This window comes from Streptomyces sp. NPDC102274, from assembly GCF_044766385.1.
Lineage (GTDB): Bacteria > Actinomycetota > Actinomycetes > Streptomycetales > Streptomycetaceae > Streptomyces.
The window spans coordinates 1-110,421 of the sequence record NZ_JBIWLW010000022.1 but is presented as its reverse complement, the minus strand read 5'-3'; the positions used below and the strand labels follow the sequence as shown (position 1 = coordinate 110,421).

General features: G+C 70.6%; 108 protein-coding genes, 1 tRNA gene, 2 pseudogenes and 1 riboswitch (1 of these 112 only partly in view). Of the genes and pseudogenes, 66 read left to right on the top strand and 45 right to left on the bottom strand.

The window, feature by feature from the left end; all coding sequences use genetic code 11:
• Both ACIRQP_RS26940 and ACIRQP_RS26935 read left to right on the top strand, forming a co-directional pair.
• A protein-coding gene (locus ACIRQP_RS26940; protein WP_403893731.1) for an oxidoreductase crosses the window boundary here: on the top strand, positions 1-783 show its 3' portion. It extends 63 nt beyond the left edge of the window; only the last 783 of its 846 coding nucleotides appear in the window; its start codon lies off the left edge, out of view; its stop codon occupies positions 781-783.
• Positions 784-895: 112 nt separating this feature from the next.
• Positions 896-1,849, top strand: a complete 954-nt coding sequence (locus ACIRQP_RS26935) for a phosphatidylinositol-specific phospholipase C (RefSeq protein ID WP_403893729.1) — start codon at positions 896-898, stop codon at positions 1,847-1,849.
• A 141-nt stretch (positions 1,850-1,990) separates the two neighbouring features.
• Here the strand turns inward: ACIRQP_RS26935 and ACIRQP_RS26930 are convergent, their stop codons facing one another.
• From ACIRQP_RS26930 to ACIRQP_RS26910, 5 genes are all read right to left on the bottom strand, one after another.
• The gene (locus ACIRQP_RS26930) at positions 1,991-3,415 is read right to left on the bottom strand and encodes a sensor histidine kinase (protein WP_403893727.1); all 1,425 of its coding nucleotides are present in this window, start codon (positions 3,413-3,415) and stop codon (positions 1,991-1,993) included.
• Entirely contained in the window at positions 3,412-4,176 is a 765-nt protein-coding gene (locus ACIRQP_RS26925) for a response regulator transcription factor (protein WP_403893725.1), read from the bottom strand. The genes ACIRQP_RS26930 and ACIRQP_RS26925 overlap by 4 nt, the downstream gene beginning before the upstream one ends.
• Positions 4,177-4,323: 147 nt before the next feature.
• Positions 4,324-5,370, bottom strand: coding sequence for a S1C family serine protease (locus ACIRQP_RS26920; protein WP_403893723.1), 1,047 nt, complete (start codon positions 5,368-5,370; stop codon positions 4,324-4,326).
• Positions 5,371-5,512: 142 nt separating this feature from the next.
• Positions 5,513-6,535 (bottom strand): LacI family DNA-binding transcriptional regulator, encoded by a 1,023-nt coding sequence (locus ACIRQP_RS26915; protein ID WP_382876524.1) that lies wholly within the window; start codon positions 6,533-6,535, stop codon positions 5,513-5,515.
• A 23-nt stretch (positions 6,536-6,558) separates the two neighbouring features.
• A complete protein-coding gene (locus ACIRQP_RS26910) occupies positions 6,559-7,401 on the bottom strand; it encodes a response regulator transcription factor (protein WP_403893720.1) in 843 nt (280 codons plus the stop codon).
• Between the two features lie 259 nt (positions 7,402-7,660).
• Between ACIRQP_RS26910 and ACIRQP_RS26905 the strand changes: the two are divergent.
• The 7 genes and pseudogenes from ACIRQP_RS26905 to ACIRQP_RS26875 all read left to right on the top strand — a co-directional run.
• Positions 7,661-8,494, top strand: a pseudogene (locus ACIRQP_RS26905) (alpha/beta hydrolase); the annotation flags it as partial.
• A gap of 18 nt (positions 8,495-8,512) precedes the next feature.
• Positions 8,513-8,794 carry a MoaD/ThiS family protein gene (locus ACIRQP_RS26900; protein ID WP_403893803.1) on the top strand — a complete coding sequence of 94 codons (282 nt, stop codon included), beginning with the start codon at positions 8,513-8,515 and terminating at the stop codon, positions 8,792-8,794.
• 10 nt (positions 8,795-8,804) lie between these two features.
• Entirely contained in the window at positions 8,805-10,184 is a 1,380-nt protein-coding gene (locus ACIRQP_RS26895) for a hypothetical protein (protein ID WP_403893718.1), read from the top strand.
• Between the two features lie 240 nt (positions 10,185-10,424).
• Positions 10,425-11,174: a DUF2993 domain-containing protein gene (locus ACIRQP_RS26890; RefSeq protein ID WP_403893716.1), complete on the top strand. Its 750-nt coding sequence runs from the start codon at positions 10,425-10,427 to the stop codon at positions 11,172-11,174.
• A 476-nt stretch (positions 11,175-11,650) separates the two neighbouring features.
• On the top strand, positions 11,651-12,490 hold the full coding sequence (locus ACIRQP_RS26885; RefSeq protein WP_403893714.1) for a sulfurtransferase: 840 nt from the start codon (positions 11,651-11,653) through the stop codon (positions 12,488-12,490).
• Positions 12,491-12,519: 29 nt separating this feature from the next.
• Positions 12,520-12,807, top strand: a complete 288-nt coding sequence (locus tag ACIRQP_RS26880; protein ID WP_030353448.1) for a DUF1416 domain-containing protein — start codon at positions 12,520-12,522, stop codon at positions 12,805-12,807.
• 141 nt (positions 12,808-12,948) lie between these two features.
• On the top strand, positions 12,949-13,290 hold the full coding sequence (locus tag ACIRQP_RS26875; protein WP_403893713.1) for a DUF3099 domain-containing protein: 342 nt from the start codon (positions 12,949-12,951) through the stop codon (positions 13,288-13,290).
• 13 nt (positions 13,291-13,303) lie between these two features.
• Here the strand turns inward: ACIRQP_RS26875 and ACIRQP_RS26870 are convergent, their stop codons facing one another.
• Positions 13,304-13,672: a DsrE family protein gene (locus ACIRQP_RS26870; RefSeq protein WP_403893712.1), complete on the bottom strand. Its 369-nt coding sequence runs from the start codon at positions 13,670-13,672 to the stop codon at positions 13,304-13,306.
• A 119-nt stretch (positions 13,673-13,791) separates the two neighbouring features.
• Between ACIRQP_RS26870 and ACIRQP_RS26865 the strand changes: the two genes are divergently transcribed.
• From ACIRQP_RS26865 to ACIRQP_RS26850, 4 genes are all read left to right on the top strand, one after another.
• A complete protein-coding gene (locus ACIRQP_RS26865) occupies positions 13,792-14,556 on the top strand; it encodes a hypothetical protein (protein ID WP_403893711.1) in 765 nt (254 codons plus the stop codon).
• Between the two features lie 352 nt (positions 14,557-14,908).
• The gene (locus ACIRQP_RS26860; RefSeq protein WP_403893710.1) at positions 14,909-15,481 is read left to right on the top strand and encodes an FABP family protein; all 573 of its coding nucleotides are present in this window, start codon (positions 14,909-14,911) and stop codon (positions 15,479-15,481) included.
• 126 nt (positions 15,482-15,607) lie between these two features.
• A complete protein-coding gene (locus ACIRQP_RS26855; RefSeq protein WP_403893709.1) occupies positions 15,608-16,045 on the top strand; it encodes a Fur family transcriptional regulator in 438 nt (145 codons plus the stop codon).
• Between the two features lie 10 nt (positions 16,046-16,055).
• Positions 16,056-17,021 carry a YgfZ/GcvT domain-containing protein gene (locus tag ACIRQP_RS26850; RefSeq protein ID WP_403893708.1) on the top strand — a complete coding sequence of 322 codons (966 nt, stop codon included), beginning with the start codon at positions 16,056-16,058 and terminating at the stop codon, positions 17,019-17,021.
• A gap of 77 nt (positions 17,022-17,098) precedes the next feature.
• Here ACIRQP_RS26850 and dtd read toward each other — a convergent pair whose 3' ends face one another.
• On the bottom strand, positions 17,099-17,536 hold the full coding sequence (gene dtd / locus ACIRQP_RS26845) for a D-aminoacyl-tRNA deacylase (protein WP_403893707.1): 438 nt from the start codon (positions 17,534-17,536) through the stop codon (positions 17,099-17,101).
• A 167-nt stretch (positions 17,537-17,703) separates the two neighbouring features.
• Here dtd and ACIRQP_RS26840 point away from each other — a divergent pair, with 167 nt between their 5' ends.
• From ACIRQP_RS26840 to ACIRQP_RS26825, 4 genes are all read left to right on the top strand, one after another.
• Positions 17,704-18,381 (top strand): ABC transporter substrate-binding protein, encoded by a 678-nt coding sequence (locus ACIRQP_RS26840; RefSeq protein ID WP_403893706.1) that lies wholly within the window; start codon positions 17,704-17,706, stop codon positions 18,379-18,381.
• Positions 18,382-18,518: 137 nt separating this feature from the next.
• Positions 18,519-19,493 (top strand): asparaginase, encoded by a 975-nt coding sequence (locus ACIRQP_RS26835; protein WP_403893705.1) that lies wholly within the window; start codon positions 18,519-18,521, stop codon positions 19,491-19,493.
• Between the two features lie 174 nt (positions 19,494-19,667).
• Positions 19,668-20,909, top strand: a complete 1,242-nt coding sequence (locus ACIRQP_RS26830) for a GNAT family N-acetyltransferase (protein WP_403893704.1) — start codon at positions 19,668-19,670, stop codon at positions 20,907-20,909.
• A gap of 60 nt (positions 20,910-20,969) precedes the next feature.
• Positions 20,970-21,299: a hypothetical protein gene (locus ACIRQP_RS26825; protein ID WP_403893703.1), complete on the top strand. Its 330-nt coding sequence runs from the start codon at positions 20,970-20,972 to the stop codon at positions 21,297-21,299.
• Here the strand turns inward: ACIRQP_RS26825 and ACIRQP_RS26820 are convergent.
• Positions 21,280-22,047 carry an ABC transporter permease gene (locus tag ACIRQP_RS26820; protein WP_403893702.1) on the bottom strand — a complete coding sequence of 256 codons (768 nt, stop codon included), beginning with the start codon at positions 22,045-22,047 and terminating at the stop codon, positions 21,280-21,282. The genes ACIRQP_RS26825 and ACIRQP_RS26820 overlap by 20 nt on opposite strands.
• Positions 22,040-23,014 carry an ATP-binding cassette domain-containing protein gene (locus tag ACIRQP_RS26815; RefSeq protein WP_403893701.1) on the bottom strand — a complete coding sequence of 325 codons (975 nt, stop codon included), beginning with the start codon at positions 23,012-23,014 and terminating at the stop codon, positions 22,040-22,042. The genes ACIRQP_RS26820 and ACIRQP_RS26815 overlap by 8 nt, the downstream gene beginning before the upstream one ends.
• A gap of 130 nt (positions 23,015-23,144) precedes the next feature.
• Between ACIRQP_RS26815 and ACIRQP_RS26810 the strand changes: the two genes are divergently transcribed.
• Complete coding sequence (locus tag ACIRQP_RS26810; protein ID WP_403893700.1) at positions 23,145-23,939, top strand: TetR/AcrR family transcriptional regulator; 795 nt, start codon at positions 23,145-23,147, stop codon at positions 23,937-23,939.
• A gap of 111 nt (positions 23,940-24,050) precedes the next feature.
• Here ACIRQP_RS26810 and ACIRQP_RS26805 read toward each other — a convergent pair whose 3' ends face one another.
• Positions 24,051-25,037 (bottom strand): zinc-binding dehydrogenase, encoded by a 987-nt coding sequence (locus ACIRQP_RS26805; protein ID WP_403893699.1) that lies wholly within the window; start codon positions 25,035-25,037, stop codon positions 24,051-24,053.
• Positions 25,038-25,163: 126 nt separating this feature from the next.
• Here ACIRQP_RS26805 and ACIRQP_RS26800 point away from each other — a divergent pair, with 126 nt between their 5' ends.
• Entirely contained in the window at positions 25,164-25,781 is a 618-nt protein-coding gene (locus tag ACIRQP_RS26800) for a TetR family transcriptional regulator (protein ID WP_403893698.1), read from the top strand.
• Between the two features lie 62 nt (positions 25,782-25,843).
• Entirely contained in the window at positions 25,844-28,027 is a 2,184-nt protein-coding gene (locus ACIRQP_RS26795) for a HelD family protein (RefSeq protein ID WP_403893697.1), read from the top strand.
• 73 nt (positions 28,028-28,100) lie between these two features.
• On the opposite strand, the gene ACIRQP_RS26790 is transcribed toward ACIRQP_RS26795, so the two are convergent.
• Both ACIRQP_RS26790 and ACIRQP_RS26785 read right to left on the bottom strand, forming a co-directional pair.
• Positions 28,101-28,988, bottom strand: a complete 888-nt coding sequence (locus tag ACIRQP_RS26790) for a sigma-70 family RNA polymerase sigma factor (protein WP_403893696.1) — start codon at positions 28,986-28,988, stop codon at positions 28,101-28,103.
• Positions 28,989-29,125: 137 nt separating this feature from the next.
• Positions 29,126-30,382 carry an MFS transporter gene (locus ACIRQP_RS26785; RefSeq protein ID WP_403893695.1) on the bottom strand — a complete coding sequence of 419 codons (1,257 nt, stop codon included), beginning with the start codon at positions 30,380-30,382 and terminating at the stop codon, positions 29,126-29,128.
• Positions 30,383-30,482: 100 nt separating this feature from the next.
• On the opposite strand from ACIRQP_RS26785, the gene ACIRQP_RS26780 reads away from it, so the two are divergent.
• Entirely contained in the window at positions 30,483-30,884 is a 402-nt protein-coding gene (locus tag ACIRQP_RS26780) for a MerR family transcriptional regulator (protein ID WP_403893694.1), read from the top strand.
• A gap of 144 nt (positions 30,885-31,028) precedes the next feature.
• Positions 31,029-31,865 (top strand): class I SAM-dependent methyltransferase, encoded by an 837-nt coding sequence (locus ACIRQP_RS26775; protein ID WP_403893693.1) that lies wholly within the window; start codon positions 31,029-31,031, stop codon positions 31,863-31,865.
• 152 nt (positions 31,866-32,017) lie between these two features.
• On the opposite strand, the gene ACIRQP_RS26770 is transcribed toward ACIRQP_RS26775, so the two are convergent.
• Positions 32,018-33,646 (bottom strand): putative glycoside hydrolase, encoded by a 1,629-nt coding sequence (locus ACIRQP_RS26770; protein WP_403893692.1) that lies wholly within the window; start codon positions 33,644-33,646, stop codon positions 32,018-32,020.
• 211 nt (positions 33,647-33,857) lie between these two features.
• Here ACIRQP_RS26770 and ACIRQP_RS26765 point away from each other — a divergent pair, with 211 nt between their 5' ends.
• Positions 33,858-34,862: a polysaccharide deacetylase family protein gene (locus ACIRQP_RS26765; protein ID WP_403893691.1), complete on the top strand. Its 1,005-nt coding sequence runs from the start codon at positions 33,858-33,860 to the stop codon at positions 34,860-34,862.
• Positions 34,863-35,170: 308 nt separating this feature from the next.
• Here ACIRQP_RS26765 and ACIRQP_RS26760 read toward each other — a convergent pair whose 3' ends face one another.
• Together ACIRQP_RS26760 and ACIRQP_RS26755 are read right to left on the bottom strand one after the other, a co-directional pair.
• Positions 35,171-35,833, bottom strand: a complete 663-nt coding sequence (locus ACIRQP_RS26760) for a response regulator (RefSeq protein ID WP_403893690.1) — start codon at positions 35,831-35,833, stop codon at positions 35,171-35,173.
• Entirely contained in the window at positions 35,830-37,005 is a 1,176-nt protein-coding gene (locus tag ACIRQP_RS26755) for a sensor histidine kinase (RefSeq protein ID WP_403893689.1), read from the bottom strand. The genes ACIRQP_RS26760 and ACIRQP_RS26755 overlap by 4 nt, the downstream gene beginning before the upstream one ends.
• 207 nt (positions 37,006-37,212) lie before the next feature.
• Here ACIRQP_RS26755 and ACIRQP_RS26750 point away from each other — a divergent pair, with 207 nt between their 5' ends.
• Positions 37,213-38,133: an ATP-binding cassette domain-containing protein gene (locus tag ACIRQP_RS26750; RefSeq protein WP_403893688.1), complete on the top strand. Its 921-nt coding sequence runs from the start codon at positions 37,213-37,215 to the stop codon at positions 38,131-38,133.
• The gene (locus ACIRQP_RS26745) at positions 38,130-38,984 is read left to right on the top strand and encodes an ABC transporter permease (RefSeq protein WP_403893687.1); all 855 of its coding nucleotides are present in this window, start codon (positions 38,130-38,132) and stop codon (positions 38,982-38,984) included. Before ACIRQP_RS26750 ends, ACIRQP_RS26745 begins: the two co-directional genes overlap by 4 nt.
• Before the next feature lie 77 nt (positions 38,985-39,061).
• Here ACIRQP_RS26745 and ACIRQP_RS26740 read toward each other — a convergent pair whose 3' ends face one another.
• Positions 39,062-39,523, bottom strand: coding sequence for a VOC family protein (locus ACIRQP_RS26740; RefSeq protein WP_403893686.1), 462 nt, complete (start codon positions 39,521-39,523; stop codon positions 39,062-39,064).
• Positions 39,524-39,733: 210 nt separating this feature from the next.
• Complete coding sequence (locus ACIRQP_RS26735; protein WP_403893685.1) at positions 39,734-40,330, bottom strand: TetR/AcrR family transcriptional regulator; 597 nt, start codon at positions 40,328-40,330, stop codon at positions 39,734-39,736.
• A gap of 147 nt (positions 40,331-40,477) precedes the next feature.
• Here ACIRQP_RS26735 and ACIRQP_RS26730 point away from each other — a divergent pair, with 147 nt between their 5' ends.
• The 8 genes from ACIRQP_RS26730 (at position 40,478) to ACIRQP_RS26695 (ending at position 47,983) form a co-directional block, all read left to right on the top strand.
• Positions 40,478-41,563 carry an aldo/keto reductase gene (locus ACIRQP_RS26730; protein ID WP_403893684.1) on the top strand — a complete coding sequence of 362 codons (1,086 nt, stop codon included), beginning with the start codon at positions 40,478-40,480 and terminating at the stop codon, positions 41,561-41,563.
• Between the two features lie 360 nt (positions 41,564-41,923).
• Complete coding sequence (locus tag ACIRQP_RS26725) at positions 41,924-42,307, top strand: hypothetical protein (protein WP_403893683.1); 384 nt, start codon at positions 41,924-41,926, stop codon at positions 42,305-42,307.
• A gap of 24 nt (positions 42,308-42,331) precedes the next feature.
• On the top strand, positions 42,332-42,682 hold the full coding sequence (locus tag ACIRQP_RS26720; RefSeq protein ID WP_403893682.1) for a hypothetical protein: 351 nt from the start codon (positions 42,332-42,334) through the stop codon (positions 42,680-42,682).
• A gap of 21 nt (positions 42,683-42,703) precedes the next feature.
• On the top strand, positions 42,704-43,777 hold the full coding sequence (locus tag ACIRQP_RS26715) for a hypothetical protein (RefSeq protein ID WP_403893681.1): 1,074 nt from the start codon (positions 42,704-42,706) through the stop codon (positions 43,775-43,777).
• 76 nt (positions 43,778-43,853) lie between these two features.
• Complete coding sequence (locus ACIRQP_RS26710) at positions 43,854-44,873, top strand: hypothetical protein (RefSeq protein WP_403893680.1); 1,020 nt, start codon at positions 43,854-43,856, stop codon at positions 44,871-44,873.
• Positions 44,870-46,135 (top strand): AAA family ATPase, encoded by a 1,266-nt coding sequence (locus ACIRQP_RS26705; RefSeq protein ID WP_403893679.1) that lies wholly within the window; start codon positions 44,870-44,872, stop codon positions 46,133-46,135. The genes ACIRQP_RS26710 and ACIRQP_RS26705 overlap by 4 nt, the downstream gene beginning before the upstream one ends.
• A gap of 4 nt (positions 46,136-46,139) precedes the next feature.
• Entirely contained in the window at positions 46,140-46,820 is a 681-nt protein-coding gene (locus tag ACIRQP_RS26700) for a TniQ family protein (RefSeq protein WP_403893678.1), read from the top strand.
• Positions 46,817-47,983: a hypothetical protein gene (locus ACIRQP_RS26695; RefSeq protein WP_403893677.1), complete on the top strand. Its 1,167-nt coding sequence runs from the start codon at positions 46,817-46,819 to the stop codon at positions 47,981-47,983. Before ACIRQP_RS26700 ends, ACIRQP_RS26695 begins: the two co-directional genes overlap by 4 nt.
• A 263-nt stretch (positions 47,984-48,246) precedes the next feature.
• Here ACIRQP_RS26695 and ACIRQP_RS26690 read toward each other — a convergent pair whose 3' ends face one another.
• Positions 48,247-48,567: a hypothetical protein gene (locus ACIRQP_RS26690; RefSeq protein ID WP_403893676.1), complete on the bottom strand. Its 321-nt coding sequence runs from the start codon at positions 48,565-48,567 to the stop codon at positions 48,247-48,249.
• Between the two features lie 389 nt (positions 48,568-48,956).
• Here ACIRQP_RS26690 and ACIRQP_RS26685 point away from each other — a divergent pair, with 389 nt between their 5' ends.
• The 3 genes from ACIRQP_RS26685 to ACIRQP_RS26675 all read left to right on the top strand — a co-directional run bounded on the left by ACIRQP_RS26685 (position 48,957) and on the right by ACIRQP_RS26675 (position 50,623).
• Positions 48,957-49,481 (top strand): helix-turn-helix domain-containing protein, encoded by a 525-nt coding sequence (locus ACIRQP_RS26685; RefSeq protein WP_403893675.1) that lies wholly within the window; start codon positions 48,957-48,959, stop codon positions 49,479-49,481.
• A gap of 18 nt (positions 49,482-49,499) precedes the next feature.
• Entirely contained in the window at positions 49,500-50,156 is a 657-nt protein-coding gene (locus ACIRQP_RS26680; RefSeq protein WP_403893674.1) for a hypothetical protein, read from the top strand.
• 125 nt (positions 50,157-50,281) lie between these two features.
• Positions 50,282-50,623 (top strand): DUF2516 family protein, encoded by a 342-nt coding sequence (locus ACIRQP_RS26675; protein ID WP_365747726.1) that lies wholly within the window; start codon positions 50,282-50,284, stop codon positions 50,621-50,623.
• Positions 50,624-50,724: 101 nt separating this feature from the next.
• On the opposite strand, the gene ACIRQP_RS26670 is transcribed toward ACIRQP_RS26675, so the two are convergent.
• From ACIRQP_RS26670 to ACIRQP_RS26660, 3 genes are all read right to left on the bottom strand, one after another.
• Entirely contained in the window at positions 50,725-51,990 is a 1,266-nt protein-coding gene (locus ACIRQP_RS26670; RefSeq protein WP_403893673.1) for a PP2C family protein-serine/threonine phosphatase, read from the bottom strand.
• A gap of 256 nt (positions 51,991-52,246) precedes the next feature.
• A complete protein-coding gene (locus ACIRQP_RS26665; protein ID WP_403893672.1) occupies positions 52,247-53,392 on the bottom strand; it encodes an NlpC/P60 family protein in 1,146 nt (381 codons plus the stop codon).
• Between the two features lie 185 nt (positions 53,393-53,577).
• A complete protein-coding gene (locus tag ACIRQP_RS26660) occupies positions 53,578-54,465 on the bottom strand; it encodes a class I SAM-dependent methyltransferase (protein WP_403893671.1) in 888 nt (295 codons plus the stop codon).
• Positions 54,466-54,696: 231 nt separating this feature from the next.
• Between ACIRQP_RS26660 and mshA the strand changes: the two genes are divergently transcribed.
• The 3 genes from mshA to ACIRQP_RS26645 all read left to right on the top strand — a co-directional run bounded on the left by mshA (position 54,697) and on the right by ACIRQP_RS26645 (position 58,587).
• A complete protein-coding gene (mshA, locus tag ACIRQP_RS26655) occupies positions 54,697-56,040 on the top strand; it encodes a D-inositol-3-phosphate glycosyltransferase (RefSeq protein ID WP_403893670.1) in 1,344 nt (447 codons plus the stop codon).
• Between the two features lie 127 nt (positions 56,041-56,167).
• Positions 56,168-56,707, top strand: coding sequence for a YbjN domain-containing protein (locus ACIRQP_RS26650; protein ID WP_403893669.1), 540 nt, complete (start codon positions 56,168-56,170; stop codon positions 56,705-56,707).
• Positions 56,708-56,892: 185 nt separating this feature from the next.
• Positions 56,893-58,587, top strand: coding sequence for a glycosyl hydrolase family 28-related protein (locus tag ACIRQP_RS26645; protein ID WP_403893668.1), 1,695 nt, complete (start codon positions 56,893-56,895; stop codon positions 58,585-58,587).
• Between the two features lie 126 nt (positions 58,588-58,713).
• Here ACIRQP_RS26645 and ACIRQP_RS26640 read toward each other — a convergent pair whose 3' ends face one another.
• Complete coding sequence (locus ACIRQP_RS26640; RefSeq protein ID WP_403893667.1) at positions 58,714-60,078, bottom strand: MDR family MFS transporter; 1,365 nt, start codon at positions 60,076-60,078, stop codon at positions 58,714-58,716.
• A 155-nt stretch (positions 60,079-60,233) separates the two neighbouring features.
• Between ACIRQP_RS26640 and ACIRQP_RS26635 the strand changes: the two genes are divergently transcribed.
• Positions 60,234-60,992 (top strand): phosphoglyceromutase, encoded by a 759-nt coding sequence (locus ACIRQP_RS26635; RefSeq protein ID WP_403893666.1) that lies wholly within the window; start codon positions 60,234-60,236, stop codon positions 60,990-60,992.
• A gap of 462 nt (positions 60,993-61,454) precedes the next feature.
• On the opposite strand, the gene phoU is transcribed toward ACIRQP_RS26635, so the two are convergent.
• Positions 61,455-62,135, bottom strand: a complete 681-nt coding sequence (gene phoU, locus ACIRQP_RS26630; protein ID WP_403893665.1) for a phosphate signaling complex protein PhoU — start codon at positions 62,133-62,135, stop codon at positions 61,455-61,457.
• 206 nt (positions 62,136-62,341) lie between these two features.
• Between phoU and ACIRQP_RS26625 the strand changes: the two genes are divergently transcribed.
• Both ACIRQP_RS26625 and ACIRQP_RS26620 read left to right on the top strand, forming a co-directional pair.
• Complete coding sequence (locus tag ACIRQP_RS26625; protein ID WP_403893664.1) at positions 62,342-63,604, top strand: sensor histidine kinase; 1,263 nt, start codon at positions 62,342-62,344, stop codon at positions 63,602-63,604.
• On the top strand, positions 63,601-64,281 hold the full coding sequence (locus tag ACIRQP_RS26620) for a response regulator transcription factor (protein WP_030353388.1): 681 nt from the start codon (positions 63,601-63,603) through the stop codon (positions 64,279-64,281). Before ACIRQP_RS26625 ends, ACIRQP_RS26620 begins: the two co-directional genes overlap by 4 nt.
• A gap of 118 nt (positions 64,282-64,399) precedes the next feature.
• Here ACIRQP_RS26620 and ACIRQP_RS26615 read toward each other — a convergent pair whose 3' ends face one another.
• Positions 64,400-65,101 carry a DUF461 domain-containing protein gene (locus tag ACIRQP_RS26615; protein WP_403893663.1) on the bottom strand — a complete coding sequence of 234 codons (702 nt, stop codon included), beginning with the start codon at positions 65,099-65,101 and terminating at the stop codon, positions 64,400-64,402.
• Between the two features lie 678 nt (positions 65,102-65,779).
• Between ACIRQP_RS26615 and ACIRQP_RS26610 the strand changes: the two genes are divergently transcribed.
• From ACIRQP_RS26610 to ACIRQP_RS26580, 7 genes are all read left to right on the top strand, one after another.
• A complete protein-coding gene (locus ACIRQP_RS26610; protein ID WP_003953493.1) occupies positions 65,780-66,262 on the top strand; it encodes a CarD family transcriptional regulator in 483 nt (160 codons plus the stop codon).
• Between the two features lie 321 nt (positions 66,263-66,583).
• A complete protein-coding gene (gene ispD, locus ACIRQP_RS26605; protein ID WP_403893662.1) occupies positions 66,584-67,330 on the top strand; it encodes a 2-C-methyl-D-erythritol 4-phosphate cytidylyltransferase in 747 nt (248 codons plus the stop codon).
• Positions 67,320-67,829: a 2-C-methyl-D-erythritol 2,4-cyclodiphosphate synthase gene (ispF, locus tag ACIRQP_RS26600; protein WP_403893661.1), complete on the top strand. Its 510-nt coding sequence runs from the start codon at positions 67,320-67,322 to the stop codon at positions 67,827-67,829. Before ispD ends, ispF begins: the two co-directional genes overlap by 11 nt.
• A 283-nt stretch (positions 67,830-68,112) precedes the next feature.
• The gene (locus ACIRQP_RS26595) at positions 68,113-68,517 is read left to right on the top strand and encodes a PPOX class F420-dependent oxidoreductase (protein ID WP_403893660.1); all 405 of its coding nucleotides are present in this window, start codon (positions 68,113-68,115) and stop codon (positions 68,515-68,517) included.
• 151 nt (positions 68,518-68,668) lie between these two features.
• Positions 68,669-70,069, top strand: coding sequence for a cysteine--tRNA ligase (gene cysS, locus ACIRQP_RS26590; protein WP_403893659.1), 1,401 nt, complete (start codon positions 68,669-68,671; stop codon positions 70,067-70,069).
• Positions 70,070-70,208: 139 nt separating this feature from the next.
• Positions 70,209-71,159 (top strand): 23S rRNA (guanosine(2251)-2'-O)-methyltransferase RlmB, encoded by a 951-nt coding sequence (gene rlmB, locus ACIRQP_RS26585; protein WP_403893658.1) that lies wholly within the window; start codon positions 70,209-70,211, stop codon positions 71,157-71,159.
• 104 nt (positions 71,160-71,263) lie between these two features.
• Positions 71,264-73,081, top strand: a complete 1,818-nt coding sequence (locus ACIRQP_RS26580) for a DoxX family protein (RefSeq protein WP_403893657.1) — start codon at positions 71,264-71,266, stop codon at positions 73,079-73,081.
• A gap of 106 nt (positions 73,082-73,187) precedes the next feature.
• Here ACIRQP_RS26580 and ACIRQP_RS26575 read toward each other — a convergent pair whose 3' ends face one another.
• From ACIRQP_RS26575 to ACIRQP_RS26565, 3 genes are all read right to left on the bottom strand, one after another.
• Positions 73,188-73,964: an NDP-sugar synthase gene (locus ACIRQP_RS26575; RefSeq protein ID WP_403893656.1), complete on the bottom strand. Its 777-nt coding sequence runs from the start codon at positions 73,962-73,964 to the stop codon at positions 73,188-73,190.
• A gap of 38 nt (positions 73,965-74,002) precedes the next feature.
• Positions 74,003-74,425 carry a hypothetical protein gene (locus ACIRQP_RS26570; protein WP_403893655.1) on the bottom strand — a complete coding sequence of 141 codons (423 nt, stop codon included), beginning with the start codon at positions 74,423-74,425 and terminating at the stop codon, positions 74,003-74,005.
• Positions 74,426-74,674: 249 nt separating this feature from the next.
• Positions 74,675-75,799: an ABC transporter ATP-binding protein gene (locus tag ACIRQP_RS26565; protein WP_403893654.1), complete on the bottom strand. Its 1,125-nt coding sequence runs from the start codon at positions 75,797-75,799 to the stop codon at positions 74,675-74,677.
• A gap of 355 nt (positions 75,800-76,154) precedes the next feature.
• On the opposite strand from ACIRQP_RS26565, the gene ACIRQP_RS26560 reads away from it, so the two are divergent.
• Positions 76,155-76,228, top strand: a tRNA-Thr gene (locus tag ACIRQP_RS26560).
• A 50-nt stretch (positions 76,229-76,278) separates the two neighbouring features.
• Here ACIRQP_RS26560 and ACIRQP_RS26555 read toward each other — a convergent pair.
• Both ACIRQP_RS26555 and ACIRQP_RS26550 read right to left on the bottom strand, forming a co-directional pair.
• The gene (locus ACIRQP_RS26555; RefSeq protein WP_403893653.1) at positions 76,279-77,751 is read right to left on the bottom strand and encodes an NAD(P)/FAD-dependent oxidoreductase; all 1,473 of its coding nucleotides are present in this window, start codon (positions 77,749-77,751) and stop codon (positions 76,279-76,281) included.
• Complete coding sequence (locus ACIRQP_RS26550; protein ID WP_403893652.1) at positions 77,748-78,425, bottom strand: rhomboid-like protein; 678 nt, start codon at positions 78,423-78,425, stop codon at positions 77,748-77,750. The genes ACIRQP_RS26555 and ACIRQP_RS26550 overlap by 4 nt, the downstream gene beginning before the upstream one ends.
• Between ACIRQP_RS26550 and ACIRQP_RS26545 the strand changes: the two genes are divergently transcribed.
• Entirely contained in the window at positions 78,424-79,350 is a 927-nt protein-coding gene (locus tag ACIRQP_RS26545) for an aminoglycoside phosphotransferase family protein (RefSeq protein WP_403893651.1), read from the top strand. The genes ACIRQP_RS26550 and ACIRQP_RS26545 overlap by 2 nt on opposite strands.
• A gap of 25 nt (positions 79,351-79,375) precedes the next feature.
• Positions 79,376-79,855 carry a GNAT family N-acetyltransferase gene (locus ACIRQP_RS26540; RefSeq protein WP_403893650.1) on the top strand — a complete coding sequence of 160 codons (480 nt, stop codon included), beginning with the start codon at positions 79,376-79,378 and terminating at the stop codon, positions 79,853-79,855.
• A 153-nt stretch (positions 79,856-80,008) separates the two neighbouring features.
• Here the strand turns inward: ACIRQP_RS26540 and ACIRQP_RS26535 are convergent, their stop codons facing one another.
• Positions 80,009-81,049: a zinc-binding dehydrogenase gene (locus tag ACIRQP_RS26535; protein ID WP_403893649.1), complete on the bottom strand. Its 1,041-nt coding sequence runs from the start codon at positions 81,047-81,049 to the stop codon at positions 80,009-80,011.
• A gap of 80 nt (positions 81,050-81,129) precedes the next feature.
• Positions 81,130-82,311: an FAD-dependent oxidoreductase gene (locus ACIRQP_RS26530; protein ID WP_403893648.1), complete on the bottom strand. Its 1,182-nt coding sequence runs from the start codon at positions 82,309-82,311 to the stop codon at positions 81,130-81,132.
• Positions 82,312-82,414: 103 nt separating this feature from the next.
• Here ACIRQP_RS26530 and ACIRQP_RS26525 point away from each other — a divergent pair, with 103 nt between their 5' ends.
• Positions 82,415-83,113, top strand: a complete 699-nt coding sequence (locus tag ACIRQP_RS26525; RefSeq protein WP_403893647.1) for a pentapeptide repeat-containing protein — start codon at positions 82,415-82,417, stop codon at positions 83,111-83,113.
• A gap of 298 nt (positions 83,114-83,411) precedes the next feature.
• On the opposite strand, the gene ACIRQP_RS26520 is transcribed toward ACIRQP_RS26525, so the two are convergent.
• Positions 83,412-83,909 (bottom strand): hypothetical protein, encoded by a 498-nt coding sequence (locus ACIRQP_RS26520; RefSeq protein ID WP_403893801.1) that lies wholly within the window; start codon positions 83,907-83,909, stop codon positions 83,412-83,414.
• 173 nt (positions 83,910-84,082) lie between these two features.
• Here ACIRQP_RS26520 and ACIRQP_RS26515 point away from each other — a divergent pair, with 173 nt between their 5' ends.
• The gene (locus ACIRQP_RS26515) at positions 84,083-85,507 is read left to right on the top strand and encodes a M1 family metallopeptidase (protein WP_403893646.1); all 1,425 of its coding nucleotides are present in this window, start codon (positions 84,083-84,085) and stop codon (positions 85,505-85,507) included.
• 78 nt (positions 85,508-85,585) lie between these two features.
• Here ACIRQP_RS26515 and ACIRQP_RS26510 read toward each other — a convergent pair whose 3' ends face one another.
• Positions 85,586-86,161, bottom strand: a complete 576-nt coding sequence (locus tag ACIRQP_RS26510; protein ID WP_403893645.1) for a TerD family protein — start codon at positions 86,159-86,161, stop codon at positions 85,586-85,588.
• A 199-nt stretch (positions 86,162-86,360) separates the two neighbouring features.
• On the opposite strand from ACIRQP_RS26510, the gene arfB reads away from it, so the two are divergent.
• Positions 86,361-86,792 carry an alternative ribosome rescue aminoacyl-tRNA hydrolase ArfB gene (gene arfB, locus ACIRQP_RS26505; protein WP_403893644.1) on the top strand — a complete coding sequence of 144 codons (432 nt, stop codon included), beginning with the start codon at positions 86,361-86,363 and terminating at the stop codon, positions 86,790-86,792.
• A gap of 90 nt (positions 86,793-86,882) precedes the next feature.
• Here the strand turns inward: arfB and ACIRQP_RS26500 are convergent, their stop codons facing one another.
• Positions 86,883-87,458, bottom strand: coding sequence for a flavin reductase family protein (locus tag ACIRQP_RS26500; protein WP_403893643.1), 576 nt, complete (start codon positions 87,456-87,458; stop codon positions 86,883-86,885).
• A 371-nt stretch (positions 87,459-87,829) separates the two neighbouring features.
• Here ACIRQP_RS26500 and cdgB point away from each other — a divergent pair, with 371 nt between their 5' ends.
• Together cdgB and ACIRQP_RS26490 are read left to right on the top strand one after the other, a co-directional pair.
• Positions 87,830-89,542 (top strand): diguanylate cyclase CdgB, encoded by a 1,713-nt coding sequence (gene cdgB / locus ACIRQP_RS26495; RefSeq protein ID WP_403893642.1) that lies wholly within the window; start codon positions 87,830-87,832, stop codon positions 89,540-89,542.
• A gap of 223 nt (positions 89,543-89,765) precedes the next feature.
• Positions 89,766-90,797, top strand: coding sequence for a CBM35 domain-containing protein (locus ACIRQP_RS26490; RefSeq protein WP_403893641.1), 1,032 nt, complete (start codon positions 89,766-89,768; stop codon positions 90,795-90,797).
• 7 nt (positions 90,798-90,804) lie between these two features.
• Here ACIRQP_RS26490 and ACIRQP_RS26485 read toward each other — a convergent pair whose 3' ends face one another.
• The 4 genes from ACIRQP_RS26485 to ACIRQP_RS26470 all read right to left on the bottom strand — a co-directional run bounded on the left by ACIRQP_RS26485 (position 90,805) and on the right by ACIRQP_RS26470 (position 95,120).
• On the bottom strand, positions 90,805-91,680 hold the full coding sequence (locus ACIRQP_RS26485; RefSeq protein ID WP_403893640.1) for a ketose-bisphosphate aldolase: 876 nt from the start codon (positions 91,678-91,680) through the stop codon (positions 90,805-90,807).
• A gap of 82 nt (positions 91,681-91,762) precedes the next feature.
• Positions 91,763-92,707: a 1-phosphofructokinase family hexose kinase gene (locus tag ACIRQP_RS26480; protein WP_403893639.1), complete on the bottom strand. Its 945-nt coding sequence runs from the start codon at positions 92,705-92,707 to the stop codon at positions 91,763-91,765.
• Between the two features lie 167 nt (positions 92,708-92,874).
• Positions 92,875-94,059 carry an N-acetylglucosamine-6-phosphate deacetylase gene (gene nagA, locus ACIRQP_RS26475; protein WP_403893638.1) on the bottom strand — a complete coding sequence of 395 codons (1,185 nt, stop codon included), beginning with the start codon at positions 94,057-94,059 and terminating at the stop codon, positions 92,875-92,877.
• Positions 94,059-95,120 carry an ROK family protein gene (locus ACIRQP_RS26470; RefSeq protein WP_403893637.1) on the bottom strand — a complete coding sequence of 354 codons (1,062 nt, stop codon included), beginning with the start codon at positions 95,118-95,120 and terminating at the stop codon, positions 94,059-94,061. The genes nagA and ACIRQP_RS26470 overlap by 1 nt, the downstream gene beginning before the upstream one ends.
• A 336-nt stretch (positions 95,121-95,456) precedes the next feature.
• Between ACIRQP_RS26470 and ACIRQP_RS26465 the strand changes: the two genes are divergently transcribed.
• The 3 genes from ACIRQP_RS26465 (at position 95,457) to otsB (ending at position 97,965) form a co-directional block, all read left to right on the top strand.
• Positions 95,457-96,704, top strand: coding sequence for an extracellular solute-binding protein (locus ACIRQP_RS26465; protein ID WP_403893799.1), 1,248 nt, complete (start codon positions 95,457-95,459; stop codon positions 96,702-96,704).
• Positions 96,705-96,715: 11 nt separating this feature from the next.
• Entirely contained in the window at positions 96,716-96,994 is a 279-nt protein-coding gene (locus ACIRQP_RS26460) for a DUF3263 domain-containing protein (protein WP_403893636.1), read from the top strand.
• Between the two features lie 128 nt (positions 96,995-97,122).
• Complete coding sequence (gene otsB / locus ACIRQP_RS26455; protein WP_403893635.1) at positions 97,123-97,965, top strand: trehalose-phosphatase; 843 nt, start codon at positions 97,123-97,125, stop codon at positions 97,963-97,965.
• 16 nt (positions 97,966-97,981) lie between these two features.
• Here the strand turns inward: otsB and ACIRQP_RS26450 are convergent, their stop codons facing one another.
• The 3 genes from ACIRQP_RS26450 to ACIRQP_RS26440 form a co-directional block, all read right to left on the bottom strand.
• Complete coding sequence (locus ACIRQP_RS26450) at positions 97,982-99,421, bottom strand: trehalose-6-phosphate synthase (RefSeq protein ID WP_403893634.1); 1,440 nt, start codon at positions 99,419-99,421, stop codon at positions 97,982-97,984.
• 92 nt (positions 99,422-99,513) lie between these two features.
• Positions 99,514-99,684 (bottom strand): hypothetical protein, encoded by a 171-nt coding sequence (locus ACIRQP_RS26445; RefSeq protein WP_403893633.1) that lies wholly within the window; start codon positions 99,682-99,684, stop codon positions 99,514-99,516.
• 44 nt (positions 99,685-99,728) lie between these two features.
• Positions 99,729-100,706 carry a glucosyl-3-phosphoglycerate synthase gene (locus tag ACIRQP_RS26440; protein WP_403893797.1) on the bottom strand — a complete coding sequence of 326 codons (978 nt, stop codon included), beginning with the start codon at positions 100,704-100,706 and terminating at the stop codon, positions 99,729-99,731.
• A 168-nt stretch (positions 100,707-100,874) separates the two neighbouring features.
• Positions 100,875-101,004: riboswitch (SAM riboswitch) on the top strand.
• A 17-nt stretch (positions 101,005-101,021) separates the two neighbouring features.
• On the opposite strand from ACIRQP_RS26440, the gene thrC reads away from it, so the two are divergent.
• From thrC to groL, 4 genes are all read left to right on the top strand, one after another.
• Positions 101,022-102,347 carry a threonine synthase gene (gene thrC / locus ACIRQP_RS26435; protein ID WP_403893632.1) on the top strand — a complete coding sequence of 442 codons (1,326 nt, stop codon included), beginning with the start codon at positions 101,022-101,024 and terminating at the stop codon, positions 102,345-102,347.
• 41 nt (positions 102,348-102,388) lie between these two features.
• On the top strand, positions 102,389-102,664 hold the full coding sequence (locus ACIRQP_RS26430) for a ubiquitin-like small modifier protein 1 (RefSeq protein ID WP_030353343.1): 276 nt from the start codon (positions 102,389-102,391) through the stop codon (positions 102,662-102,664).
• Positions 102,665-103,079: 415 nt separating this feature from the next.
• Positions 103,080-103,283, top strand: coding sequence for a cold-shock protein (locus ACIRQP_RS26425; protein ID WP_005315736.1), 204 nt, complete (start codon positions 103,080-103,082; stop codon positions 103,281-103,283).
• 397 nt (positions 103,284-103,680) lie between these two features.
• Positions 103,681-105,306, top strand: a complete 1,626-nt coding sequence (groL, locus tag ACIRQP_RS26420; RefSeq protein WP_383019969.1) for a chaperonin GroEL — start codon at positions 103,681-103,683, stop codon at positions 105,304-105,306.
• 96 nt (positions 105,307-105,402) lie between these two features.
• Here the strand turns inward: groL and ACIRQP_RS26415 are convergent, their stop codons facing one another.
• The gene (locus ACIRQP_RS26415; RefSeq protein WP_403893631.1) at positions 105,403-105,987 is read right to left on the bottom strand and encodes a Uma2 family endonuclease; all 585 of its coding nucleotides are present in this window, start codon (positions 105,985-105,987) and stop codon (positions 105,403-105,405) included.
• 59 nt (positions 105,988-106,046) lie between these two features.
• Positions 106,047-106,945 (bottom strand): annotated as a pseudogene (locus ACIRQP_RS26410) (hypothetical protein).
• A 264-nt stretch (positions 106,946-107,209) separates the two neighbouring features.
• Between ACIRQP_RS26410 and ACIRQP_RS26405 the strand changes: the two are divergent.
• Complete coding sequence (locus tag ACIRQP_RS26405; RefSeq protein ID WP_403893630.1) at positions 107,210-107,335, top strand: hypothetical protein; 126 nt, start codon at positions 107,210-107,212, stop codon at positions 107,333-107,335.
• Between the two features lie 140 nt (positions 107,336-107,475).
• On the opposite strand, the gene ACIRQP_RS26400 is transcribed toward ACIRQP_RS26405, so the two are convergent.
• Positions 107,476-107,931 (bottom strand): MarR family winged helix-turn-helix transcriptional regulator, encoded by a 456-nt coding sequence (locus ACIRQP_RS26400; RefSeq protein WP_403893629.1) that lies wholly within the window; start codon positions 107,929-107,931, stop codon positions 107,476-107,478.
• A 216-nt stretch (positions 107,932-108,147) separates the two neighbouring features.
• Between ACIRQP_RS26400 and ACIRQP_RS26395 the strand changes: the two genes are divergently transcribed.
• On the top strand, positions 108,148-109,590 hold the full coding sequence (locus ACIRQP_RS26395; RefSeq protein WP_403893628.1) for an FG-GAP repeat protein: 1,443 nt from the start codon (positions 108,148-108,150) through the stop codon (positions 109,588-109,590).
• Between the two features lie 51 nt (positions 109,591-109,641).
• Here the strand turns inward: ACIRQP_RS26395 and ACIRQP_RS26390 are convergent.
• Positions 109,642-110,421: DUF4097 family beta strand repeat-containing protein (locus tag ACIRQP_RS26390; protein ID WP_403893627.1), on the bottom strand; the 780-nt coding region annotated here is incomplete at its 5' end.

Sequence of the window (110,421 nt, the reverse complement as noted above, 5' to 3'; positions counted from 1 at the left end):
GAGGCCCTGGCGGCCGGTAAGCGCGTCGTCGCGACCGCGCGCCGTACCGAGACGCTTTCCGGGCTGGTCGACACGTACGGGGACCGCGTTCTGCCCGTGGCCCTGGACGTCACCGACCAGGCGCTGGCCGAGGGCGCCGTGCGACGTGCCGTCGAGCGGTTCGGGCGGATCGACGTCGTCGTGAACAACGCCGGTTACGCCAATATGGCGCCCGTCGAGGAAGTCACCATGGACGACTTCCGCGCCCAGGTGGAGGCCGTGTTCTTCGGTACGGTCCTCGTCACCAAGGCCGCTCTGCCGGTCCTGCGGCGCCAGGGCAGCGGTCACGTCATCCAGGTCGCCTCCGTCGGCGGCCGGATCACCGCGCCGGGTCTGGGTGCCTACCAGAGCGCCAAATTCGCCGTCGAGGGCTTCTCCGGCGTGCTCCGGCAGGAAGTCGCATCGCTGGGCATCAAGGTGACTGTGGCCGAGCCCGGCGGCATGCGTACCGACTGGGCCGGCTCCTCCATGGAGGTGCCGTCCTTCGACGACGTCTATCGGCCGACCGTCGGCGCGATGGCCGAGCGCGTGCGCGCCGGCAGTGGCAAGGAGCCCATCGACCCCGTCAAGGCCGCCCGCGCGTTGATCGACATCGCCGACGAGGACGAGCCGCCGCTGCATCTGCTCCTGGGGAGCGACGCACTCCAGTACGCCACCGCCGAGCTGGAGCGGACCGGCGCCGAGGACAAGCGCTGGGCCCATGTGGGCAGTTCGGTCGACTTCGAGGACCGGCAGGAGGGCTGACACCCCGCCCCCAGTTCAACCGTGGCCGTCCGCTCTTACGCTGTTCCTTACGTGTCGTGTACCGGTCATAATCCGAGGGCTGACCCCCCATGCCTGACGGAGGCACCCTCGCATGACCACGCCCATAAGCACGCCCCAGAGCACGCGTACGAGCACCAGCACCAGCACCAGCACGAGTACGAGCACGCGCGTCGGTACGCGCCGGGGCTTTTTGGCCGGCGCGTTCGCCGTTTCCGCCGCTGCCCTGATCGGTGCGGCCCCGGCCGTCGCCGCACCGCGGCGCGCGCTCGCCACGTACGACTGGATGGGCGGCTTCGCCGACTCCACCCCCGTACAGCGGCTGACCATCCCCGGCACGCACAACTCCGGCGCGCGCTCCGGCGGTCTCTGGGTGGCCTGCCAGGACACCACCATCGCCGAGCAGCTGAACAGCGGCGTCCGCTTCCTCGACGTCCGCTGCCGGGCGTTCGAGAACGCGTTCACCATCCACCACGCCGCGTTCTACCAGAACCTGAACTTCGACGATGTGCTGAACGCGTGCCGGGACTTCCTCCGGGCCAACCCCTCCGAGACCGTCCTGATGCGCGTCAAGCAGGAGTACTCCGGTGAGAGCGACGCGGAGTTCCGGCGGATCTTCGACACCTATCTCGACGGCAAGGGCTGGCGCTCCCTCTTCCGGCTCGACGGCAACCTCCCGACCCTCGGCGAGGCGCGCGGACGGGTCGTCCTGCTCGCGGACAACGGGGGACTGCCCGGAGTGCGGTACGGGGACTCCGGGCTCTTCGACATCCAGGACGACTACCAGGCTGAGCCCGGCGCCAAGTACCCCAAGATCGAGGCGCACTTCCGCAAGGCGGCCCAGCAGCCCGGGAAGATGTACATCAACTACGTCAGCACGGCGGCCCTGCTGCCGCCGCGCTGGAACTCCGACCGGCTGAACCCGCAGGTCCACACCTTCCTCGACGGAGCCGAGGCGAGCGGCTGGCGCGGGCTCGGGATCGTACCGCTGGACTTCCCCGCCAGCCGGCCCGGACTGGTCGAGTCGCTCATCCGGCACAACGGCTGACGCGGGACGACGCGAGGGCTCCCGGACCCGGCTGCTCAGGAATCCCGGCAGCCGGGTCCGGGGGCCCAAGTCCGTTCCGGTGGTCTCTGGCCGCTCCGGGGGCCTCAGGCCTTTCCGGTGGTCTCAGGACGTTCCGGGGTCTCAGGACGTTCCGGTGGACCCCGGCGGCGGCGTCGGCGCCCCCGGGATACGGATCTCCGCCACCGTCCCGCCCCCCGCCGCCTGGCGCAGCACGATCTCGCCGCCCGTCTGGTGGACCGTACGTGCCACGATCGACAGCCCCAGCCCCGAGCCCGGCAGCGCGCGGGCCGACGGCGAGCGCCAGAACCGTTCGAAGACATACGGCAGTTCGTCGGCCGGGATGCCCGGCCCGTAGTCCCGTACGGTCAGCTCGCCGCCCGTGCTCAGGAACACCTCCACCGAACCGCCGGACGGGCTGAACTTCACCGCGTTGTCGAGGACGTTGACCAGCGCCCGTTCGAGGGCGGCCGGCTCGGCCCGTACGTACCAGGGGCTCAGCTCGGCGACGATCGTCAGATCCGGCCCGCGCAGCCGCGCCCGCTCCAGCGCGCTCTCCACGACCTGGTGCAGCGCGACGACCTGGAGGGGCCCCGGATCCGTGGCGTCCGGGCGCGACAGCTCCTGGAGATCACCGATGAGCGCGGCCAGCTCGGTCATCTGCGCCGTGACGGACGCCATGAGCGCCCTGCGGTCGTCGGGCGGGATCGCCCGGCCCGTCTCCTCGCTGCGCGCGAGCAGCTCGATATTCGTACGGAGCGAGGTGAGCGGGGTCCGCAGCTCGTGCCCGGCGTCGGCGATCAGCTGGGACTGCCGGTCCCGGGAGGACGCGAGAGCGGCGGTCATCGAGTTGAAGGAGCGGGACAGCCGGGCGATCTCGTCCTCGCCCTCGACGGGGATGCGGATGGCGAGATCCTCGGTCCGTGCCACATGCTCGACGGCCCGGGTCAGCCCGTCGACGGGCCGCAGCCCGGACCTGGCGACCCAGAGCCCGGCCGCGCCGGCCCCGATCACGCCGACGCCGGCGACGGCGGTGAGCAGCAGGGCGAGCCGGTTCAGGGAGGAGTCGATTTCGGCGAGGGGACGCGACACGGTCACGGCCACCTGGGTGCCGGTCCGGTAGAGGGTGGCCTTCGTGAAGACGCGCACCTTCGCACCGCTGTCGGTGACGCTGTCGTGGAGCGACTGACGCGCGGTACCGGTGGCGACCGCCACATCCTGCGGCTGGACCTTCACCGGCTCCGAGAACGGGGACACACAGCGGCTGCCGTCGCTCAGGACCACCTGGACATAGGCGAAGCCGACGCTGTTGTCGGGACTGGTCGGGGCGCCGCAGTTGCTGATGGCGTCCTGCACCGCGGGCTGTCCGGCACTGGTGTTCCTGAGCGAGTTGTCCAGCTCGCTCTCCAACTGCGTGCGCGTCAGCAGCCAGCAGGCCACCGCCGCGACCGCGACCGCCACCGCGACCGCCGTGGCGACCAGCAGTGCGAGCCGGGAACGGAGCGGCAGCGTACGGAGCCGGTGGAGCGGGTCCGTCGGACCGGTCACGCCGGGCCGCCCGTCCCGGCGCCCGAGCCCGCCCCGCTCCCCCCGTCGGCGCGCAGCGCGTACCCCACGCCCCGCACCGTGTGGACCAGCCGGGGTTCGCCGCCGCTCTCGGTCTTCCGGCGCAGATACATCACATACACGTCCAGGGAGTTGGAGCTCGGCTCGAAGTCGAAGCCCCACACCGCCTTGAGGATCTGCTCCCGGGTCAGCACCTGCCTCGGGTGCGCCAGGAACATCTCCAGCAGGGTGAACTCGGTACGGGTCAGCTCCACCCGCCGGTTCCCGCGTACCACTTCGCGGGTCGCCAGGTCCATCCGCAGATCGGCGAAGGCCAGCACATCGTCGTCGGGCCGATCGTCGGCCGCGGCCGCCGCGTACGAGCTGCGCCGCAGCAGGGCGCGGATCCGGGCGAACAGTTCGTCCAGCTCGAAGGGTTTGACCAGGTAGTCGTCCGCGCCCGAGTCCAGCCCCGTGACCCGGTCACCGACCGTGTCGCGGGCCGTCAGCATCAGGATCGGCACCTTCGAACCGCTTCCCCGGAGCCTGCGGGCCGCGGTCAGACCGTCCATCCGCGGCATCTGGATGTCGAGGACGATCAGATCCGGATCGTAGGCCGCGGCCTTGCCGAGCGCGTCGATGCCGTCGACGGCGACCTCGGTCCCGTATCCGTCGAAGGCGAGGCTCCGCTGGAGGGCCTCGCGTACGGCGGGCTCGTCGTCGACGATCAGGATCCGCTGGGGATCGCCTTCGGCGGGACTCATCTCGCTACTACCTCGTCAGTCGGCTCGGCGGAACGGTCGGGCAAGGTCAACGGTCGCACGACCGGCGCGGCCCGTGCCAGCAGCGTCGCACGGCGCTCCCGCGGCGCCGTGGCACGAGCCGCCGCGGGACCGCGGCGCCCCCGGGGATCAGCTGGTGCCGCCGGAGCGCAGCGCCGAGAGGTCCGACTTGACGGTGTTGACCGGGATGGCGAAGCCCAGCCCCACGCTGCCGACGCCGGAGCTCCCGGACACGGACGACGAACTCGGCGCGTACATAGCGGAGTTGATCCCGATGATCTCACCGTTCATATTGATCAGCGCGCCACCCGAGTTGCCCGGGTTGAGCGAGGCGTCCGTCTGGAGCGCCTTGTACGTGGTCTTCGAGGAGCCGGTGTCCCCGTTGAACTGCTGCCCGCCGAACTCGAACGGCCAGTTGCCCCCGCCCCGCTGCGGTTGCTGCTGCTGACCCTGGTCCTGCTCCTTGGCCACGGTGACATCGCGGTCGAGCGCCGAGATGATGCCGCTGGTGACGGTGCCGGTCAGGCCCTCGGGCGAGCCGATCGCCACGACCTGGTCGCCGACCCTCACCTGGTCGGAATTGCCGAGCGTGGCCGTCTTGAGGCCGTTCGCGCCCTCCAGCTTGATCAGCGCGAGGTCCTTGTCCGCGTCGGTGCCGACGACCTGGGCGGTGTAGCTCTTGCCCGTGCTGAGCTGGACGTTTATCGAGGAGGCGCCGGAGATCACATGGTTGTTGGTGACGATCTCGCCGTCGGACGTGATGATCACGCCGGAGCCGGTGGCCTCACCGCCCGTGGAGGTCGCGGTGATCTCGACTATGGCGGGGGACACGGCCTGGGCGACGCCGGTCACCGTACCGGCGCTGCTCTGCGAGACGGTCGTCCCGCTGATCGCCGTACCCGTGGCCTCCGTGCCGCCGCCGGTGTAGTTCCCGACCAGGGCCGCCGTACCGCCGCCGACGATCGCCGCGGCGATCGCCACCGCGGCGAGCAGCGCCACGGGCCGCTTGGCGCGCCGGTGAGCGGTGGCGGTGCCGGCGCCGCCGACGGGAGCGGTAGGACCGTACGCGGGCGGCGGCGGGTACGCCGAGCCCTGGAACCCCTGTTCCTGGAACCCCTGGGTGGGGTGCTGCTGCGTGCTGTCTGAGTCGCCGCTGCCGCGGTAGTAGTCGGTCATGGGAACGACTGTCCGCGCCGTAGATGAGAACGAGCTGAGGACGTTCTGAGAAGGGCAACAAAAGCGCGTATGCCCCATATAAAGTCCGCGCGTCAGGCGAGGCCGCCGGGGGCAAGACCACCGGGGGCCGGGCCGCGACCGTTTACGCGCAGCCGCAGGAGCGGCGCACGATCAGCGCCGACGGGAACTGCTTCACCCGTTCCCGCCGCGACCCCGCCACCCGCAGCCCGTCGTCCAGTACGAGATCCACCGCGGCCCGCGCCATCGCCGGCCGGTCCGAGGAGACCGTCGTCAGCGGCGGGTCCGTGAGACCCGCTTCCTTGACGTCGTCGAAGCCCGCCACCGCCAGCTCGCCGGGGACGTCGATCCGCAGTTCGCGGGCGGCCCGCAGTACGCCGATCGCCTGGTCGTCGGTGGAGCAGAAGATCGCCGGCGGCCGGTCCGGGCCCGACAGCAGCTCCAGCGCGACCTGGTACGCGTCGTACCGGTTGTAGAGCGCCCGGAAGAGGCGCCCCTCCACCGGCCGCCCGGCCTCCAGCATCGCCCGCCGCCAGCCCTCGACGTGGTCGGTCACCGGGTCGCCGACGACCGGGGTGGACTCGACCCCGCCGAGGCAGGCTACGTACGGATGGCCGTGTTCCAGCAGATGACGGGTGGCGAGCTGGGCGCCGCCGATGTCGTCCGTGACGACCGCCACGTCGTCGATGCCCTCGGGACGCTCGTGCAGCAGCACGACCCGGGCGTCCCACGCCTCTATCTCGGCCGCCGCACGCTCGCTGGGGCCCTGGCTGACCAGGATCAGTCCCGACACCCGCATGCCCAGGAAGGCCCGCAGATAGTGGACCTCCCGCTCATTGCGGTAGTCGGAGTTGCCGACGAGCACCATTTTCCCGCGCTCGGCCGCGGCCTGTTCGACCGCGTGCGCCATCTCCGCGAAGAAGGGCTGTCTCGCGTCCGGCACGACGACCCCTATGAGGTCGGTCCGCCGCGAGGCCATCGCCTGGGCGACACGGTCGGGCCGGTAGCCCAGCTCTTTGATCGCGGCGACCACCCGCTCGCGCGTGGCCGGGGCGACCGGCCTCGGTCCGTTGTTGATGACATAGCTGACGACGGCGGTGGACGTACCCGCCAGTCGTGCCACATCGTCCCGCGTCACCTTGGCCACGCGCGGAGTCTACGCGTGGTGACCTACCGCTTGGCAGGTCGCACGGCACTTTCTTGTCCGGCGTCCAGTCCGGCGGCCGTGTCGTCGTCGGCGGGCGCCTCGGCCTTCTCGTGCCGGGGCTCCGGGTGGGACCCGTTGCGAGAGGGCTCCGCGGCGGCGTTCGCCCGGTCGGCCTTCTCCGAGCCACGCTCGCCCTTCTCCGGCGTGACGAAGCGGTAGCCGACGTTCCGTACGGTCCCGATCAGCGATTCGTGCTCGGGGCCGAGCTTCGCGCGCAGCCGCCGTACGTGGACGTCGACCGTCCGCGTACCGCCGAAGTAGTCGTAGCCCCAGACCTCTTGGAGCAGCTGGGCCCGGGTGAAGACCCGGCCGGGGTGTTGCGCGAGGTACTTGAGAAGCTCGAACTCCTTGAAGGTCAGGTCCAGGACCCGGCCCTTGAGCTTCGCGCTGTAGGTCGCCTCGTCGACCGACAGATCGCCGTTGCGGATCTCCATCGGGGAGTCGTCGGTCGAGATCTGCTGCCGGCCCATCGCGAGCCGCAGCCGGGCCTCGACCTCGGCCGGGCCCGCCGTGTCGAGCAGTACGTCGTCGATGCCCCAGTCCGCGGTGACGGCGGCGAGACCGCCCTCCGTCACGACGAGGATCAGCGGGCAGCCCGGACCTGTGGACCGGAGCAGCTGGCAGAGCGACCGCACCTGTGGAAGGTCGCGTCGGCCGTCGATCAGAATGACATCGGCACCGGGGGTGTCGACGAGAGCGGGGCCTTCGGCGGGGGCCACCCGCACATTGTGGAGCAGCAGTCCAAGAGCCGGCAGCACCTCCGTCGAGGGCTGGAGTGCGTTGGTCAGAAGCAGCAGAGAACTCATCGCCGCCCACCTGCCTCGGCCGGACTGTTGTCGTACACGGTTCGCTTGCCCATTACGTCGGTTCCTCCTCGGTCCCTGCGAGGACGTATGCGGCACTGCTTGTCCTGCGTGGTGCCGGTCGCGGCTCCCTCGCCCTGAGGCCCGCGGCCGTGATGTCCGTGTCTTCCGTCTGCGTCATCTGTCTGTAACAACGGACGGGAAACACAAAAGGACCCGGGGGCTACATTGCCCGGATCCTCTTCGCAGCAGAATAACCCACATGTGCTCCCCGCAAGAGGGTCAATCCCGCAGATCACCAGATTCCCCGGGTGCCCGGGGCACCCGGCGCACGGTCCTCAGGACCGCGGACGGGGTCCCCATCGAGGCGGTGTACGAGCCGTGTACGGCGGGTTTCGGGCGGGATTTCCCCGCGGACCGGGTGACCGCGATCGTGCTCGCACATGGGTTCACCGGATCAGTCGACAGACCCGCCGTACGACGGGCGGCGCGGGCGTTGGCGCAGCGTGCGGCCGTCGTCACCTTCTCTTTCCGCGGGCACGGCCGCTCGGGCGGGCGCTCCACGGTCGGCGACCGCGAAATCCTCGATCTGGCGGCGGCCGTCGAATGGGCCCGCGCGCTGGGCCATTCGCGTGTCGCGACCGTCGGCTTCTCCATGGGCGGATCCGTGGTGCTGCGCCATGCCGCGTCGCACAGGGGGCGCACAGGTGCGCGGACCGACGCCGTGGCCGCGGTGAGTGCGCCCGCGCGCTGGTACTACCGGGGAACGGCCCCGATGCGGCGCCTGCACTGGGTGGTGACGCGGCCCCTGGGCCGGCTGGTGGGCCGCTACGGATTGCATACACGTATCCATGACCGGGACTGGGATCCGGTACCACTCTCCCCGGTCGAGTCCGTCCCGCTGATCGCGCCGGTGCCGCTGCTCGTCGTCCACGGCGACCGCGACCCGTACTTCCCGCTGGACCACCCCCACGCGCTGGCCGGGGCCGCGGCACCGGGCGCCGCCGAACTATGGCTGGAACCGGGCATGGGGCACGCCGAGAACGCCGCCGACGACGCGCTCCTGGCCCGTCTCGGGGAGTGGCTGACGGAGGCGCGAGGGCCGTCGGCCATCATGGAAGCCGACGAAAGGAGCGCCGCCATGGCATCGGGCACGATCCGCTACTGGGCCGCGGCCAAGGCCGCCGCGGGCATCGCGGAGGAGCCGTACGCGGCGGACAACCTGGCAGACGCGCTCGCCGCCGCGCGGGTGAGGCACCCGGGCGAGCTGGTCCGCGTACTCCAGAGGTGTTCCTTCATCGTCGACGGTGACCCCGTGGGGACCCGTGGGCATGAGACCGTACGGCTTGCCGAGGGCGGCACGGTCGAGGTGCTCCCGCCGTTCGCAGGAGGGTGAACCGCAGAACATGAGCGATGACGATCAGCAGTATCGGTACGGCCAGGGTCAGGGCCAGGGGCACGGGCAAGGCCAGGGCCAGTACGGAGACCAGGGCCAGGGCCAGAGCCAGGGGCCGTACAGGGATCAGATCCGGAACCAGGCTCAGAACGACCAGTACGGCAGCCCGCAGCAGCCGCCCTACGGCACGAACGGCGTGAACGGCACGAACGGGGCGAACCAGCAGGATCCGGGCGCCTCGCAGGGCTGGGCCGAGCCCCAGAACCGGCCGCAGGCCTACAACGAGCCCGCCACGCAGACGTGGCAGGGCCAGACCTGGGACACCCAGTACCAGCCGCACGTCCAGCAGTACGTCCAGCCGCAGGGCCAGCAGGGCCAGCCGGGCCAGTACCACCCCTCCCAGGGCCAGGCCCACGCGTACCAGCCTCAGCAGGCCGCTGCCGCCGCCGACACCGCGTATCTGCCGCCGCAGGGCGGCTACCCGCTGCCTCCGGAGATGCCGTCGGAGGCGTCGTCGGAGGTGTCGCGGGATATGCCGTCGCCCGCCGTGGCTCCCTTGAGCGCTGCTCCCGGCACCACGCCCCCCGGTTCCACCGACGGCTACAGCGCGCCGACCACCATGGGCAACGCCCGCATCACCGACGCCCAGCGCGCCCGTGCCGAGGGCCGCTCGCCGATCATCCCGCCGGGCATCCAGCCCGCCGGGCTGACCGCCCTGCTCGGTCTGCTGCTGGCCGGTGGCGCGGCCATCGGGCCGTACGCGCTGCTCGTCCCGCTCGTCCTGCTCCAGGCCGTCACGGCGGCCGGCTGGTTCCGGCTGAACGGGATGTGGCCGGCCAGGCAGGGCATCGCGCTCGCCTTCCTCGGCGGGATCACCGCCGATGTCGTCCTGCTCGTGGCGGGCAGGGAGAACGCCCCCGCGGCGATCATCGGCACGCTCGGTGTGTGGGTGCTGCTGGTCGTCGTCCTGCAACTGCGCAGCCGCGCAGGCGCCGACGAGCGGATGACGGGCCTGATGGCCACCGTCGCCTCGGCCGCGCTCGCCATCCTCGCCACCGGTCAGCTCGCGGCCGTGCCGGACGCGGTGGTCGTCGGCGGGGTCGCGGTCGCCGCGGCCACCGTGGCCCGCGCCCTTCCGCTGCCGGGGTTCGTCTCCGTGGTGGTAGCCCTGCTGGCCGGCGCGGGCGCCGGGATCGTGGCGGGCGGGATGACGGACCTGGGCAGCCAGGGCGCGCTGCTGGGGCTCGGCGCGGGGGTCTGCGCGCTGGTCGGGCTGCGCGCGGCGAGCTACGACTACCCGTCCCGCTTCGTGCACATGACCGCCGGAGTGGCGCTGCCGCTCACGGCCGCCGCCCCCGCCGTCTACCTGCTGGGCCGCATGCTGGCCTGACCGGGACCCGAACCCGACCTGACCCGAACCCGACCTGACCCGAACCCGACCTGACCTGGGCCCGACCCGGGCCTGACGGTCCTGATAGGGCCTGAGCGGCGCGTGACGTACGGTGCACGGCCGGCGGGGAACTGTACATCCGCGCCGGACGTCGATCACTCCGACAAACGGCCAACCCGACTGGCGTTACGCTCACGGTCGTCAGGGGGGCAGAAACGATCAGGGTGGGGGCACCGAACCATGCGCGCATTGCGAATACTGCTGATATTCGTTGTGATCTTCGGCGGACTGTTCGTCGCCGCGGACCGGGCGGCGGTGTACTTCGCCGAGAGAGAGGTCGCCGACCGCGTCAGATCGAGCGCGGGGCTGAGCTCCCAGCCCGACGTCTCCATCAAGGGCTTCCCCTTCCTGACCCAGGTCCTCGGCACCTCGCTGGACGAGGTGGAGATCAGCCTCGACGGCGTGAACGCCACGGCCGACGGCCACGCGGTCCGGGTGACCCAGGTCAAGGCGGAGCTGAAGGACGTCAAGATCGACAGCAGTTTCTCGTCCGCCGTGGCGGGGCAGGCCACGGGCTCGGCGCGCATCTCGTACGAGGACCTCGCCAAGTCGGCGCCGAAGGGCGCGACCGTCGGCTACGCCGGAGCCGAGCGGGCGGCGAAGGGGCAGGTCAAGGTCTCGGGGCCGCTGACGGACGTGCTGGAAGGCGCGGGCATCGAGATCCCGGACACCGTCAAGGCGCTGCTGGGCGGCCGGAGCGTCACGGCGTACAGCACGGTGACGCTGGAGGGCGGTGACACGGTCCGGCTGAAGGCCGAGGCCCTTCCCCAGCTGCCCGTGCCCGGCATGGACGAGCAGGTGCGGGACGTGGTCGATTACGACCTCAAGATCGACGGACTGCCCTCGACGGTCAGGCTCGACCAGGTCACCGCGGCCGAGGACGGCCTGCACTTCTCCGGCGCCGGGACGAACGTCTCCCTCACCGGCTGACCGCGCGCGGCGGCCGGGGAATCGTGGACCGCGAGCGGCGGTTGGCACGGTATGGAGGGCGGGTAACCGGATGGTGAGACGTCGGTGTCCGCTTTTCAGATGACAGCGGGACGCCGCCGGCGGGCCGGTCGGCGGACACCGCCCCGACCATAAGATCGTCTCGCTATTCGGACGATCGAGTCTCACAATGTGAGGCGCCGGTGACATGTTCGCCAGGACGTCCCTACGATCGGACGTATGAAGCAACAGGCGGACTTCACGAAGCGGCGGGCAGTCGACCTGTGCCGCGTCGCCGCCATGCTCTGTCGCACCGTCTGAGCGGGATTTCGCGTCCCGTTTCCGCCGGGCCCTTCGAGTTTCTCAGGGCCACCTCGCGCGCCGTACGCAGGACCGGGCTCCGTGCCAGGAAGCCGCGGCGGCAGCCGCGTCCCGCACCTCGCAGCACCCCGCCGCACACTGCCCCGGAGGAGAACAGCATGAGCCGCAGTGACGTCCTGGTAGACGCCGACTGGGTCGAGGCCCACATCGACGACCCGAAGGTGGTCATCGTCGAGGTCGACGAGGACACCTCGGCCTACGACAAGAACCACATCAAGAACGCTGTCAGGATCGACTGGAAGAAGGACCTCCAGGACCCGGTCCGCCGTGACTTCGTCGACCAGGAGGGCTTCGAGAAGCTCCTGTCGGCCAAGGGCATCGCCAACGACGACACCGTCATCCTCTACGGCGGCAACAACAACTGGTTCGCGTCCTACGCCTACTGGTACTTCAAGCTGTACGGGCACGATTCCGTCAAGCTCCTCGACGGCGGCCGCAAGAAGTGGGAGCTGGACTCCCGCGACCTGGTCGACGCCGTCCCGACGCGCGCCACGACCACGTACAAGGCCAAAGCCCAGAACACCTCGATCCGTGCCTTCCGGGACGACGCGGTCGCCGCGATCGGCACGCAGAACCTGGTCGACGTGCGCTCGCCCGACGAGTTCAGCGGCAAGCTGCTCGCTCCGGCGCACCTCCCGCAGGAGCAGTCGCAGCGGCCGGGGCACATCCCCACCGCGCGCAACATCCCGTGGTCCAAGAACGCCAACGACGACGGCACCTTCAAGTCGGACGACGAGCTCAAGGAGCTGTACGCCGAGGAGCAGGTCGACCTGACCAAGGACACCGTCGCCTACTGCCGTATCGGCGAGCGCTCCGCGCTCACCTGGTTCGTGCTGCACGAGCTGCTCGGTGTCGAGAACGTCAAGAACTACGACGGCTCGTGGACCGAGTACGGCTCGCTCGTCGGTGTGCCGATCGAGCTCGGCGCCAACAAGTAATCACGCCCTGACCCGGAGGACTGAACAGTATGTGTGGAGCACAGGCCGGCGGCCCCGACGCTTCGACGATCAAGCCCGGTGAGACCACCATCCAGGGTTCCGTGACCCGCGACGGCGAGCCCGTCACCGGTTACGTACGCCTGCTGGACTCGACCGGAGAGTTCACCGCGGAGGTCCCGACCTCGGCGACCGGCCAGTTCCGCTTCTACGCCGCGGAGGGCACGTGGACGCTGCGCGCCCTCGTCCCGGGAGCCACGGCGGACCGTACGGTCGTCGCGCAGACCGGGGGCCTCTCCGAGGTCGCGATCGCGGTCTGAGTTCTGCTTGTTCTGAGCTCTTCGTCTCACTGGAGGGCCGCATCCCTCGTGGGGTGCGGCCCTCCTTGCCGTGCGGCCCTTCCTGTCGTACGGAAGGCCGGGGCGGGCCGATCCGGGCATTCCCGGGCGTACACTGAAAATATGTACGCACGACGCCGTCGTCGGTACTTTCTGCTCATGGGCGTGTGTCTGGTGCTCTTCGTCTCCGCCTGGACTTTCGTGCGCGATATTTCGGTTCCCGCCGCCGTCGCCCTCACCCTCGTCGCGATGTTCATACCGCCGGCCGCCGCCATCGTCGGCAACACCAAGGACAAGACCGACCGCTGGTGGGACGATCCGCCGCAGGACGAGCCGTCCGAGTCCGAGAAGTGGCTGGACGAGCTGGACCACAGGAAGGACCGCGAGCGGCGGGAGCGGTACGGCGCGGAGCCGGGCGGGAGGTCGCCTCCGGGTGCCGGTGCCCCCGGATCGCGCCGTCAGTAGACGTCAGCGGCCGTCAGTAGACGAGCGCCTGCACGCCGTCCGCCATGACCTCGCTGACGAAGACCTGTGCCCCGGCGATCCGCACCCCGTCCAGCACATCCTTCTCGGTGATGTCCCGTCGGGCCGCGCACTGCGTGCACAGCGTGATCAGGCCGGCCGCCTGGATCGACTCGATGAGTTCGGGCAGCGGCGCGGAGTGCGGCAGCTCGAACTCCGTCGCCCGGCCGGGCAGCGCGAACCAGGCGGACTCGCCTGTCAGCCACAGCGAGACCTCCACCCCACTGGCCACGGCGACCGCCGCCACCGTGAAGGCCTGGGAACAGCGCTCGGGGGCGTCGGCCCCGGCGGTCACTTTGATCACGAGCTTCTTCGCGGAGTGCATATGCCGAACTGTAATCCGCGCGGATACAACCACTCCCTCGGTCCGTCGGTGAGCTCTGTGCGCGGGTAACGGAATCCGCGCTTCAGGCCATGTGCCTCAGGTCTCGTGGGGGGACCCCTTTGGAACATCAACGAAGACGAAGACGCGGTCGTACGACCCTGCTCATCGCCGCCGCGGCCGTACTCGGCATCGTCGCCGGAACGTACGGCATCGGCTCGATGGAGCGCACCGACGTACCCGGGCTCGCGACGCGGGACGACGGCCGCTGGGACTATCCCCGGCTCTCCCTGCCCGCTCTGCCGGCCGGCTCCCCGCGCCCCTTCACCCGGGGCAACGCGGGCGAGATCCACTACGCCGACCTCCGCGAGCTGCTGCTCCCGGCCCCCGCCGGGGCCACCGCCGACAAGAAGCTGGCCGGCGGCTGGGTGAGCACCGAGCAGTACGTGTCCGAGTACGCCGAGGACCAGCGGGCCGGTCTCCGGCTGGCGCTGCGCGACTACGCCGTACGGCATATCGCGGCCCGCGGCTGGACCATGCCGGACGGCACCTCCTCGCGTATCTATCTGCTGCGCTTCCAGTCGGTCGCGTTCGCCCAGGAATTCAAGGACATGGAGATCGATTCCGGGGCCGACGCGGGCGCTCCGCTCGTCGGGGCACCGACGACCGAGATCGACGCGGGCTGGTCGGAGTTGGCGAGGGACGCCGTGAAGGGCACCACTACGGAGGTGTTCGTGGAGCCCGCGCCGTACGACGGTACGCAGGTCCGTCAGGCGTATGTCGTCGCGGGCGACGCCCTCGCGCTGATCGTCCACGAGAAGAAGGGCGGCGCTCCGGTCGCTCCCTTCCGCCAGACGGCGATCCTCCAGAACCAGCTGCTCGGCTGAGCCGAGGCCAGCGGATGCTCCCTGCTCCCGGACAGTTCCGGACAGTTCCGGACAGTTCCGGGCACCGCGAGCGTCCCGCGTGCCCCCGAGTACCTCGGAGTACCTCGCCGAGAGGGCCGGGCCCCCACCCATTAGGCTGGGGCCCGGCCCTTACCGCCCATTCCGCTCATCCGAGGAGCACTCCGTGCTTGAGGCTTTCTTCACTTCCCTGCTGGTCCTCGTCTGCGTCGGCGTGCTCGCCTTCACCGTTCTGGCCGTGAAGAAGCTGTACCAGGGTCAGCGCTGACGCCTCGCGCCGGTCGCCGCACGCTGGTCACCCTGTCCTCACTCCTAGAGATCGCCTGAGCTGCTCATGATCGAGATCCCGTCCGACCTGCACCCGGACCTTGTTCCCCTCGCCTTCCTCCTCGGCAACTGGGAGGGCGTCGGAGTCTTCGACTTCCCCGGTGACGAGAAGGCCAACTTCGGCCAGGAGGTCACCTTCAGCCACGACGGCCGGGACTTCGTCGAGTACGTCTCGCACACCTGGGCGCTCGACGGCGAGGGCAAGAAGATCAGGCCGATCGAGTCCGAGGCCGGCTACTGGCGGATCGACAAGGACCGCAAGGTCGAGGTCGTGATGGTCAGGGACCAGGGCGTGGTGGAGGTCTGGTACGGCGAGCTGGCCGACCAGAAGCCGCAGATCGACCTGGTGACCGACGCGGTGGCCCGTACGGCGGCCTCCGGGCCCTACAGCGGTGGCAAGCGGCTGTACGGCTATGTGAAGGGCGACCTGATGTGGGTGGGCGAGAAGTCCACTCCCGAGGTCCCGCTGCGCCCGTATATGTCGGCGCATCTGAAGAAGGTCGTGTCCCCGGACCAGGTCGAGGCATGGGCCAAGGACCTCGGCGACCTCCCGGACGACGGCATCGCCTTCTTCAAGTAGAGCTTCAAGAAGTAGAGCTTCGAGCAGAGCCGAGCGGATCTTCGAGTGACCCGGGTCGGACCCACGTCAGGGAGATCCGCTTCCGGGAAAGCCTCCGCCGTCGCCGCGCCTGCCTACACTGGGGGCGTGGTGAGCATCGACTGGAAGAGCGACCTGCGGCAGCGTGGGTACCGGCTGACTCCTCAGCGCCAGCTTGTCCTCGAAGCTGTCGACTCCCTGGAACACGCGACACCCGACGACATCCTGTGCGAGGTGCGCAGGACCGCCTCCGGTGTGAACATCTCCACCGTCTACCGGACCCTGGAGCTGCTGGAGGAACTGGGCCTCGTCTCGCACGCCCATCTCGGGCACGGCGCTCCCACGTACCACCTCGCCGACCGGCACCACCACATCCATATGGTCTGCCGGGACTGCACGCATGTCATCGAGGCGGATGTCGAGGTGGCCGCGGAGTTCACCGCCAAGCTGCGTGAGGACTTCGGGTTCACGACGGACATGAAGCACTTCGCGATCTTCGGCAGGTGCCGGAACTGTGCCGCCCGCGCCGCGAACGGCGAGTCGTAGGCTAATCACTATGAAGAGCCCTCTGCTGTCCCTGCCCGGAGCCGTCGCCGCCGAAGGACAGGACGAAGGTGTCGCCGCCCACTACGGTGATCTGTTCCGCGAGCAACGGGCCCTCGCCGACGGCAGCGGCCTGGTGGACCTCTCGCACCGGGGAGTCGTCACCGTCACCGGGGACGACCGGCTGAGCTGGCTGCATCTGCTGCTCACCCAGCACGTCAGCGAGTTGCCCGTCGGCCGTGCCACCGAGGCGCTGATCCTCTCCCCGCACGGCCATATCGAGCACGCGCTGTATCTCGTGGACGACGGCGAGACGGTCTGGGCGCATGTCGAGCCCGGCACCCAGGAGGCGCTGATCGCCTACCTGGAGTCGATGAAGTTCTTCTACCGGGTCGAGGTCACCGACCGTACGGACGACGTCGCGGTCGTCCATCTGCCGGCGGGCTCCATCGCCGAGGTGCCCGAGGGCGTGGCCGTACGGGAGACCCCGTACGGCCGGGATCTGTTCCTGCCCCGCGCCGACCTGGAGTCGTTCGCCGCCGCGCACGGCCCTGTCGCGGGGATCCTGGCGTACGAGGCGCTGCGGATCGAGGGCCACCGGCCGCGGCTCGGCTTCGAGACCGACCATCGCACCATCCCGCACGAGGTGGGGCTGATCGGTACGGCCGTGCATCTCGACAAGGGCTGCTACCGGGGGCAGGAGACCGTGGCCCGCGTCCAGAACCTGGGGAAGCCGCCGCGTCGGCTGGTCTTCCTGCACCTGGACGGCAGCGATGTCCATCTGCCGGGCCACGGCACGCCGATCCGGCTCGCCGCGGACGGCGCCGAGGGGCGTCAGCTGGGCTTCATCACCACCTCGGCCCGCCATCACGAACTGGGGCCGATCGCGCTGGCCCTGATCAAGCGCAATGTGCCACTGGACGCGCCGCTGCTGGCCGGGGACACGGCGGCGGCACAGGAAACAGTGGTCGAGGCATAGCGGAAACGGTGGCCGGGGCGTAGCGGAAACGGTGGTCGGGGCGGCGCGGATTCGTTCTGCCGGGCCTCGACCGCACGTCACATGTCCAGCAGCACCGTGAACGGGCCGTGATTCGTGAGCGAGACGCGCATCTCCGCTCCGAACCGGCCCGTCTCCACCTTCGCGCCCAGCGCGCGCAGCCGTGCCACCACCTCGTCCACCAGCGGTTCGGCCACCGGGCCGGGTGCCGCCGCGTTCCAGGTGGGGCGGCGGCCCTTCCGGGCGTCCCCGTAGAGAGTGAACTGCGAGATCACCAGGAGCGGGGCGTTCACCTCTGAACAGGACTTCTCGCCCTCCAGCATCCGTAGCGACCAGAGCTTGCGAGCCAGCCGTTCCGCCTGCTCCACGGTGTCCTCGTGGGTGACTCCCACCAGCACACACAAGCCCTCGCCGATGATCTCGCCGACGGTTTCCGGCCCGGACTCCGTTACGGCCACGACGCTCGCGCCGTCGACTCTCTGCACCACTGCACGCATACGGACCAACCTATCGGGGGCCGAACGGGTGCAGAGCGCCCGCATGCGCGGCCGTGGGAGTGGCACGATGCACGGAGGCGGTGCGTTCTGCGTACCTGTCGAGGGATGGGGGTTCCCAGCGGATCGGGGCAGGGGTCTCTCCAGCGGAGTGAGGGGAAGTACGCGCGATGAGCACATCTGGCGCCGGGCAGCCGCCCGGTCCCGTACCGACGACCCGTACGACCACCGGGACTGGCAGCGGACCGGCCGCCGGCGAGGGCGCGGACCACGGGCCGGGAGCGGTGGGGCCGGGAGCGGGCCCGGGGGGCGGGGGGCTCCGGCCGCCCGTGCAGCGGACCGGCGGTGAGGGCACGCTGCCCGCGCCCCGGCCGTACGACTTCGGTGTGCTGCGGCTGCCCGAACTGCGCGCCCTGCGCCGTGACTCGCAGCGGGACGAGGCTGATCTGAGCTATCTGCGGCGGCTGCTCCAGGGCCGGATCGACATCCTGCGGGCCGAGCTGGCCCGCCGTACCGCTCCGGAGACGCCCGTGGTCGACCGGCTGTCGGAGATCCTGGCCGATTCTCCTTCGCGGCACCGCTCGTCCGCCCGCCACGTCACGCTCTCCACACCGCGCAGCGAGGAGTACCGCCTGCTGGCCGCCGAGACGCTCGCCGAGGTGGAGCTGTCGGACCTGGCGGCCCGTACGGACGAGGAGCTGCATACGGCGATGGGGCGGCTGGTCCGCAATGAGCAGCAGCTCTCGCGCCGCCGCCATCGGTTGCAGCGGACGGCGGACGAGTGCAGCGCGGAGATCGCCCGCAGGTACCGTGAGGGTGAAGCCCAGGTGGACGACCTGCTGACGTAGTGATTCCGTGTGGTTCCGTTTGATTCCGTGTCGATCCGTACCGTTCCGGCCGTCCGCTGATCACTGTTGATTCCCGCGGATCCGTGCGGATCCGTGCCGGACCGCGCGAGCGGGTAACCCCAGCCCTCGGAAGGCCGATGATGTCCTTCAGTTCTCACGCCATATCCCCGGCCGTTCCGCCGGTACTCGCCGAGGTCGTACGCTCCGGCTTCGTCGAGGGCAGTCACCGGGGAACGCTGGTGCTGCTGGCGGCGGACGGCACGGTCGAGCTGGAGCTCGGTGACGCCGAGGCCCCGGTCTTCCCCCGGTCCAGCAACAAGCCGATGCAGGCCGCGGCCGTCCTGCGGGCCGGGGTGGACCTGTCCGGGGAACGGCTGGCGCTGGCGGCGGCCAGCCACTCGGGCGAGGGCTTCCATCTCGCTCTCGTCCGTACGATGCTCGCCGAGCACGGGCTGACGGCCGACGATCTGCGGACGCCGCCGGATCTGCCCCTCGACCGGGTCGAGGCGGAGGCGTATCTCGCCGGTGGCGGGGTGCGGGACCGGATCGTCATGAACTGTTCGGGCAAGCACACGGCGATGCTGGCGGCCTGCGTGCGCAACGGCTGGCCGACGGAGAGCTATCTGGACCCGGCGCATCCGTTGCAGAAGCTCGTCCGGACGGTGATCGAGGAGACGGCGGCCGAGCGGGTTCCCACGATCGGTACGGACGGCTGCGGCGCCCCGTTGATGGCGATCAGCCTCACCGGTCTCGCCCGCGCCTTCCGCCACTTCGTTCTCGCCGCCCCGGGGTCGGCCGAGCGGCGGGTGGCGGACGCGATGCGCGCCCATCCCGAGTACGTCGGGGGGACGCGCAGGTCCGACACGTGGCTGATGGCGGAGATGCCGGGCACGCTCGCCAAGACGGGCGCGGAGGCGGTCCAGGCGGTGGCGCTGCCGGACGGCCGTGCGCTGGCCTTCAAGATCGACGACGGCGGGGCACGGGCACGGGGGCCCGTGCTGACGCGGGCGCTCCAACTGCTGGGCGTGGAGGCCGAGGTGCTGGGCCGGATCGGGCGGGCGCCGCTGCTCGGCGGCGGTGTGGAGGTCGGCGCGGTGCGGGCGGCGTTCTGAGGTCTCCGGGACGTGCCGGGTCTCCGGGACGTGCCGGGTCTCGGAGAGTTCCGAGATCTCTGAGACCTCTCGGAGACTTCCGAGATCCCTGAGACTTCCGAGACCTCTGGGGCTGGTGAGCACCGGGAAAAACCCGTATGCGGCGGGCCGCCGGCACCGCTTAGCGTGACGGCCATGAGCCTTGACGTCCGTACGGTCACCGAATCCGAGTTCCCCGACTGGCTGCGCGCCCTGGACACCGGGTTTCTGCGGACGCCGGGTGCCTCGGACGAGCTGACGGCCGCGCGGACGGCGCACTTCGAACCGGCCCGTACGCGCGGCGCGTTCGACGACGGCCGCTGCGTCGCCACCTTCCGGTCCTTCGCGCAGGAACTGACGGTCGTCGGCGGCGCCGTGCTCCCCGCGGACGCGATCAGCAACGTGACCGTGTCGCCCACCCACCGCCGGCGCGGGCTGCTCAACCGGATGATGGCCGCCGACCTGACGGTGGCGAAGGAGCGCGGGGACGCCGTCGCCACGCTGATCGCCGCCGAGTACCCGATCTACGGGCGTTACGGGTTCGGCCCCGCAGCCGGGATCGCCGAGTGGGCGATCGATGTGGCGCGTACGGGACTTGATCCGCGGTGGTCGGGGCCCGACGACGGCGGCAGGATCGATCTGATCGACCTCGCGGACGTACGGACACTCGGCCCCGAACTGCATGAGCGCTTCCGGGTGCTCCAGCCCGGCGCGATCAACCGTGACGCACGCTGGTGGGGGGTCGACACCGGTCAGGTGCGGTCCGGTCTGCCCTGGACGGAGCCCTTCAACGCGGTGTACCGCTCGGCGGCCGGTGAGATCGAGGGGCTGGTCACCTACGCCTCCGACGGCCACTGGGACGACGCCAAGCAGCCGCTGAACACCGCGTCGGTGCGGAAGCTGATCGCGCTGACCCCGGCGGCGGAGCGCGCGCTGTGGCTGTTCGTCTGCTCGATCGACTGGATCACCACGGTCAGGACGGGACACCGCGCCCTGGACGATCTGCTGCCCCGGTTCCTCCCGGACCCCCGCGCGGCGCGGATCGTGACGCGGTCGGACTTCCTGTGGGTGCGGATCCTCGACACCGTACGGGCCCTGGAGGCGCGTACGTACGCCGTGCCGGCCACGCTGACGCTGGAGATCCACGACAAGGACGGTCTGGCGTGCGGGCGGTTCCGGCTGGAGGGCACGCCGGCGGGCGGGGTCTGCGCCCCGACCACGCAGTCGCCGGACATCGCCCTGGATGTAAGGGAGTTGGGCGCGCTGTACCTGGGGGACGAGTCGGCGGTGGCGCTCGCCGCGCTCGGTCTGCTGACCGAGGATCGGCCGGGGGCGGCGGCGGTCGCGGAGACGCTGTTCCGTACGGCGCGGCGTCCCTGGTGCCCGGATGTCTTCTGACGCCGCATCGTGCTGCTCAACGCGCTTACCTCCCGGTGCGCGATAGGCGCCGGTCCTTCGATGCCCTGCTACTTCGGCCAACTCACCCGAGACGGCCGACTGTCGTTGCGTGGCACTCGTCGAATTTCTGCACAGGGTGGAGCGGGCCAGGGGTCGGGGCCGGGGTCGGAGCTGAACTCGCGGCTGCTGCCCCGGGCCGCCCGGCGGATCCAGCGGGTGCCGGCGGCGGCCCGGGAGCCGTCCGGCGCGGACGGAGCGGCGGGGGCGTCCGGGGCGGACGGGGCGTCCGGGGCGGCCGGGGTTCCGTCGTACCGGCAGGTGGTGGCCGCGTACCGGAACTGGTTCCGTACGGCCCGGCCGCCCGAGGCGCTCACGCCGTCCGAACCCTGAACAGCACCCCCGACAGCCCGAGGGCCAGCGCCAGGAGCCCGGCGCACCACGCCAGCGCCACCCAGGGCGCCGAGCCGACCGGCAGCCCCAGCAGCAGTCCGCGCAGGGACTCGATGACCGATGTGACCGGCTGGTGGTCGGCGAAGCCGTGGAGCCAGTCCGGCATGGTGTCGATCGGGACGAAGGCGCTGCTCGGGTAGGGCAGGAACATCATGAAGAAGGTGAACCCGCCCGCCGCTTCGGGGGACTTGGCGAGCAGGCCGATCGCCGCCGAGAGCCAGGAGATGGCCACGATGAAGGCGAACAGGATGCCGGCGGCGGCGAGCGCGGCGGCGAGGGTGGCCGACGGGCGGAAGCCGATCAGGACGGCGACGCCGAGGACGAGAGCCGTCGAGACGACGTTACGGGCGACGCTCGCCGTCACATGACCGGCGAGGATCGGCGCGCCGCCGATGTCGAGGGAGCGGAAGCGGTCGATGATCCCGCCCTTCATGTCCTCACTGACACTCACGGCGGTGCTGGACGAGCCGAAGCCGGCGCAGAGGAGCAGGACGCCGGGGACGACATACGTCACGTACTCCGTGCCGGTGTCGATGGCGCCGCCGAAGAAGTAGACGAAGATCAGCATGAGCATGATCGGCAGCATCATCGCGGTGATGACGGCGTCGATATTGCGCCTGCTGAGACGGATGCCGCGGCCGGCCATGGTGAGGGCGTGGGTGCGGGAGGACGCGAGCGCGTCAGACATGGGTGGGCTCCTGCTCCGTGTGGTGGCCGGTCGCCGGTGCCTCACCGGTCAGCGCGAGGAAGACATCGTCGAGGGTGGCGCCGCGGAGCGCGAAGCGCGCCACCTCCGTACCGTCCGGGTCGATCTCGTCCAGCAGGGCGCGCACCCGCGCGGCGGTGCCGTCGGTCGGCAGCCCGAGCGTGAGGTTCTCCGGCTGGTGGTGGACGGCCCGGGGCGCGAGGCGGAGATAGGCCTCGCGGCTGGTCAGTACGAGGTCGAGGCGGTGGTCCGCGACCCGGTTCTTCAGCTCCTCCGCCGTGCCCTCGGCGACCACCACGCCGTGGTCGACCACCGCGATACGGTCCGCCAACTGGTCGGCCTCCTCCAGGTATTGGGTGGTGAGGAAGACGGTGGCGCCCCGCGCGGAGAGATCCCGTACGACCTGCCACAGCTCCTGGCGGCTGCGCGGGTCGAGGCCGGTGGTCGGCTCGTCCAGGAAGACCACCTCGGGGTCGCCGACCAGACCCGCGGCGAGATCGAGCCGGCGCCGCATGCCGCCGGAGTAGGTGACGGCAAGCCTGCCGCCCGCGTCGGCGAGGCCGAACCGGTCGAGGAGCGCGGCGGCGCGGCGCCGGGCGTCGGCCCTGGAGAGCCCGCTGAGGCGGGCCATCATGCGGAGGTTCTCCTCGCCGGTCTGTTTCTCGTCCACGGCGGCGAACTGCCCGGTCAGGCTGATGGCGCCGCGTACCCGGCGCCGGTCGGCGACGACGTCGTACCCGGCGACCCGGGCGGTGCCGCTGTCGGCGGTGGTGAGGGTGGCGAGGATCCGTACGGCTGTTGTCTTGCCCGCGCCGTTGGGGCCGAGGAGCGCGAAGACCGTGCCGCGTTCGACACGGAGATCGATTCCGCGCAGGACTCTCACCCGCGCGCTTCCTTTCCCGTACGACTTTGCGAGGCCGGTGGCCTCGATGGCCGGTTGTGCGGTCATGGACATCCCCCTTGACACTGCTGCTGACCTGCCGATGATCTACTGCGTATTGCATACGCGTTACTGTGTAAGGGTTACGCATTACTAGGATGGACGTCAAGCGGGGAGCGGGCGGAGAAGGGCGGAGACGATGACGGACCGCGGTGACGGTGAGGGTGAGGGTGACGGCGGTGGTGGCGGTACGGGGCTGCCCGCCAGCATCGAGGCCGCCTGGGGACTGCGCGAACGCCCGGCCAAGGGACCCAAACCCGGCATCGGCCTGACGCGGATCGTCGACGCGGCGGTCGGCATCGCGCGGGAGGAAGGGCTCGGCGCGGTCTCCATGGGACGGGTCGCCAAGGAACTGGGCGTATCCACGATGTCGCTGTACCGCTATGTCGCGGCCAAGGACGAGCTGTACGTCCTGATGCAGGAGGCGGCCGTCGGTGAGCCCCCGCCCCCGCCGGAGCCCGGCACCGGCTGGCGCGAGGCACTGTCCCAATGGGCCTGGACGCAGCGCGCGGCGTACCACCGGAACCTATGGGCGCTGCGCATCCCGATCTCGGGCCCGCCCGCGACCCCCAACTCGGTGGCGTGGTGGGAGCGCGGCCTCAACGCCCTGGCGGGTACAGGGCTGGACGACGGCGCGAAGATATCGGTGATCCTGCTGGTCAGCGGCTTCGTACGGAACGAGGCGACGATGATGTCCGACCTGGACACGGCCATCAAGGCGAGAGGCTCCTCGGCCCAGCAGGTCATGGCCGGCTACGGACGCACTCTCCGCAGACTGGCCGACCCGGCCCGCTATCCGGCGGTCGCCGAACTGCTCGCGGCCGGTGGCCTGGACGGCGAGGATGGCCCGGACACGGAGTTCACCTTCGGTCTCGACTGCGTGCTGGACGGGGTCGAGGTTCTGGTACGGAAACGGGGGCGGGGGACGGAGTAGGCCGCGGGCGACCGCGCCCGGGAGTGAGCGAGGGGCGGGGGCTGACGACTGGCGGCCCGTCAGTCGTCAGCCCTCAGTCGTCGGTCCCTCGGTCCCTCGGCCCGTCAGCCGTCAGTCGTCGGCCCCTCGGACCGTCAGCAGGACCTTTCCCAGCAGGCCGCGGCCCTCGATCGCCCGGTGCGCGTCCGCCGCCTTGTCCAGGGGGAACGTGCCGCCGATCACCGGGCGCAGGCGGCCCGCCGCCGTTTCCGTCAGGGCTTGCGCCGCCAGCCGTACGCTCTCCCGCTGCGGGATCTGCACGTCCGCGATGCCCAGCAGTCTGATCTTCCGGTCCGCCGCCCGGCGCGCCTCCACCGGAGCGAAGCCGCCCGTCGGTGCGCCGTGGGCCGAGAAGCGGCCGCCGTCCGCCGTCAAGGGGAAGGCAGCCAGGCCCGTTTCGCCTCCCACGCCGTCCAGGACGACGTCCGCGCCCGTCGCGCCGAGCGCGTCGCGGGCGCGCGCGGGCCAGTTCTCCTGGGCGCCGTCGATCACCGCGTCGGCGCCCAACTCCCTTACGAGCGCGGTCTTCCGCTCGCCCCTCGCGACCCCCACGACGTACGCGCCCCGGGCCTCGGCGAGTTGGACCATCAGCGTGCCCATGCCGCCCGACGCGCCCGTGATCAGTACACGTTCGCCCGCCGTCACCTCGGTGAGGTCCATGAGGGCCAGGGCGGTGACGCCGTCCTGGAACACCGCGGCGGCCGTCGTGAACGGGACTCCGTCCGGTACGGGCACCAGCGACTCGACCGGGGTCGCGACCAGCTCCGCCGAGCCGCCGGTGATGCCGATCGAGGCCACGACGCGGCGGCCGGTCCAGCCGGCGTCCACCCCCTCGCCGACCGATCGCACCGTACCGGCGACTCCGCCGCCCAGGATGTACGGGGGCCGCACCGGGAAGTACTCCAGCCCCCAGCCCGCCCGTACCTGCGTCTGCACGAAGATCGTGTCCACCACCGCGACGGCGATCACCACCTCGCCGGGGCCCGCCACCGGGTCGGGCGCCTCGGCCGTCACCAGGACCTCAGGACCCCCGAAAGCCGTCACCCGAGCCGCACGCATATCCATCCCACCCGTCAATGTCGTCGCGCTGTGCGCCTTCGAGCCGTGCGCCGTCGCGTCATTCCTTGCGTCGAGTCTTGAACTTCAAGTCTGGTTGAGGTCAAGCGCTGCGTACGCTTCGTGCTCATGAACGATCAGGACCTCGGTCTGCGCGAGCGCAAGAAGCGGCAGCGTTACCAGGAGATCTCCGAAGCCGCGATCGGGCTCTTCCTCGCGAAGGGCTTCGACCGGGTGTCGGTCGCCGAGGTCGCCGCGGCGGCCGACATCTCCAAGCCCACCCTCTTCCGGTACTTCCCGACCAAAGAGGATCTGGTGCTGCACCGCTTCGCCGACCATGAGGACGAGGCGGCCAGGGTGGTCGCGGGCAGGCCCGACGGCGTACGTCCGCTCGACGCCCTGCGGCTGCACTTCCTGGCGGGACTCGACCGACGCGACCCCGTGACCGGGCTCAATGACGACGAGAGGGTGCACGCGTACTACCGGCTGCTGTACGCGGCGCCGAGTCTGGTGGCCCGGCTGTACGGGTATCAGCGGCGCTCCGAGGCCGCGCTGGCCGCGGCTCTCGGCGGCGGCATCGAGGGCGCGCTCGGCTCGGGGCAGATCATCGCCGTGCAGCGCGTTCTCGCGGAGGAGAACTGGCGGCGGATCACGGCGGGGGAGAGCGCCGGGGAGGTGTATCCGGACGCGGTCGCGGCGGCGGAGCTGGCCTTCGGGCAGCTGAGCTCCGGGCTCACTCTGGGGTGAGCCGCCCGAAAAATAATGAGACTCGGTAATGTTTTTAACTCGGTTGCGTTATTCTCGATGGAATGAACGGCGAACTCAACCGTGAACTCGATCGCGAACGGACCTACCACGAGACCTGCCGCGCCGCGCTGACCGGCATGGTGGACGACGCGCACGAACAGGTCGTCACCGGCGAGAACGCCTTCGCCTCCGGCGCGGACGCCGAGGTCCTCGGCCGCCATCTGCGCAGCCGCGCCAAGGAATTGCGGCTGGAGCCCGACAGTCCGCTCTTCTTCGGCCGCCTCGACTTCGCGGTGGCGCCGGGCGGTGATCACAGCGGTCAGAACTACCACATCGGCCGCCGCCGGATCAGCGAACATCCCTCGGCGCCACCCCTGGTCGTCGACTGGCGCGCACCCGTCTCGCGCGCCTTCTACCGGGCGAGCGCGCGCGACCCGCAGGGCGTCTCCGTGCGCCGCCGGTTCGGCTGGGCGCCCTGGAGCAAGGGGGCGCCGGAGGATCTGACCAGCCTGGAGGACGAGCGGCTGGCGGGCGAGGAGGTCGCGGGCGAGCGGCCGGCGGGCGAGGGGGGTGCGGGCGAGGAGGTCGCGGACGGCCGCCCAGCGGCTCCCGCGGCCGGAAGCGCGATCCTGACCGGCGAGATCGAACGCCCCCGGGTCGGTCCGATGCGCGACATCGCGGCCACCATCCAGCCGGAACAGGACGACCTCGTACGGTCCGACCTCACCCGGTCCGTCTGTGTCCAGGGCGCCCCGGGCACCGGTAAGACCGCCGTCGGCCTGCACCGCGCCGCCTATCTCCTCTATACGTATCCGCGCCGGATCCAGCGCGGCGGCCTGCTGATCCTCGGCCCCAACCGCACCTTCCTCGCCTATATCTCCGAAGTGCTGCCCGCCCTCGGGGAGACCGGCATCCGTCAGTCGACGGTCGGTGACGAGATCGCGCGCCATCCGGTGCGGATGGACGACCCGGAAGCGGCGGCCGTCGTCAAGCACGACGCCCGGATGGCCGAGGTGCTGCGCCGGGCGTTGTACGGGCGGGTCGCGGCGCCCGCCGAGCCGCTCACCGTCCCGGATGGTTCGTACCGCTGGCGCCTCGGGCTCGATGAACTGGCGCGGATCGTGGCGGAGGTACGGGCCGAGGCACCCCCGTACGCCCTCGGCAGGGAGCGGGTCCGCAGCCGCGCCGTACGGGAGATCCAGCTCCGGGCGGAGCGGCGGGCGGGCCCGAAGTCCGCGGCGTGGGTGCGGCGGGTGAGCGGTTCGCGGGCGGTCACCGCGTATCTCGACACGGTCTGGCCCAAGGTGCGGCCCGAGGAGGTGCTCGCGGCTCTGCTCGCCGATTCGGAGGAGGCGGCCGCGGGCATCCTCACCCCCGAGGAACGGCGGGCGATCCAGCGAGCGAGCCGTTCCGCCCGTACGCCTCCCGCCCGTACGCCCTCCGCGCGGGCGGCCAGGGATCTGCCGTGGTCCGCGGCCGATCTGGTGCTGCTCGATGAGCTCGCGTGCCTCATCGAACACCCCGAGGGGTACGGCCATATCGTCGTCGACGAGGCCCAGGACCTGTCCCCGATGGAGTGCCGGGCGATCGCCCGGCGGGCGGACTTCGGTTCGCTGACGGTGCTGGGCGATCTCGCCCAGGGCACCACACCCTGGGCCGCCCGCTCCTGGCCCGAACTCCTCGTCCATCTGGGCCGACCGGACGCCACGGTCACCCCGCTGACCACCGGCTTCCGGGTGCCGGGCGCCGTCGTGAAGCTCGCCAACCGGCTGCTCGCCTCGCTGGATGTCGACGTACCCCCGGCCCGTTCCCTGCGCGGGGACGGTGAATTGACGGTGTGTCAGGTCGATGATCTGGTGAGCGGGGTGACCGAGGCGGTACGGAAGGCGCTCACCCGTGAGGGCTCGATCGGCGTCATCGCGGCGGATCCGGAGGCCGAGCGGCTCCGTACCGCACTCACGGCCGCCGGTATCGCCACGGCGACGGCCGGTGAACTCGCCGCGTCGGCGGGCCGGGTGACGGTGCTGCCCGCGACGGCGGCGAAGGGGCTGGAGTACGACCATGTCGTACTCGCCGAACCGGTGGCCATCGCGGAGGCGGAGGCGCGGGGGCGGCACCGGCTGTATGTGGCCCTCACCCGCGCGGTGTCCCGCCTGGACATCGTGCACTGCCGCCCGCTGCCGGCGGCGCTCGGGATCACGCCCGGCATCACGCCCCGTATCACGCTCGGGATCACGGCCCGGTGAGTACGTCGCCCACACTGTCCGCGATCTGCCGGGCGGCCTGCGACGTACTCACGCGAGGGTGACCCCGGTCGGCTCAGTCGCCGAGGATCGTCACATCGAGACCGCCGAGGCGCTCCGGGTCCGCGCACAGGTCGATTCCGGTGATCCTTCCGCCCGTGATCGTGAAGCCGAACACAGCGCGCGGCTGTCCGCCCGGCGCCCATACGGCTCCCACCGTTCCGTTCACGAGCGCCGGCCGCGCGGCCGTGGCGCGTCCCGAGAACCAATGGGCCACGGCCGCGGTTCCCCGCATCTCGTCCGTCGCGCCCGCCTCCACCGCCGCCCGGTCGGCCCGGACCACGACATCCGGGTCGAGCAGCGTGAGGAGCGCGTCGAAGTCGCCGTCGCGCGAGGCGGCGAGGAAGGCGTCGACGATCTCCCGCCGGCGGACGGGATCGAGGTCGGTGGCGGTGGGCGCCCCCTGCACCCGCCGTCGGGCGCGGCTGGCGAGCTGGCGCGCCGCGGCCGGGGTGCGTTCCACGATGGGCGCGATCTCGGTGAAGGGCACGGCGAACAGATCGTGCAGTACGAACGCCAGCCGTTCCGCGGGCGCCAGCGTGTCGAGCACCACCAGCAGCGCGCCGCTCACCGCGTCGGCGAGCAGCGCTTCGTACTCGGGACCGAGCAGGTCCGCGCGGCTGTCGGCCGGCCCGGATACGTGCGTGTCCAGCGGCTCCTCACGACGCGACGCGCGCGAGCGCAGCATGTCCAGACAGACCCGGCCGACGACCGTCGTCAGCCACCCGCCGAGGTTCTCGACCCCGGCGGCGCCGGAGCGGCTGAGCCGCAGCCAGGTCTCCTGGACGGCATCGTCCGCCTCGCTCAGCGAGCCGAGCATCCGGAACGCCACCGCTCTGAGATGGTTCCGGTTCTCCTCGAACCGCGCCGTCAGCGCCGTCAGCGAATCGTTCTCGTCGTACATGGTCACATTCCTCCGCGGGGGTCCCGTCCGTCAGCACAGTGACGGATGGGACCCGGCGGACGTGACAATCGCGCCCCATCCGGAAGCGTGCGAGGCGTCCGCCACGCGTAGGTCCTGTCCGGTCGACCGGACAGGACCTACGCGTCGCTACGGGCGCGCTCGGCGGGGAAACCGTGTGCGCGAGCGCCGATCACCACGATCAGGACCGGCAGCAGGAGCGCCGGGACGCTCCAGGGGAGGGAGCCGGGGCCGAGGAGACCGAGAAGTATCCCGCCGGCGACGCCGCCACCGGCCATGGCCACGTTCCACAACGTGACGAGCATGGCCTGCGCGGCGTCCGGCGCCTCGCCGCCCGCGTCGCCCACGGCGGTCTGGAGGAGCGTGGGAGCGCCTCCCCACCCGAGCCCCCACAGCGTCACCGCCGCGTAGACAAGAGCGGAACTGCCCGACGCCACCGCCAGGAGGGTGGAAGCGGCGGCGACCAGGAGGGTGCCCGCGAGGGTGAGGGCACGCAGCCGGCGGCTGATGTGGATGCCCACGATCCAGATGCTCAGCATGGAGGCGGCGCCGAAGACCAGCAGCACGAGGTCGGTGGAGCCGCCCATGCCGAGCCGGTCGAGGAACGCGGCGATATAGGTGTAGAGGATGGTGTGGGCCAGGACGAACACCAGCGTGACGAACGGGACCGGTGCCACGCCGGGGATGGCGAGCGTACGCGGAGTCGCCGTCCCGCCGTCCCGCCGCTGCCCCGGATAGTCCGGCACCGTCGCGAGGATCCATCCGATGACGGCGAGTGTCACCGCGGTGATCAGGGAGAACGTCACCCGCCAGCCCAGCGCTTCGCCGAGGAACGTCCCCGCGGGCACGCCCAGCGCCAGCGCGACCGGGATCCCCGTCATGACGATCGCGATCGCCCTGCCCTGGAGAGCGACGGGTGCCATACGGCGGGCGTACCCGGCCAGCAGCGCCCAGGCCAGGCCCGCGGCCACCCCGGCGACGAACCGGGCCGCCATGGTCAGGGGGAAGTTTCCGGAGACGGCCGTGACCGTATGGGCGACGGCGAATCCGGCCATGGCCGTCAGCAACAGCCGCTTGCGCCGCCACCCCGCCGTGGCGGCGGACAGGGGGATCGCCGTGAGCGCGGTCCCGATCGCGTAGATCGTCACCGACTGCCCCATCGCGGACTCGCCGACTTCGAGGTCCCTGCTCATCGCGGGCAGCACACCCGCGGGCAGGGTCTCGGTCAGGCTGGTGATGAAGACGGCGGTGGCGAGCGCCAGCAGCGCGGCGAGGGGAAGTTTCCGGCCCTCGGCGGCTCCGGCGGCCTCGGTGGGTCCTGCGGGTCCTGTGGCTCCCGCGTGGGAATCAGTCGGCTGTTCGGGGTGATGTCGCATGCCGAGTATGCTCAAACCTTCACATTGGTGTGAAGGTCAAGGGCGAGGTCAAGCGCCGCGGTAGAGCGCCGAGTCAGAGGGACGGGCAAGGGGCGATCACATGCGTATCGGAGAGCTCTCGGAACGCACCGGCACGTCCCGGCGGCTGCTGCGCTACTACGAGGAGCAGGGCCTGATCGTCGCCGGACGCTGCGCGAACGGCTACCGCGCGTACGACGAGTACAACGTCGACCGGGTCGTACAGATCAGGGGGCTGCTCGACGCCGGACTGCCGACCCGGATCATCAAGCAGATCCTTCCCTGCCTGGACAAGCCCCGGGTCATCTACTTCTCCGACGCGACACCGGAGATGATCAACACGCTGGAGCACGAACGGGACCGGATGACCGAACGCATCGCGTGCCTCATCCGCAACAGGGACGCCATCGCCGGCTACCTCGACGCGGTACGTGGCGACAACCGCCCGGAGGTTGCCGCCCGCGAGACGTCCCTGACCTCTTGACGGGCCTCTTGATGGATCTCACCGTGAGCCCCATGAGCCCATGAGCCCATGAGCCCACGAGTCCACGAGTCCACGAGTCCACGGGTTCGCGAGTCCACGGGTTCGCGCGTTCGCGCGTTCGCATGAGAAGGGTGGTAGGCCGCTATGCCCGAGGGCTGGGAGTGGGACGACACACTGTTCTTGGGGTCGGCTCCCTATTACCGGCGTGGGCGGCTCCCGTACGCGCCCGGACTCGCGGAGCTGCTCGCCGAGGTCCTGACGCTCGACGGCCGGGGGCGTCTGCTCGATGTGGGCTGCGGGCCCGGCATCCTGGCTCTGAGCTTCGCGCATCTGTTCGGCGAGGTGGTCGGCGTGGATCCGGACAGCGGGATGATCGCCGAAGCCGGGCAGCGGGCCGACGAGGCGGGCGTGGCCCGGAAGACGAGATGGGTCCAGGTCCGGGCCGAGGAACTGCCCGCGGGGCTCGGCGCGTTCACCGTCGCGACCTTCGGTCAGTCCTTTCACTGGATGGACCGTGCTCTGGTGGCGGCGACCGTCAGGGACATGCTCCGGCCCGCGGGCGCCCTGGTGCATATCTCGGACCTGAAGTCGGAGACGCGAGCCGTCGACGGCCTCCCGTATCCGGGGGTGCCCTATGCGGCCATCAGCGATCTGGTCGGACGGTATCTGGGCCCGGTCCGGCGGGCCGGCCGTGGGGTGCTGCTGTACGGGACGCCCGGTGACGAGGCCGACGTGCTCCGCCGGGCGGGCTTTTCGGGGCCGGAGCGGTATGTCGTACCCGGCGGGCAGGCGCTGGAACGCTCCTGCGATGACGTCCTGTCGGGGGTGTTCTCGATGTCCTCTTCCGCCCCGCACCTCTTCGGCACGCGACGCGGCGGCTTCGAGGCGGACCTCGGCCGGCTCCTGCGGGAGACCTCGCCGTCGGGCCGGTTCTCCGAACGCCGGCCGAGCACCGAGGTCTTCGTCTGGCGCGAGAAGTAGGCGGCCCGGCAGATCACCGCGCCCGCGGCGTTCTCCGGGGTTCGCAGGCGGGCGTGCCGGGCAGGCACGCTCGCCGCGTGAGCATCTTCCGCGCTGCCGAAGCGCTTTCCGTGTGGATCATCGTGCGGACTGGACGGAAGATGCCCGCCGCGTCAGCGTGTGGCGATCTGCTGGAGCGCCGCACCCTGGTAGCGCGCACCCGCGTTCCAGAGGATGAAGGAGTTCATCTTGTTGGCCGCCGCGGCCTTGATCTGTTCGGCCACCTGGGCCGGCCCGTATTTGCTGCCCATCGAGAAGTCCTGGAGCCACGGGACGATCTCGGTCTGGGTGCCCTTCGCCAGGCGGCGGAAGTCGGCGAGCGAGCGCTGCACGATCGCGTACGGGGCGGTGTCGGGGTTGGCGACACCGTACTCGCCCGGCCCCCAGTGGGACGGGTAGACCATCGGCGCGATGTAGTCGCTCACCTTGACCAGGGCCGCGATGTCCTGGGCGATCTCCTTGGGCCGGGTGGCCGCTATGCCGAAGACCGAGACGCCGAGGTACTTGCCGTGGGGGCGCATCGCGATCCGGGTGTCGCCGACGAACGAGGTGATGGCCTGCTCGGGCGTCGCGGACCCGATGCCCGGGAAGCGCATCTTCGACAGCGGGCCGTCGGGGCGGCGCACGTAGTCGTAAAGGATGTCGTCGAAGCCGAGCTGGGCCGCCTCGACGGCGAGGTCCTGGTTGTACTTGCGGACCGTGGGGTCGGCGAAGTTGGTGAAGGCCAGGTTTCCGTAGTGCCCGCCGCCGGCGTACGCCCCTCCGTCGGGGGTCTGCACGACCTGGTCGCGCTTGCCGGCCTTCCAGGCCGCCGTGGCGAGCTTGGGGTCGCGGAAGGCGACGATGCGGCCGATGACCTGGGCTCCGGCGGCGTGGATCTCGGCGATGGCCTTGCGGGCGTCGTAGTAGCCCTTGGCCGCGCCGATCTGACGGGCCAGCGCCACCTGGGAGGCGTACCCGACCTCGCCGTCCTCGTCCTTGACGTCCAGCTCCACGGCGTTGAGCTTGCCGCTGCGGACCAGGGCGAGGATGTTGGTGCGCAGGGTCTTGTCGGCCCAGCCGATGGCGGTGATGTGCGCGGCACGGATCATGGGGCGACGGCCCCGGGTCGACACGGCCTTGGCGGTGAGGTTTCCGGCGCGGTCCACGGCGGTGATGTTCACGACGGGTGTGCCCTTGGGCACCGTGATCTTGAAGGCCCCGGCCTTGTCGAGGGGAACTTCCTTGCCGTCGATGCTCACCTTGGCGTCGGTGGAGGCCTTGCCGGTGACGGTCACGGGGTCGGTGACGTTCTTGATCTCGGGGTCGGCCACCTTCAGCTCGGGAGCGGTGGTGTCCACGGTGAACCCCACGACCTCCCGGTACGAGGCGAAGGGGAGACTGCTGTCGCCCTCCACCACCAGGACGTGCTTGCCCTCGGTCAGGCGCGGGATGGCGAGTTTCAGGCGGGTGCCCTCAGCTGTGATGGGGACCACCGCGCCGTCGAGGGTGGCCCGCACCTTGTCCTTGCCACCGGCCTCCTCGGCGTCGATGTAGGCGCTGACCTGTGCGGCCTTGCGCCCGTTGAGGACAGAGCCGTCGGTGAGACCGTGCACGTCCGGTCCCGGCGCGAGGAAGGTCCAGGCTCCGACGCCCGCTCCGGTCAGTGCGAGCGCCACGGCTGTCGCAATCAGGGCGCGCCGGCGGCCCGGACGGGGGGGACGGTAGGAGGAGGAAGCGGCGGCGTGCGTTATGTGCTTCATGGCCATCATGAGGTCCTTCGTGCAGTGGGCCGGGTGGTGTACCTCCATTGATTGCCACACCTGCGTGGCATACCTCCTGTTCTGACCGGATGTCACACGAACGGCCGCTTATGGCCCCGGCGTGGTGACTGCGCCATCCAGGGGACGGTGCGGTACGGGGGCTCCCTCCGCCGGTAGGGATGGCGCGACACATTCGCCTTGGAGGTCCCTCATGCGCCACCCTCTCGTCCCGCTCTGCGCCCTGGCGGGCGCCGCCCTGCTCGCCTCGGGCTGTTCCCCAGGGTCGTCACCGGCCGGGGAACAACAGGGGGCCGCCTCAGCGGCGGCCAGTGCCGTCGCCGCGAAAGCCCCGGCGGAGGTCGGCGCCGACGAACTCGGCCAGGTGCCGGTGCTGATGTACCACCAGCTCGTCGCGAAACCGGCCGGCGTCTACGACCGCACCCCGGCCGATTTCCGGGCCGAACTGGAGCGCCTCGCCCGGGAGAAGTACGTGCCGGTCACCGCCCGGGACTTCCAGACGGGCCGTATCGACATCCCGGCCGGAATGCACCCGGTGGTCCTCACGTTCGACGACTCGACCAACAGTCAGGTGGGCCTCGACGCCAACGGCGCTCCGGCGCGGGACTCGGCCATCGCCATCCTGGCGGAGACGGCGAAGAAGCACCCCGAGTTCAAGCCGGTGGCGACCTTCTTCGTCAACGCGGACGCCTTCTCGGCCACCGGTTCCGCCAAGGCGCTGAAATGGCTGAAGGATCACGGGCACGAGATCGGCAATCACACCGACCGCCACCCGAATCTGGGCTCCCTGGACCAGGCGGGCGCCGCGCGGGCGATCTTGGGCGGACAGAAGGCGATCGAGAAGGCCGCGCCCGGGACCCGGGTCACGTCCCTCGCCCTGCCCTTCGGGGCCATGCCCAAGCCGGCCGATGTCGCCGCGCGGGGAACGGGCTACCGCAACGACGGGGTGTACCTCGTGGGCGCCAACCCCTCGGTCTCGCCGTTCGCCAAGAACTTCACACCCGGCGCGATCCCGCGGATCCGCTCCGCGGGACCCAAGGACCCGGACGCCGAGTTCGGTTCGTCGCGGTGGCTGGACAAGCTCGCCGACGGGAAGAACTGGTACGTCTCGGACGGGGACCCGAACACGATCTCCTTCCCGAGCGCCTCGCAGGACAACGTGGCGCCGGCCTTCGCGAAGCGGGCCCGGCCGTACTAGGCCGTGTCTGACACATCCCGCCTGGCTCGTGGCGTCTGGCACGCGCGCTCGCTGCGTTGTCGGGCTCGTCCACGTAGCTCCGCTACGAGGACGACCCTCCGCTTTGCGATCGCACGCACCAGATGCCGTGAGCCCCGCCCTCCGGGCGGACGGCGCTATGTGTCAGACACGGCCTAGGGTTGGCCTAGGGTCTGTCTTCGAAGTCCCGTCTGCCCCGCGGCACCCGCACGCCGGGCGTCGCGAGCCGGGCGGGACTTTCGCGACACGCCCTGGGGCGCGCGCGAGACGGGGCCGCTCGGCGGGGCCGCTCAGCGAGGCGGCGTGACCAGCCCCATCTCATAGGCGGTGATCACGAGCTGGACCCGGTCCCGGGCGCCCAGTTTGGTGAACAGCCGCGACACGTGCGACTTGGCGGTGGCCACCGTGATGAAGAGATCCTCCGCGATCTCGGTGTTCGACCGGCCTCGTCCGACCAGGGTCAGCACTTCCCGTTCCCGCTCGGTGATGCCCTTGACCGGCCGTGGGGAGTACGCCGGGGCAGCCGCGGGGCGCCCGACGAAGTCCGCGATCAGACGGCGCGTCACACCCGGCGCGATCAGCGCGTCGCCGGCGGCGACCACACGGATCGCCGCGAGGATGTCGTCCAGCGCCATGTCCTTGACCACGAAGCCGCTCGCACCGGCCCGGAGCGCGCCGTAGACGTGGTCGTCCTCGTCGAAGGTGGTCAGGACGAGGACGCGGGTCGTCGCCGGACCGGCGGTGATCAGACGAGTGGCCTCGATCCCGTCCATGCCGGGCATCCGGATGTCCATCACCACGATGTCGGGGCAGACGTCCCTGACCAGTTGGACCGCCTCGACGCCGGTGGCGGCTTCACCGACGACCTCCAGGTCGGGGTGATCGGCCATGATCACGCGCAGACCGGACCGCACCAACGGCTGGTCGTCGGCGAGCACGACACGGACGGTCATCGGGCCTCCAGCGGAACCCCGACGGGTTCGGGCAGCGGCAGTCGGGCCGCCACCCGGAAGCCGCCCTTGGGACGCGGCCCGGCGCTGAGGTGGCCGTGCAGCAGGCTGACCCGCTCCCGCATGCCTACGAGGCCGAAGCCGTGGGGCGAGCCGTTCCCGATGGCGCCGCACCCGTCGTCGACGACCTCCACGGACAGCTCCTCGTCCCCGTAGACGATGGCCACCCGGCAACTCCCGGTGTCCGCGTGGCGGACCACGTTGGTCAGTGCCTCCTGCACGATGCGGTAGGCGGAAAGGTCGATATCGGCAGGCAGAGGACGCTGCTCCCCACTGCGGCGCACGTCGACGCGTACCCCCGCGTCCGCGGTCGCCGCCGCCAGCCGTTCGATGTCCGCCAGGCCCGGCGCCGGCGCGGGCGGAGCCTGCCCCGGGGCAGCCGCGCCCGGGTCGGCCTGACGGAGCGCCACCAGCGTGCGCCGAAGGCCCGACAGGGTCTCTCTGCTGGTGGCCTCGATGGCTCGCAATGCCTCGCGGGCCTCCGCCGGCTGCGTCCGGATGACCCGGCTCCCCACCCCGGCCTGGATGGCGATGATGCCGATACTGTGCGCGACCATGTCGTGCAACTCCCTCGCGATCCGCAGCCGCTCGGCGGTCACGGCCTCTGCCACCTCCTGCGAACGCAGCGCCGCCGCGTGCTCGCGGCGCTCGCGGCTCAGCAGACCGATCATGCAGGACGCGGCCATCGCCAAGGAGGCGATCACGCCGTTGACCGTCACGTTGTCCCCATGCGCGAAGCCGCCGACCAGCAAGAGCTGCACGGTGAAAGACACGGCCACGGCGACGATCGAAGCTCGCCGCGTGCAGGTGGCGACGGTGAAGCCCAGGACGAGGTCCACCGCCAGATACGACAGGAACTGCCCCTGATACGACACCGACGTGGCCGCGGGGACGGAGCCGGAAACGAACACCACCACGGCAGTGGCCCCGAAGAGTGTCATGGCCAGAGCCGTCAGCGGCGCCCGCCGCAGCACACCGACGAGCAGGCTCGCGGCCAGCAGCGACCCGACACCATGGACCGTGCCCGAAGCCCGCGGCGCGCCCCCCACCAGCAGAACCAGCGCGACGAGGTACAGGACACCCCCCACCCGGGCCATGGCCTTCGATCTCGTCATCGGCGGTGGGCCCCGGTGAGAGGGAGGTCGCGATGCGACCCGCGCGCGGGGAGCGGGGGCGTCGGTGTGGCGTCCATGCCGCGAGACTAGCCAGCCACCGCCCGCGCGGCATCGGCCCGGGGACGTACGCCCCCGGGCCAACCCGCCGGCGCGATTGCCGTCCGCGGCCCCATGCCCGGACGGGGCCCTCCCGGCACGGTTGATCCTGTGATCGAAGTCAGCGGACTCACCAAGCGCTACGGCGGCAGGACCGCCGTCGACCATCTGTCCTTCACCGTGCTGCCGGGCCGGGTCACCGGATTCCTCGGCCCCAACGGATCCGGCAAGACCACCACCCTGCGGATGATCCTCGGCCTGGACGCGCCCACCGGCGGCACCGCCACCGTCAGCGGCGTCCCCTTCGGCAGCCACCCACGCGGACTGCGGCACGTCGGCGCCCTCCTCGACGCCCACCACGTCCACGGCGGACGCACCGCAGCGGGCCACTTGTCCGCCCTGGCCCGCGGCAACGGCATTGCGCCGCGCCGGGTGGACGAGGTGCTGCACGAGGTGGGGCTGGCGGGGGCGGCGGCCCGCCGCATCGGCGGATTCTCGCTCGGCATGAAGCAGCGGCTGGGGATCGCCACCGCGCTGCTCGGCGACCCTCCCGTGCTGATGTTCGACGAGCCGGTCAACGGCATGGACCCGGAGGGAGTGCTCTGGATGCGCCGCCTCTTCGGGCGCCTGGCGGCCGAGGGCCGCACGGTCTTCCTCTCCAGCCATCTGATGTCGGAGATGGAGAACACCGCCGACCAGCTCGTCGTCATCGGCCGGGGCCGGCTCATCGCCGCCGAGTCGGCACAGGACTTCGCGGCCCGGGGCACCCGTCTCGGCGTCGTGGTGGGCACACCGCGCGCCGCCGAGCTGGCAGCGGTGCTGACCGCCGCGGGCGCTTCCGTCGAGCCGGAGGGCTCGCCGGGCGCCGAGAAGCTCGCCGTGACCGGGCTGCCAGCGGACCGGATCGGAGCACTCGCCTTCGAGAACCGGATCCCGCTGAACGAGCTGACCACCCGGACCGCCTCACTGGAGGAGGCCTTCATGGAACTCACCGCCGACAGCGTCGAATACCTGGCAGGAGAGCCCCGATGACCTCACTCGCCTCCGTCTCCCCGGCCACCGCGCCCGCGCCCGTCGCCGAGCCGCCCGCCCGCTTCGGCGACCTGCTCGCCTCCGAGTGGATCAAGATGAGGTCTCTGCGCTCCACCCCGTGGACCATCACACTGATCGTCCTGTTCGTCATCGGGTCCGCCGCCACGGCGGCGCTGGCGGACTACGACAATGTCGCGGGCTCCGGCCCGAGCACGCGGCAGCCCCCCGACTTCCTGCCCTTCGACGCCTATCCGCCGGCCGGCTACATGACGCTGATGCTCGTCGCCGGCAGCATCGGAGCCATCACCGCCGTGAGCGAGTACAGCAGCGGCCTGATCCGCACCACCACCGTGGCCGTCCCCGCCCGCGCCTCGGTGGTGGCGGCCAAGGCGGTCGTCACCGCCGCGCTCTGGACCACGGTCGGCACGGTCATCTCCACCGGTTCCTTCCTGGTCTCCCAGGCCATCCTGAACGGGCACCACGCCGGGGTCCCGGTCACCCACCCCGGGGTGTTCCGGGCGCTGGTGGCGTCCGCGCTCCTGGCCCCGGTCTGCGCACTGATCGGCCTGGGCCTCGGCGTCCTGATCCGGCACAGTGCGGCGACCATGGTCACCAGCGCCTTCACCCTGCTGATGCTGCCCACGCTCTTCTCGCGGAGCGAGCGCTGGTCCGCCGACATCAACCACGCGATGCCGGTCACCGCCTGGAAGCGCCTGGTCCAGAACTGGCCACCGGATCCCGAATCCCTCGCGTACACCGCCACCGTCCCCGGCTCCTGGACCGTGTACGCGCTCTGGCCGCTGATCGCGGTCGCACTCGCCGTGGTCGTCGTGCGGCACCGCGACGTGTGAACGCGCCCGAGGCCGGCTGAACGCGCCCGAGGCCGGACGAGGCGTCCGGACAGGACAGGGCCGACAGCCGAGCCGCGTCAGTCCAGGCAGAACTCATTGCCCTCGGGATCGGTCAGCACGAGAAAGCCGGCACTCATCGGGGGAGCGGGCTCGTGACGACGTACCCGCGTCGCTCCGAGCGCGACGAGCCGGTCGCACTCGGCCTCCAGCGCCGCCATCCGCTCCTCTCCCAGCAGTCCGGGAGCCGCGCGGATGTCGAGGTGGACGCGATTCTTGGCGGCCTTGTCCTCCGGCACCCGCTGGAAGAACAGTCGTGGGCCGTGCCCGTCCGGGTCCTCGATGGCCGATCTCGTGTCGCGCTCCTCCTCCGGTACGCCGACCCGCGCGAGGAAGTCGTCCCACGCGGCCAGCGGGTCGGCGCCCTCGGGCAGGTCGACTCCGGGCGGGCCCGGGTGGACATAGCCCAGTGCGTCGTGCCAGAAGGACGACAGTGCCCGTGGGTCGTGGGCGTCGAAGGTGACCTGGATGTGACGGCTCATCGGGGCGCTCCGTTCGTGGCGGGTTCCGTGTGCGGGCAGAGGCCGCGCAGCAGGCAGACCTCGGACAGGTTCCGGTCGAGTGCGTCCGCGTTCATGGAGCCACCCTGACACCGAATGCGGACAGGTTCGGTCCGCTTTCTCTGGAAAGGTTCGCGGCATGGCCATGGGCATGGCGAGCGGTGACGGGCGGGGCTACCGGACACGGAGGAGTCATGAGCGCGTGGCCCCGCGCCACCCTTCCGAGCGGGTGACGCCGTCCATCAGCAGGTCGAGCAGCCGCTCGGCCTGCGCGCGCTGGTGGGCCGCCCCGGCCACGAGGGTGACACCCGCCAGGCTCATGAGGATGTCGGACGAGGGCACGTCCTCCCGGATCACCCCCTGGCCGATCCCGGCGAGACGGAACTCGTCGATCGCGCCGGTCAGTTGCTCGCGCGTCCGTGAGCTCAGCCGCTCGTCGTTCTGCAGGAGTGTCTTGAGTGTGTCGGCCATACCGTGCTTGGCGGCGAGGTAGTCCAGCACCTGGGACATCCACGCTCGCAGGGCCCGGTCGGCGGGCAGCTCGCCGAGGAGGTCCGAAGTCCGGGCGGAGAGCCGGGCCGTCTCGTAGCGGTAGGTGGCGTCGACGAGCTGCTCGCGGGTCGGGAAGCGTCGGTACAGGGTGGCGATCCCGACGCCCGCGTCCTTCGCGATCTGCTTCAGGGTCGCGGCGGCGCCGTCCCGGGCGAAGGCCAGGGCGGCCGCGGCGAGCAGCTTGTCTTCGTTGGCCCGTGCGTCGGCCCGGATCGGTCGGCCGGACGGTTCAGGCATACGGGTCTTCCTCTCGGCTTGCCATGTGGAGTCGACTCCGCTTAGGGTGGTGGCTAAGCGGACCCTGCTCCGCTTATGGGGAACGGTAGCAGGTGACTGCCGGCCGTTCCCGCGCACCGCCCCGATCACAGAAGGGCCGCCCACGCCATGCAGTACCGCACGCTGGGTAGTACGGGAGTCCACGTCAGCTCGCTATGCCTGGGCGCGATGATGTTCGGGGAGTGGGGAAACCCCGATCACGACGACTCGATCGGCATCATCCGTACGGCGCTCGACGCGGGCGTCAACATCATCGACACGGCAGACGTGTATTCGGGCGGTGAGTCCGAGCTCATCGTCGGGAAGGCGATCGCCGGACGGCGCGACGATGTCGTCCTGGCGACCAAGGTGTCGAGTCCCATGGGCCCCGGCCCCAACGAGCGCGGTGCCTCGCGGCGCTGGGTCGTCCGGGCCTGCGAGGAGAGCCTGCGCCGCCTGGGCACCGATTACATCGACCTGTACCAGGTGCACCGGCCCGATGCCGCGACCGACATCGACGAGACCTTGGGCGCGCTCTCCGATCTCGTCCGCGCGGGAAAGATCCGCTACGCGGGGTCCTCGACGTTCGCCCCCTCGGCGATCGTGCGGGCGCAGTGGACGGCCGAGCGACGGCAGCGCGAGCGCTTCGTCTGCGAACAGCCGCCCTACTCCCTCCTGGTCCGGGGCGTCGAGGCCGATGTGCTGCCCACGTGCGAGACGTACCGGATGGGGGTTCTCGCCTGGAGTCCGCTGGCCGGGGGCTGGCTGTCCGGCCGCTGGCACCGCGACGCGGCCGACCTGTCCAGTCATCGCACACGGACGATGCCCTTCCGTACCACGCTCTCCCACTACGACATGGACGTACCGGGCAACCGGGCCAAGCTCGACGCCGCCACCGAACTCGCCGGCATCGCCGACGAAGCGGGCCTGACGCTGATCCAGCTGGCGCTGGCGTTCGTCACCACGCACCCCGCGGTCACCGCGGCGATCATCGGCCCCCGCACCGCCGGGCATCTGCACGACCAGCTGAACGCCGCGGACATCGTCCTGGAACCCGCAGTGCTGGACCGCATCGACCGCGTCGTGGCGCCGGGCACCAACCTCAACCCCGACGACGCGGGCTACAGCGCGGCCGTCCTGGCCGATCCGAAGCGCCGCCGCCGCGCCGGCGGAGCACCAGGTGAGCAGCGCTCCGTTTCGGCGTCACTGGGCTGATCGGCTTCGGTGCGGTGCGGTGCGGTGCGGTGCGGTGCGGTGCGGTGCGGCTTCGGGGCCGCGGCATGCCGATGTGACTGGTCGAGATAGTTGTCACACGGAGCGGTAGCCGACCAGGGCTTTCAATCAGTTCTGATCGCTGTAGTTGTCACTGTTTGGTCGTTCTATCTGTCACTAGTGCTCACTTTGCGCTCTTGTTGTCACCAAGATCGGGCTTTGCCCATGGAAGAGTCAGCGGGCTGGTTCCTTGGCGGGGTGGAGATATCTGGGCTGGGCTCCGGCCGTGTACGCGTCCCCGTGGCGGCCGGTTGCGGTGTGTTGTGGTCGCATCGTTGCTCTTGGGCGGACTTACTCGTCCCGGTGGAGCTCGCGTCCGGCCGTGACGGCCTGGACCTGGGTGAGGGGTGGCAGGGGCGGTGGTCGGTGACGTGGCGGGCCGGCGGCGGGGAGGTCTCGTCTCCGCTTGACCGGGTGCTGCGGGGAGCTCTGGCCGGGCTGGAGCCGATGCGGGGGTTCACCTGGCGTCGGGCTCAGCGCCACCGTCCCGGGCTGCCTTTCTTGGCCAGTACGGGGCGGCTGCACGCCTCGGAGAGCCTGGAGGAGGCGAGACTGCTGCTGGCCCTGGACTTCGACGCTCAGGTCACGGAGATCGTCTCGCAGCCGCTCAGGATCCGCTTCACGTGTGCTGGCGGAGAGCGTGACCACACCCCGGACTACCTGGTGCGGACTCGTTCGGGGGTGTAGTTGATCGACGTCCGGCCTGCGGCGTTGATCAAGGACAGGGACCGGGAGTCGTTCGCGGCTGCCGCCGAGATGGCGAGGGCCTGTGGCTGGGGCTTCGCCGTCGCTGCGGGCTGGCTGCCGCACGTGACGGTCACCTTGGACTGGTTCTCCTCGCAGCGGCGTCCGAAGAGGGACCCACTGGGGGTGGAGCCGGGGCTGCTGGCTCAGGTTGATTCCGGTGTTTGTACGTTCGGCGAGCTGGCGGCGTCCAGTGCCTTCGAGCCGGTGGCCCGGGCCCAGCTTCTGCATCTGCTGTGGCATCGGAGGCTGGGGTTGAACCTGCACGAGCCGCTGGGCGACGGATCTGTGATCGCCTCGGGTGGGGTGGAGGGATGACCGGGTGTTATGGATGTGTCGGTGGGTTCTGAGCTGGTGCTGGACGGGGCCGAATGGCGTGTCGAGCGGGGCGAGCCGCACGCCGGACGAGTCCATCTGGTCGGGCTGGACGGGAATCGGCAGTCTGTGACTTTCCGATTCCTGGCCCATCACTCCGACTGTCATGTCTCGTCCCGGACCGGTGCCGAAGGGGCCGACCGGGGGCGCCAGCCCAAGAGCCTGCGTGATCTGACCCCGGGGCAGTTGAGGCTGGTCAAGCTGCGGTTCGCGCACTTGATGGAGGTCAACACGGGCTTCCGCAGCGGAGATCCGCTGCGGCCGGAACCGGGCGAGCCGAAACCCCAGTACGACCCGGACACCACGTTCCTGACCCAACGGCGGCTGGCGAAGGTCGCCGAGCTGGAGGCGATGGGCCGCATGGAGGCGAAGGCGCTGGCCCTGGACCAGGTGGGAGTACGCACGCTGATCCGCTGGGAGAACCGCCGGCAGAGGGACGGTCTGATCGGCTGCGCGGACGACCGGTGGCTGCGCGAGAGCGGGAGCTATCCGTCGGTCACCGCCGAAGTGCGGGAGGCCATTCTCGCGGTCAGGCAGGAGACCCGGCGCCTGTCGAAGGTGAGCATGGCGACCAAGGTCCGTCTGATCACCCAGTACATGCACGAGCGGTTCGGCACCGAGCCCGAGGACGTTCCCAGTTATCCGGTGCTGCGGCGGGTCTGGCGGGAGTGGTTCGGCACGGGCCGGGGGCGGCAGCGCAACGAGCGGGCCGCCGACCTGGTCTCCAACGACGGCTTCGTCCTGATCGACCGGCCTGGCAAGGTGGTCGCCCTGGACACCACGGTGCTGCCGGTGATGGTCCGCGAGAGCGTCTTCGACGAGCCGGTGAAGGTGCACCTCACGATCGCGCTCTGCGCCTACACGCATTCGATCTGCGCGTTCCGTCTGACGCTGGTGTCGGACACCTCGGTGGATGTCGCGATGCTGCTGCGGGACGTGATGCTGCCGCTGCCCATGCGGGACGACTGGGGCATGGAGATGGAGTGGCCCTATCCGGGGCTCCCGGCAGCGGTGGGTCGCCGAGTTCGCCGGGCATGAGGTTGCCGGGCTGCCGTTCTTCGAACCGGAGACGGTGACCACAGACCATGGTTCCGTTTATCGCAACCATCACCTGGTGCAGGTCCAGGAAGACCTGGGCTGCAACATCCTTCCCTCGCGTGTCCTGCGGCCGGAGGACAAGCACTGCGTCGAACGGGCATTCGGCAGTATCAGGTCTCTGCTGTTCGAGTGGCTTCCGGGCTACACGGGCATCGACGTCGCCGATCGCGGCGCGGACCCCGAGGGCGACGCGGTGCTGACCATCGCCGAGCTGGAGCACGTCATCGCGACCTGGATCGTCGGGACCTGGCAGAGGCGACGACTGGCCGACCATTCGCCGCACTGGGACCCGGGCGGTGACCACAGCCCCAATTCCCTCCTCGCCGCGGCCTTCGAGCAGGGCGGCTTCGCCCTGGAGATCCCGTCTCCCGATCTCTACTACAAGATCCTTCCCGAGCACGCGGTCAAGAAGATCGACCCGCACCGCGGAGTGAAGATCCGCGGCCTTTGGTATGACGGCCCGGCCCTGCGTCCCTACGAGGGCGAGCGGTCGAGCCGGGGCGGCCGTCGGCGGACCGCGTGGATCATCCACCGCGACCCCCGCGACAGGCGCACGGTCTTCTTCCAGGACCCGCTCACCCACGAGTGGCACCCCCTGCGCTGGACCGGCCTGCCGCCGGACGACGTGGTCCCCGCTTTCGGCGACAAACGCGTCGGCGAACTCCTCAGGAAGGTCAAGGCGGCCGGTCTGCGGCCCAGAAGCGACCAGGAGCTGCTGCCGCAGTTGCTCGCCCTGATGCACAAGGCCCATCCCGTCGACCGGTGGGCCACCCAGATGACCAAGTCCGAGCGGATCGAGATCGCCCGGGAGCGCGAGCAGGCCCGGGCCGCTGCGGCCGACCGTCCCCAGCCACCCCCGCCGCCGGCTGCGACTTCCCGCCCCCTGGGGAGCGTCGACGCGCGCCGACGCCGGCGCGAGGCGGCGCTGGACGGCCCCTTGGAGGCCCCGCCCCGCCTGGGCGCCGAGATCCGCCGCCGCAACCTGTTCGCTCTCCCTCCGGCCACCGACCCAAGGGAGAGGGAGGGGGAACGGTGACAGCGTTCCGGCTCCCGGAGCCCCAGGACCGGCAGACCGCGGCCGGCTGGCAGCGCTGGTGCCACACCCGGCACTGCTTCGTGCCGGCCCGGCGACTGTCCCGCGAGGAGTTCGCCCGGCTGAGCCCGGTCGAACAGGAGGACTATCTGCTGCACCGGGACGTGACCAACAGCAATCTCCCGCTGCAGGAAACGCCGATGAGCGAGGCCGTCTCCCGGGTTATGCGCTCACGGCTGAGGCTGGGCGCGTTCAAGATCAGGCCCTCGACCCGGCGCGGGCTGATCATCAACGGCGGCGGATGCCAGGGCAAGACGGAGACGGCCTGCGAGGTCGCCGCCTGGTTGGAAGAGGACTGGCGGGCCCGGCACCACGACACCAACCCGGACGCACTCGCGGGCACGCGGGACCTGCACATCCCCGTCGCCTACGTCCAGACCCCGGTTACCGCCAAGCCGAAGAGCACCTGCAAGGCGATCCTCGACTTCTACGGCGCCGACCACAAGGGCATGGACCTGCCGGCCCTGATCCGGGCCGTCCGCCGCCACGTCCACGCGCATGGCACCCGCGCGATCCTGCTCGACGACATCACCAGGCTCAAGCTCCACCGGCGCGATGACCAGGACGTGTTCGACATGATCAAGGGCTTCATGGACATGAGCGCGACACTCGTCCTGATCGGCGTCGACGTCCCCGCTTCCGGTCTGCTGCAAGGAGCGGTCCTCGATCAGAAGACCGGCGACTGGATCATGCCCGCCCAGCACGGGGCACCCGTCAGCCAGGGCGAGAGGACCCAGCACCTGCGGCGCTTCACCATGGTCAACCTCGGCCCCTTCCCCTACGAGACACCGAAGCAGATGGCGGCCTTCCTCAAACACCTCAAGGGCATCGAGGACCACATCTGCCTCTTCGACGCCGTCCCCGGCATGCTCACCACGGGGATGCCCGAGTACCTCCATGACCGCACGGGTGGCGTCGTCGCCCTGCTGGAATGCCTCATCGAGGACACCATCGAACTGGCCATCGGCAACAGTCACGAGGAACTGACCATCGAGCTCATGGACCAGGTCGCTATCAGCGTCGAAGGGCTGCCCGGCCGCGACGCCAGCGCGGGCGAGATCCCCGAACTCTCCCCGCAGCCCGCCGTCCCCAAGCCCAAGCGCCCCCGCAACAGTGTCTTCGACGACAAAGGACCACGGACCACCGACCGTGACACCGCACCGGGCGACAGCGAGACCGGCACACCTCACCAGCAGGCGGGATGACACCGTGGACCGCCTCGGACTGACGCCGCTGCCCTGCAGCCTGGACCCCCTGCCCGGCGAATCCCTATCCGGCTTCCTCCTCCGCCTGGCCCACCGTCTCCAGATCTCCCCCATGCGACTGGCACGGCTGACAGGCAGCATCAGACGACCGACGGACTCGGTGCTGGGACGCCGGCTCCTGCTCGACCTGGACATCAGTCGCTTCGCCCAGGCCACTCGGCTGACCGAGGACGAGGCCGCCGAACTGACGCTCCGGCCCTGGAAGAACCGGTATCCCCCCATCACCCGAGCGCTCGTTTCCCGGGATCCCCGAGGGACACGAGAGGACTGGCTGTTCAACAACTTCCCCCGATACTGCCCGGAGTGCCTCGCCGGCGACGGCAGCCCCGTCCAGCAGCAGTACGGCGGAACCTGGAAGAAGATCCGACACCTGCCCATCGCCTTCATCTGCCCCACCCACGAGGTCTTTCTGAAGCACGGCTGCCAACGGCCCCACGAGCTTCAGCGAACACTTCCCCACCTGATCACTCAAGCAGCGGACAACACCCTCACCCAGGCCAGTGCCGATTCCCGATCGCAGGCGAAGGCCAGAACGCGGCCTCGCGCAAAGGCAGGAGAGGCCGTTCCTGCGGAGTCCGCCTGGACCAGGCCGACGACACGGGGCCACTTCCCAGCACCAACATGATCACGCCCCAGCGCCAACTGCTTGACCTCCTCAGCCATCCCGCCGAGGGGGCCGCCGCGCAGTTCACCGACCTGCGAGTGATCAACGCCTTCCTCTGCAGCATCTGGCCAGCCAGCCGGGACATGATCGCCCCCAGCGCTCATGAAGCAGTTGCCGACCACGTTCAGACACTTGGTGTCGGCACCAACCTCACGCTCGACAGACCACCCACAGACCCGATCGTGACAGCCAGTCTGCTGGCAGCCGCGTCAGCCCTGCTCGACGTCCCCGACCTCGACGAAGTACTGACCCGGCACACCCGGGAAACCCGGGGCAGGAGCGTCAGCAGAACCCACTGGACCCAGCTCTTCGACCGGCACCGGTCCTCATGCTCGGCGACGTTGCGACAGGCAACTGCACCGAGCACCCGCTCCTACCGGCGCACCGGCCCCCGCGGAGTCAGAGCGCCCGACCGCATCGATGGCTACCGCCCAGAGAACGTTCCCGCGCTCCTGGAGCAGGACTGGTACGACAAACACCTCACACCGCTTGACCCCGGCGCCTACGCCAAATCCATGCGCCGCCTCGGAGCCATTCTCCTCGTCCAGTGGGCGGCCGGCGGAGCCAAGGGCGATGCAGCCGACTACCTCGGCATCAACCCCAAAAGCGGCCAATACGTGCTGTCAGCCGGGCTCCGCCGCTGGTTGCGTGACCACGGTCCTGCGCAGTTCATCCCAGCCCTGCGCAACCTGGCCCGCGACTTGGACGCTGTTCCCACTCCGGTTAACTACCGCAGACGCCGCGTGGCACTCCGGGGCTGGAGTCTTACCCGCGACACCTGGCAGGAGATCACCGACCGTCTGCCGCCAGTCCCGGGTCATGTCCAGCCCAGCCTAGGCGACCGAAAACGCCAAGAGGTATCCGCGTTCATCTGGGCCCAGGTCACACACGGAGAGCCACTCTTCGCACCACGGACGATCGAGGCAGAACAGCCCGAAGAACTTCGCAAGGCATGGCTCAACCAGCGCAGCAGCACCTGGGCCAAACTCGCCAGACCAGGCCGGATCCACCACTTCACGGCACTGCGCAGACTCCTGCTCCAGCACGCTGAGCACCTCACCCAAGAGATCGAAACAGATGCCGATGCCCTCCGGTCCCAACATCCAAGACCAGGTTCCACCTAGCGTGCACCGGCTCATAGAGGCACTCTTGAGCCGAAGCACGGTAGGTGTCACCGGCGGCGTCGGCTGACCTGCGGCTTCGACCGGGCGAAGCACGAGGGTTGTCACCGGGACGGCACGCCTTCTGTCACCAGCAGCGCGCAAGGCACGATCGGTGCCATCGGCTCCGACGCTCCGCCGACGGCCTGCGCCGCCCAGCAGTCGCGACGGATGGAAGCTGCGCCAGAACCCGTTCGCCGGGCCGTGACGGAAGTCGGGTCAACCGGTCACAGACCGGCGACGTCCCGGGCCTTTTTCAGCACGGAGTCGAGCGCGTCCACTGCGGCGTCGTGCCGCCTCGCGCGCGCCGCCCGGTCCGCCGGTACCAGCCGCGCGGCGGCCTGCACGGCACAGGCGTCCGGGTCGCCGAAAGCAGTCTGCGGGTGCTCTCCCGTATCCGCGCAGTGCGTCGTGACTTCCTTGACCGCCTGGAGCACCACTGCCCGGTCCACGCCCGGCTGCATGGCCAGCCGTACCTGGAAACGAGCCATCCACTTTTCGCGGTCCTTTTCCCTCGCCGCGTCCGTTGTCCGTTCCTTCTTCGCCATGTGCCCTCCGCGTGATCGGCAGCCGTCCGTCAAGGAGTTGGACGGCCTGGCATCGAAATGGGTTGCACAAGCAAGAAACTGATGAGCCCCAGGTGACTACTGTGAGCCACACCGGCTCTACCGGCCCGTCCGCTGTCACAGAACGCCACAGGTCACGGGTTCCGGCACAGCTTCCGACCCCGCGCGCCCTGCCCGGAAGTCCTGGTGACAGGCCGCCTGCCTTGGTGACAGCTATCGCGTTTCGGCTCAACTCTCAGGCTCAGCCTCGCGACGTGGCGGTGACAGATACCGCGACCAAGTGACAACTATCTCGACCAGTCACACATGCCGAGTATCACTTTTGCAAGCATGCGCTTGCAATAGTTAGCGGTGCGACGCAGTATGTCCGTATGGCATCACTCAACGTCGGCAATCTCGGTGAGTATCTGCGCGAGCAGCGACGCAACGCGCAGCTCTCGCTGCGGCAGCTCGCCGATGCCGCCGGCGTGTCCAATCCGTATCTGAGCCAGATCGAGCGTGGGCTGCGCAAGCCGAGCGCGGACATTCTGCAGCAGCTGGCCAAGGCGCTGCGGATCTCCGCCGAGACGCTGTATGTGCAGGCCGGGATGCTCGACGAGCGGGAGCGGGAGGAGTTGGAGACGCGTGCCGTCATCCTCGCCGACCCCTCGATAAACGAGCGGCAGAAGCAAGTGCTTCTCCAGATCTACGAGTCGTTCCGCAAGGAGAACGCGCTCGACACGGAGAGTACGGAGAGTACGGAGCGTGCGGGGGACACAGAAGCCGCGGTGACCGCGGTGACCGCCGAACGGGACACCGGGGGCGCCGGTGGCGACAGTGGTCCCGGAAACCTCCGTGGCTCCTCCGGCGGCTCCAGTACGACAGACGGCAGTGCTGCCACCCCACCCTCAAACTGATCCGGGAGGACCACAGTCATGGCCATCACCGATGACCTGCGTAAGACCCTCACCGACCCGACGCCCCTCTACTTCGCGGCCGGTACCGCCGATATCGCCGTCGAGCAGGCCAAGAAGGTGCCCGGTCTGATCGAGCAGCTGCGGACCGAGGCCCCTGGGCGGTTCGAGGCCGTGCGGAATTCCGACCCGAAGGCTGTCCAGGAGAAGGTCACCGTCCAGGCCCGGGAGGCCCAGGCGACCGTTCAGGCCAAGGTCACCGAAGTGATCGGCTCGTTCGACACCGATCTGAAGAAGCTGGGCGAGACGGCTCAGGACCTGGCGCTGCGGAGCATGGGCATGGCCGCGGAGTACGCGATCAGGGCCCGCGAGACGTACGAGAAGGTCGCCGAGCGCGGCGAGCACACCGTACGCGCCTGGCGTGGCGAGGCCGCCGACGAGATCACCGAGATCGCCGTCGCCGTCGAGCCCGAGCCGGCGCCGAGGGCCGCCCCCGGGCCGGCCCCGAAGACGGAGACGAAGGCGCAGACCAGGGGCGCCGTCAAGCCCGTGGTCAAGTCTGCCGTCAAGCCCGCGGCCAAGCCCGTGCCGAAGGCCGAGCCCCGGACCGCCGCCGCGAAGAAGTCCACCCCGCGCAAGACGACGGCGAAGAAGACCACCCCGCCGGCCGGCAGGTAGCCGACCGGCGAACAGCACACCCGCGACGGAGGCGGGTCGGGCACCTCGGGGGTGTCCGGCCCGTTATCCAGGTACCTTGGCGTACGGGCCGCGACGTCTCCTCCACCCCTTAGGCGGTGCTCCGCATGTTGCTCGAAGGATTCGGCACTCTTCTCTGGCTGCTCAATCTGGCCATGCTCGTCCTTGCCGTCATCGCGCTGTTCCTCTCCGCCACGGCTCGTGAGGACGCCTACCGTGCGGCGGACAAGCAGACGAAGAAGTTCTGGCTGATCATTCTCGGTGTCACGGTCGCCGTGAACCTCTTCGTACCGATGCTGTTCCTCCAGATCGCCGGGCTTGTCGCCACGATCGTCTTCATGGTCGACGTACGGCCGGCCGTCCACGCGATCTCCGGTGGCGGCGGTGGAAGCCGTGGCGGCGGTTCCAGCAGTGACGGTCCTTACGGGCCCTACAACGGCGGTCGCTAGGCGGACCGGACAACGGGACCGGACAACGGGACCGGGCATCGGACGTACGACCGACCGGGCACCGGACCATACGACCGGGCATCGGACCCTACGGACAGGAATCAGGTACGCGCGGGTGGCTGAACGCCGCCCCGCCCCAGCAGCAGCACCGCCACATCGTCGGTCAGCTCCCCACCGTTCAGCTCGCGCGCCCGAGCGACCGCCGCCTCCAGCAGGTCGTCGCCGCTCAGCCCCTCGGCCAGCTGGCGGTTGATCATCTCGACCATGCCCTCCTGGCCGAGCCGCTGCTTGGCGCCGGGGCCGATCCGGCCCTCGATCAGGCCGTCGGTGTACATCATCAGACTCCACGACCCGCCCAGCTCGACCTGCCGGCGCGGCCAGCGTGCGCGCGGCAGCAGCCCCAGCGCCGGGCCGCCCTCCTCGTACGGGAGCAACTGCGCCGCCCGCCCACGGCGGGTGACCAGCGGTGACGGATGGCCCGCCAGACAGAGGCCCGCCCACCGGCCGTCGGGCGTGATGTCGACCGTGCAGAGCGTCGCGAAGATCTCCTCGCTCTCCCGTTCGTGCTCCAGGACCTGCTGGAGCGTGGAGAGCAACTCGTCGCCGCAGAGCCCCGCCAGTGTCAGTGCCCGCCAGGCGATCCGCAGCTCCACGCCGAGCGCCGCCTCGTCGGGGCCGTGGCCGCAGACGTCGCCGATCATCGCGTGCACCGTGCCGTCCGGCGTACGGACCGTGTCGTAGAAGTCGCCGCCCAGCAGGGCCCTGGAGCGGCCGGGCCGGTAGCGGGCCGCGAAGCTCAGGTCCGAGCCCTGGAGCAGGGGGGTGGGCAGCAGTCCGCGCTCCAGCCGGGCGTTCTCCTGCGCGCGCAGCCGGGACTCGGTCAGCTGGCGCTGCGCGACATCCGCCCGCTTGCGCTCGACGGCGTACCGGATGGCGCGGCTCAGCAGCCGTCCGTCCAGCTCGTCGCGGAACAGATAGTCCTGGGCGCCGACCCGTACCGCCGCGGCGGCGCGCTCGGCGTCGCCCTCCGCCGCCAGCGCGAGTACGGCATGGCGCGGGGCCAGCCGCAGGACGTCCTTCAGCGGGGCCAGCTCGTCGCTGTCGTTCCTCCCCGGAAGGGCGAGGTCCACCAGGATGCAGTGGATGTCGTCGGTGAGCAGCCGCTCGGCCTCGGTGAGGTTGCGGGCGGTGCGGATACGCAGGCGTGTGCCGGTCCCCTCCGGCAGCTCCGGAGCGGTGAAGATGCCTGCCGGGTCGTCCTCGATGACCAGGAGGACGAGGTCGCCGCCCTGGGCGGTCTCCTCGACGGGCTGTCTCTCGACTGTCGAACCTGTGCGCTGCCGGGGAACGGGTACGGGTACGGGCATCGGTCTGGGATTCCTTTCCCTCCCCCCGAGGGCGCGGGTGGGGCGCCGATCGACGACTCACCAGACCGGGACCATAGCGTTCGCCGCCGCCCCAGCGGAATGGCGTATCGGCGAAGAGCCTCCGTCATATGCCGCTTCCCGCCACGCATCCGGCGCCCAGCGGCCATGACAAACATCACGTACGGCTGCTCCGGGCTCACCGCCCGGACGTACGAGTCCGGGTTCGCCCGTATGGGGATGATCGGTGTGGATCGCCCTATTTATCCGGGCGTACGACCCCGAGAATCTGCATCGAGCCCGCCCCCGCCAGCGTCACGTTCCGGCCGGGACGGGGCGCGTGCACGATCGCGCCGTCCCCGATGTACATCCCGACATGGCTCGCGTCCTGGTGGTAGATGATCAGATCGCCGGGACGCATGTCCTTGATGTCGATCCTGGGCAGCAGCCGCCACTGCTCCTGTGAGGTGCGCGGGATGGGCCGTCCCGCCGCTGCCCACGCCTGGGAGGTGAGCCCGGAGCAGTCGTACGAGGACGGTCCCTCCGCGCCCCAGACGTACGGCTTGCCGATCTGCCCCGTCGCGAACGCGATCGCCTTCTTGCCCCGCTCGCTCGACGAGCGGTTGATGTCCTTCAGCGCGCCGGAGCCGAGCCAGGCCGTCTGCGCCTTGAGCGCCGCGTCGCTCTCCAGCCGCGCCAGCCGCGCCCGCTCCTCCTTCTCCAGGCTCGCTTCGAGTTTCTCGGCGGCGGCGATCCGCGTCGTGATCTCCTTCTTCGCCTTCTCCTTCTTGACCCGGGAGGTCTCGAGCAGCTGCCACTGCGTGGACGCGTCGGCGGTGTACGTCTTGAGGTCTTCCTGTGCCCGGGAGAGCTCGCCGATGAGATCGTGGGTGGCCTTCTGGCCCTGCTGTATTCGTCCCACCGCGTCCAGGAAGAGCTGCGGATCGTCGGTGAGCACCAGCTGCGCCTCGGGCGGCAGCCCGCCGCCCCGGTACTGCGCGCGGGCGGCGGCGCCCGCGCGCTTCTTCAGCTCGTCGATCCGCAGCTGGCCGGTGACGATGTCCTCCGCCAGCCCGATGACCTCGGCCGACTGCTTCTTGGTCTCTTCCTCGGCGAGGTTGTACGCGTCGGTGGCGGACGCGGCCTTCTGGTAGAGGGCCTCGATCTCCTTACGGATGTCTTCGAGGGACTTCTTGCCCGAACCGGTGGTGGAGCCGGGGGCGGGCGGCGACGTGGCGCCGGGCGGGAGTTCGACCGGTGGCGGGGCGACGGCCGACGCGGACGTCGAGGGGCCGGGGGGCGGGCCGGGGGCCGCGTACGCCCCGTTCATCAGGACCGGCGACGCCAGTACGGCGAGCGCGCAGACCACCGTGATCGCGGCAGCGGCACTGCGACGTCGGTTCACCAAGCTCCCCCTCCGAGCCAACCCCACCCTGCGGCGTGACAGACGAATCTGACGTATCGTCAGCAACCCTTTCCGACGCCGCGATCGTGTCATGCCCCGGGTCAAAGGGACAGAGGGATCCGGGCATCTCACAGGAAGCACCCGCCCCAGTGAGGACGAACGGGCAGCCGCCCGCGTTCCCGGGGTCAGCCTCCGACGCCCGGCCCGGCGGCCCTGCTGCCCGGCCCGGCGCCCGCGCCACCCCGTCCGGCGTCCGCGCCGCCCGTGCCCGAACCGGGCGCGAGCGCCGACCAGTTCACCGTCACCTCGCCCTGCCGCCGCCTGCGCGGGTCGTCCGCGAGCGGCCAGTCGGCCGCCAGATCCCGTACGGCCCTGATCCACCGCTGCCGCGCGCCCAGCGAGGCGTACGGAGCCGCCGCGGCCCACGCCCGGTCGAAGTCGCGCAGGAACGCGTGGACCGGCTCGCCCGGCACATTGCGGTGGATCAGCGCCTTCGGCAGCCGCTCGGCCAGATCGGAGGGCCGGTCCAGCGAACCGAGCCGGGTCGCGAACGTGACCGTCCGCGGCCCCTCGGGCCCGAGCGCGACCCACACATGCCGCCGGCCGATCTCGTCGCACGTCCCCTCGACCAGCAGCCCGCCGGGCGCGAGCCGGGCGCACAGCCGCGCCCAGACCGCGGCGACCTCGTCCTCGTCGTACTGCCGCAGCACATTGGCCGCGCGGATGAGCACCGGCCGTACGCCCCCGGGGAGCGGGACCTCGAAGCCGCCGTGCCGGAACCGGAGCCCGTCCCGCTCGTACGGGCGCGCGGCGGCGACCCGGGCCGGATCGATCTCGACGCCGACGACTTCGGTACGCGGCTCCGCCGTGCGCAGCCGCCGCAGCAACTCGACCGCCGTCCACGGGGCGGCGCCGTACCCCAGATCCACCACGACCGGGTCGGCCGAGCGGCGCAGCGCGAAGCCGTGTACGGCGGTGATCCAGCGGTCCATGCGGCGCAGCCGGTTCTGGTGGGTGGTGCCACGGGTCACCGTGCCCACCGGGCGGGGAGAACGGGAGGTCGCGGGCGCCATGGGAACGAGCGTAACGACGCCGCGGCCGGGTGGGCCCGGCGAGGCGCCGGGAGAGTTCGGCCGCGGGGACGGGAGGTTTCGGCCGCGGGGGCGGAGGACGGTTGAGCTTCCGTCGGTAATGATTTGGTAAAACGGAAATGCGGGACGGGATTCCGCTGTTGTCGGCCTTCGGAGGGGGTCACGGCCCTCTCTGCGCCGTGCTCCGAATCTCCGCGCGAGAGGACCGTAGACGTGAGCCAGTACGTGTCCCGTATCGCAGGCACGTTCGTGGGACCACCCCGTCTCAGGCTCCCCGGCCAGCACCGCCGGCCGCGCCGGATCGCCATGCTCAGCGTCCACACCTCCCCGCTGCACCAGCCGGGGACGGGCGACGCGGGCGGCATGAACGTCTATATCGTCGAGCTCGCGAAGCGGCTGGCCGCCATCGACATCGAGGTGGAGATCTTCACGCGCGCCACGACCCGCGGCCTGGATCCCACCGTCGAGCTGGCCCCCGGTGTGCTCGTACGTCATGTGGACGCGGGCCCCTACGAGGGCCTGGCCAAGGAGGAGTTGCCCGCGCAGCTCTGCGCCTTCACGCACGGGGTGATGCAGGCATGGGCCGGCCAGCGCCCCGGCTACTACGACCTGGTGCACTCCCACTACTGGCTGTCCGGCCATGTCGGCTGGCTCGCCTCCGAGCGGTGGGGCGTCCCGCTCGTCCATGCCATGCACACCATGGCGAAGGTCAAGAACGCCGCGCTCGCCGAGGGCGACCGGCCCGAGCCCACGGCCCGGGTCATCGGCGAGACGCAGATCGTGCGCGCCGCCGACCGGCTGATCGCCAATACGGACGAGGAGGCCGCGGAGCTCGTCCGCTTCTACGACGCTGACCCGGCCAAGGCCGCCGTCGTCCATCCCGGGGTGAACCTGGAGTGTTTCTGTCCGGCCGACGGCCGCGCCGCCGCGCGTGCCCGGCTGGGGCTTCCGCAGGACGCCTTCATCCCGGTCTTCGCGGGCCGTATCCAGCCGCTGAAGGCCCCCGATGTGCTGCTGCGCGCCGTGGCCGTGCTCCTGGAGCGGGATCCTTCGCTGCGGCGAAAGCTGGTCGTGCCGGTCGTCGGAGGTCCGAGCGGCAGCGGTCTGGCCAAACCGGAAGGGCTCCAGAAGCTCGCCGCGCGGCTCGGGATCGCCGATGTCGTACGGTTCCGGCCGCCGGTGGGCCAGACCCGGCTGGCGGACTGGTTCCGGGCCGCGTCCGTGCTGGTCATGCCGTCGTACAGCGAGTCCTTCGGCCTGGTCGCCATAGAGGCCCAGGCGGCGGGCACCCCGGTGGTGGCCGCGGCCGTGGGCGGGCTGCCGGTGGCGGTACGGGACGGGTCGACCGGCTTTCTCGTCCGGGGCCACGAGCCCGCGGCCTACGCGCGGGCGCTGCGCGAGTTCATCGAGCACCCGGAGCTGGTGGACCGGATGGGCGCGGCGGCCTCGCGCCACGCCCAGTCCTTCGGCTGGGACACGGCGGCGTCCGCGACGGCGGAGGTCTATACGGCCGCGGTGCACGACCACCCGGGGCGCGGCCGCGCGCACCACGGCTGAACACCACGGCTGAACACCCCGGCCTACGTAAGCGGAGGTACGCACCCACAGGTACACGCCGGTGCCGCACGCCTCCACAGCCCTCGCCCGGCCCACGCGTCGAACACCGCTGACGTACGCTCGATTCATGGCCGACGGACAGCAGACCTCCCCGGACTCCTCGCAGGCGGCGTGCGCCGCGCGGGTCATCGAGCAGACGCTGAAGGACGCCGAGCTGGGGTGGGAGAGCCCGGAGCCGGGCTCGTACGTCGTCACCCTCCCCGGCACCCGCAAGCTCTCCACGACCTGTTCCCTGCGCGTCGGCCGGCACGCGCTGTCCCTCAACGCCTTTGTGATCCGGCACCCCGACGAGAACGCCGAGGGCGTCCACCGCTGGCTGCTTGAGCGCAACCTCAGGCTGTACGGGGTGAGTTACGCGGTCGACGGGCTCGGGGACATCTATCTGACGGGCAAGCTTCCGCTGGCGGCCGTCACCGAGGACGAGATCGACCGGTTGCTCGGCTCGGTGCTCGAAGCGGCGGACGGTTCGTTCAACACCCTTCTGGAGCTGGGGTTCGCGCGTGCGATCCGCAAGGAGTACGCGTGGCGGGTGTCCCGGGGGGAGTCCACCGGGAACCTGGACGCGTTCGCCCACCTGACCCGGGCCCCGTCCGATCCTTCCGCCTGACCTCACCTCACCTCACCTCACCTGAGGTGACGTGACGTGCCCGTCGGGACCGGCCCGCCTGTCCGTCCGGCCCGAAATTCCGCTGGACGACTCGCTGTTCGACGTCTTCACGGGCGCCCAAGGCCGTGGCATGCTCACCTCCAGACGTGCACCTGAACATCGTTCACATACATGGAGGCGAGATCATGTCGATGGAGCCCCGACGTCAACGTGCCGTCGGCAGACGGACGGTGCTCGGCACCGCGATCGCCGTAGCCGCCACGGCCGGAGCGATGGCCACCGGACTCCCGGGAACCGCCGCCGCCGGAGAGCGCAGGCCGCCGAGGACGTCCGCGCTCTGGCGCGAGTTCGCCGCGTCGCCGTACACCCACCCGCAGATTCCGTATGTGGGGCGCGCGGGCCAGCGCGCCGGCGCTCGAAGCCTTCCGCGGTACCGGGTCGTGGCCGATGTCCGCGCGTACGGCGCCAAGGGCGACGGCTCCGTGGACGACGCCCCCGCCATCAACCGTGCCCTCGCCGCTGCCGCCGAGCGTGGCGGGGGCACGGTCTCCATCCCGCCCGGCACCTACCGGATCGACGACGTGATCCGGATCGCGCACAGCGGCGTCGTCCTGCGCGGCGCGGGCAGCGACCGTACGAAGCTGTACGCGACCCGGAACCTCACCGAGATGATCGGCCCCTACGGCAGCCGTTACGGCGGCGACAAATCCAGCTGGTCCTGGTCAGGCGGCCTCATCTGGCTCTGCCCGCAGGAGCGTTGGAACACGCTCACCACCGCCATCAAGGCGCGCGACTGGCCCTTCGAAGGCTGGACGGGCAACGCGCGCGACGAGTGGCGCACCCTCACCGGCATCGCCCGGGGCAACCGGGGCGACCGGTCCGTGACCGTCCGGGACGCCTCGCAGCTCAGGAGCGGACAGTTCGTCCTGCTCCAGCTCGCCGATGACGCGGACCACACCCTCCTGGAGCACATGGCGGGCGGCGGCCCCGACGCCGAGGCGTACGACTGGGCCGCCATGACCAAGCTGACGTCGTACGTACCGTACGAGTGGCCCGTACGCATCACCGCCGTACGCGGTCGCGAGGTCACCCTGGAACGTCCCCTTCCGCTGGACATCCGCCCGGAATGGGACCCGAGGTTCACCACCTCGGTCACCCCGCTCACCGGGTCCGGAGTCGAGGGACTGACCCTGGAGGCCGTCGAGACCCCGCAGTCCCCGCACCTCCTCGACAAGGGCTACAACGGGGTCGCGTTCCAGTGCGCGTACGACTGCTGGGCCGAGGACGTCGTCGTACGCCATGTCGACAACGGCTTCGGCCTGATCGGCGCCTCCGCCTGCACTCTGCGCCGCACTCGGGTCGCGGGCCGCGGCTCGCACCACCCGTACTACTGCCGCGAGGGCTCGCACGACAATCTGATCGAGGACTTCGTCATCGAGCGGCGTACGGTCCCGACACCGGCGGGCACACAGCTGCACGGCATCAATGTCGAGGGGCTGTCCAGCTACAACGTCTGGTCGCGCGGGCGGATGGAGATGGGCACGTTCGACACGCACCGGGGGATGCCCTTCGCCAACGTACGGACCGAGATCACGGTCAGCAACGACGGCCGGCACGGCGGCGACGCGATCGCGGGGCCGCTGTACGGGGCGCGGTTCGCGCACTGGAACGTCACCGTCACCAATGAGCGCGCCGGGCTGATCAAGATCGACGAGATCGCTCCGTACAGCGTGACGGCCGGGATCAGTGAGGTGCGGGAGTTCGACCAGATCGATGTGCCGGACTTCCAGGGTGAGTTGCACACACGGCTGGAGGCGTACGGCAGTCCCGGGGACATCCGGCCGCGCAACCTCTACGAGGCACAGCGCGAGCTGCGCTGACACCACCGGCGGCGGGGGCGGCGGCGGAGGCGGCGGCGGGGGCTCAGGCGAGACGGCCGACCCCGGGCCCGAGCGCCGGCGGCAGGCCCGCGGCGTGCGGGCCCGCGACGGTCGGCCGGAGCGGGCCTACACGGCCCCCGCCTCCGGAGCGGCCGCCTTCACCGGCGCGTCGGCCGGCGCCTCCAGCGGGCCCCCTTCCGCCTTCTCCTCCGGATCCGACAAACCCCGCATCAGCAGCCAGTACCCCGCGCCCGCCAGCGTCCCCAGGACCGCGCACGCGCACCAGAGCCACGCGGCGCCGAAGCGGTCGATCACGAGACCCGACATCAGCGGGGCGACCAGGGCCGCCACCGACCAGGACATGGTGTACATGCCCTGATAGCGCCCCCGGCCATGGACCGGCGAGAGCCGTACCACCAGCCCGGTCTGGGTGGGGGCGTTGACTATCTCGGCCAGGCTCCACACGCAGACCGTCAGCGCGTAGACGGCGATCGACCCGGCGAACGCGGTCAGGCCGAAGCCGTACCCCGCGAGGATCGACGAGACGATCAGCAGGCGGCGCGGGTCGCGGTGCTGGATGAAGCGGGTGACCGGGATCTGCATGACCACGATCAGAACGCCGTTGACCGCGATGGCGAAGCCGTAGTCGGCGCTGGTGAACCCGTCCGCTCCCATGGCCACCGGCAGCCCGACATAACCCTGCTGGAAGATGAGGGACACGACGAAGGACAGCGTGACGACGCTCATGAAGCGGCCGTCCCGCACGACCGTCCCCATCCCGATCTTCGCCTCGGGCCCGGCTCCCGCTCCGGCTCCCGCTCCCGCGGTCTTTCCAGCGGCGGCTCGCGCCGGAGTCCCGGCCGGCCCCCGTTCCGGTCGGGACTCCGGCAGTTTCAGGAAGACCAGTACGGCGCAGGCGAGCGTCATCGCGGCCTCGCCAAGGAACCCGGCGAGGTAGCTGTACTGCGCGACGAACCCCGCGCCCGCCGACGAGATCGCGAAGCCCAGGTTGATCGCCCAGTAGTTCAACGAGAACGCCCGCACCCGGTCCTCGGGCTTCACGATGTCCGCCATCATCGCCTGCACGGCGGGGCGCGACGCGTTGGAGGCCATGCCGACCAGGAACGCCACGGCCGCGATCGCGACCGGCTCCCGCATGAAGCCGAGCAGCGCGACGGACGCGGCCGTGGACGACTGCGCGATCAGCATCGTGGGCCGCCGGCCGAGCCGGTCGGTCATCACCCCGGCGACCAGCGACGAGATGACCCCGCCGAGCCCGTGCAGCGAGGCCACCAGCCCCGCGTACGAGGCCGAATAGCCCTGGTCCAGGGTGAGATAGAGCGCCATGAAGGTGGCGACGAAGGCGCCCAGCCGGTTGACCAGTGTGCTGGTCCACAGCCACCAGAACTCCCGGGGCAGCCCCGAGACGCTCTCCCTCACGGCGCGTCTCAGACCGGCGGCCGACGCGGCGGCCGATGTGGCGAAGGACATGCGGAATCCCCCAGGAAACAGCGGTAGCGGCCGGACGGCCCGGTAAGTGGCCGAATGGCCATGGGCAACTTACGTACCGCGGCTCCAAGACCGCCACTCAATTGACGGCAGACGTCAATCGAAGGCGGTCCGGTGGGTCCATTAGGCTTTGGCTCATGGCCGACGCACCGTACAAGCTGATCCTGCTCCGCCACGGCGAGAGCGAGTGGAACGCCAAGAACCTGTTCACCGGCTGGGTGGACGTCAACCTCACCGACAAGGGCGAGAAGGAAGCGGTCCGCGGCGGTGAGCTGCTCAAGGACGCCGGCCTGCTGCCCGACGTTCTGCACACCTCCCTCCAGAAGCGCGCCATCCGCACCGCGCAGCTCGCGCTGGAGGCAGCGGACCGCCTCTGGATCCCGGTCCAGCGCTCCTGGCGGCTGAACGAGCGCCATTACGGTGCGCTCCAGGGCAAGGACAAGGCGCAGACGCTCGCCCAGTTCGGCGAGGAGCAGTTCATGCTGTGGCGCCGCTCGTACGACACCCCGCCGCCGGCCCTGGAGGACGGCACGGAGTTCTCGCAGAGCGACGACCCGCGCTACGCCACGATCCCGAGCGAGCTGCGTCCGCGCACCGAGTGCCTCAAGGACGTCGTCGAGCGGATGCTGCCGTACTGGTACGACGCGATCATCCCGGACCTGCTGACCGGCCGTACGGTCCTGATCGCCGCCCACGGAAACAGCCTGCGCGCGCTGGTCAAGCACCTCGACGGGGTCTCGGACGCCGACATCGCGGGCCTGAACATCCCGACCGGTATCCCGCTCGTCTACGAACTGGACGCCGACTTCCACCCCCTCACGCCGGGCGGCACCTACCTGGACGCGGACGCGGCGGCCGCCGCGATCGAGGCCGTGAAGAACCAGGGCAAGAAGTAGACCTGACGCGCGAAGGCCCCGTCCAGCAAGGCGACGCACCGCTGGACGGGGCCCTTCGGGTTTAACCGCAGCCGCCGCCGCACTGGCATGAGCCGCCCGACTGGCAGCCGCAGCCGCAGCCCGAGCCGCAGCCGCATGCGCCGAGGACGGGCAGACGGGTCACTGAGGCAGGGGCCGCGGGGGCTTCCTGCGGGGGGACGTGGGTAGGGGAATCGGCCATGGGATCCTCCTCGAAGGCGTGCTTGGATGGCGCCTGGGGCGTGTCTCCGAGCGGGCGCCGGGCCCGCCCTCCGGGCGGACGGCACTACTTCGACGACACGCCCCAGCCCATTGGATGCCCTGGGGGGCGGGCGCATCAACGGCGCACGTGCGCAGGCGCCGAGGAGCGCTTCTTCGCGCCGTTCCGCTGTCCCGTGCGCCGCTCGGCGCTTTCCGGCGCCGAATCCCCGCCTTCCCCGCTCCCTACGCCCCTTCGACCGGGGTGTCCACCGGCTGGATCTCGTCCGCGTGCTCGCCCGTCACCAGGAAGACGACCCGCTTGGCGACCGCCACCGCGTGGTCCGCGAACCGCTCGTAGTAGCGGCCCAGCAGCGTCACGTCCACCGCCGTCTCGATGCCGTGCTTCCAGCGGTCGTCCATCAGGTGCTGGAAGAGCGTGCGGTGCAGCAGGTCCATCTCGTCGTCGTCCTGCTCCAACTGGAGCGCCAGCTCGACGTCCTTGGTGATGATCACCTCGGCGGCCTTCGCCATCAGGCGCTGCGCCAGCTGACCCATCTCCAGGATCGTCGCGTGCAGATCGTGCGGCACCGGCGAGACCGGGAAGCGGAGCCTGGCCAGCTTGGCGACATGCTGCGCCAGGTCGCCCGAGCGCTCCAGGTCGGCGCTCATCCGCAGCGAGGTCACCACGATCCGCAGATCGGTCGCGACCGGCTGCTGCCGTGCCAGCAGCGCGATGGCCCTGGCCTCCAGGTCGTGCTGCAGGTCGTCGACCCGCTGATCGGCGGCGATCACGGTCTCGGCGAGCTTGAGATCCGCGTCCAGCATGGCCGTGGTGGCCCGCCCGATGGCGGAACCGACCAGCCGGGCCATCTCGACCAGATCCTCGCCAATCGAGTCCAGTTCCTCGTGGTACGCGTCCCGCATGGGGTTGTCCCTCTCTTCACGTTCCTGCCCGGGGCCGGGGGCCGGGGGCTGTGCCCCCACGCTCCCACGTTCCGGGCAGTACGCGTCCGGCTCCTCCCTCACAAATGAACCGGCACTTTCCCCTCGGTGAACTCTGAGCGACGAGTGTCGGAGGAGACACCCTGATGACTGGGAGAGTGTCCTTGGCCGCGCATAACCTGGGATACATGGACGTGAACGCGGCGGTCGCCGCATTGGCAGCGATCGCCGGGGTGTGCACCGGCGTGATCGCCATGCTGGCATTCCGCTGGAGCGAACGCGACCAGGCAAGACCCACCCGGACCTCGCTGCACACGGATGCCGTACTGCCCCCGGGCGTCGACACCGTACTGTCCGTGCTCCGTTCCTCCGCGGTCGTTCTCGACGAGAGCGACTCCGTGGTCAAGGCCAGCTCGGCGGCGTATGCGCTGGGCCTGGTCAGGGGGGGCAAACTCGCTGTCGAGCCGATGCTGCACATGGCGCGGGACACCCGGCGCGACGGCGAGATAAGACAAGTGGAGCTGGACCTCCCCCGGCGCGGTACGGGCCGGGGCGAGGCCCTGGCAGTCTCCGCCCGGGTCGCTCCGCTCGGCTCCCGCCTCGTCCTTCTTCTGGTCGAGGACCTCACGGAAGCCCGCCGTATCGAAGCGGTACGGCGCGATTTCGTGGCGAATGTCAGCCACGAGCTCAAGACCCCCACCGGCGCGCTCTCCCTGCTCTCCGAGGCCGTGATGGACGCCTCGGACGACCCTGAAGCGGTCACCCGCTTCGCCGGCCGCATGCAGATCGAGGCGACCCGGCTCACCAATCTCGTACAGGAACTCATCGACCTCTCCCGGGTGCAGAACGACGACCCGCTGGAGGACTCGGAGTCCGTACGGGTGGACGAACTGGTCGCCGAGGCCATCGACCGGTCCCGGCAGCCCGCGTCCACCAAACAGATCACCATGGCCTCGGGCGGTACGGCCGATCTGTATGTATGGGGCAACCGCGGCCAGCTCGCCGCCGCTCTCGGCAATCTCGTCGAGAACGCAGTCAACTACTCCCCGGCCCGCACGCGCGTCGGTATCGCCGCGCATCGCGTCTCCGCCACCGGCGGGGACCTGATCGAGATAGCCGTGACCGACCAGGGCATAGGCATCTCGGAGAAGGACCGCGAGCGGATCTTCGAACGCTTCTACCGCGTGGACCCGGCCCGCTCCCGGGCCACCGGCGGTACGGGGCTCGGCCTCGCCATCGTCAAGCATGTGGCCGCCTCGCACGGCGGGGAGGTCACCGTATGGAGCTCAGAAGGCCAGGGCTCCACCTTCACCCTGAGGCTGCCCGAGGCGGGCGCCGGACGGGACCGCACACCCACCGGCCCGGACAAAGTCGACCGGCGCTATGACACTGACCCCAGCATCGAGCTGGATCCCCCGACCGTGATTCCTGCCCCGGAGGTCCTTCCGTGACCCGAGTGCTCGTCGTCGAGGATGAGGAATCCTTCAGCGACGCTCTTTCCTACATGCTCCGCAAGGAAGGCTTCGAGGTCGCGATCGCGACCACCGGGCCGGCGGGGCTCGACGAGTTCGAACGCAACGGCGCCGACCTCGTCCTGCTGGACCTCATGCTGCCCGGCCTGCCGGGCACCGAGGTCTGCCGCCAGCTGCGCGGCAAGTCCAATGTCCCGGTGATCATGGTGACCGCCAAGGACAGCGAGATCGACAAGGTCGTCGGCCTGGAGATAGGGGCCGATGACTATGTCACCAAGCCCTTCTCCTCGCGGGAGCTGGTCGCCCGTATCCGCGCGGTTCTGCGCCGTCGCGGCGAGCCGGAAGAGGTGACCCCGGCCGCCCTGGAGGCAGGGCCGGTCAGGATGGACGTGGACCGCCATGTGGTGACGGTCTCCGGCGGCAAGGTCGACCTGCCGCTGAAGGAGTTCGACCTGCTGGAGATGCTGCTCCGCAACGCGGGCCGGGTGCTGACCCGGATGCAGCTGATCGACCGGGTGTGGGGCGCGGACTACGTCGGCGACACCAAGACCCTGGACGTCCATGTCAAGCGGCTCCGCGCCAAGATCGAGCCCGATCCCGGTGCCCCGCGGTATCTGGTGACGGTCCGCGGCCTGGGCTACAAGTTCGAGCCGTAAACCGGACTCCGTCCGGTGCCTGAGTTCCGCGTGTGATGTGTGACGCGTCACGTGTGGCTGTGGTGTGGCGCTCTGCCCGGATCCCGGGCGGGGCGCCACAGCCATGTCGCGCCGGACCTCAGCCCGTGGCGTCGTGCGAGGCGGACGCGGAGTCCGACGGCGTGTCCGCCGGGGTGTCCGCCGTACCGCCCGGTTGGCCGCTCTCGCCCTCCGCGCCCTCGGCGGGCGTTCCCGCCGTGTTCCCCGACTGCGTGCCCGACGGGCTTTCTGCCGGGCTTTCCGAGGGGTTTCCCGACGGGGTCGGCAGCGTGCTCGGGCCCACGCCCTCGAAGTAGCTGTTCGCCGGCCAGACGAAGGCACGCAGCCCCACGTCGCCGGTCTTGCTGAAGGTGAAGACGACCTGCTGCGCGTCGCCGTTCCTCGCGGCCTCGCTGCCGTTCTCGATCACGGCGGAGGCGTTGCCCGCGCCACCGAGCTGGACGGAGCCCTGGGCCGGCACGGTGACCGGGCCCGAGCCCTTGGCCGGGGAGAGCTTCACCGTCACGTTGGTGCCGGGCAGCTCGATCGAGTCGAGGGTCTGCGCGCTCCCGCCGTTGTTGAAGACCGTGCCGGTGACGACCGCCGGGCCCGCCGCGTCGGCCTCGGGCTGGGTGACGACCGTCGCGTTCTGGATGGTGATGACGTCGACAGAGGTGGCGGCGTTGTCCGGCCTGACGCCGAGGGTCTGCGCGTTGTTGCCGGCCCCGCACGCGGAGAGCGTGGCGAGCGAGAACACGAGGGCGGTAGCGGCGAGGGCGCCGCGTCGAAGGCTGCGGCTCACGGCGGCGGCAACTCCTAGGACGTACGGACGGAGGGGCTGAGGACGAGCTGACCAGCCTGAGATCGGGCTAAAGGAGCGTCAGCGTCCCTCAGGTTACCGAGCCGTTGTCGCGGCCCCGCACCCGACCCGCCTCCGACCGGTTCCGGCCGCTCCCGACCGCGTCGGGCGCACTGGATCACCCTGCTGATCCCACCCTGATCCCACCCTGATCACGCCTCTGATCCCGCCTTCGATCAGCCATGTGATCGTGGTGTTTCGCACGCTGTTCACATAATGCCGGTGATCAATTTCTTCGGGCGCCACACATTCCTTACGAATACCGCGCGGGAGGCCATGGTGATCAAATTCAGAATCCCTCGTACTTGCGCTGTACTTCCGACGTACTTCCCGTCGTTCGAGTGACCGACATCCGAACGGAGTACGGGAAGACCAGCCCCTTGAATCCGGCAAATCGGGATGTTCGACCTCTCCGGGAGGTGTTCCACGGCGGGTGGCGCGCGTGTTTCCGGGTGCCCGCGCAGCCGCTCCGACCTGCGAATACCCCCTTCCGGATGCCGCTCGCAGCACGTTCCTGGCGCTGTTGTCAAGCCCCGAGATGCGCCCTGACCTGCGAAAACGCCATTCAGAAGATGCCATTCTCGTGTTACCCTGGATAGCCACGGAAGGGGTACCTGTCACATGACGTTCAAGGTTGGCGACACCGTGGTCTATCCCCATCACGGGGCCGCGCTGATCGAGGCCATCGAAACTCGCCAGATCAAAGGCGTGGACAAGACCTACTTGGTGCTCAAGGTCGCCCAAGGCGACTTGACGGTGCGCGTACCGGCGGACAATGCGGAGTTCGTCGGCGTGCGCGATGTGGTCGGTCAGGACGGGCTGGACCGGGTCTTCGAGGTGCTCAGGGCACCGTACGCAGAGGAGCCGACGAACTGGTCCCGTCGCTACAAGGCAAATCTCGAAAAACTCGCCTCCGGCGATGTCATCAAGGTCGCCGAAGTTGTGCGTGACCTGTGGCGCCGGGAACGTGAGCGTGGACTCTCCGCAGGTGAGAAGCGCATGCTCGCCAAGGCGCGACAGATTCTTGTCAGCGAGCTGGCTCTCGCGGAGAACACGAATGAAGACAAGGCCGAGGCTCTGCTCGACGAGGTCCTCGCGTCCTGAATATCTTGACGCAGTGAAGCACTGAATGCCGTGGTGCCCGCTGACCAGCTATGAGGAAAAGGCTGCGTCGCCGGGCGCTGCGGCATGTCCGTACATCCGCATCCCGTCCGACATTCCGTATGCATCCCCCGTACACATTGACTTGTCGTGATGCTCGCGACACCACCCATGTGTCGCGTCATGGTGTCGCTCATGCCGCTCGCGGCCGGCGCGGTACGTCTCGACCCGGTGTCACGGAAGGGTCCGGTCAAGGCGTCGCGCCCGGCACGCTGTGGCCATACCCATGTCGGCCGAGGAAACAAACCTGCCGGAGTGCAACCGATGTCAGAGGAAGCCAGGCCCCACCGCACCGCCGCGGTGATCCCCGCCGCAGGCCGGGGCGTACGGCTCGGTCCCGGCGCCCCCAAGGCGCTCCGCACCCTGGGCGGCACACCGATGCTGATCCACGCCGTCCGCGCGATGGCCGCCTCCCGTGCCGTCTCGCTCGTCGTCGTGGTCGCGCCGCCCGAGGGCGCCCCCGAAGTGAAGAACCTCCTCAACGAACACGCGCTGCCAGAGCGCACGGACTATCTCGTCGTACCCGGCGGCGAGACCCGCCAGGAGTCGGTACGGCTCGGTATCGAGGCCCTGCCCGAGGGCATCACCACGGTCCTGGTCCATGACGCGGCCCGCCCGCTCGTGCCCGTCGACACCGTGGACGCCGTGGTCGAGGCCGTACGGGACGGAGCGCCGGCCGTCGTGCCCGCGCTGCCGCTCGCGGACACCGTCAAACAGGTCGAGCCCCGGGAGAAGGGCGAGCCCGAGCCGGTCGTCGCCACGCCCGAGCGTGCCCTGCTGCGGGCCGTACAGACCCCGCAGGGCTTCGACCGCGAGACGCTCCAGCGCGCCCACCGGAGCGAGACGGCGGTCGGTGAGGGCGCCACGGACTGCGCCGGTATGGTCGAGCGGCTCGGTGTGCCCGTGGTGGTCGTACCGGGACACGAGGAGGCGTTCAAGGTGACGCGGCCGCTGGATCTGGTGCTGGCCGAGGCGGTACTCGCCCGGAGGAGGGCCAACGATGGCTTCTGACAGTCGGCCGCCGGTGGCCGTAGCGCTGCCGCAGGTCGGTATCGGCACCGACATCCACGCCTTCGAGGAGGGCCGCGAGCTGTGGTGCGCGGGCCTGCTCTGGGAGGGCGAGGGCCCCGGGCTCGCCGGTCACTCCGACGCGGACGTCGTCGCGCACGCGGCCTGCAACGCGCTGTTCTCCGCCGCCGGCCTCGGCGATCTGGGGGCCCACTTCGGTACCGGCCGCCCCGAGTGGTCCGGCGCGTCCGGGATCACCCTCCTCACCGAGGCCGCCAGGATCGTCCGGGCCGGGGGTTTCACGATCGGCAATGTCGCCGTACAGGTGGTGGGCGTGCGGCCGAAGATCGGCAAGCGGAGGGAAGAGGCGCAGAAGGTCCTCTCCGCGGCGGTCGGCGCGCCGGTCGCGATCTCCGCCGCCACCTCCGACGGGCTCGGCTTCACGGGCCGGGGCGAGGGGCTGGCCGCGATCGCCACGGCGCTGGTGGTACGGGACGACTGACCGGCGCTGGTGGTACGGGACGACTGACCGGCGCTGGTGGTACGGAACGACTGACCGGTCCGCGACTGACCGGTCCGCGACTGACCGGTCCGCGACTGACCGGTCCGCGACTGACCGGTCGGCGAGCGCCCGGTCGGTGACAGACGCCCGCGGACCGACCGGCCTGAAATGCCGGTCGGCGGGCGTGGGTTGAGGGAGCATCGACGGGCACGCGAACCGGCGTCCGCGCCTCCGGTCCATCCCGTGTGCCAGGCAGCAGGATTCAGGCATCAGGAAGGCAGTCATGTCAGCCGAACTCTCCGAAGACCTCAAGCACCTCCTCGACGAGCCGATCTTCGTCAGCATCGCCACCATCCAGACCGACGGCAGCCCGCAGGTGTCGCCGGTCTGGGTGAAGCGCGACGGGAACGATGTGCTCATCTCGACGACGGTCGGCCGCCGCAAGGAGCTGAACCTGCGCCGCGACCCCCGGGTGACGGTCGTCGCGCAGCCCACCGACGCCCCGTACACGTACGCGGAGATCCGCGGCACCGCGGACCTCACCACCGAGGGCGGCCAGGAGCTGATCAACGAACTGTCGCTCAAGTACACCGGAAAGCCGTACGCCGAGTTCAACCCGGCCTCCGCGGACGACGCCGAGCGCGTGGTCGTCCGTATCACCCCGCGCAAGGTCGTCGGCCGCATCTGAGCTCGCCGGCTGCGGCCGATCCGGCTGAGGCCGAGCCGTCCGCCGCTGGGCCGTCCGCGTCTGGGCCGGTCGAGGCCATAATTGTCACGCTTCGGTGTCCCGTGGCCCAAACGGTCGCGGGGCACTGCCCCAGGCGCACTACCCTTGTCGCGTGACTATTCGGCTGTACGACACCGGCGCCCGGCAGATCCGTGACTTCACCCCGCTCACGCCGGGCTGTGTCTCGATCTACCTGTGTGGCGCCACCGTGCAGGCCGCCCCGCACATCGGGCACATCCGGTCCGGACTGAACTTCGACATCATGCGCCGCTGGTTCGAGTACCGCGGCTACGACGTGACGTTCATCCGCAACGTCACGGACATCGACGACAAGATCATCGCCAAGTCGGCCGCCCAGGGCCGGCCGTGGTGGGCGATCGGCTACGAGAACGAGCGCGCCTTCAACGCGGGCTATGACGTCCTCGGCTGCCTGCCCCCCAGCTACGAACCCCGCGCCACCGGCCACATCACCGAGATGATCGAGATGATGCGCGGCCTGATCGAGCGCGGTCACGCGTACGAGGCCGAGGGCAACGTCTACTTCGACGTCCGCTCCTTCCCCGGCTATCTGGAGCTGTCCAACCAGGACCTGGACGATCTGCGCCAGCCCTCCGGAGAGGGCGAGACCGGCAAGCGCGACCAGCGGGATTTCGCCATGTGGAAGGCCGCCAAGCCCGGCGAGCCCTCCTGGGAGACCCCCTGGGGGCGCGGCCGGCCCGGCTGGCACCTGGAGTGCTCGGCGATGGCCCACAAGTACCTGGGCACCGTCTTCGACATCCACGGCGGCGGCATCGATCTGATCTTCCCGCACCACGAGAACGAGATCGCGCAGGCCAAGGCGTACGGGGACGAGTTCGCCAGGTACTGGGTGCACAATGCCTGGGTCACCATGAGCGGCGAGAAGATGTCCAAGTCGCTCGGCAACTCGGTGCTGGTCTCCGAGATGGTCAAGCACTGGCGTCCGATCGTACTGCGCTACTACCTCGGCACCCCGCACTACCGCTCGATGATCGAGTACAGCGAGGAGGCCCTGCGCGAGGCGGAGTCCGCCTTCGCGCGGATCGAGGGCTTCGTCCAGCGGGTGGTGGAGAAGGCCGGGGGAGTGGTGGAGCCGGCCGCCGAGGTGCCGCCCGCCTTCGCCGAGGCCATGGACGACGACCTGGGCGTCCCGCAGGCGCTGGCGGTCGTCCACACCACCGTCCGTCAGGGCAACTCCGCGCTCGCCGCAGACGACAAGGAAGCGGCCGTCGCCCGGCTCGCCGAGGTACGGGCCATGCTCGGCGTCCTCGGTCTGGACCCGCTCGACCCGCACTGGGCCGGCGAGACGGACCGCGGCGAAGATCTGCATGGAGTCGTGGACACGCTCGTACGGCTCGTACTGGAACAGCGCGAGGCGGCGCGCGGCCGCAAGGACTGGGCCTCCGCCGACGCCATCCGGGACCAGCTCCAGCAGACCGGACTCGTCATCGAGGACGGTCCGTCCGGCCCGCGCTGGACGCTCGGACCGCGCTGACCTGGACATATGTGCCGCCCGGTCCGCCGGGCGGCACACTTGCGTACGCTGACGCGTAAAATCCGACGTCGCGCACGCACGTCCGAAGCACGCCCGAAGTACGTCTGAAGCACCTCTGAAGCAACGAAACAGGTAGGTCATGGCCGGGAACAGCCAGCGCAGGAACCGCCGCACGTCCAACAAGAAGGGCGCGCAGGTCGGCAGCGGTGGCAAGCGACGCCGCGGGCTCGAGGGCAAGGGCCCGACACCGCCCGCGTCCGCGCGCAAGGGCCATGTCCAGAACCGCGTCGCCAACGCCAAGGCCAAGCAGTCCGCCCGCCGCCAGGTGGCGCGCCGTGGCGGCAAGGGCACCAGCGAGATGGTCGTCGGCCGCAACCCCGTCTACGAGGCGCTGCGCGACGGCGTGCCCGCCTCGATGCTCTACGTACAGCAGTTCATCGACAACGACGAGCGGGTCCGCGAGGCGCTCCAGCTCGCGGCCGACCGCGGCGGCATCCATCTGATGGAGGCCCCCAAGCCCGAACTGGACCGGATGACGAACGGCCTGAACCACCAGGGCCTCGTCCTCCAGGTCCCGCCGTACGAGTACGCCCACCCCGACGACCTCGCCGCGGCGGCCTTCGACGACGGCGAGGACCCGCTGATCGTCGCGCTCGACGGGGTCACCGACCCGCGCAACCTCGGCGCGGTCGTCCGCTCCGTCTCCGCCTTCGGCGGACACGGTGTCGTCGTACCGGAGCGGCGCGCCGCCGGGATGACGGCCGGTGCCTGGAAGTCGTCGGCCGGTACGGCGGCCCGTACACCGGTCGCCCGCTGCACCAACCTCACCCGCACGCTGGAGGCCTACCAGAAGGCGGGCCTGACCGTCGTCGGCCTCGCGGCGGACGGCGAGGCGGAGGTCGGTGACCTCGAAGCCCTCGGCGGCCCCGTCGTGATCGTCGTCGGCAGCGAGGGCAAGGGGCTGTCCCGGCTGGTCGGCGAGACCTGCGACTTCCGGGTCAGGATTCCGATGCCGGGCGGCGCCGAGTCGCTGAACGCCGGGGTCGCCGCCGGAGTGGTGCTGTACGAGGCGTCGCGCCGCAGGTCCTGAGGGCCGGCCCCGGGCCCCTGAACGGGCATCCGTGGTGATCTTGACGGGTCTCGGACATTTCCCGCGCGTCAAGGCAGTGTCCTAAACACAAGTCACTCGGTTAGATGAGTGTGGACACCAGAACGCCCCGGCCCGGGTTCGACGATCAGCCCTCGCTGAGCATGCTCAAAGTGGACTGCGACCCCGCGCAGGTCATCGTGAACCACGCCAGCTTCCGGGTGAAGCTCGCATCGCCCCAGCCCCCCGGCGCCGCGCGCGCCGCGGCCGCGGACACCGCGCGTATCCCCGCCATGAGCGGCGGGGGCGGCGGGGGCGGTGGGGGAGGAGCGCGCCGCAGGGCGCCCGTCGTCTGGAGCGGAAAGTCCGAGCCGGGGGACCCCGGAGCCAGTGGACTTCTCCAGGCCGTACGGAACTCCTCCGCCATGCCGGCCCGCGGTGCGTACCGCGACACGCCCGGTCTGCCAGAAGTCCCCGGAAGGGGGTACGACAGCGGCGCCACCCAGGTCATCCCACGGATCGGTGTCGACGGCGAGACGACGGTCCCGACGCCCGTCGTCGGCGGCTCGCGCGTTGGCGTACCGGCTCCGGCCGGCCCCCGTACCGTCGCCACCCCGCTGCTGCCGCCCATGCGGCAGGCGGTCGGCGCGTACGACACGGACACGGCCCACCACCCCGATTCCCGCTACGGATCGCGCTACGACACCCGCTATGACTCCGGCTACGACGCCGGATACGACGCGCCCGAGGAGCCGTACGAGCTCGGCCCCGACCCCGACGACCAGGACCGCTTCCGGCGGGACGGCGCGGAGGGCGCGCGCGCCGGCGACGCGGGCGTACGGCACGCGTACTACCCCGGCCGCCGGATGAACCTCGGCGTGGTGCTGCTCCCGCTCCGCGTCTTCCTCGGCTTCATCTCGATCTACGCCGGCATGGGCAAGCTCTGCGACCCCGTCTACTTCGACGGCGGCGAGCGCGGCTCGATGGTGAAGTGGCTCAACTCCCTGCACCCCTGGGCCCTCGCGGAGCCGCTGCGGGACTTCGCGCTCTCCCACCCCGTCGGCGCGGGTCTCAGCGTCGCCTTCCTCCAGATCGTGGTCGGCGTACTGACGGTCCTCGGCCTCTGGCAGCGGGTCGCCGCCGGCGTGGGGGCGCTGCTCTCGGCGGCGCTGCTGCTCACCGTCAGCTGGCGGACCGTCCCGGCGTACGACGCGCCCGACATCATCTATCTCGCCGCCTGGTCCCCGCTGATCATCGCGGGCGCCCCGGTCTACTCCGTGGACGGCCGGCTCGCGGGCGAGGCATGGCGCAGGCTCGGACCCCGCTCGGAGATCTGGGATCTGCGGCGCCGGGTGCTGCGCCGGGGCGCGGTCGTGGCGACCGTCGTCATCGGTCTCACGCTGCTGATCGGCTCGGTCCTGGGCGGAGCCGTACGGTCCTCCGAGATGGTGACCGTGCCGGGACCCAACGTGGACCCGGTCAACCAGCTGCCGGGCGTCCCGCTGCCGCAGAAGCGCGGCGGAGGGACGAGCAGCGCGTCCGGCACGCCCGACAGCGGGGGCGCCAAGGGCGGCACGTCGTCCGAACCGTCGGCGACCCGCTCGGGCAGCCCCAGCGCCCCGCAGACCGCGCCCGGCAGTGACGGGCAGGTCCGCGAGAGCGGCGGCGCCACGACGGGTACGGGACGCACGCAACAGCCCAGCCAGACCCAGGGAACGGTCCAGCAGGCCCCGCGGACGGCGGAGCAGGCCCCGCCGCCCTCCAGCAGCCAGGGACCGTCCTCCACGGGCGGTACGGGCGACGGGAGCGGCGGAGGAAGCGGCGGAGGAAGCGGCAGCGGCAGCAGCGGCGACGGGGGATCCGGCACCGGAGGCTCGTCCTCGGGCGGCGACAACCGCAACCCGATCGGCGGCCTGCTCGGCTGACGCCGTGCGGAGACGACCGAGATCAGGACCGACAGGACTGAGGGGCGGCCACCCCGGGTTGGGTGGCCGCCCCTCAGACATGCTTGTGACGTGCTCTCAGGAGCCGTCAGCGTCCTGCGGGGATCCCAAGGCTCCCAGGGCTCTCAGGACGCCCGGGGCCACCGGGGCCGGGGCCGCCGGAAGCGAGCTCCTTGGCCGCCTCCGTGAGGTCCTTCGCGGTGTCGATGGCCCGCCAGTACGCCCCGTTCGGCAGCGGATAGCCCGCCAGCCGACGCTGCCGCGCCAGCCGCGGGAAGGTGGTCCGCTCGTGGTCGCCGCGGTCGGGCAGCAACTCGACGAAGCCCGTGGAGAACACGTACACCCCCGCGTTGATCAGATACGGCGACGGGGGCGACTCGATGAAGTCGAGGACATGGCCGAACTCGTCCGTCTCGACGGCCCCCCACGGGATTCGCGGCCGGGCGAGGGCGAGCGTCGCCGTCGCGTCACGCTCGGAGTGGAACGCGGCCATCTCGCGCAGCGAGAAACGCGTCCAGATGTCGCCATTGGTGGCGTACCACGGCTGATCGGGGGCGGGCAGGCGCGCGGCGGCGTACTTGAGGCCGCCGCCGCGCCCCAGGGGCTCGGGCTCCACCACGGTGGTGACACGCAGGGGAAGATCCGCCGAGTCCAGCCATTCCTGGAGGACTTCGGCGAGATGGCCGCACGAGATGACGACGTCGGTCACGCCCTCGGCGGCGAGCCAGGAAAGCTGATGGCCGATGATCGGGGTCCCTGTTCCGGGGATCTCGACCATCGGCTTGGGCCGGTCATCGGTGTACGGGCGCAGCCGCGACCCCTGGCCGCCCGCGAGAACCACGGCCTGCGTCGGATACGTATGCATGCCGTGAACGATAGGCGGGCCGGGCAGGGAGCCGTCGGTCAGCTCCCCGCGGTCTGCTGGGAGACGCCGTACGCGAACGATGTGTCGCACACGGGACGCGAGAAGGACTGCGCGCGCGTGGGGCCGTACGAGGCCACGGCGGCGCGGCCGAGGGCCCGCGCGATCGACATGCAGTGCCTGGCGAGCGAGGGGCGCTCCTCGACCTGCCGCTGAAGGTGCGTCAGGGCGATGCCCGGATCCTTCTCCTGGAGCTCCACGAGGAGCTGGTCGCGCAGAATGTCCTGGGGTGTACGGGACTTGGCCCGGACCGAGGCGGTGTCCGAAGAGGCGGTCAGGACCTGCGACTCGGTGTTGCTGGCCGCCCACGGAACACGGGCGACCGCGAGGGTCCCGGAGAGCACCAGGACGACGGGCAGTACGAGAGCGAGAGTTCGGCCGATACGGCGGGCTGTGTGGGTCACGCAGGCGAGCGTAGCGGTCAGTAATGATTTGGCGACATTGCGTCACTCGTGTGAGGGATGGTTCGATAGGGCTTTTCGAATCGGGCGTTGACACTCCCTGTCCGAAATGGCCTGTCTGCCGGGGTATTTGTCGACACACGCGGACGGCCCCGCACCGGAGTGCGGGGCCGTGCGGACGAATTCGGACCGGAGTGTCTGCGGGCGCGTCAGTCGTACGCGCCCGTAAACACGCCGTCCTGGTCGGTCGGGTCAGTCGGTCAGGCGCTCGCCGGTCGAGGTCGAGAAGACGTGCGTCTCACCGGCGCGCGGGACGACGTGCAGCTTGGCGCCCTTGTCCGGTACGGCGCGGCCGTTGACGCGGACCACGAGGTCCTTCTTCTCGCTGCCGAGGTCGGCGGTGCCGTAGACGTAACCGTCGGCGCCCAGCTCCTCGACGACGTTGACGGTCACGGCCAGACCGGCCGGAGCGTCCTTGGAGAGCGTGGCACCGGCGACGCTGTCCTCCGCGAGGTCGAAGTGCTCGGGACGCACGCCGACCGTGACGGTCTTGTCACCCTTGTCCGCGGCGGCGGCGAGCGCCTCGCGGGAGACCGGTACGACGCTGTTTCCGAACTTCACACCACCGTCGGTGATTGGCACCTCGACCAGGTTCATGGCCGGGGAGCCGATGAAGCCGGCGACGAAGAGGTTGTTGGGGCGGTCGTACATGTTGCGCGGCGAGTCGACCTGCTGGAGCAGACCGTCCTTGAGGACCGCCACCCGGTCGCCCATGGTCATGGCCTCGACCTGGTCGTGGGTCACGTACACCGTCGTGATGCCGAGGCGGCGCTGGAGCGACGCGATCTGCGTACGGGTGGAGACACGGAGCTTGGCGTCGAGGTTCGACAGCGGCTCGTCCATGAGGAACACCTGCGGCTCACGCACAATGGCGCGCCCCATCGCGACACGCTGCCGCTGACCACCGGAGAGCGCCTTCGGCTTGCGGTCGAGGTACTCGCTGAGGTCGAGGATCTTCGCGGCCTCCTCGACCTTCTTGCGGATCTCCGCCTTGTTCACACCGGCGATCTTGAGCGCGAAGCCCATGTTGTCGGCGACGGACATGTGCGGGTACAGCGCGTAGTTCTGGAACACCATGGCGATGTCCCGGTCCTTCGGCGGCAGATGCGTGACATCGCGGTCACCGATACGGATGGAGCCGCCGTTGACGTCCTCAAGACCCGCGAGCATGCGCAGGGAGGTCGACTTGCCGCAGCCGGAGGGACCGACGAGGACGAGGAACTCGCCATCCTCGATCTCGATCTCCAGCTGATCGACAGCGGGCTTGGTGGAACCCGGGTATACGCGGGTTGCCTTGTCGAACGAGACAGTTGCCATGGCGATGTGTCCCCTCACCGGCAGGAACGTGCCGGACGATCCGAGTAAAGGAGTGGGTCCTCCACCGGGGGCGGAGGATGGGTCTAGTCCACCTGGGTGAACTTGAGGTGACGGTACCTGTCCATTGCTGATCTGTCAGTAGTCCTGCGCGAATGAATGTCGCCGACTCGTGGCCCGGCGGGGCACAGCTCCGGATTTTTGACCTCGGCGGCCACGCGCTGCCGCGTACCCGGCTCCTCGGCACGGTTCTTCAGGTCGCGGGGACGCACCAACTCTGTGGCTGGGGCGGAGGAGCGCTGTGTAGAGTGTGAGGGCTTTCGCGCGCTGTTTTGACGTGCGCACATTGCCGCACATTGCCTCCTTAGCTCAGTTGGCCAGAGCAACGCACTTGTAATGCGTAGGTCGTCGGTTCGAATCCGACAGGGGGCTCATTCAAGGCCCGGGACAGACACCCTCTGACCTGGGCCTTTTGCTTTCGGTCAGTGGCGGCCCGAGACGCGGTTCGCCGCGCGGGCCAGGGGGTGGGTCCCTGGGGTGGGGGACGTGGTCTCCTTGCGGTCCGCCGTGCGGTAGGCCGCGTACATGCCGTGCACGCCCAGCCAGCGGAAGGGCTCCGGTTCCCAATTGCGGACCTTGTGGTTGACCCAGGGGAGGGTGGTCAGGTCCGTGGGACCCGACTGGCCCGAGTCCTGTTGGATCAGGTCGCGGAGGGTGCGGGCCGCGAGGTTGGTGGTGGCTACGCCCGAGCCCACGTAGCCGCCCGCCCAGCCCAGGCCGGTGGTGCGGTCGAGGGTGACCGTGGCGCACCAGTCGCGGGGGACGCCGAGGACGCCGGACCAGGCGTGGTCGACGCGGACGCCCGCGGTGGTGGGGAAGAAGTCGACCAGGATGTCGCGGAGGGCCCTGATGGTGGCGGGCTCGGTGCTGGAGGCGTGGCCGAGGCGGGCCGCCTTCGAGCCGTAGCGGTACGGGTGGCCGCGGCCGCCGAGGGCGATGCGGTCGTCGGCGGTGCGCTGCGCGTACATATAGGTATGGGCCATGTCGCCGAGGGTTTCGCGGCCGTCCCAGCCGATGGTGTCCCAGATCTCGGCGGGGAGCGGTTCGGTGGCGATCATCGAGGAGTTCATCGGGAGCCAGGCGCGGCGGGCGCCCTTGAGGGTCGCGGTGAAGCCTTCGGTGCAGCGCAGGATGTAGGGCGCGCGGACGGTGCCGTACGGGGTGATGGCGTGCTTCGGCTTGATCTCGGTGACCGGTGTCGACTCGTGGATCGTGACGCCGAGCGCCTCGACGGCCGCGGCGAGGCCCTTGACCAGTTTGGCGGGGTGCAGCCGGGCGCCGTGCGGGGTCCAGCTGGAGCCGACGGCTCCGGTGACCCGGACGCGCTCGGCGGTCTCGCGGGCGCCGTGGAGGGTGCGGTCGGTCTCGCCGAAGGCGATCTCGACGGCGTGGAACGCCTTGAGGCGGGCGAGCTGGGCAGGCGTACGGGCGACTTCCAGAACGCCGCCCCGGTGGATGTCGGCGTCGATCTTTTCCTCGTCGGCCACGCGTATGACCTCGGCGACGGTGTCGTTCATGGCCTGCTGGAGGCGTACGGCGGACTCATGGCCGTGCAGCCGGGCGTAGCGGTCGCGGCCCGCGACGCCGTTGTAGAGCCAGCCGCCGTTGCGCCCGGAGGCTCCGTAGCCGCAGAACTTGCCTTCCAGGACGGTGATGTTGAGGAACGGGACGGCCTTCTTGAGGTAGTACGCCGTCCACAGGCCGGTATAGCCGCCGCCGACGATGCAGACGTCGGCGGTCGCGTCTCCGGGGAGCGGCTCCCGGGGGGCGGGGGTGCCGTCCTTCGCGTACCAGAAGGAGATGCCGCCGTTGCTCGTGGCGCCGTTGCCCGTGCCGCCGTTGCTCGTGGCGTCGCCGCCGCGTCTGTCGCTGCCGTCGTTGTTCGCGCTGGTCATGAGGGTGTTCGTACACCGCTGTCCGTACCTCTGTCCAGGTTCCGGGGGCGTCCGCGGCCCCGGGTGAGCGGGTAGCAGGCGAGACCGATCAGGACGGCGGCGAAGTGGCCGATGTCGGTGAAGCTGCGCTCGGCGATCAGGGGGGTGCCGAAGAAGATGAGGACGGCGCCGAGGTAGGGCAGATGCCAGGGCTTCGGGACGCGGTACGTCAGGACGGCGACGACGCCGGCGAGCGCGTAGCTGACCCCGACGTCGAGCGTGTTGACGGCGGACTGCGGGGCGTGGCCGTGGCGGATGGCCCAGTCCAGGAAGCCTTCGCCGATCAGCGTGGCGCCGAGATGCGCGAGGGCGGCGACGGCCAGCCAGCGCGCTGTGCCGAGCCAGTGTTCCGCCGGGGCGTGGAAGACCGTGTAGAGCACGGCGTACGGGGCCCATACGCCGCCGTCGATCCAGAAGGCGCTGACGATGAGCACCCGGACCGGGTCGGTGGACAGCTCATGGATGTTGGTGGAGCGCCGGCGCAGGAAGTCCTCTTCGAACTCCGGTGACATGCGGTGCAGGGCGACGGTGGTGACGAAGAGGGCCGCCAGCCAGAGATAGGTGCCGGGGGCGCTCGTGATCCAGACGGTCACGGCACGGACCGCGCGGCGGGTCTGGGGGAGGAAACGGCGCATGGGCCGATTCACCCACGCCCGTAGGATCGGTGAGGTGATTGACATTCCGGTGGAGTTGGCGGAAACACAGTCGAAGTTCCTGGGCGAGACGGGCCGCGCCTTCATCGCGGCGCTGCCGGGCCGGGCGGCGGACTTCCTGGAGCGGTGGGAGCTGCGCCGCACCGGCCCTTCGATGTACGGCATGTGCGCGCTGGTGCTGCCGGTGGAGCGAGCGGACGGTACGCCCGCCGTGCTGAAGCTCCAGCATCTGGACGAGGAGTCGGCCGGGGAGCCGGTGGCGCTGCGGGTGTGGGGCGGCGACGGCGCGGTACGGCTGCTGGGGTACGACGACGAGACGGGCACGCTGCTGCTGGAGCGGCTCGACACCCGGGACCTGAACGGGGTGGACTCGCGCGAGGCCGTCCGGATCATCGCGGAGCTGCTGGCACGGCTGACGTCGGTGCCGGCCCCGGCCGGGATGCGCGGCCTGGGGGAGATCGCCGCGCGCATGCTCGACGACGTATCGGTGGCGTCGCGGTCGCTGCCGGACGAGAGCGAGCGGAGGCTGCTGCGGGACTGCGCGGCGGCGGTGCGCGAGGTGGCGGACGAGCCCGGGGACCGGTTGCTGCACTGGGACCTGCACTACGAGAATGTGCTCGCGTCCCACCCCGCCGACCCCCGGGGACCGTGGCTGGCGATCGACCCGAAGCCGCTGGCGGGCGACCCGGGGTTCGAGCTGATGCCGGCGCTCGACAACCGGTTCGACGCGGCGGAGACGCTGTGGCGCTTCGACCTGATGACGGATGTGCTGGGTCTTGACCGGGAGCGGGCACGGGCATGGACGCTGGGGCGGGCGCTCCAGAACAGCTTGTGGCACATCGCGGACGGGGAGCGCACGCTGCAACCGGACCAGGTGTCCATCGCTCGGTCGCTGCTGGCGCGGTAGGCGGGCGGCAGGGGAGTCTATGGCCATGATTCGTACTGCCACATCCGCCGACGTTCCGGTGATCCACGCGATGATCCGTGAGCTGGCGGAGTATGAGAAGGCCCTGGACGAGGCGCGCGCGACCGAGGAGCAGCTGCGCGAGGCGCTGTTCGGGGAGCGGCCCGCCGCGTACGCGCATATCGCCGAGACGGAGGACGGGGAGCCGGCCGGGTTCGCGCTCTGGTTCCTCAATTTCTCCACGTGGCGCGGTGTCCACGGCATCTATCTGGAGGATCTGTACGTACGTCCCGACCGGCGCGGCGGCGGGCACGGCAAGGCGCTGCTGACCGAGCTGGCGCGGATCTGTGTGGAGCGCGGCTATGAGCGGCTGGAGTGGTCGGTCCTGGACTGGAACGAGCCGTCGATCGGGTTCTACCGGTCGCTGGGCGCGCTGCCGCAGGACGAGTGGACGGTGTTCCGGCTGACGGACGGGGCGCTCGGCGAGCTGGGGGCAACGCCCCGGTAGTCGTCGATGGCCGTCCGTGCGGGGGCGGCCGGCGGATGCGGCCGGCGGATGTGGGGTCGGCTGTGCGGCGGGGCGCGAGGGGGTGCCGTACCGGCGCTGGACCCCCGTCCCGGCGCCGGTACGGGGTCCCCTCCCCCCCCGTTTGTGTGGCGGTTACGGCTCCAGGACGACCTTCCCCATCGTTCCGCGGGTCTCCAGTGCTCGGTGGGCCCGAGCCGCGTCCGCCAGTGGGAAGCGCTGTACGGCGGGGCGCAGCCGGCCCGCGGCGGCCTCGGCGAGTGAGCGCTCTTCGAGTGCGCGGACGTCGCCGCCCGCCTTGGCGATCATCACCGGCCCGAGGACGGACTCGGAGGTGATACCGCGCTCGGCCAGTTCCTCGTCGGTGAAGGTCAGCGGCCCTCCGTCGTGCAGCCCCTCTCCCGACCAGCCGAAGACGATGTGCTTGCCGCCTCTGCCGAGGAGGTCGACGGCGGCGAGCCCGGTCGCCCCGCCGACGGAGTCGAAGACGACGGTCGCGCGCCGGTCTCCCAGCCGGTCGCGCAGGTGGTCGCGGACCTGGTCGGGCCAGTCGGGCAGGGTGTAGTCGACGGCGAGGTCGGCGCCGTTCCCGGCGACCCGCGTGACCTTGGCCGCGCCGCCCGCCAGACCAATGACGGTGGCGCCCGCGTTCTTCGCGTACTGGACGAGGAGCGTGCCGATGCCGCCCGCCGCCGCCGGTACGAGGACGATGTCGGCGGGGCCGAGGTCCGTGAACTGGAGGATGCCCATGGTCGTACGGCCCGTGCCGATCATGGCGACGGCCTCGGCCTCGTCGAGCCCGGCCGGGATCTCGTGGAGCCGTGCCGTGTCGGTGACGGCCAGCTCCGCGTAACCGCCGGTGGGGGTCCGGGGGTGTCCCCCGGAAGGAAGGGGTATTCCGAGATGGGCGACGACGCGCTTGCCGAGCCAGCCCGCGTCCACGCCCCCGCCGAGCGACTCGACCGTACCGGCCACCTCGCGGCCGGGGATGGTGGGCAGTTCGGCGGCGGCGGGGTACGGGCCCGGCATGCCCTCGCGCAGGGCGGTGTCCAGGAGATGGACCCCGGCCGCGGCGACGGCGATCCGGACCTGGCCGGGGCCGGGTACGGGGTCGTCGGTCCACTCGTGGACGAGGTTCTCGGCGGGGCCGAAGGCGTGGAGACGGATGGCGTGCATGGCGGGCTCCCAGGGACTGTCCGGTGTGCGGGGTGTTCCGGTGGTCGGGGAACAGCCAACGACCTCAAGCATGCTTGAGGTCAAGCGGCGTCGGAGCTCCGCTCCTTGAAGGCCGAGAGTTGCTGGACGGCCAGCGCCGCAGCGCCGATCCCGCTGTTGAACGAGACCTCCGTGAGCACCCCCGGCGCGGCGACCTCGTCACCCGCGAGGAAGACGCCCTGGCCGCGGTCGATACGGGGCCGGTCCCGCCAGGTGGTGCCCGGCAGGTCGACGGCTCCGGTTCGGCCCGCCGCGAGGGACTCGCGCCGCCAGGTGGTACGCGCGCGCCAGTCGGGGAACCCCAGGTCGAGCAGGTTCTCGGCGCGGGCGATGCCAGCGGCCTTGGACTCGTCGGGGCCGACCGGGAAGTGTCCCTGGAGCAGTTGCTCACCGGCCGGGGCGAGGGACGGATCCTGCGCGGTGAACCGTTCGAGCCAGCCGGGCGCGTCGAGGTCCGAGATGATGAACGGGTCGTCCTTGCGCGTCCGCAGCGCGAGATCGAACAGCGCGGTACGGCCGCCGGTCCAGCGCAGGCTGTCGTCCTTCAGGAGGCGGCGGGCCGCTTCCAGGGAGGTCGCGACGATCACGGGGGTGTGCTCGGGGAGGCTGTCGATCCGTACGTCCGTCTCGATCCGTACGCCCAGATTCCGGGCGTGCGCGGCCATCCGTTCGGTCAACCGGCCCCAGCCGCCGACCGGGTAGCGGGCCTCGGGCGGCAGGGCGGTGGCGCGCCGCAGCCGCTCCTGGACGAAGGCGGCGGAGAGCGCGCCGGGGTTGTGGTGGAAGAGGGCGACGGCGGCGAAGTGCGCGGCGGCCCGCGCGGCGTCGGGGCCGGCCAGTTCCGTGGCCCAGGTCATGAAGTCGGTGTCCACCGGGGCGGTTTCGGCCTTGCGGCGGGCGAGGGTGAACACCCCGAAGGGCGGGGTCCTGCGCAGGGCGCCGCCCCGGTGGAAGCGGAAGCGGTGGCTCTCGCGCAGGGGCGCGACCGCCATCGGACCGAGCAGACCGCGCCGGCGCAGCCAGACCCAGTGCGGCCCGTGGCTGTAGAGAGCGTGCGGCCCGGCGTTGACCGCGTACGGGCCCTGAGCGGTGCGGCCCCGGCCGCCGAGGGTCTGGTGGGCCTCGTACAGGGTGACCGCGGCGCCCGACTCGGCGGCGCTGATGGCGGCGGTCAGCCCGGCGAAACCGCCGCCGATGACGGTGATGCGATGGCTGGGATTCATGGTCCGTCTCTCTCCTTCGCTCGCTGTCTCACCGTTATGACGGGAACTGGACAGCCGACTGTGACATCGGCGCGTTGTCAGTGCTGTACGTCACCATGGGGGCATGGCACGGAAGACAACGAAGAGCGGGGCGAGCGGCGCGGGCGGGGCGAGCGCGGTCCCGGCCGCGCGGCGGGCTGAGGTACGGCTGCCGCCGCTGAGTCCGTACGGCGGCGGGCTCGACCCCGACGGCGATTACGACGGGCTGGAGTTCAAGGACCTCGACCTGTCGGGGCAGGAGGGGCCCGGCTCGCGGTTCATCGACTGCGCGCTGCGGGACTGCGGACTGGACGAGACGGCGCTGGGGCGGGCGCGGTTCATCGATTCCGTACTGAGCGGTGTCCGGGGGGTGGGCACGGATCTGGCCGGGGCGTCGCTGCGCGATGTGGAGGTGGTGGACGCGCGGCTGGGCGGGACGCAGCTGCATGGCGCCGTGCTGGAGCGGGTGCTGATCCGGGGCGGGAAGATCGACTATCTGAACTTCCGGAAGGCCCGGCTGAAGGACGTGGTGTTCGAGGGCGTCGTCCTGTCCGAACCGGACTTCGGGGGAGCCGAGTTGGTACGGGTCGAGTTCCGGGACTGCGTGATCAGACGGGCCGATCTGAGCGGGGCCCGGATGAAGGACGTCGATCTGCGGACGGTCGCCGAGCTGGATATCGCGCGGGGCCTGGACCGGCTGGCGGGGGCGGTCATCAGCTCGGCCCAACTGCTGCAGCTGGCACCGGCGTTCGCGGCGCAGATCGGGGTGCGGGTGGAGGACTGACGAGGCCCCGTCCTTCGAAGGCCCCGACCTGGGGGGATGGGGTCGGGGCCTTCGTGGTGCTCCAGAGGCACGGCCTTCTGTGGGGGGAGGAAACGGTCGCCCGATTCCCGGCTGTGCCCCGGCAGAACATCGTCTGCCCGGTGCCGTGGGATGTACGCCTGCCGATCCGGAAAACGATGGGTGGGGTGTGTGACCGTGATGTGGGGGCGGTGCGGCGGCCCAGGCGCGCGCTGGCCCAGGCGTGCGTTGGCCCAGGCGTGGGCTGGTCCCGGCGCGCGTTGGCCGCGGCGTGGGCTGGTCAGCTGCGGGGGAAGCGGGACTGGAGGTCCCAGACGATCGGGTTGTCGGTCAGACCCTCGTGCATGTCGGCGAGATCCGCGATCAGATCGTGCAGGAAGTCGCGCGCCTCACGGCGCAGCAGCCGGTGGCTGAAGGTGAGCGGCGGCTCGTCGCCGGGCATCCAGTCGGCCTCCACATCGACCCAGCCGAAGCGCCGCTGGAAGAGCATACGGTCGGCGGACTCGGTGAAGTCCAGCTCGGCGTACTGCGGCTTGGCCGCGCGGCTGCCGCGCGGATCGCGGTCGAGCTGCTCCACGATGTCGCACAGCGCCCAGGCGAAGTCGAGCACCGGTACCCATCCCCAGGCTGTGGACACCTCGCGGTCCGCGTGGGTGTCCGCGAGATAGACGTCCCCGCAGAACAGGTCGTGCCGCAGCGCCCGGACGTCCGCGAGGCGGTAGTCGGTCTGCGGGGGATCGGGAAAGCGCCGGGAGAGGGAGTAGCCGATGTCGAGCACGGGCCCGATGGTGTCACGGCGGCCCGGCGGACTCGTGGGGTGGTCGAGCACCGGGCGCCCACCCGTCCAGGAGCGCCGGCTTGTCGGTGGAGCGTCCCTGGCACCGCGCCCCGGGTGACCCGGCGTGTCCCCGCCACCCGGCGAGTTCCCGCCACCCGGCCTACGATCACCGGGTGTACCCGCGCACGGCACTCCGCCCCGCCTCCGCCCCCGCACTCCCCGTCGCTCTCGCACTCCCCGTCGCTCTCGCACTCCCCGTTGCCCTCGCCCTCGTTCTCGGCGGCTGTGTGCCGGGCGCCGGCGTGCACGGCAAGCCCGGGGCCGCGAGCCTGCGCGATCCCTACTTCCCACGGCTCGGCAACGGCGGGTACGACGTCCAGCACTACGGTCTGACCCTCGACTACGCGCCGGACGCCGGCCGGCTCCAGGGCACCGCCGAGATCACCGCCCGCGCCACTCACGATCTCAGCGCCTTCAACCTCGATCTCGACGGGCTGACGGTGGACTCCGTGACCGTCGACGGCGAGAAGGCCGCGTTCCACCACGCCGGCAGCGAACTGACCCTGCGTCCCGGCGACGACCTCCGCCGTGGCGGCACCTTCCGTACGGTCGTCCGCTACTCCGGTACACCCCGGCGCATCACCGACCCCGACACCTCGGAGGAGGGCTGGCTCCGGTCCGGGGCGCGCGCGGTCGGGCTGGGGGAGCCGACCGGATCGATGGCGTGGTTCCCGGGCAACCACCACCCGAGCGACAAGGCGTCGTACGACATCCGGATCACCGTGCCCGAGGGGCTGAAGGCCGTCTCCAACGGGGAACTGCGCGAGGAGCGTACGGCGGACGGGCGTACGTCCTTCGACTGGCATTCGGCGGAACCGATGGCGAGCTATGTGGCCATGGTCGCCATCGGCCCGTACACGACGCGTCAGACCGACGGAACGAAGGGAATGGTGCCCATCTATACGGCGGTCGACCCGACCGCCGCCCGTAGCGGCGCGCGACTTCTCAAGGAGCTCCCCGCGATCATGAAATGGCAGGAGAAGACCTTCGGGCCGTACCCCTTCTCCTCCACCGGTGTGGTGATCGGGCGGCGGGGCGACTCCGGATACGCCCTGGAGACCCAGAACAGGCCCTTCCTCCCCGGCCCCACCAGCGTCGCGACGCTGGTCCATGAGATGGCCCACCAGTGGTTCGGCAACTCCGTGACCCCGAAGTCCTGGCGGGACATGTGGCTCAGCGAGGGCTTCGCGGAGTACACGGAGTGGCTCTGGACGGAACACACCGAGCACGTACCGGTCCGCCAGAGCTTCGCCGACGCGTACGACGCCGACGCGAACTGGGCCTTCCCGCCGGCGCGTCCGCCCTCCGCGGTGAACATCTCCGACGCGCCGGTGTACGGACGCGGCGCCATGGTGCTCCAGCGCGTACGGGAGACCGTCGGCGACGCGGCCTTCTTCCGTATCGTGCGCGGCTGGGTCCACACGCACCGTCACGGCAACGCCGACACCCACGACTTCACGACGTACGTGGAGCGGGAGTCGGGCCGCGAACTCGGAGAGCTCTGGGACACCTGGCTCTACGGGGAGGAGAAGCCATAGCGGCGGCGCGCGGACGGGTGGGCACCGGCCGGAGCCGGGACCCACCCGTTACGCGCGGTTATCCGTGCGGCCTTCGTGTCAGAGGTTGACGCCGAAGTCCGTGGCGATGCCCACGAGGCCCGAGGCGTAGCCCTGGCCGACCGCGCGGAACTTCCACTCCGCGCCGTTGCGGTACAGCTCGCCGAAGACCATCGCGGTCTCGGTGGCGGCGTCCTCGCTCAGGTCGTAGCGGGCGATCTCGGTGCCGCCGGCCTGGTTGACGATGCGGATGTACGCGTTCCGCACCTGGCCGAAGTTCTGGCTGCGGGTCTCGGCGTCGTAGATCGAGACCGGGAAGACGATCTTGTCGACGTCGGCGGGCAGGCCCGCCAGGTTGACGTTGATCGCCTCGTCGTCGCCCTCGCCCGCGCCCGTGCGGTTGTCACCCGTGTGGACGATCGTCTGGTCCGGCGTCGACTTGTTGTTGAAGAAGACGAAGTGGCCGTCGGAGACGACCTTTCCGCCGCCGTTCACCGCGATCGCCGAGGCGTCGAGGTCGAAGTCGGTGCCGGTGGTGGTACGGACGTCCCAGCCGAGGCCGACCGTGACGGCGGTCAGGCCCGGTGCCTCCTTGGTGAGCGAGACGTTGCCGCCCTTGGACAGGCTTACAGCCATGGGGATGTCCCTTTCGTTGTCGTGTGCGGGCTTCGGGTGGTCCCGAAGCTACCGTCACCCGGCATAACGCAGGCAGAGGTCCGGGAGGTTCCTCAGCCTTTACTTTCTTTACCCGGGATGGCGCACGCCCGGGGAATGCCACGGGAACGCCGGGGAAAAGAGGGTGACGGAAGCGGGCCGGACACGGGACCATAGGGGTATGTCCGGACCCGCTCATGTCATCCGCGGTTCGGTCTCCCTGCCGGAGGCCGAACTGATGTGGCGTTTCTCAAGGTCCTCCGGGCCCGGCGGACAGCACGTCAACACCAATGACTCGAAGGCGGAGCTGCGCTTCGATCTCGCGAAGACGGAAGCGCTGCCGCCGGTGTGGAAGGAACGCGCGCTGGAGCGGCTCGCGGACCGGCTGGTGGACGGCGTGATCACCGTACGCGCGTCGGAGCACCGCTCTCAGTGGCGCAACCGCGAGACCGCGGCCGTACGACTCGCCTCCCTGCTGGCGGAGGCGACCGCCCCGCCGCCGCGCCCGCGTCGGAAGACGAAGATCCCGCGCGGGATCAACGAACGCCGGCTGCGCGAGAAGAAGCAGCGCGCCGAGACGAAGCGTGGCCGTACCGGCCGGGGCTGGACCTAGACGAGTAAGTTCGGGCGCCGTGCATTGATGGAGCGCCGTCCGTTGATGGGGCAGGGGGATCAGCCCTGGCGGTATCGTCACCGGCCGATCCTACGAACCCAACTGCCGGTAGCGCCCCTTGAAATACATCAGCGGCCCGCCCTCCGTGCTCGGCAGCTCCGCCGTCAGCACCCGGCCGATGACCAGCGTGTGGTCGCCCGCCTCGACCCGCTGTTCCGTACGGCACTCCAGCACCGCCAGCGATCCGCCGATCAGCAGCGCGCCGCTCACCTCTCCCCGGCGGTACGGGATGTCCTCGAACAGCAGCCGGTCGCTGATCCGGCCCTTCATCGCGAACCGGCCCGCGACATGCCGCTGGCTCCCGGAGAGCAAGGAGGCCGCCCACAGCGGCTGTTCGACGAGCAGATCGTCCATGCGGGAGCCGTTGCGGACGCTGACCAGGACCAGCGGCGGGTCCAGCGAGACCGACATGAAGGCCGTCGCCGTCATCCCGGCGTCCTCGCCGCGCGGTCCGGTGGCGCTCAAGGGCGGTTCGTGCGCTGTCACCAGCACCACACCCGAGGCCAGCCGGGCGAGGGCGGCGCGGAACTCTTCGTTGCTCACCCCCTCAGGATGGGGGATGGCGTCGATGGCGTCGGTACGGGTGTCAGGGGTCGTCTGGGGCACGGAGGAGACGCTAGCCCCGGCTCCCCCCGCCCGCATCGGGCCAGGGGACCAGCCCGGTCCTAGGACCTGTCTTCAAAGTCCCGCCTGCCCGGCGCCTGCCGCCACGCCGCCACCGCGTCGGCCGCTACTGGAATCGCCTCCGCACGCATCCTCGCGGCCCGTCCGAATTTGCGTTCAAGAAAGTGGTGGAGCGCTCCCATCAGGCCTTCCATCCCCTCATCGGATCGTGTGACTTGACTCACAGAGTGCGGTATTTGTTGACCCTGTGTACCGAGCGCGCAGCTCCCTGTGATTCAGTGGCGATGCCAGTGCAGGACGAGAGCCGATGAGAATCCTGGAGTTGTTGTCGAGGTCTCGGGGGAGAGCGAGCAATGGAGACCGAGTCGGAGCCGTATGTCCGTCTTGCGACCCTGCGGCAGTTGCATGAGGCCGTCGCCGAACTCAACACCGCCCGCAGCCTTGCGGACACCCTGCAGACCGTGGCCGACGGTGTTGTCTCCGGGCTCGGGTACGAACTGGCCTGCGTCAATGTCGTCCAGGCCGACGGCGACCTCGTCGTCGCCGCCTTCGCCGGAAGCGCCGCCGCGGAGGCCCTGATCACCGGCCGGGTCGGCTCCCGGGCCTCCTGGGAGCGGCGGCTCGTGATGGGCGAGGGCTGGGGCGAGCTGCGCTTCATACCGCACACCGAGGGCTGGGTGCTGCTGGAGGACGACGTTCCGCAGTGGTACACCGAGGGCCCCGATCCCCGTTTCGAGGACGAGTGGCACCCGCAGGACCGGCTCTACGCGCCGATGTACGCCTCCGGCGGCGGGCGCGAGCTGCTCGGCGTCATCTCCGTCGACCGGCCGCGCGGCGGGCGCCGTCCGGGCCCCTGGGGGCAGGAAGCGCTCCAGATGTACGCGTCCCAGGCCGCCATTGCGATCAGTAACGCTCGCCTCCGAGCAAATATGCAGCGCGCGCTGGTCCGTCTCGAACGCGAGCAGCAGGCGCTGCGGGCCAGTGAGGAATCCTTCCGCCAGGCATTCGAGTACGCGCCCAGCGGGATGGCCATCGCCGAGATGGGCGGTGATCAGCACGGCCGGCTGCTGCGGACCAATGACGCGCTCTGCCGGCTGCTCGGCCGCCCGGCCTCCGCGATGCGCCGCCTCTCGTTCTCCGATCTGGTCCACCCCGAGGACATCGGGACGCTCCTGCGCACCTCCGCCGAGGGCGGTCGCGCCGAACTGCGGCTGCTGCGGCGCGATGGCACGTACGTCTGGGCCTCGCTGCGCAACTCCGTGGTCGCCGACACCGCCGACGGACCGCGCTTCCTGCTCACCCACGTCGAGGACATCGAGGAGCGCAAGAGCCGCGAACTCCAGCTCGCGCACCGCGCCTCGCACGACTCCCTCACCGGCCTGCCGAACAGCGCCGAGCTGCGCTCCCGCCTCAGCGCCCGGCTCTGTTCGCGGCCCCACGCGATGCGGGAGACCGCGGTCGAGGCGCTGGACGCGGCGTACGGAGGGTACGAGGGCACCGTCCTGTACGAGCCCGGATACGACGCGTACGACGGCTATGACCAGTACGAGGAGCGCGGCGGCCGGCAGGGCGGCGGACGCCCAGCCGTCCCCGCGGTGGGCAGCGTGCCCCTCGACCACCATGTGCACATGGTCGCGCCCAGCGACAACCCCGAGGTCGACGACGGCACGAAGGGCCTCGCGGTCCTCTTCTGCGACCTCGACGGCTTCAAGTCCATCAACGACCGGTTCGGCCACAACACCGGCGACGCGGTGCTGATCGAGGTCGCGCACCGGCTGACCACCGGCGTACGGGACGGGGACACCGTCGCGCGCCTCGGGGGTGACGAATTCGTCGTTCTCGCGGACGGACTCGGCACGGCGGACGCCGCCGATCTCGCCGTACGGCTGCGGAACGCGATCATTCCGCCGATCAGGGTCGACGGCCGGGCGGTCCGGGTCGGGGCGAGCTTCGGTATCAGCTGGGCGAGCTGCGGGATGTCGGTGGAGGAAGTGCTGCAATCCGCTGACCAGCGGATGTACATCGAGAAGCGGTCGCGGAGCAAGGTTCACCGGCGTGCGGGGTAAGTGCGTCTCCGACGGGTTCTCCGGGCGGGCCGGCAGGAGTCCCGGACCTGCCGGGAAGGGTCCCGGAGGTGTTCGGGACAGGGCTGGGACATCTCTGCGATCCGTTGTTCACCCACGGGTCGCAGACTGGCTGCCACCCGTCAAGGCCCGTCCGTGGCCTTGCCCATTCGAGGTAGGCTCGGCCGGTCGGCGACGCTGGCGAGATGGTAAGGAGTGACCAGGGATGACGGCCGGGAACAACGGCGCTAGCACGCCCGAGGACGACGATCCGTTCGGCTATCTGTACGAGGACGGACAGGCGGCAGGCGGCAATCAGCGACGCCAAGGCGGCTACGGCTACCCCGGTCCGGCCGCGCAGCCTGGCGTGCCCCGGACGTCGTACAACCAGGTCAGGACCGTCGGCGAGCGCCAGTACGGTCAGCAGCAGCCGGCCCCGCCGCAGCAGGCGCCCTACGGTCAGCAGCCGCAGTACGGCCAGGCTCCCTACGGTCAGCAGCAGGCGCCGTACGACCAGGCGCCGTACGGCCAGCAGCAGAACCCGCACTACGCGGCTCCCGAGACCCACCCCGGCGGTGCCACCACCCGCCAGGTGCCGGCCCAGCGGGGCAGCGGACGCGGCAGCGGCCCCAACACCAAGGGCCTGCTGATCGGCGCGATCGCCGTCGTCGCGGTGGTCGTGATCGGTATCACGGCCGCGCTGCTCACCAACGGCGACGACAAGAACAGCAACGCCGACGCGACACCGACCGGCGGCCCGACCTCCTCGGCCGAGCAGTCGCAGCAGCCCACCGACGGGGCGAGCGACAAGGGCGACACGTCGCCCGACGGGATCGGCCTCCCCAAGCAGGACGCGGCGACGCTCAAGCTGGGCCCGCCCGCCGTCCTCGCGACGGACATCGAGGGCGCCGACGGCACCAACGGTTCGTATGTGACCGGCTTCAACGCCGTCGGCGCCTCGGTGACCTGGACCGCCGACATCGAGAAGGCCGGCTCGTACGCGCTGTCCGTGCGCTACGCCATACCCGCCAAGGACGCCAACGCCACCCTGACCGTCAACGGCAAGCCGAACAACTCCCCGCTCGGGTTGAAGAACTTCATCAACTCCAACGACCCCGACTGGTCGAAGAACTGGCAGACCACATGGGCGCCGGTCGAGCTCCAGGCGGGCGAGAACACCCTCAAGATCTCCTGCGAGCAGGGCAATCAGTGCGACGCCATCCTCGACTGGCTGGAGGTCACGCCCCCCAAGGGGTAGTGATCGCTCAGTCGCGGACCCGGCCACTCGCGGGAACGCCGACCACCCGCAGGAAACCCGCCACCGTCCCGGCCATCGCCTCGCGAGCCGGGACGAGGTATTTCCGGGGGTCCACCGTCGTCGGGTGCGCCGCGAGATAGTCGCGTACGGCGCCGGTGAAGGCCGTGTTGAGGGCAGTACCCACGTTGATCTTGACCATGCCGGAGGCAACCGCCCGGCGGATCTCCTCGTCCGGGACGCCGGACGAGCCGTGCAGGACCAGCGGTACGGGGACGGCGTCGCGCAACGCGGCGATCAGGGTGTGGTCCAGGACGGCCGTGCGGTGCGTCATCGCGTGGGACGAGCCGACCGCGACGGCCAGCGCGTCCACGCCGGTCCCGGTGACGTAGACGGCCGCCTCGGCCGGATCCGTACGTACCCCCGGGGCGTGCGCGTCGAGGGACGGCTCGCCGTCCTTGCCGCCCACCGCGCCCAGCTCCGCCTCGACCCAGATGCCGTGGTCATGGCCCCAGCGCACGGCCTCGGCGGTGGCCGCGAGGTTCTCCGCGTACGGCAGCTTCGACGCGTCGAACATCACCGAGCTGAAGCCGGCCTCGGGCGCGGCCCGCAGCAGTGCGGCCGATTCGACATGGTCGAGATGGAGGGAGAGCGGCACGGAGGAGGCGCGGGCGACGGCCGCCGCGGCGGCGGTGACCGCGCCGGGGTCGCCGCCGTGGAACTTCACCGCGTTCTCCGATATCTGGAGGATCGCGGGTGCTCCGGCCCGCTCGGCGCCGGTGGCGATCGCCTCGGCGTGCTCCAGGGTGATGACGTTGAAGGCGGCGATCCCGTGGTTCCCGGCCCCGGCGGCCGTGACGAGTTCACCGGTGCTGACGAGCGGCATGTTGTCCCTCCTGCGGTCCGGGTCCTGCGGTCCGGGTCCTGCGCGGTCCGGGTCCTGCGGTCCGGGGCTTACGTTCTTGGTTCTACGGTCCGGAGTGTTCCGCCACCGTCACCCGCGGCAGCAGCTCCTCGTACGCCTCCGCGTCGAACTCACCCGCCGCCGGGGCCAGCACCGTCGCCGTGGCCAGGGCGACCGCGCGGGCCAGCCGGGCCGGCCAGGGCAGCTGCTCGACGAGACCCGAGAGCAGCCCGGCCACCGCCGAGTCGCCCGCGCCCGTCGGGTTGCCCTTCACGGGCGCGGGCGGGGTCGCCTGCCAGATACCGTCCGGGGTGGCCGCGAGGATGCCGTCGGGTCCGAGCGAGGCGATGACGGCGTGCGCGCCGCGACGGCGTGCGTCGCGGGCGGCGCGCAGCGGCTCGCGGGAGCCGGTGAGCCGGGCGAGTTCGTCGGCGTTCGGCTTGACCAGATCGGGGCGGGCGGCGACGCCGCGGCGCAGCGGTTCGCCGCTGGTGTCGAGGAGCGCCGGTACGCCCGCGGCGCGGGCCCGGCGGATCAGCTCGGCGTACGCGCCGACATGGATGCCGGGCGGCAGGCTGCCGCACAGGGCCACGGCGTCCGCGCCGGTGAGCAGCCGCTCGTACGCGCCGAGGAAGGCGGACCACTCGCCGGACGAGACGGTCGGGCCCGGCTCGTTGAGCTGGGTGGTGTCGCCGCTCGTCTCGTCGACGACGGCGAGGGTGCGGCGGGTGGACCCGGAGATCGGTACGAGCGCGTCCACCGGCCGGCCCCTGGAGCCCCCGGGGCCGCAGCTGCCGAGCAGCTCCCGCAGCACGTCGCCCGTCCGGCCGCCCGCGAACCCCGTCACCACCGACTCGTGGCCCAGCGCCGACAGCACCCGCGCGACGTTCAGGCCCTTGCCGCCGGGCCGCTCGACGACATCGGTGACGCGATGCGTGGTGTGAGGGACCAGCTCGGGGGTGCGGTACGTGATGTCCAGCGCGGCGTTGAGCGTGACCGTCACAATCATCCGTCGCACCCCCGGGAAACGCGCTCGCACGGCCGCTCGCTCGCTCGGCCGATTACCGGAGCGATCATGCCAAACAGAAGGCGGTAGGCCCAGACCCCGGGCCGACCGCCTTCGTATGGCTTTCCTCGTTCTTGCGGCTAAATCGGCCGTCTTTTCATTGAATCGACCTACTTGGGCTCAATTACCCATTCGCCCTTGTGCAGGACACCCTTGACCGAGAACGTGTCGTCCAGGACCACCAGGTCCGCGTCCTTGCCCGGCTCCAGCGAGCCGACCTTGTCGTACACGCCCAACAGCCGCGCCGGGTTGGCGGAGATCGCCCGGACGATGTCCTCCACCGGCAGCCGGTCCACCGTCGCCGCCCGCTTGAACGCGGTGTTCTGGGTCAGTGTGGAGCCGGCGATCGAGCCGCCCTCCACCAGCCGCGCGACGCCGTCCTTGACGTCGACCGCGAGCGGGCCGAGCTGGTAGCGCCCGTCGCCGAACCCGGCCGCGTCCATCGCGTCCGTGACGAAGGCGACCCGGTCCGCGCCCGCGCGGTGGAACGCCAGCTCCAGCGCCGCGGGGTGCAGATGCGTGCCGTCGTTGATCAGCTCGACCGTGACCCGCTCGTCCTCCAGCAGCGCGGCGATCGGTCCCGGAGCGCGGTGTCCGAGGGTCGGCATCGCGTTGAAGAGATGCGTCGCGACGGTCGCGCCCGCGTCGATGGCCTCCACGGTCTGCTCGTACGTCGCGTCCGTGTGGCCGACGGCGGCGATCACGCCGTGCTCCACGAGCAGCCGTACGGACTCGATGCCGCCCGGCAGTTCGGTGGCGAGCGTGACCATCCTGGCCGTGCCGCGCGCCGCGTCGAGCAGCTTGCGGACCTCGGCCGGGTCGGGGTCGCGCAGCAGCGCCTCGCTGTGGGCGCCCTTGCGGCAGGGGGAGATGAACGGGCCCTCGAAGTGGATCCCGGCCAGCTCGCCCTGCTCGACCAGCTCGGAGAGGAAGCCGGCGCGGTGGGCGAGGAAGTCCATCTCGCCGGTGACGGTGGAGGCGACGAGGGTGGTGGTGCCGTGCTCGCGGTGTGTGCGGATGCCCTTGAGCACGTCGTCCACCGAGCCGGAGGTGAACGAGGCGCCGCCGCCGCCGTGGTTGTGCATGTCCACGAAGCCGGGGACGATCCAGTGGCCGGAGAGATCCAGCGAGGCGGCGTCGTCGTGGGCGGTGCCCGCGATCCGGCCGCCCTCGATGATCACCTGCCCGCCGTCCACGGTTCCGGTGGGCAGCACCACCCGGGCGCCGGTGAGAACGGTGCTTTCGGCGCGTGGGATGTGTGCGGCGTGCGCGGCGCGTGGGGCGCTAGCGGCCATCAGGCGGATACCTCCGTGGCGAGTGGATCGTCGGCGGGCGGGTCGTTGTCGTCGGTGGGGTGCGCTTCTGTGGGGTGCGCTTCCGCGGTTCGTGCTTCCGCGGGTCGTGCCTCCGCGGGTCGTGCCTCCGCGGCGGGCCGGGCGGCGGCGAGCAGGTCCCAGGCGAGCAGCCCCGCGCCCAGACAGCCCGCGGTGTCGCCGAGAGCCGCCGGGACGATCTCGGGAAGTTTCTGGAACGTCACCCGCTCCTCGACCGCCGTCCGCAGCGGTGTGAACAAGGTTTCCCCGGACTCGGCGAGACCGCCACCGATGATCAGCGTCCGGGGGTCGAGCAGGGTGAGCGCGGTGACCAGTCCGGCGGCGAGCGCGTCGACCGCGTCGAGCCAGACCCGTACGGCCGCGGGGTCGCCGGACTCCACGGCCTTCGCGCAGTCGGCGGCGTCCGCCTCCGGGTCGCCGCTCGCCGCGGCCCAGGCGCGGGTCACGGCCGCGGCGGAGGCGAGGGTCTCCAGACAGCCGCGCTGTCCGCAGCCGCAGTCGGGCCCGTCGGGGCGGACCACGACATGGCCGATCTCGCCCGCGTAGCCGTGGGCACCGGCCTCGATGGTGCCCGCGATGCCGATGGCCCCGGCGATCCCGGTGCCCAGCGGCACGAACAGGAACCGGTCGGCCCCCCGGCCCGCGCCGAGCCGCCCCTCGGCGAGACCGCCGGTGCGTACGTCGTGCCCGAGCGCGACGGGTACGCCGCCGAGCCGGGCGCCGAGAAGATCGCGCATCGGTACGTCGCGCCAGCCGAGATTGGCGGCGTACCGCGCGATACCGCGCTCGGCGTCGACGATGCCGGGCACCGCGACCCCGGCGGCGACGGCGCTCTCGCCGAAGTGCTCGGTGCCGTACGCGCGCAGGTCTGCGGCGAAGCCGAGGATGGTCTCCACGACGGCCTCGGGCCCGCGCTCTCTGCCGGTCGCCCGCCGCGCCTGGTACAGCAGCGCGCCGTCCGCCCCCACCAGGGCGGCTTTCATGCCGGTGCCGCCCACATCCAGGGCGATGACGTGTCTCACGGGAACAGTCTCGCGCGTAGACCCTTGAAAGGTCTAGTCCACTGCCCAGGATTGTTGAGTCTCCATACAAACGGACCTGGCCGGTGGGACGCGGCTCCGGCGAGTGAGCCGAAGGGGCGCGCCCCTGTCGTAAAGGGAGGCTGTGCTCGATATGCGGCTTCACCGGGCGGCCGCGGGGACGTTGCCTAAGTGAAACCGACCCCAGGTGGACCCGAAACCTCCGGATGGGGGAAAATCGCTGCTTCATAACAATGCGTCACGGGGGACCGACCGGGGCCTTACGCGCAATCGAAGAACAAGGGCGGGAACACAGCCGTGCGACAGCGCTATCTGGGAATGACCGCGGCGATAGCCGCATGGGGCATGACAATGGCGCTGGCCGGCTGTGGCAGTACGGGAGGGTCCGGGGACGTCACCCTCAAGTTCGTCGCCGCGGACTACGGCACCAACTCGGAGAACTCCTCCGAGAAGTACTGGTCCGCGCTCGCCTCGGCGTTCGAGTCCAAGAACCCCGGCATCAAGGTCGACGTCAGCGTCCGTCCCTGGAAGACCGTCGACAGCGATGTCGCCACGATGGTCGAGGAGGACCGGGCCCCCGACATCGCGCAGGTCGGCTCGTACGCCAACTACGTGAAGCAGGACCAGCTCTACACCGCCGACGAAGTGCTCTCCGTCCCCACGCAGGCGAACTTCCTCGCCCAGCTCTCCGAGGCCGGCAAGGTCAACCGCATCCAGTACGGACTGCCGTTCGTCGCCTCCACCCGGCTGCTCTTCTACAACAAGAAGCTCTTCGACCAGGCCGGTCTGGACGCCCCGGAGAACTGGGACGACATCCAGTCCGACGCCGAGGCGCTCAAGGGCCTCGGCGTGACGACACCGTTCGCGCTGCCGCTGGGCTCCGAGGAGGCGCAGGGCGAGACCATGATGTGGCTGCTGAGCGGCGGGGGCGGCTACACGGACACCGCCGACGGTTCGTACAACATCGACTCGGAGCAGAACATCGCGACGTTCCAGTGGCTGCAGAAGGAGCTTGTCGGCAAGGGGCTGACCGGTCCCGTCGCCCCCGGGAAGCTCGACCGCGCCATGGCGTTCAAGGCGTTCACCAGCGGTCAGGTCGGCATGCTCAACGGGCATCCCTCCCTGATGGCGGAGGCCGCGAAGCAGGGCGTCAAGGTCGGGATGGTGACGCTGCCCGGCGTCAACGGCAAGGCCAAGGCGTCCATGGGTGTGGCCGACTGGATGATGGCCTTCAAGCAGAACGGCAACCGTACGGCGATCGGCAAGTTCCTGGACTTCGCGTACGACGACAAGAACGTGATGTCCTTCGCCGGGCAGTACGACCTGCTGCCGGTCACCTACAGCGCGAACGACGCGATGGCGGCGGATCCGCAGTACGCGGACCTGCGCAAGTTCCTGGACGCGCTGCCGACTTCCGAGCTGATTCCGTACGGCAAGAACTCGTGGGCGAGCGTGAGCGAGAGCTTGAAGAAGAACATCGGTAAGGCCGTCGAGCCCGGTGCCAGCCCGTCGAACGTCCTCGGCGGGATCGCCAGGGACGCGGCGGCGGCCGAGGCCGGCGAGTAGCGTGCGGTCATATGACCGCGTCTGATCCCGCCGATCCCGCCGATTCGGCCGATTCCGCGGAGCCCTCGGGGCTGTCCGAGCGGGACCGCGCCGTACTCGCCATGGAGCGGCGCGGCTGGCCGGGGCCCGGCGCCAAGGAGCGGGCGATCAGGGAGGGGCTCGGCCTGTCGCCGACCCGCTACTACCAGCTGCTGGGCGCGCTGCTGGACGATCCGCTGGCGCTGGAGCACGACCCGGTGACGGTGAACCGGCTGCGGCGGATCAGGGACGAGAGACGCCGCCGCCGCTAGTGCGGCGACCGGCACCAGGTCCTGTCCGGCCGGACAGGGCCTAGGCCGGCCGATCTTCGTAAGCCCGCGGCGGCCCTCCGTTGGCCGGACAGGCTCTCCGCGGTGGCGGGCGCCGATAAGGTCGTGGCATGGGCAGCAACCCGTACCCCCTGCCGAAACCGGCCACCCCCGCCGGCGCCGACGGTCTGGCCGCGCTCCTCGCGCGGCCCGGCAAGTCCGTCGTCGCGCTCGACTTCGACGGCACTCTCGCCGAGATCGTCCCCGACCCCGAACAGGCCCGCGCGCATGCGCGCGCCGTCCCCGCCCTGGCCGCGCTCGCGCCGCACGTCGCGTCGGTCGCGGTCGTCACCGGCCGTCCGGCCGGGGTCGCGGTGCGGTACGGCGGCTTCGCCGGAGTGCCGGGCCTGGACCATCTCGTGGTCCTCGGCCACTACGGCGCCGAGCGCTGGGACGCCGTCTCCGGCACCGTCCGCGCCCCCGCCCCGCACGAGGGCGTCGTGGCGGTCCGTGCCGAACTCCCCGGCGTCCTCGACCGATTCGGCGCCTGGCGCGGCACCTGGATCGAGGAGAAGGGCCAGGCGGTCGCGGTGCACACCCGCCGCGCCTCCGACCCGAGGGCCGCCTTCGAGGCCCTGCGCGACCCGCTCACCGAACTGGCGGCCCGCCACGGCCTGATCGTCGAACCGGGCCGCATGGTCCTGGAGCTGCGCCCGCCCGGCATGGACAAGGGCGTGGCGCTGCTGGAGTACGTACGCGAGATCGGCGCCGAGACGGTTCTGTACGCGGGCGACGACCTGGGCGACCTCCCGGCGTACGCGGCGGTCGAGAAGCTCCGCTCGGACGGCCACCCCGGCCTGCTGATCTGCAGCGGCTCCGAAGTACCCGAACTGGCCGAGCGCGCCGACCTGCTGCTGCCGGGACCGGCGGCGCTGGCGGACTTCCTGGCGGCGCTGGCGGAGACGATGGCCTGAGAGCCCGGCAGGTGCGTCAGGCGCGCAGCGCCGTCAGCTGGTCCAGGAACCACTGCCGCGGCGGCAGCGCCGTCGCCGCCGCGGCCAGCCGCTTGGCGCGTTCCGCGCGCTCGTCGGCGGGCATGGTCAGCGCCTCGTGCAGGGCCGCCGCCGTGGCGCTGATGTCGTACGGGTTCACCACCAGCGCGTCCCCGCCCAGCTCCTCGTACGCCCCCGCCTCGCGCGACAGCACCAGCGCGCAGCCGCGCTCCGAGACGAGGGGGATCTCCTTCGCGACCAGGTTCATGCCGTCGCGGATCGGGTTGACCAGTGCCACGTCCGCCAGCCGGTAGGCGCCAAGCGAGCGGGCGAAGTCGTCCTTGACGTGGAGGACGACCGGGACCCAGCCCTCCGTGCCGAACTCGGCGTTGATCGCATCGGCCACCCGCTGGACCTCGGCGGTGTAGTCGCGGTAGACCGCCAGGTCCTGCCGGGACGGGTAGGCGAAGGCGACATGGACCACGCGTTCGCGCCATTCGGGACGGTCGGTCAGCAGCAGCCGGTAGGCGAGCAGGCCGCGCACGATGTTCTTCGACAGTTCCGTACGGTCCACCCGGACGATGGTCTTCCGCTCCTCGCCCTTGCTCGTACGGCCGATCTGCCCGCGCAGGGTCACGATCCGCTCGTCCACGTCGGGGCGGTGCGCGCGCTCGCGCAGGAAGTCGCCGTCCGCGCCCAGGCCGTGCACGCCGATCTGTGTTTTTCCCGTGCCGCCCCTCCCGCCCAGCAGCTCCGTACAGCACGCGGTGAAGGCGTCGGCCCACCGGTGCGTCAGAAAGGCCGCGCGGTCCGCGCCCAGGATGCCGCGCAGCAGCTGGCGCGCGATGTCGTCGGGCAGCAGCCGGAAGTAGTCCACCGGGGCCCAGGGCGTGTGCGAGAAGTGCCCGATCCTCAGGTCGGGGCGCAGGGCGCGCAGTATCCCGGGCACCAGCGCCAGGTGGTAGTCCTGCACCAGCACGGCCGCGCCGTCGGCCGCCTCGTCGGCCAGCGCCTCCGCGAAGGCGCGGTTGTACGTCTCGTAGGACGCCCACCGCGCGCGGAACTCCGGGCCGAAGGACGGCTCCAGCGGGGTCTGGTACAGCAGGTGGTGGACGAACCAGAGCGTGGAGTTGGCGACGTCGTTGTAGGCGTCCGCGTACACCTCGGGCGCGATGCCCAGCATCCGCACCCGTCGGCCGCCCGTGTCGGCCGTGTCGAGCCGGCCGCCCGTACGCCGTACCGCCTCGCGGTCGCCGTCCCCGAGCGCCGCGCACACCCACACCGCGTCCGCGTCCGGACCGATGGCCGACAGGCCGGAGACCAGCCCGCCGCCGCCCCGCTTGGCCTCCAGCGCGCCGTCGTCGCGCAGCGTGTACGAGACGGGGCCTCGGTTGGACGCGACGAGGACCTGGGCCCGGGAGGGCGGCTCGGTAACCATGTGCCGAAACCTAGCCCGTCACGGAAACGCTCAAACGTACGGGCGCGGCCCTGTCGTCGGCTGTGCCGACCGTCCTGCGGGCGACGCTGTCGTCAGTCCCGTCGGCCGCGCAGGGCGGCCAGCGCGACCACCCCGGCGCCGCTCAGCGCGAGCACCACCCCGCCCAGCAGCCACAGCCGCTCGGCGGCGCTCCCGGTCTCGGCCAGATGCGCGTGCACAGCGGTCAGAGGCCCGGTCAGCGTTCCAGCCACCACATGATTCATGACCATAATCGGGCAATCTAGGGAACTCGCATGATCGCATTCCGTTACGCCGCGCGTCCGGCCGTGTACTCCGCGATCTCCCGCACCGGCGGCCGTTCCTCCGTGTCCACCGCGTGCGTACGCGGCACGAAACCGTTCTCGCCGCGCTCGAACTGCGTCAGCTCCGGCCGTACCAAGTGCGCCCGGGACAGCCGCAGCTGCGCCGTACGGTAGATCGCCGCGGCCATCCGCCCCAGCGCCCGCTCGTCCTGGTGGCGGTGGATCCGTACCCCGACGTCGACCTGCCCCAGCGCGTCGAGACCCGCCATGTGCAGCGCGTCCACGAGCAGCCCCAGCTCGACGCCGTATCCGACGGGGAACGGCAGCCGCTCCAGCAGGGAGCGCCGCGCCGCGTACTCGCCGCCCAGCGGCTGGACGAAACCGGCCAGCCGGGGCCAGTGCAGATTGAGCAGCGGCCTCGCCACCAGCTCGGTCACGCGTCCGCCCTGGCCGCCCTGGCCGCCCTGGCCGGGACCCCGTTCCGCCGCGGGCTGGTGCAGCGGACGGTCGTACATCGCCTTCACGAACTGCACGTCCTGATCGGTCAGCAGAGGCCCCACGATGCCCGACACGAAATCGGCCGAAAACCGTCGCAGATCGGCGTCCACGAAGCACACGACCTCGCCGCTCGTCACCAGTAGCGACCGCCACAGCACCTCGCCCTTGCCGGGCAGTGCCGGCAGCCGCGGCAGTATCGCGTCCCGGTGCTCCACGCGCGCGCCCGCCGCCGCGGCGACCGCGGCCGTACGGTCGGTGGAACCGGAGTCGATCACCACAAGTTCATCGACGAGCGGTACCCGCTCCATCAGTTCGCGCCGGATCACGGACACGATCTCGCCGACCGTCGCCTCCTCGTTCAGCGCCGGAAGGACCACACTCACCGACGTGCCGCGCGCGGCCTTCGCCACCATCAGCCGGTCGAGCGGGCGGTCGGCCACGGACCAGGAACGCCTGGTCAGCCAGTGCTCCACCTCTTCCAGCACGGTCGGTACTCCCTGTGCGTGTGCCATGAACGTGATCCATCTCGCGGTGCGGACGACTATCTCAACCGTGCGCTCCTTCGGTTACAGTCTTGAACAACACGAATGACCACCGCATGCCGGGGGTCGTTACGTGAAAAAACGTGTCGGACCCCGGGTCCGGCTCCATAGCGCTCATCCAGAGGGACTGAGGGAACGGCCCGTTGAAGTCCCGGCAACCCTCCCGCCGACCATTCGAGGTCACGGTGGGGAAGGTGCCAATTCCGTCTCGTGGCGAAGTACGTCGCGAGGAAGATGAGGAGAAAGGGCCTCGCCTCCATGTCTGTGCAGACCGCCGTACAGAACGCCGACTCCGACGCAGCCGGCACCAACTCGGCCGCCACCGGCGCCGTCGATCTCGGACCCGCCGCCGCACTCTCGTGCCGCGAATGCGGAGAGCGCTTCGACCTCGGTCCGATTTTCGCCTGTGCCAGCTGTTTCGGGCCGCTCGAAGTGGCGTACGACCTGCCGAGCGGCACCCCCGAAGAGCTGAAGAAGCGCATCGCCGAGGGCCCGGACAACATCTGGCGCTACGCGCCGCTGCTGCCCGTCCCCGCCGATGTGGCCACGAAGCCCAGCATCAACCCCGGCTTCACCAAGCTCGTCAAGGCCGACAACCTCGCCCGTGAACTGGGCGTCACGGGCTCCCTGTACGTCAAGGACGACTCGGGCAATCCGACGCACTCCTTCAAGGACCGCGTCGTCGCCATCGCCGTCGAGGCCGCCCGCGCCTTCGGATACACCACGCTCTCCTGCTCGTCCACGGGCAATCTGGCCGGCGCCGTCGGCGCCGCCGCCGCCCGTGCCGGCTTCCGCTCCTGCGTCTTCATCCCGCACGACCTGGAGCAGGGCAAGGTCGTCATGGCGGCGGTCTACGGCGGTGAACTCGTCGGTATCGAGGGCAACTACGACGACGTCAACCGCTTCTGTTCCGAGCTGATCGGCGACCCGCTCGGCGAGGGCTGGGGCTTCGTCAACGTCAACCTGCGCCCGTACTACGGCGAGGGGTCCAAGACCCTGGCGTACGAGATCTGCGAGCAGCTCGGCTGGCGGCTGCCCGACCAGATCGTCATCCCGATCGCCTCGGGCTCGCAGCTCACGAAGATCGACAAGGGTCTCCAGGAGCTGATCAAGCTCGGCCTGGTCGAGGACAAGCCGTACAAGATCTTCGGTGCCCAGGCCGAGGGCTGCTCGCCGGTGTCCACCGCCTTCAAGGCCGGACACGACGTCGTACGGCCGCAGAAGCCGGACACCATCGCCAAGTCCCTGGCGATCGGCAACCCCGCCGACGGCCCGTACGTCCTGGACATCGCCCGCCGCACCGGCGGCGCCGTCGAGGACGTCAACGACGAACAGATCGTCGACGCGATCAAGCTGCTGGCGCGCACCGAGGGCATCTTCGCGGAGACGGCCGGGGGCGTGACCGTCGGCGTGACGAAGAAGCTGATCGAGGCCGGTGTCCTCGACCCGGCCCTCACCACCGTCGTCCTGAACACCGGCGACGGACTCAAGACGCTCGACGCCGTCGCCCCGACGACCGGCCCGACGGCGATCATCCGCCCGAGCCTGGACGCGTTCCGCGACGCCGGCCTGGCCGGCAGCTGACGACCACCACGACGTTACGGAAGACGGAAGGCAGAACACCCATGAGCGTCAACGTCCGCATCCCCACCATTCTCCGTACGTACACCGGCGGCAAGGCCGAGGTCGCCGCCGAGGGGACGACCCTCTCCGAGGTCATCCAGTCCCTGGAGGCGAGCCACCCGGGCATCGCCGCCCGCGTCCTGGACGACCAGGGCAAGCTGCGCCGCTTCGTGAACGTGTACGTGAACGACGACGACGTCCGCTTCGAGCAGGGCCTGGAGACCGCCACTCCGGCGGGCGCCGGCGTCTCGATCATCCCCGCCGTCGCCGGAGGCTGATCCCCGGGATTCCGCTGGGATTTCGCGGATTCCCCTGATTTCCCGGATTTCCCGGATTTGCTCCGCTCTGTTACTGGTACGGCCCCCTCCGCGAGAGAAGCGGAGGGGGCCGTTCTACATGGTTGAGCGCGGTACAGTATGGGAACGCCCCGCTGTCGCCCCTGCCAAAGGCATGCGAGAACGCGACAACATGGAGTGGAAGTCGGAGTGCCGTATGCGCCGTAGGTGCGCTTTGCCCGGCCCGACTTGCCCTGGAACGCAGGGAATTCATCAGTATGTGTGTTCAGCCATGCCCAGAATTCTCGTCCGATTGACCTGTTGCAGAGGGCAGTTGGGCAGATACATTCAGCCGCGGTCGACGCGTTCCGGCGTGAAGTGTGGCCCCGTGCAAGGGCCAGTAATAGGGGAGTTAGGCATGGCTCAGGGCACCGTCAAGTGGTTCAACGCGGAGAAGGGCTACGGCTTCATCGCGGTAGACGGTGGTGCGGATGTTTTCGTCCACTACAGCGCGATCCAGATGGACGGTTACCGCACCCTTGAAGAAGGTCAGCGAGTGGAGTTCGAGATCTCGCAGGGCCAGAAGGGTCCGCAGGCGGACATGGTCAAGCTCGCCGTCTGATCCCGGCGCGATCGGCCACCGACGCACTGACGTACGTACTCACGCCGAAGGGTCCGCATCCCGAACAGGGGATGCGGACCCTTCGCGCGTTCCGGAGGAGGCCGGCCGCGGGAGGCTGTCCGGAGGCGCTGACAGGAGGGGTTGAAGGGGCCGCGGTGTACTGGCGGAGCTTGCACTCTCGGGGGCCGAGTGCTAATCATTGGCGTTAGCACTCTGCAAGTGAGAGTGACAACTTAAGGACCGGGTCGGTGAGGCCCGAAGAGCCGGTGGGGTAAGGAACCACACGGCTCTCAGGCCGTCCGTCGCGGGCGCCAGCACGGTCCGGAGCAATCCTTCCCCAAGCTCTCAACTGCGTTCGAGCAGGGGAGACCCCATCCGTCCGGGAGGACCACTTCACATGGCCAAGATCATCGCGTTCGACGAGGAGGCACGGCGCGGTCTCGAGCGCGGGATGAACCAGCTCGCCGACGCCGTCAAGGTCACCCTTGGCCCCAAGGGCCGAAACGTCGTCCTCGAGAAGAAGTGGGGCGCCCCCACGATCACCAACGATGGTGTGTCCATCGCCAAGGAGATCGAGCTCGAGGACCCGTACGAGAAGATCGGCGCCGAGCTGGTCAAGGAAGTCGCCAAGAAGACGGACGACGTCGCCGGTGACGGTACGACCACCGCCACGGTGCTCGCCCAGGCGCTGGTCCGCGAGGGCCTGCGCAACGTGGCCGCCGGCGCCAACCCGATGGCCCTCAAGCGCGGTATCGAGAAGGCCGTCGAGGCCGTCTCCGGTGCCCTGCTGGAGCAGGCCAAGGACGTGGAGACGAAGGAGCAGATCGCTTCGACCGCCTCCATCTCCGCCGCTGACACCCAGATCGGCGAGCTGATCGCCGAGGCGATGGACAAGGTCGGCAAGGAAGGCGTCATCACCGTCGAGGAGTCGCAGACCTTCGGTCTTGAGCTTGAGCTCACCGAGGGCATGCGCTTCGACAAGGGCTACATCTCGGCGTACTTCGCCACCGACATGGAGCGTATGGAGTCGTCCCTGGACGACCCGTACCTCCTGATCGTCAACTCCAAGATCGGCAACGTGAAGGACCTCCTTCCGCTGCTGGAGAAGGTCATGCAGTCGGGCAAGCCCCTGCTGATCATCGCGGAGGACGTCGAGGGCGAGGCGCTGTCGACCCTGGTCGTCAACAAGATCCGTGGCACCTTCAAGTCCGTCGCCGTCAAGGCCCCGGGCTTCGGTGACCGCCGCAAGGCGATGCTCAACGACATCGCCATCCTCACCGGCGGTACGGTCATCTCCGAGGAGGTCGGCCTCAAGCTGGAGAACGCCGGCCTGGACCTGCTGGGCCGCGCCCGCAAGGTCGTCATCACCAAGGACGAGACCACCATCGTCGACGGTGCCGGTGACAGCGACCAGGTCGCCGGCCGGGTCAACCAGATCCGCGCCGAGATCGAGAACAGCGACTCGGACTACGACCGCGAGAAGCTCCAGGAGCGCCTCGCGAAGCTGGCCGGCGGCGTGGCCGTCATCAAGGCCGGCGCCGCGACCGAGGTCGAGCTCAAGGAGCGCAAGCACCGCATCGAGGACGCGGTGCGCAACGCCAAGGCCGCCGTCGAGGAGGGCATCGTCGCCGGTGGTGGCGTGGCTCTGCTCCAGGCTTCCTCGGTCTTCGAGAAGCTTGAGCTCACGGGCGACGAGGCCACCGGTGCCGCGATCGTCAAGCTCGCGCTGGAGGCTCCGCTCAAGCAGATCGCCGTCAACGGTGGTCTTGAGGGCGGCGTGGTCGTGGAGAAGGTCCGCAACCTGACGGTGGGTCACGGCTTGAACGCCGCGACCGGCGAGTACGTCGACATGATCGCCGAGGGCATCATCGACCCCGCGAAGGTGACGCGCTCTGCCCTGCAGAACGCTGCCTCCATCGCGGCGCTGTTCCTCACCACCGAGGCTGTCATCGCTGACAAGCCGGAGAAGGCCGGCGCGGCCCCGGCCGGCGGCGGTATGCCGGGCGGTGACATGGACTTCTGAGCCTGACGGCTCGGACCCGGTCCATGGTCCTGATGTGACCGAGGGCGGTACCCCTGTTGCGGGGGTGCCGCCCTCGGGCGTTTTCCGGTGGCTTCGTCAGCGGGTGTAGTCCTTGAGCTTCTCGGTTTCGAGGGTGATGGAGACAGGGTGAGGGAGCTTGACCGTGGCGCCGTACGCGTGTGAGGCGCGGCTCTGGTACTCGCCCTTGTACGGGTCGGTGTAGACGACCAGCTTTTCGGCGTCCCGGTCGACAAGGAGATAGACGGGGATGCCGGTCGCGGCGTAACCGTCGCGCTTCTCGACGCGGTCACGGAGGTCCGTGTCGCGGTCGTGGGAAGTGACCTCGACCGTCATGAGGACGCCATCGGCAGGCGCCCACTCGCCATGACCCACGAAGTGGTCGAGGGGCGCGAGGGCTCCGTCTGGCCGGGCGCGGCCATTACGGTACGTCTCGACCTTCAGGCCCTGCTCCGGATACAGCGCCAGTTCAGGGCGCTGCTGCATGCACTGCCTCAGGAGCCACATGACGATGGCTCCGTGATCGCCGTCGGGCACCGGCTTGACCTCTAGCTTTCCGTTGATGAATTCGAGTCGCACGGTCTCGGGCGCGCCCCGTTCGAGTTCTTCGAATTCCTCGACCTGCATCTGCGGCCTGGCCTGGCGGCTTGAGCTGGGGGTCATGGTGTCGCCTCCTCCCCTCCATGGTGCCCCGGCTCTATGGCGGCGGATCGACTGGAGGGTCATGTACGGGTCCTTTCGGGTGGGCGCGTCGCCGCCGCGCGGGCCTCGGCCACGCGGGCGCGGACCTGGGTGGGGGAGAGCCGGGAAGCAGGGGATACGGGGACGGGCTCACCCCGGCACGGGCCGCACTCGCCGTCGCTGAGCGCTTCGGGGCGGCCGGGGGCGCCGCACTTCGCGCACTCCAGGACGCGCAGCGGCGGGCGTGGCGCGCGGATCCGCTCCGGTGGGAGCTTGGACGTCAGCCGTACGCGGGCGATCGCCGCCGGGTGGTGGACGTCAGCGGGGAGTCCGGAGGTGAGGGCACGCAGGATGTCCCTCTCGGTGGTGCCCCGTTCGAACCACGGCGTGGTCAGCGGCTCCAGCGCCGCGCAGTCGGCGGCCGACAGCGACATCATCGGCGCGCTGCGACCGAGCGCGGCGAGCAGGATGAAGGCGCGGGAACGCGTCGGCGGGTGTGAGGTGTTGGCCCGTGCGTCCGCCGTGGCCAGATCGCCGGAGACGAACGCCGCCCACCAGTCGTTGCCCCGCGCGGTACGGGAGAACCACGTACGCGTCACCCAGCGCATGCCGTCCCGCCCGGAGAGGTGTTCCTTGCCACGCCGCAGATGCCGGCCACCTGGAGCCGGCGGAGCGCGGTACGCAGGGCGCACTGCCCGTACGGCAGCACCTTCGCGAGGGCCTTCACCGAGATGTCTGTCCCCTCGGGCAGCCGGTCGATGAACGCGGCGACGGCGGCCTCGCGCGGCGGCAGCCGCGCGAAGTCGTCACTGCTGCGGGCCTTTTGGCCGGGCGTCGAACGCTTGCCGTAGCCGGGGACCGCCATCGGGGGAGATGTGGGTGAAGCGGGTGAGGCCGCATGCGTCTCGGGCACGGCGGCACTAAGCTGGCTCTCAGCCATGGGATCGGGTCCTAACCCGTCGATCTTGTTGGTCAAGCCCTCGCAGGTGTTGCTAGCACCGGCGGGGGCTGTTTTGTGCGTTGAGGGGCACGCTAGAGCGTCGCGACCCTGCGTGGCAAGTCGGTCACTGAAAGTCAACTCCCCAGGCGGGGAGGGTGGGTGGGTCAAGGCCCTCCGCCCCATCCCTGGAAAGAGGGCTCGGATCCCGAGGCTTGAGCCCCGGGCGCTCGCGGGGCGGCCGGGACGAGCGGGCGGAATGGTGCCGTGCGGAACGCTGCCTCCATCGCGGCGCTGTTCCTCACCACCGAGGCTGTCATCGCTGACAAGCCGGAGAAGGCCGGCGCGGCCCCGGCCGGCGGCGGTATGCCGGGCGGTGACATGGACTTCTGAGCCAGACGGCTCGGACCCGGTCCATGGTCCTGATGTGACCGAGGGCGGTACCCCTGTTGCGGGGGTGCCGCCCTCGGGCGTTTTCCGGTGGCTTCGTCAGCGGGTGTGGCCCTTGCGCGGTGTCGGCCCCTGAGCGGCGGTCATTCCGATTCGTACGGGGCGAGAACGCGGCTGAGCAGACGGGTCAGAGTCTGCCGGTCCTCGGCCGACAGCGGTTCGAGCAGATCGTCCTGCACCTGATCGAGCACCCCGTCCATGCGTCGCAGCTGCCGGACACCGTCGCCGGTGAGGGTCACCTTGTTGCGCCGTCCGTGGTCCGGGTCGGGCGCCCGGACGATGAAGCCCTGCTCGACCAGTTCGTTGACGGCCGCCACGACGTCGCTGCGGTCGATGCGGCACCGGCGGCCGAGCTGGGCCTGGCTCGCGGGCCCGAACTCGTGCAGTGCGGCCAGGATGCGGTAGTGGTATCCGCGCGCCCCCGCGGTGGTGAAGCCGTCGGACACCAGCCGGCGGGCGTGCACGGCCAGCTGGGTGATCAGCCAGCTCGGCTTCACCGTCAGGCGCTGGGGGATCTCGTCCATGGTGGCCACTCTCATGGTGGCCAGTCTATCAGTGTTGGTCGGGCCAACACTTTGAAGCGGCGCGGTCGGCCCGGACCTCGGCCCTGACCGCGCGGCGGGCCGAGGCCACCTCTCCCGCTTGAGCCCCGGGCGTCGAGGGCGGGGCCGTTGTCAGAGGTGGGCCCTATGATCAGGCGCGTATTCGAATATGTGACGGCTTTTCAGGCCGTCGCAGGAACCTGGGGGGTTCTGATGCGCGAAAGAGCGCTCACCGTGGCTGCCGTCTGCGCGGTCACTGTTCTTGGCCTTACCGCCGTGGCGCCGGTCGCCGGCGCCGCGCCGGTGGCCGTGGGGGGAAAGGCCGCGGGAGGAAAGGACGCCGACTTCAACGGCGATGGGTATCCGGACTTCGCCACCGGGGCTCACACCTCGACGGTGGGGGACGTCAAGCGGGCCGGGGTCGTCACCGTCTCCTATGGGTCGGCCGACGGGCTGAAGCTCAGCAGTGCCTCGATCGTCAGTCAGGCCACGCCCGGGGTTCCCGGCGAGCCCTTGGATGACGGGCGGTGGCGGGAGGTCAGTGCGTTCGGGGATCTGGACGGGGACGGGTACGACGACCTGGTGATCAACTGGGCCGAGCGGACCACCGTGCTCTGGGGGAGCAAGGACGGCATCACCGGCGCCGGGACCACCGTGGCCGTCGGGAACGCCACCGCCGCGAACCCGAAGGCGCTCGGCGGCACGATCGGTGTGGGGGACGTCAACGGTGACGGCGTGGACGACTACGTCACCCGGGGGCACAACGGCAAGACCTACGGCCTCTCCGTCCGGCTCGGTCCGATGAACCGGACCACGGGCGGGTCGGCCGGGGTGTGGTTCCGTGACACCGGGGGACTCGACAAGCTGCTGACCTCCGCCGCCTTCGTGGGTGACATGACGGGTGACGGCATCGACGATGTCGTCGTCAGCGGCGGGGTCGTGCTCGGGAACGGCACGCCGGGGGCCGTGGTGTTCAAGGGGTCGGCCACCGGGCTGGTCAAGAGCGGCACGTTCAGCGGGCTGTACCAGTACAGCACCTACTATCCGTCGGCCTTCGGCGATCTGAACAAGGACGGCTACCAGGACCTGGTCACCGGTCACGCGGACCTGGACAAGGTCTATCTGACGTACGGCGGCCCGAACGGCATGAGCGACACCCTGAAGCCCCGCTCCTACAGCCAGGCCGACACGGGCGTTCCGGGGATTGAGGAGCCGGGCGACGAGTTCGGCTCGGCGGTGGCCATCGGGGACACCGATCAGGACGGCTACGACGACGTGATCATCGGTGCCTCCTACGAGACCGCCTCCGACGTGGCGACCACCGCGAAGTCGGGCGCGATCACCGTGCTGCGCGGCAGCGCCTCGGGTATCACCACCACGGGTGCCGTGACCTTCACCCAGAACTCCAAGAGCATCCCCAGCACCTCCGAGAACGACGACCACTTCGGCGCCGCGGCGGCTGTGCTCGACTCCGACAAGGACGGCAGCCCCGAGGTCTACGTCGGCGGCAATGGCGAGGACGGCTACAAGGGCCGGGTCTGGAAGCTCCTGACCGGCCCCACCGGTGTCACGGGCACCGGCGCCACCAGCTTCCACCTGGGCACCCTCGGGGGCTCGACCGGCGGCGGCAACTTCGGCTACCGCATAGCCGGCTGACCGGTTCCGGTTTCCGCGGGCCGGGGGCCCCGGCCCGCGCGCGTGTCAGTGTCAGGCCTTGGCGCGGCGGATGTCGATGTTGCCGTAACGGGTACGGGCCCTGACCTCGACGGTGTCCTCGGACGTGTCCGGGCTCTCGGACGCGCCGAGCGCGTTGCGCACCTGGCCGGAGTTCGCGCTGACGTCGAGCCAGGCGGCCGTGCCCTCGCGGACGCCGATCTCGATGGCGCCGTAGGAGGTCTCCAGCTGGACGGTGCCGCGGGCGACTTCGTCGAGGCGCACGGTGCCGTGGGCGGTGGTGGCGGCGACCGAGCCCTCGGCGTGCTCGATGAGGATGTCGCCGTGGGCGCCGCTCACGCGCAGATCGCCCAGGGCGGTGCCGACGGTCGTGGTGCCGTGCGAGTTCTTCAGGACGGCGGTGCCGTCGACGGTGCCGACGCGCAGGCTGCCGGTGCTGGTGGTGATCTCGGCGGACCCCTCGACGCGGTCCACGGTGATGCTGCCGTGGGACGCGGTCAGGTGCAGCGGCCCGGTGGTTTCGAGGCGGGTGTCGCCGGACGAGGTCTTCACGCGGACCTCGCCGAGCCGGCCCTCGCCGTGCACCTGGGCCCAGGCGCCGGTCAGGTCGATGCCCGAGCCCGTGGGCAGTTCGACCGTCACGTCGACGGTGCCGGTGCGCCCGATGAGATAGCGCTGCTTGGGCGTCCTGATGGTCAACAGGCCGCCCGCGAACCGTACTTCGGTCTGGTCTGCCGCCCGTACGTCCTGGTCCTTCTTCGGGTCGCGTGGTTGCACCTCGACGAGGGTGTCGAGCCGGTCGGTGGCGATGAA

What these genes read in the sequence shown, in the direction of transcription:
- ispD (WP_403893662.1), top strand. Translation starts at nt 66,584, where the DNA reads ATGTCAGAGGAAGCCAGGCCCCACCGCACCGCCGCGGTGATCCCCGCC.
- ACIRQP_RS26910 (WP_403893720.1), bottom strand. Translation starts at nt 7,401, where the DNA reads ATGAGTTCTCTGCTGCTTCTGACCAACGCACTCCAGCCCTCGACGGAG.
- ACIRQP_RS26735 (WP_403893685.1), bottom strand. Translation starts at nt 40,330, where the DNA reads ATGCCTGAACCGTCCGGCCGACCGATCCGGGCCGACGCACGGGCCAAC.
- ACIRQP_RS26575 (WP_403893656.1), bottom strand. Translation starts at nt 73,964, where the DNA reads ATGCATACGTATCCGACGCAGGCCGTGGTTCTCGCGGGCGGCCAGGGG.
- ACIRQP_RS26860 (WP_403893710.1), top strand. Translation starts at nt 14,909, where the DNA reads ATGATCGAGATCCCGTCCGACCTGCACCCGGACCTTGTTCCCCTCGCC.
- ACIRQP_RS26840 (WP_403893706.1), top strand. Translation starts at nt 17,704, where the DNA reads ATGAGCACATCTGGCGCCGGGCAGCCGCCCGGTCCCGTACCGACGACC.
- thrC (WP_403893632.1), top strand. Translation starts at nt 101,022, where the DNA reads ATGTCTGTGCAGACCGCCGTACAGAACGCCGACTCCGACGCAGCCGGC.
- rlmB (WP_403893658.1), top strand. Translation starts at nt 70,209, where the DNA reads ATGGCCGGGAACAGCCAGCGCAGGAACCGCCGCACGTCCAACAAGAAG.
- ACIRQP_RS26740 (WP_403893686.1), bottom strand. Translation starts at nt 39,523, where the DNA reads ATGAGCCGTCACATCCAGGTCACCTTCGACGCCCACGACCCACGGGCA.
- ACIRQP_RS26825 (WP_403893703.1), top strand. Translation starts at nt 20,970, where the DNA reads ATGCCCTGCTACTTCGGCCAACTCACCCGAGACGGCCGACTGTCGTTG.
- arfB (WP_403893644.1), top strand. Translation starts at nt 86,361, where the DNA reads ATGTCCGGACCCGCTCATGTCATCCGCGGTTCGGTCTCCCTGCCGGAG.
- ACIRQP_RS26800 (WP_403893698.1), top strand. Translation starts at nt 25,164, where the DNA reads ATGAACGATCAGGACCTCGGTCTGCGCGAGCGCAAGAAGCGGCAGCGT.
- ACIRQP_RS26875 (WP_403893713.1), top strand. Translation starts at nt 12,949, where the DNA reads ATGTACGCACGACGCCGTCGTCGGTACTTTCTGCTCATGGGCGTGTGT.
- ACIRQP_RS26525 (WP_403893647.1), top strand. Translation starts at nt 82,415, where the DNA reads ATGGCACGGAAGACAACGAAGAGCGGGGCGAGCGGCGCGGGCGGGGCG.
- ACIRQP_RS26485 (WP_403893640.1), bottom strand. Translation starts at nt 91,680, where the DNA reads ATGCCGCTCGTCAGCACCGGTGAACTCGTCACGGCCGCCGGGGCCGGG.
- ACIRQP_RS26430 (WP_030353343.1), top strand. Translation starts at nt 102,389, where the DNA reads ATGAGCGTCAACGTCCGCATCCCCACCATTCTCCGTACGTACACCGGC.
- ACIRQP_RS26870 (WP_403893712.1), bottom strand. Translation starts at nt 13,672, where the DNA reads ATGCACTCCGCGAAGAAGCTCGTGATCAAAGTGACCGCCGGGGCCGAC.
- dtd (WP_403893707.1), bottom strand. Translation starts at nt 17,536, where the DNA reads ATGCGTGCAGTGGTGCAGAGAGTCGACGGCGCGAGCGTCGTGGCCGTA.
- ACIRQP_RS26460 (WP_403893636.1), top strand. Translation starts at nt 96,716, where the DNA reads ATGACCGCGTCTGATCCCGCCGATCCCGCCGATTCGGCCGATTCCGCG.
- ACIRQP_RS26850 (WP_403893708.1), top strand. Translation starts at nt 16,056, where the DNA reads ATGAAGAGCCCTCTGCTGTCCCTGCCCGGAGCCGTCGCCGCCGAAGGA.
- ACIRQP_RS26790 (WP_403893696.1), bottom strand. Translation starts at nt 28,988, where the DNA reads ATGTACGACGAGAACGATTCGCTGACGGCGCTGACGGCGCGGTTCGAG.
- ACIRQP_RS26480 (WP_403893639.1), bottom strand. Translation starts at nt 92,707, where the DNA reads ATGATTGTGACGGTCACGCTCAACGCCGCGCTGGACATCACGTACCGC.
- ACIRQP_RS26835 (WP_403893705.1), top strand. Translation starts at nt 18,519, where the DNA reads ATGATGTCCTTCAGTTCTCACGCCATATCCCCGGCCGTTCCGCCGGTA.
- ACIRQP_RS26450 (WP_403893634.1), bottom strand. Translation starts at nt 99,421, where the DNA reads ATGGTTACCGAGCCGCCCTCCCGGGCCCAGGTCCTCGTCGCGTCCAAC.
- ACIRQP_RS26675 (WP_365747726.1), top strand. Translation starts at nt 50,282, where the DNA reads ATGTTGCTCGAAGGATTCGGCACTCTTCTCTGGCTGCTCAATCTGGCC.
- ACIRQP_RS26395 (WP_403893628.1), top strand. Translation starts at nt 108,148, where the DNA reads ATGCGCGAAAGAGCGCTCACCGTGGCTGCCGTCTGCGCGGTCACTGTT.
- ACIRQP_RS26695 (WP_403893677.1), top strand. Translation starts at nt 46,817, where the DNA reads ATGATCACGCCCCAGCGCCAACTGCTTGACCTCCTCAGCCATCCCGCC.
- ACIRQP_RS26535 (WP_403893649.1), bottom strand. Translation starts at nt 81,049, where the DNA reads ATGCACGCCATCCGTCTCCACGCCTTCGGCCCCGCCGAGAACCTCGTC.
- ACIRQP_RS26510 (WP_403893645.1), bottom strand. Translation starts at nt 86,161, where the DNA reads ATGGCTGTAAGCCTGTCCAAGGGCGGCAACGTCTCGCTCACCAAGGAG.
- ACIRQP_RS26820 (WP_403893702.1), bottom strand. Translation starts at nt 22,047, where the DNA reads ATGTCTGACGCGCTCGCGTCCTCCCGCACCCACGCCCTCACCATGGCC.
- ACIRQP_RS26920 (WP_403893723.1), bottom strand. Translation starts at nt 5,370, where the DNA reads ATGACCGACTACTACCGCGGCAGCGGCGACTCAGACAGCACGCAGCAG.
- cdgB (WP_403893642.1), top strand. Translation starts at nt 87,830, where the DNA reads ATGGAGACCGAGTCGGAGCCGTATGTCCGTCTTGCGACCCTGCGGCAG.
- ACIRQP_RS26885 (WP_403893714.1), top strand. Translation starts at nt 11,651, where the DNA reads ATGAGCCGCAGTGACGTCCTGGTAGACGCCGACTGGGTCGAGGCCCAC.
- phoU (WP_403893665.1), bottom strand. Translation starts at nt 62,135, where the DNA reads ATGCGGGACGCGTACCACGAGGAACTGGACTCGATTGGCGAGGATCTG.
- ACIRQP_RS26730 (WP_403893684.1), top strand. Translation starts at nt 40,478, where the DNA reads ATGCAGTACCGCACGCTGGGTAGTACGGGAGTCCACGTCAGCTCGCTA.
- ACIRQP_RS26580 (WP_403893657.1), top strand. Translation starts at nt 71,264, where the DNA reads ATGAGTGTGGACACCAGAACGCCCCGGCCCGGGTTCGACGATCAGCCC.
- ACIRQP_RS26745 (WP_403893687.1), top strand. Translation starts at nt 38,130, where the DNA reads ATGACCTCACTCGCCTCCGTCTCCCCGGCCACCGCGCCCGCGCCCGTC.
- ACIRQP_RS26555 (WP_403893653.1), bottom strand. Translation starts at nt 77,751, where the DNA reads ATGACCAGCGCGAACAACGACGGCAGCGACAGACGCGGCGGCGACGCC.
- ACIRQP_RS26400 (WP_403893629.1), bottom strand. Translation starts at nt 107,931, where the DNA reads ATGAGAGTGGCCACCATGGACGAGATCCCCCAGCGCCTGACGGTGAAG.
- ACIRQP_RS26830 (WP_403893704.1), top strand. Translation starts at nt 19,668, where the DNA reads ATGAGCCTTGACGTCCGTACGGTCACCGAATCCGAGTTCCCCGACTGG.
- ACIRQP_RS26890 (WP_403893716.1), top strand. Translation starts at nt 10,425, where the DNA reads ATGCGCGCATTGCGAATACTGCTGATATTCGTTGTGATCTTCGGCGGA.
- ACIRQP_RS26810 (WP_403893700.1), top strand. Translation starts at nt 23,145, where the DNA reads ATGACGGACCGCGGTGACGGTGAGGGTGAGGGTGACGGCGGTGGTGGC.
- ACIRQP_RS26880 (WP_030353448.1), top strand. Translation starts at nt 12,520, where the DNA reads ATGTGTGGAGCACAGGCCGGCGGCCCCGACGCTTCGACGATCAAGCCC.
- ACIRQP_RS26795 (WP_403893697.1), top strand. Translation starts at nt 25,844, where the DNA reads ATGAACGGCGAACTCAACCGTGAACTCGATCGCGAACGGACCTACCAC.
- ACIRQP_RS26765 (WP_403893691.1), top strand. Translation starts at nt 33,858, where the DNA reads ATGCGCCACCCTCTCGTCCCGCTCTGCGCCCTGGCGGGCGCCGCCCTG.
- ACIRQP_RS26595 (WP_403893660.1), top strand. Translation starts at nt 68,113, where the DNA reads ATGTCAGCCGAACTCTCCGAAGACCTCAAGCACCTCCTCGACGAGCCG.
- ACIRQP_RS26645 (WP_403893668.1), top strand. Translation starts at nt 56,893, where the DNA reads ATGTCGATGGAGCCCCGACGTCAACGTGCCGTCGGCAGACGGACGGTG.
- ACIRQP_RS26815 (WP_403893701.1), bottom strand. Translation starts at nt 23,014, where the DNA reads ATGACCGCACAACCGGCCATCGAGGCCACCGGCCTCGCAAAGTCGTAC.
- ACIRQP_RS26690 (WP_403893676.1), bottom strand. Translation starts at nt 48,567, where the DNA reads ATGGCGAAGAAGGAACGGACAACGGACGCGGCGAGGGAAAAGGACCGC.
- ACIRQP_RS26465 (WP_403893799.1), top strand. Translation starts at nt 95,457, where the DNA reads ATGACCGCGGCGATAGCCGCATGGGGCATGACAATGGCGCTGGCCGGC.
- ACIRQP_RS26540 (WP_403893650.1), top strand. Translation starts at nt 79,376, where the DNA reads ATGATTCGTACTGCCACATCCGCCGACGTTCCGGTGATCCACGCGATG.
- ACIRQP_RS26895 (WP_403893718.1), top strand. Translation starts at nt 8,805, where the DNA reads ATGAGCGATGACGATCAGCAGTATCGGTACGGCCAGGGTCAGGGCCAG.
- ACIRQP_RS26680 (WP_403893674.1), top strand. Translation starts at nt 49,500, where the DNA reads ATGGCCATCACCGATGACCTGCGTAAGACCCTCACCGACCCGACGCCC.
- ACIRQP_RS26530 (WP_403893648.1), bottom strand. Translation starts at nt 82,311, where the DNA reads ATGAATCCCAGCCATCGCATCACCGTCATCGGCGGCGGTTTCGCCGGG.
- ACIRQP_RS26760 (WP_403893690.1), bottom strand. Translation starts at nt 35,833, where the DNA reads ATGACCGTCCGTGTCGTGCTCGCCGACGACCAGCCGTTGGTGCGGTCC.
- ACIRQP_RS26935 (WP_403893729.1), top strand. Translation starts at nt 896, where the DNA reads ATGACCACGCCCATAAGCACGCCCCAGAGCACGCGTACGAGCACCAGC.
- ACIRQP_RS26545 (WP_403893651.1), top strand. Translation starts at nt 78,424, where the DNA reads ATGGGCCGATTCACCCACGCCCGTAGGATCGGTGAGGTGATTGACATT.
- ACIRQP_RS26490 (WP_403893641.1), top strand. Translation starts at nt 89,766, where the DNA reads ATGACGGCCGGGAACAACGGCGCTAGCACGCCCGAGGACGACGATCCG.
- ACIRQP_RS26670 (WP_403893673.1), bottom strand. Translation starts at nt 51,990, where the DNA reads ATGCCCGTACCCGTACCCGTTCCCCGGCAGCGCACAGGTTCGACAGTC.
- ACIRQP_RS26550 (WP_403893652.1), bottom strand. Translation starts at nt 78,425, where the DNA reads ATGCGCCGTTTCCTCCCCCAGACCCGCCGCGCGGTCCGTGCCGTGACC.
- ACIRQP_RS26925 (WP_403893725.1), bottom strand. Translation starts at nt 4,176, where the DNA reads ATGAGTCCCGCCGAAGGCGATCCCCAGCGGATCCTGATCGTCGACGAC.
- ACIRQP_RS26625 (WP_403893664.1), top strand. Translation starts at nt 62,342, where the DNA reads ATGGACGTGAACGCGGCGGTCGCCGCATTGGCAGCGATCGCCGGGGTG.
- ispF (WP_403893661.1), top strand. Translation starts at nt 67,320, where the DNA reads ATGGCTTCTGACAGTCGGCCGCCGGTGGCCGTAGCGCTGCCGCAGGTC.
- ACIRQP_RS26425 (WP_005315736.1), top strand. Translation starts at nt 103,080, where the DNA reads ATGGCTCAGGGCACCGTCAAGTGGTTCAACGCGGAGAAGGGCTACGGC.
- ACIRQP_RS26780 (WP_403893694.1), top strand. Translation starts at nt 30,483, where the DNA reads ATGCGTATCGGAGAGCTCTCGGAACGCACCGGCACGTCCCGGCGGCTG.
- ACIRQP_RS26755 (WP_403893689.1), bottom strand. Translation starts at nt 37,005, where the DNA reads ATGACGAGATCGAAGGCCATGGCCCGGGTGGGGGGTGTCCTGTACCTC.
- ACIRQP_RS26650 (WP_403893669.1), top strand. Translation starts at nt 56,168, where the DNA reads ATGGCCGACGGACAGCAGACCTCCCCGGACTCCTCGCAGGCGGCGTGC.
- nagA (WP_403893638.1), bottom strand. Translation starts at nt 94,059, where the DNA reads ATGGCCGCTAGCGCCCCACGCGCCGCGCACGCCGCACACATCCCACGC.
- groL (WP_383019969.1), top strand. Translation starts at nt 103,681, where the DNA reads ATGGCCAAGATCATCGCGTTCGACGAGGAGGCACGGCGCGGTCTCGAG.
- ACIRQP_RS26640 (WP_403893667.1), bottom strand. Translation starts at nt 60,078, where the DNA reads ATGTCCTTCGCCACATCGGCCGCCGCGTCGGCCGCCGGTCTGAGACGC.
- ACIRQP_RS26635 (WP_403893666.1), top strand. Translation starts at nt 60,234, where the DNA reads ATGGCCGACGCACCGTACAAGCTGATCCTGCTCCGCCACGGCGAGAGC.
- otsB (WP_403893635.1), top strand. Translation starts at nt 97,123, where the DNA reads ATGGGCAGCAACCCGTACCCCCTGCCGAAACCGGCCACCCCCGCCGGC.
- ACIRQP_RS26785 (WP_403893695.1), bottom strand. Translation starts at nt 30,382, where the DNA reads ATGCGACATCACCCCGAACAGCCGACTGATTCCCACGCGGGAGCCACA.
- ACIRQP_RS26770 (WP_403893692.1), bottom strand. Translation starts at nt 33,646, where the DNA reads ATGAAGCACATAACGCACGCCGCCGCTTCCTCCTCCTACCGTCCCCCC.
- ACIRQP_RS26415 (WP_403893631.1), bottom strand. Translation starts at nt 105,987, where the DNA reads ATGACCCCCAGCTCAAGCCGCCAGGCCAGGCCGCAGATGCAGGTCGAG.
- ACIRQP_RS26610 (WP_003953493.1), top strand. Translation starts at nt 65,780, where the DNA reads ATGACGTTCAAGGTTGGCGACACCGTGGTCTATCCCCATCACGGGGCC.
- ACIRQP_RS26445 (WP_403893633.1), bottom strand. Translation starts at nt 99,684, where the DNA reads ATGAATCATGTGGTGGCTGGAACGCTGACCGGGCCTCTGACCGCTGTG.
- ACIRQP_RS26565 (WP_403893654.1), bottom strand. Translation starts at nt 75,799, where the DNA reads ATGGCAACTGTCTCGTTCGACAAGGCAACCCGCGTATACCCGGGTTCC.
- ACIRQP_RS26900 (WP_403893803.1), top strand. Translation starts at nt 8,513, where the DNA reads ATGGAAGCCGACGAAAGGAGCGCCGCCATGGCATCGGGCACGATCCGC.
- ACIRQP_RS26775 (WP_403893693.1), top strand. Translation starts at nt 31,029, where the DNA reads ATGCCCGAGGGCTGGGAGTGGGACGACACACTGTTCTTGGGGTCGGCT.
- ACIRQP_RS26805 (WP_403893699.1), bottom strand. Translation starts at nt 25,037, where the DNA reads ATGCGTGCGGCTCGGGTGACGGCTTTCGGGGGTCCTGAGGTCCTGGTG.
- ACIRQP_RS26660 (WP_403893671.1), bottom strand. Translation starts at nt 54,465, where the DNA reads ATGGCGCCCGCGACCTCCCGTTCTCCCCGCCCGGTGGGCACGGTGACC.
- ACIRQP_RS26685 (WP_403893675.1), top strand. Translation starts at nt 48,957, where the DNA reads ATGGCATCACTCAACGTCGGCAATCTCGGTGAGTATCTGCGCGAGCAG.